Genomic DNA, 113096 nt, shown 5'->3' with positions numbered 1-113096 from the left:
CGATCGCGTCCACCACCTGCGTGTGCTGCTCGGCGAGCACCCCCATCGGCCGGGTGTCGATCAGGCTCAGCCTGCGCGCGCGGTCCAGGTGGGCCTTGGCCGCGTTCACCGTCCCCCAGGCGCTCTCGTGCCCGGCCAGGGCCAGGAGGGCCCGGTGGAACTCCTCGTCCAGCTCGAAGAACCGGTCGTGGTCCCCCGCGGCCTCGGCGTCGCGCTGCGTTTGGAGGTTGGCCCGCAGGTCGGCGATGTGCTCGGGCGAGAAGGGGGGCCGCGCCTGGGCGAGGGAGGTGCACTCGACCGCCTCCCGGATGAACTGCGCCTGGGCGACGCGTTCGGGGTCCACGAGCGAGACGAAGCTCCCGACCTGCGGGTACACCTCCACCAGGCCCTCCTCCCGCAGGAGGATGAGGCTCTCGCGCACGGGCGTGCGGCTCACCGCGAGCTCGGCGGCGAGCTCGTTCTCGGACAGCGGCGCCCCGGGCTTGAGCTCCAGGGTGATGACCGCGCGACGGAGGGTGTCCAAGGTGCGGTCCCGCGCGGACAGCAGTGGTCCCCCGGATCGGGTGTCGTCAGCCATGTCCGGAAGTCTACCGCCATTGACTCCACTGGTATACCAGTGCTTGTATGCCAGTTGCCACGACGTTCACATCCGGTTTCCCGGCGATGTCACCGCAGGTCGAAGCCGCCCGACGAAGGAACCTCCCATGACCGAACAGGCGCCTCCCACCCCCGTGGGGCAGGGCGAACGCAGCACACGGGACCTCACGAAGGCCTCGGTCTCCGGATGGCTCGGCACAGCCATGGAGTTCATGGACTTCCAGCTCTACTCCCTGGCCGCCGCCCTGGTCTTCAACCAGATCTTCTTCCCCGACCTCAACCCGGCGGTCGGCCTGATCGCGGCGATGGGCACCTACGGCGTCGGGTACGTCGCCCGCCTCGCCGGAGCGGTCTACTTCGGCCGGATGGGCGACCGCCTGGGGCCGAAGAAGGTCCTGTTCATCACCGTCGCGCTCATGGGCGTCTCCACCACGCTGATCGGCGCCCTGCCGACCTACCAGCAGGTGGGCCTCCTGGCCCCGATCATGCTCGTGGGCCTGCGGCTGGCGCAGGGCTTCGGCGCGGGCGCCGAGATCGCGGGCGCCACGGTGATGCTCGCGGAGTACGCGCCCGCCCGGCGGCGCGGGTTCATCGCCTCCCTGGTGTGCCTGGGGACCAACTCCGGCACCCTGGCCGCCTCGGCGATCTGGGCCGTCCTGGTGTTCGCCCTCTCCGAGGCCGAACTGCTGGCCTGGGGCTGGCGCATCCCGTTCCTGGCCAGCGCGCTCCTCCTGCTCCTGGCCCTGTGGATCCGCCACTCCGTCAAGGAGAGCCCCGTCTTCGAGCAGCGCGAGGACATCGTCGACGGCGTGGCCATGTCCCGCGAGGAACTCGCGGCCACCGCCGTCGAGAAGGACAAGAGCACCCTGGAGGCCGCGCTCCACCAGCGCAAGGGCCGCGCCTTCCTGATCGCCCTGGGCCTGCGCTTCGGCCAGGCGGGCAACTCCGGCATCGTGCAGACGTTCCTGGTCGGCTACCTCAGCGCCACCCTGCTGATGGACGGCTCGGTCGGCACCTCCGCCATCGTGTACGGCTCCCTGCTCGGCTTCGTCACCGTCCCCCTGGTCGGCGTGCTGGGCGACCGCTTCGGCCGCCGCCCCCTCTACTTCTGCCTGACGATCGCGAGCATGCTGTTCGCCGTGCCCATGATGCTGATGATCAACTCCGGCGACGTCGTCCTCGTGACCGTCGCGATGGTCGTCGGGCTCAACCTCTCGGTCCTCGGCCTGTTCTCCGTGGAGAGCGTCACCATGGCAGAGCTGTTCGGGGCGCGCACCCGCTTCACCCAGCTGGCCCTGGCCAAGGAGATCGGGGGCGTCCTCGCCACGGCCATCGGCCCGGTGCTCGCCGCGACGCTCACCGCCGTGACCGGGTCCTGGTGGCCCCTGGCCGCCATGATCATCGCCTACTCGCTGATCACGCTCGTCTCCACGTACCTCATGCCCGAGGTGCGCGGACGCGACCTGGTCCGACTGGAGGACGCCGTATGAGGGCCGTGACCGTCCACGGGGCCGGAGACCTGCGGGTCGACGAGCGCCCCGACCCCGTCGCCCCGGAGGGGCACGTGGTCGTCGCCGTCGAATGGGGCGGGATCTGCGGGTCCGACCTCGCCTACTGGCGCCACGGGCGCTCCGGCACCGCCGTCCTGCGCGACCCCCTGGTCCTGGGACACGAGATCGCCGGACGCGTCGCCCGGGTCGGCCCCGGCGTGAGCGGCGTCGAGGAGGGCCTGCCCGTCACCGTGCACCCGGCCGAACTCGTCGGCGACGGGCGCATGCCCGAGAGGCTGGCCGGACGCACCAACCTGTACCCGCGGGTGCGGTACTTCGGATCGGCCGCGTTCCACCCGCACACCGACGGCGGCTTCAGCGAGTTCAGGGCGGTGCGCGCCGACCAGCTGCGCCCCCTCCCCGCGGGGGTCGGCACCCGCGAGGGGGCTCTGGCCGAGCCCCTGGCCGTGGCCCTGCACGCCGTGTCCCGCGCCGGGGACGTCGCCGGCAGGGACGTCACCGTGAACGGCGCCGGGCCCATCGGCTGCCTCGTGGCCGCGGCCCTCAAGCACGCCGGGGCCGGACGGGTCACCGTGGCCGACATCAGTCCCGCGTCGCTGGCGGTCGCCCGGGCCATGGGCGCGGACGGGCTCCGCGACGTCTCGCTGGGCGAGCCGCTCCCCGAGGACGCCGAGATCGTCATCGAGGCGTCCGGGGCGCCGGGGGCGCTCGGCCCCGTGCTGCGCTCGACCGCCAGGGGCGGGACGGTCGTCCAGGTGGGCAACCTCCCCGGCACGGAGGCCGCCGCGGTCCTGGGCGACCTCGTCACCAGGGAGATCACGTGGAAGGGCTCCTACCGCTTCTCCCACGAGATCGACGACGCCCTCACCGCGATGGCCGAGGGCCTCGACGTCCGCCCGCTGATGACCCACACTTTCCCCCTGGACCGCGCCGAGGAGGCGATGCGGGTCGCCGCCGACCCCGCCTCGGGAAGCAGCAAGGTCATGCTGCGGTTCGGCCCGGACCCCGACCCCACCGACCCCGCACACCCCCGGAAGGACCTCCTGTGAAGATCACGGACGCGCGCGTCGTCGTCTCCTCGCCCGGCCGCAACTACGTCACCCTGGTCATCGAGACCGAGGACGGCGTCACCGGCGTCGGCGACGCCACCCTGAACGGGCGCGAGCTGTCGGTCGCCTCCTACCTGCGCGACCACCTGTGCCCGCTCCTCATCGGCCGCGACGCGCGCCGCATCGAGGACACCTGGCAGTACCTCTACAAGGGCGCCTACTGGCGGCGCGGCCCGGTCACGATGACCGCGATCGCGGCCGTGGACGTGGCCCTGTGGGACATCAAGGGCAAGGCCGCCGGGATGCCCGTCTACCAGCTGCTCGGCGGCGCCGCACGCGACGGCGTCATGGTCTACGGCCACGCCAGCGGATCCTCGCTCGACGACCTGTCCCAGGACTTCCAGCGCCACCTCGACCTGGGGTACAAGGCGATCCGCGTCCAGGCGGCGGTGCCCGGCCTGGACAAGACCTACGGCATCGCGGGGGCCGGCGGCCGGGTGTACGAGCCCGCCAACGCCAACCGGCCCCAGGAGGACTCCTGGGAGACCTCGCTCTACCTCGACTTCGCGCCGGAGATGCTCCGGCACATCCGCGAGGAGTTCGGCTACGGCACGCACGTGCTCCACGACGTCCACCACAGGCTCAGCCCGATCGAGGCGGGCCGCCTGGGCGCGGCGCTCGAACCCTACCGGCCGTTCTGGATGGAGGACCCGACGCCGGCGGAGGACCAGTCGGCCTTCCGCCTGATCCGGCAGCACACCACCACCCCCGTCGCGGTCGGCGAGGTCTTCAACTCGGTCTGGGACTGCCAGCAGCTGATCACCGAACGGCTCATCGACTACATCCGCACCTCGGTCTCCCACACCGGGGGCATCACCCACCTGCGCCGCGTGTTCTCGCTGGCGGACCTGTACGGGGTGCGGTCGGGGTCCCACGGCGCCGGTGACCTGTCACCGGTCGCCATGGCGGCGGCGCTGCACGTCGACCTGAGCATCCCCAACTTCGGCATCCAGGAGTACATGGGCCACACGGGCCCCTTCGAGGAGGTGTTCCGCACCGGCTACACCTTCTCCGACGGGTACATGCACCCGGGCGAGGCGCCGGGCCTCGGCGTGGAGTTCGACGAGGAGGCGGCCTCCCGCCACCCCTACGACCCCCGGTACCTGCCGGTCAACCGGCGTCTGGACGGAACGGTGCACGACTGGTGAGCGCTCACGAACTCGACGTCGTCGTCCTGGGGGAGATCCTCCTGGAGGTGGCCACCGACGAGCCGGTGGCCCACGGGGTCCCCGCCCGCCTCGGGGTGTCCGGCGACGCCCTCAACGTCGCCGCGGCGGCCGCCCGGGCCGGCGCCCGGACCGGCCTGGCCGCGGTCCTGACCGACGACCCCCTGGGGCGGTCGATCGCCGACCGCGTCGCCGAACTGGGGGTCTCCACGGCGCTGCTGCGCTTCCGTCCCGGACAGCAGGGCGTCTACCTGGTCCACAGCGACCCCGAGGGGGAGCGGGCGTTCTCCTACGCCCGCAGCGGGAGCGTCGGATCGACGCTGTGCCCCGCCGACCTGGACGAACAGGCCCTGGCCGCCGCCGGGGCGGTCGTGGCCTCGGGCATCGCCTGCGCCGTCTCCGGGAGCGCGCACGAGGCCGTCCGGGCCGCGGCGCGCCTGGCCCGCAGGTTCGTGTTCGACCCCAACCACCGGCCGGCGCTGACCACGCGGGAGGCCGCGGCCGCGGTCCTGGCCGAGTTCGCGCCCCTCGCCCACCTCGTCACCCCCTCCCATCCGGGGGAGACCTCGTCCCTGCTGCGGAGCGCCTCCCCGGCGGAGGCCGCCCGGCGCCTCCTGGAGGCGGGGACCCGGCACGTCGCGGTGACGTGCGGCTCGCGCGGCGTGCACCTGGCCACCGCGGAGGGCGAGACCTGGGTCGACGCGGTCCCGGCGCCCGTGGTCCTGGACCAGACCGGCGCCGGGGACGCGTTCCTGGGAACCCTGGCCGCGCGCATGGTCCTGGGCGACGGGTTCGCGGACGCCGCCCGGCTCGCCGCGGCCGCCGCCAGCCTCAACGTGGGCGGCCGCGGCGGGACGGGGCTGCTCCCCACCCTGGAGCAGGCGCGCGCCCACGCCGCGCGGACGGGAGCACGGCGATGAGCAGACTGACCCTGGACTCGCTCGTCCGCTCCGGGCGCTCCCCGTCCCTGGACCGCGGCGCCCTGCGCACCGGGGTGGTCCACCTCGGCGCGGGGGCCTTCTTCCGCGCCCACACGGCCGTCTACACCGAGGACGCCATGCTGGCCACCGGGGACACCTCCTGGGGAATCAGCGCGGTGACCGGGCGCTCGGCGCGCGTGTGGGAGCAGATGGCCCCGCAGGACGGGCTGTTCACCGTCACGGAGCGCGGCCCGGGGAGCGGGGCCTCCCGCGTGGTCTCCGCCGTCACCGAGACGCTCGCCGGGCCGCGCGACCCCCTGGCCGTGGTGGAGCGCGTCGCGGCCCCGGGCACCCGGGTCGTGACCCTCACCGTCACCGAGAAGGGCTACCGGGCCGACCCCCTGACCGGGCGCCTGGACGTACGGGACCCGGCGGTGCGCGCGGACCTGGAGGGCGCTCCCCCGCTCACCGCGGTCGGCCGGATCGCGCGGGGCCTCCAGCTGCGCATGCTCCGCGACGCGGGCCCGGTCTCCGTGGTCTCCTGCGACAACCTGTCCGGGAACGGGGACCGCCTGGGGTCGCTGGTCGCGGACTTCGCCGACGCCCTGCCCGGGGCCGAGGGCGAGCGGCTGCGGGCCTGGACGGCGGAGTCGGTCTCCTTCCCCGACACAATGGTCGACCGGATGGTCCCGGCGACCACCGCGGAGGACCTCGACCTGGTCGAGGGGGCCCTGGGCCTGCGCGACGAGGCCGCCGTGATCGCCGAGCCCTTCCGCCAGTGGGTGGTCGAGGACCGCTTCGCGGCGGCCCGCCCCCCGTGGGAGCGCGCGGGGGCGCTCCTGACCGGCGACGTCCGCCCCTGGGAGGAGGCCAAGCTCCGCGTCCTCAACGCCGGCCACTCGCTGCTGGCCTACCTGGGGCTCGCCCTCGGGCACCGCACCATCGCCGCGTGCGCGGCGGACCCCGTCGCGGCGGAGGCGGCGCACCGGCTCGTCCACGAGGAGGCCCTGCCCTCGCTGCGCCTGCCGGACGGCCTCGACGGCCCCGCCTACGCGGAGTCGGTCCTGGCCCGGTTCGCCAACCCCGCCCTGGGTCACACGACCGCCAAGGTCGCGGCCGACGGCTCCCAGAAGATCGGGCCGCGCCTGCTCCCCACGGTCCGGGCGGTGCTGGACCGGGGAGGCGAGCCCCGCTGGAGCGCCCTGGCGGTGGCGGCCTGGATGCACCACGTCGCCGCGGCCGGCCCCCGGGTGGAGGACCCCCTGGCCGCCACCCTGGCCGGACTGCTGCCCGACCGCAGGCGCGCGGCGGACGTGGTCCCCCGGCTGATGGAGGCGGGGATCTTCCCCGGGGAGCTCGTCTCCGACGGGCTCTTCACCGGGCTCGTGGCCCACTGGTACGGGGTCATCGACTCCGCGGACACCCTCGCGCTGGGCAAGGAGATCGCGCTGTGACGCCGACGGAAACCGTCCTGGACCGCTCTCCGGTCATCCCCGTGGTCACGGTCGAGGACCCCGGCCGGGCCGTCCCCCTGGCGGAGGCGCTCCTGGCGGGCGGTGTGGGGATCGTCGAGCTCACCCTGCGCACCCCCGGGGCCCTCGCCGCCGTCCGCGCGGTCGCCCGCGGGGTGCCCGGCGTGCTCGTCGGGGTCGGGACGGTGCTCACGCCCCGCCAGGCGGACGACGCCGTCGAGGCCGGGGCCGACTTCCTCGTCACCCCGGGCACCACGCCGGGCCTGCTGCGGCACCTCGCCCGGAGCGGGATCGCCGCCCTGCCCGGGGTGGCGACCGTGAGCGAGGTCCTGGCGGCCCGGGAGGAGGGGTTCCTGGCGCAGAAGGCCTTCCCCGCCTCGGTCCTGGGTCCGGGGTTCCTCCGGGCGGTGGCCGGGCCGGTCCCCGACGTCGTCTTCTGCCCGACCGGCGGGATCACGGCCGACAGCGCCCCCGACTACCTGGCGGCTCCCAACGCGGCGTGCGTGGGCGGGAGCTGGCTCACCCCGCCGGACGCGGTCCGGGACGGGGACTGGGAGCGCGTCACCCGGCTCGCCGCCGGAGCGGCCGCGCTCCGCTGACCCGCTGCCCGGCCGGAGGCGGCGGCGGTGCCGGCCGGAGGTCCGGCGGTCCCGCCGCCGTCGCGGGCGCCCCTTCCCGGGGCCTCAGGACGGTGGCGGCGGGACCGGGTGCGGAACCCGCCCCCTCGCGGGCGCGCAGTCGCGAAAGCGGCCTCACACTCCTGCCCCGGGTGCTCGCCGCCCCTCCTCGCGGGCGCGCAGTCGCGCGTAGAGCACGGGGAGCGCGGCCCCCACCGGCGGCACGACCGCCACGGGGAGCAGGACGAGCGCGATCGCGGCCGGGAGGTAGTGGGCCAGGGTCGCGGTGGTGAACCTGTTCCCGTCGCTGAGCCGCATCACGGCCTCCCCGGCCGGGGCGGCGAGGGGCGAGGCCGCGACGAGGAGGAGCAGGAACCCGGTCACGACGACCGCGGCGATCAGCAGCCAGGGTCCGAGGGCCACCGTCCGCGCACCGCCGGTCAGCCGCCACGAGCGGCGCAGCGCCCCCGCCGTCCGTACGTCCTCGAACACCACGGCGGAGGGGGCCAGGGAGAGGCGGACCACGAGGTAGGGGCCCACGCACCCGGCGGCGAGGGGCAGGCCCAGACCCACCGCCCAGTCCGCCGCGCCGAAGCCGGTGAAGGGGGCGCCCGGCCGCTCGACGCCGGGGATCAGGCCGCTCGCCAGGGAGTCGAACAGGAAGGCCCCCGCCGAGGCGGACACGACGACGCCCAGCCCGGTGGCCAGCTGAGCCGCGAGGACGCGGAGCATGTACGGACGGGCGCGCCGCCACAGGCCGCCGGCGGGAGGGGCGGCGCGGTCGGGCAGGGCGTCCCGCACGGCCACGGCGTGCGCGGTGAACAACAGGGTGAGAACCACGGCCGCGAGCAGGAGCAGCAGGAACACCACGAGCATCCCGTTCATCGTGAACGCGACGTCGATGTCGCCCGTGGCGGAGAACGGGGGGACCTCCGCCTCCTGGTTGGACCGCACGCGCTCCCGCAGGAGCTCGAAGGCGTCCCAGGTCAGGGCGAAGCCCAGGACCGCGATCGCGGCCACGCCGCAGGCGGCCAGGGCCGTCACGGCCAGGGCGGAGCCGTACAGGGGGCGCCGGAGGCGGACGGTGGTCGCCAGCGCCTCCCCCAGCAGGCCCGGGGCCCTGCCCTCCCTTGGGGCCCTGCCCTCCTCCGGGGCCGGGGCGGCCCGGCCCTCCGCGCTCCCCGCCATGTCGGCCCGTCCCTCGTCTCTCGCACCGGAACGGCCGGGGCGCGACCCGGTGGGGCCGCCGCCGCACCGGTCCGGTGGTTCGGTGGTCCGCCGCGCCGCGCACGTCCCGATCGCGTGCCCGGTCGGGGGGATCAGCGGGTTCGGCACGATACCAGCCGGTCTGCGGGCCCTGGACCTGCCGGGGGCTGCCCGCGCGCGGCGGTCCGGCCCCTCCGGGGCCGCCGGATCCCACGCGGTGGGAGGGCGGGCGGCAGGAGGCCGGGCGGCGGCACGCGGGCGCGAGGGCCGTCGGCGGGCCCGCTCCGCCGCTCCCGGCGGGCCCGGCGCCCGCCCCGGACGCCCGGCACGGGCCCCGGTCAGCCCTGCAGCTTGCGCCGTTCCCAGCGGTTGGGGTGGCGGACGACCACGCCCGCCATGCCGCCGGACCCGGTGAGGCGGATCAGGGGGGTTCCCGGAAGCCGGTCGGGGGTGGTCTTGTCCTTCAGACCGCCGAGGCCGGGGTTCATTCCGCCGGTCTCCGCGACCCAGCCGTCGGGGATCACGATCGTGACACCGGCCGCGTCCCCGTACGCCTCCACCACGACCTCCCGGAGGCGGCACTCGGCCCGGGAGAAGTCGATCTTCACGCCTCCCAGGCCCCCGCGTGCGATCACGTGCCCGGGGACCTCCCAGCGCTCCGGGCCCCGGGACGCGCCGTGCACGCCGCCGTTGAGCTCCAGCGGCGGCAGGTCCACGGCGGACTCCGGCCTCGGCAGGTCGGCGGTCAGGGCGGCGAGCTCGTCGTGGGTCTTGGAGTTCAGCGCCTGCTCCAGGCGCGAGTCCAGCTCGTCGAGGTCGATGCGGCCCTCGGCCGCCGCGTCGCGCAGCTGTTCCACCACCGCTTCCCGGTCGTCGTGGGAGGCACGGAGCCCTCCTGTGGAGGTGGGGCGCGGAGAGGATTCCGAAGGCTGGGAGGTCATGGCAACAAGGATAGACAGGCGGAGAACCGGGACGGAACTGCCCACCGCTGTCCGGTCCGCCGGGGGTTCCCGCAGGTGCGCGAGGGCCTCCTCGCGTACACGGGCGGAGGCGCTCCGCCCGCCGTCCCCGGTAGGCACGGGGGCGGTGCCGCACGGGGCGGCCCGGCCGGGGCCGCGCTTCGGTCGCGGCCCCTGCTCAGGCGGCCGTGACCGCCGCCGCCAGCAGGACCGCGGCCGAGAACAGCAGCGCCCCGGGCGCACCGGCGGTGCCCGCCATCGCCGCGGCGGCGGCGGGGATGGCCACCTGGCCGAGCCGGTTCCCCCAGATGCGCAGGGCCAGGGCCGCGCCCTTCCCCTGCGCCGGCGCCGCGGTGGCGACCTCCGCCATGGTCAGGGGCTGCCCCAGTCCCAGCAGGAAACCACCGGCGACGAGGACGGCGCCCAGGGCGACCGGCCCGCCGTTGGGCACCGCGACCAGCGCCAGGGAGATCGCCGCCACGGCGGTGCTGGCCACGATCAGCTGCTTGCGCGACCACCGCGCGAGCAGGCGGGAGAGCATCAGCCGCGAGAGCAGGGAGCTTCCCGCCCGCAGGCTCAGCAGGACCCCCACGAGCACGGGCGGGATGCCCCGGCTCTCGGCGATCAGCGGGAGGTACGCGGTGAGGATGTCCACCGCCGAGAGCAGGGCCAGGCTGGCCAGGAGCGCGGACGGCATACCGGGCCTGCGCAGGAGTGACAGGGTCGGGACGGGCCCGGGGGCGACGCCCCCGGAGGGGGCCGGGGAGCGCAGGCGCAGCAGGAAGAGGATCGGCAGGAAGCCCAGGACGGCGGTGGCGCAGGCGATCACGAGCGCCGTCGACGTGGCGGAGAGCAGGGCCGGGCCGGAGGCGTCGGCGAGGACCGCCCCGGAGATGAGCGGTCCGGCGAGCTGGCCCAGCGACGCGGCGGCCGTGAACCAGCCGAAGTCGCGGTCCAGGTTCTCCGGCGGGGAGAACCTGGCGATGAGCCCCTGGCCCGCGACCATGCACAGCAGGTGGCCCACCCCGACCACCGTGCTGGCGACCGCGAGGGAGACCAGGCCCGTCGTGGCCGCCAGGAACACGCAGCCGGCGGCCAGGATGAGCGCTCCCAGCCCGACGATCCAGGCGGTGCGCCGGGCGCGGTCCGTGGACCGGCCCAGGGGGACCGCGATGAGCAGGGGGAGCAGGGCGTACGCGGCCGTGACCAGGCCGACCGCCACCGCGTCCCCGCCGACGGCGATGGTCCGGTAGGAGATGAGCGGCCGGGCGAGGTTGAGGGCGGTGTGGGTCAGCACCACGCTTGCCAGGAGCGGCCACAGCCATGCCTGTCCCGGTGACCGCCCGACCCCCATGAAGCCCCCTCCAGACAACCGCTTTCATCCCATGCGCACCGTGAGTCCCAAGAGACACAGAAATCGCAGGTGCGAGCGGATCATCCCATGACACCCCTTGCGTACCGGCGAGCGGCCCCGGGCACGGGACCGCTCCGCCCCTGCCGCGGGGTTCCGGCGGGCCCCGGCGACGCCCTCGGCCTCGATGGAGACCGAGGTCCTGGCGTCTCCCGGGACACCCCGGCGGAAGAGGGGAGCGCACCGGTGGTCCTGGTGACCGGGGCCATCGGGAACATCGGACGGGCCCTCAGGGAGCCGGCCGAACGCGGCCCGGACCGGCTGCGCGGCCCCACACGTGCCGCCGCGAACGCGGGCCTCCCCGGGGGCGCGGCCCCACACGTGCCGCCGCGAACGCGGGCCTCCCCGGGGCTCGGAGGCGGACGGGCTGCCCGGGATCCACGGCACGGTGCGACCGGCCACCGGCTCCCCGGCGGCCCCGTTCGAGCGGCGCGCCTCCGAGAACGCCGCCGCCTTCCGCCGGGCGGTCGACGGCGCGGCGGTGACGCCGGAGGCGGGAGCCGCCCGGAGGGCTCCGCCGACCGCCGACCCGCAGCGCCGCCCGCCGCCCGGCGGGCCCTACCGGGGCCGCAGCGGCGCAGGACCGGTGGACTCGCGCCAGACGATCCTGTTGAGCGGCCCGTCCGACAGCGCGGGCTCGGTCCCCCGGACCGAGGCGACCAGGCGCTCCATGGCGTCGCGGCCCAGCCGCTCCCGGTCGACGTCGACCGTCGTGAGCGCCGGGGAGAGGTAGGCGCCCACCGGGTTGTTGTCCCACCCCGTCACGCTGAGGTCGTCCGGCACGCCCCAGCCGCGTTCGAGGGCTCCGCGGACCACCCCCGCGGCGACCACGTCGTTGGCCGCGATCACCGCGGTGACCCCGCTGTCCTCGGCGAGGGAGCGCACGGCGTCGCGGCCGGATTCGGCCGACCAGTCGCCGTCGACCACGCCGTGGGACTCCAGGCCGAGGCGCTCGACCGTCCGGAGGAAGGTCTCCTTGCGCCCCCGGGCCGAGGCGAACCGCAACGAGCCCGACACGTGCAGGAACCGCCGGTGCCCCACCGCGGCCAGGCCCGCGACGAGGTCGGCGACGACCGACCCGTCCGCGAGTTCACCGATACCGCGCATCTGGTCGTCGTACCCGGCGCAGACGACCACGGGGACTTCCCCGGCCGGCATCCGGTCGCCCTCGTGGACGACCGGGGCCAGGGACAGGATGCCCTCCACCTGCCCGGAGTCGGCGAGTTCGAGCACCCGTTCGGCGCGCGCGCCGGAACCGCCGTCCACGCTCTGCACCTCGACGGCGAACCCCGCCGCGCGTGCGGCGGCGATGGCCCCGACGAGCATGCGGTCGGGGCTGAAGGAGCCCAGGCCGGGCAGCAGGACCGCGAGGCGCCCGGTCCGCCGGGTGCGCATCGACCGCGCGATGAGGTTGGGCCGGTAGCCGAGCTCCCTGACCGCGGCGCCCACGCGCTCCCGCGTCGACTCCTTGAGCCCGCCCTCGGAGCGCAGGTACCGGGAGACGGTCTGGTGGGAGACCCCCGCGAGGCGGGCGACCTCCATGATGGTGGGCCGACGCGGCGTCCCGGACGTGGACATCTGGCCTTCTTTCGCGGGCGGAGAGGGTCTTGACGCGCGGCGCCAACGCTCATACCTTAGGCCGGGCCACAAAAAGTGAACGTTCACTATTTCTCCGACCCCCCAGGAGCACCCGTGACCGGTTCCAACCCCCCGATCCGTGTGGCCGTCGTCGGCAGCGGCGCGATAGCCACCGGCAGGCACCTCCCCGCCCTCGCCGCCATGGGCGACCGGGTGGACGTGACCGCACTGGCCGACCTCGACGGAGCACGCGTGGAGGCGGCGGCGGACGAGCACGGCGTCGCCGGCAGGTACACGGACGTCGACGCCATGCTCGCGGCGGAGTCCCCCGACCTCGTGATCGTCTGCACACCGCCCTCCGCGCACAAGGGCGCGGCCGTCGCCGCCCTGGACGCCGGGGCCTGGGTGTGGTGCGAGAAGCCGCCCGCCCTCTCCCTCGCGGAGTACGACGAGGTCGTCGCCCACGAGGGGGGCGGGACCGGCCCCTTCGCCAGCTACGTGTTCCAGCACCGCTTCGGATCCGGTGCCGAGCGCCTGCGCCGCCACATCGCCGAGGGCACCCTCGGCCGCCCCCTCGTCGGGGTGTGCCACACGCTCTGGTACCGGGACCCGGCCTACTTCGAGGTCCCCTGGCGCGGCCGGTGGGAGACCGAGGGCGGGGGCCCGAGCATGGGCCACGGCATCCACCAGATGGACCTCGCGCTCTCGCTGCTCGGCGACTGGTCCGAGGTGACGGCCTCGATGTCCACCCTCGCGCGGTCCACCCGGACGGAGGACGTGTCGTCGGCGATCGTGCGGCTGGAGTCCGGCGCCACGCTCTCCGTGGTCAACAGCCTGCTCTCGCCCCGGGAGACCAGCTACCTGCGCTTCGACTTCGAGGACGCCACGGTCGAGCTGGAGCACCTCTACGGCTACGACAACACCCACTGGCGCTGGACCCCCGCGCCGCACGCCGCGCGGGCCGGGTCGGGCGCGTCCTGGCAGCCGCAGGAGGACGTGCCGAGTTCCCACCGGATCCAGCTCGCGGCGCTCCTCGACGCGATGGAGCGCGGCGAACGGCCCCGCGCCGGCGGCCACGACGGGCGCCGGGCCCTCGAACTCGTCGCGGGCATGTACCGGTCGGCCTTCCTCGGCGGGACGGTGCGGCGCCAGGACCTGACCCCGGACGACAGCTTCTACCACTCCATGCACGGGGGCGACGCGGCCAGGGCCGCGGCAGCCCTCACCTGACCCGAGGCGAGGACCAGTGTCCGACACGATCACCCTGTCCAGAGACCCCGACGCGCTCACCGTCACGGCGGCGGGAACCGAGATCGCCCGCTACGTCCTGCGGCCCGACGCCCCGGCGGTCGAGGCCCCCAAACCCTTCCTCCACCCGCTCCGCACCCTCGGCGGCGCCCCCCTGACGGCCGTGCGGCCGTGGGACCACCGCTGGCACAAGGGCCTGCAGATGACCTGGTCCCACGTCTCCGGGCAGAACTTCTGGGGCGGGCCGACCTTCGTGCGCGGCAGCGGCTACCAGCGGCTCGACAACGTCGGGACGATCCGCCACGAGCGCTTCGAGGCCGTGGTCGAGGGCGACGGCGAGGCCGCGTTCACCGAGAGCCTCGCCTGGACGACCTCGACCGGAGAGCGGTGGATCGGGGAGAGGCGCACGCACCGCTTCCACGCCGCGGACCCCGCCCGGGGGATCTGGGCCCTGGACTTCGCGACCTCGCTGACCAACGTGCGCGGCAGCGCCCTCGAACTGGGCAGCCCCACCACGCACGGCCGCGACGCCGCGGGCTACACCGGGCTGTTCTGGCGCGGTCCCCGGTCGTGGACGGGGTGCGACGTGGTGAGCGCGACGGGGATCACCGGGGGCGACGTCATGGGCACCCGGTCCGACTGGATCGCCCTGACCGGACAGCACGACGAGATCGACGGCGGGGCTACCGTCCTCTGCTTCGCGGGGACGTCGAGCGGCGCGGCGCCCATCCGGTGGTTCGTGCGCTCCGAGCCGTTCCCCGTGTTCAGCCCCTCGCCGTCCTTCGACGAGACGGTCGTCCTCGAACCGGGCCGCGTCCTGGACCTGCGCCACCGGCTGGTGTTCGTCGACCGGATGTGCGCCTCCGACGAGGTCGGGGCCCTCGCGGCGGAGTTCGCGCCGTGAGCGCCGTCCCGGGGTTCCCCGGAGGGGCGGCCGTCAGCAACCTCCGGGTCTACGACTGGGAGGCCGCGGACGGGCTCCACGGCGGCACGCCCCACGTGCACACCGCCTCGTCCGAGGCGTACGTCGTGGTCGCCGGCCGCGGGGAGGTCCACACCGTCACCCCGGAGGGGAGCGCCGCCGACGCCCTGGCTCCCGGGACGGTCCTGTGGTTCGGTCCGGGCACGGTGCACCGCCTGGTCAACCACGGCGGGCTGGAGATCACCACGGTCATGCAGAACGCGGGCCTCCCGGAGGCGGGCGACGCCGTCTTCACCTTCCCGCGCGCGGTGCTGGCCGACCGCGCGGCCTACGAGGCCGCCGCCCGCCTCTCCCAGGACGCCCCGGAGGAGGAGCGGGCGGCGCTGGCCCGGGCCCGGCGCGACCTCGCCGTGGAGGGGTACCTGGAACTCGTCGCCGCGGCCGGGGAGGACGGCGGGGAGGCCCTCCGGGAGTTCCACCGGCTCGCGGCGGAGATCGTCCGCCCCCGGGTGGAGGCGTGGCGGGAGATCTGGCGCGAGGGGGTGGAGCGTGAGGCGGAGCTGACCCGGCGGCAGCTGGCCTCGCTGGAGCGGGGAGACCCCGGTGCCATGGCGGAGGCGGCCGTGGTGCGCACCGAACCGCTTCCCGGGCCGCGGCACTTCGGCATGTGCGGCCGGCTCCGCAAGCGGCGGCCGAGACCCTCCGGCGGTGCGGACGGCCCGGCGCGCTGACCAGGCGCGCCGCCGGGGCGGCGGGGGCCTCCGACGACCGCGCGCCCGTGACCGGGACCGGCGCCCGGCCGCGCGCCGGGGACGCGATCGCGGCGGAGAACGGAGGGGGCCGCTCCCCGCCCCGGGGCCGGGCGGGCGCCGCGGGTTACGCGCCCGGCCCTCCGGGTTCCGCGAGCCGGGACGGCGGCCCCGGGCTCACATCGGCCCGGCCACGAGGAACAGCGTCGCCAGCGCACCGAAGACCACCCCTGCGCACAGGAAGAGCACGGGGGCCACCACCTGGCCCACGGCCCCGGCCACCTCGGCCCTCTCCGGGGCGCGCGGGTCGTAGACGACGGTCACCCGCTGTCCGAGGCGCAGCAGGTTGGGCGACGTGGAGAACCTCTGGCGCGCCAGGACTCGACCGCCCTCCCTGGTCGTGAACGTGAACGACACCGCCACCGGGTTGCCGGCCGAGCGCGCGAGCGGACCGCTGACGACCCCGGGGACGCGTACCCCGCGCAGCCTCAGCCGAGCCGACCGCACCAGGTTCACCGTCCCCACGTGGACGAGGAGCACGGACATGGCGTAGCCGGCGGCGATCGGGATGCTCATCCTCTCCGCCACCCAGGCGACGAGGGCGTGGATGTCCATGGCCTCCCCTTCCTGCCCGCGCCGTCCCGGGTCCGGGCGGGCGCCGCGGACGGCGTCCGGACCGAGGGGGTACGGCGGTGGGCCTCGGAGAGGTAGGACGCCGGGCACGGGGCGTTCGGTTCGGCCCGGCCACCGCGCCGGCCGCGGCGCCGCTCCCCCGCCCCGGGGCCGGGCGGGCGCCGCGGGTTACGCGCCCGGCCCTCCGGGTTCCGCGAGCCGGGACGGCGGCCCCGGTGCGGCGCGGGCACCGGCCCGGATGGACGTACGGGCGGAGGCCGTGGGGTCCGGCCGGCCGCCCGGCCCGGGCCCCTCCGGGACGGCCCGGGCCGGAACGACACGGTGGAACACGGGACCATTTTCCTTGTCACATACCCCCTAGGGGTATACCGTGGGCAGCATGGACGAGACACCGCGAGAACACGACCCGCACCACGACCGCACAGGCCCCTCGGAACACCCGGGGCACGCCGCCCCCGACGACCGCACACCCCGCGCGGACCACTCCGACCACCCGGCCGACACCGCCCCCGCGGGGCACGGACAGGGCGGGCACCCCGGGTCCGACCACTCCGACCACAGTGGACACGCAGGACCCTCAGACCACTCGGAACACGGAGGGCACTCCGGGCACGCGGGCCACGGCGACCACGTGGGCCAGTTCCGGCGGCTGTTCTGGATCATGCTGCTCCTGGCCGTTCCCACGGTCGGCCTGAGCACGATGTTCGCCTCCATCGCGGGCTACCCGGTTCCGGAGTTCCCCGGCGCCGGATGGGTCTCACCCGTGCTCGGCACCGTCATGTACCTCTGGGGCGGCCGCCCGTTCCTGACGGGCGCGGTCGACGAGATCAGGGCTCTCCGGCCGGGCATGATGCTGCTGATCGCCCTGGCCATCACCGTGGCCTTCTTCTCCTCCTGGGGGGCGAGCCTGGGCGTCCTCTCCCACGAGCTGGACTTCTGGTGGGAGCTGGCCCTGCTCGTCGTGATCATGCTCCTCGGCCACTGGATCGAGATGCGCTCGCTGGCGCAGACCTCGTCCGCGCTGGAGTCCCTGGCCGCGCTGCTGCCCGACGAGGCGGAGAAGGTCGTCGGCGACGAGGTGGTCACCGTCGCCCCCGCCGACCTGGTCCTCGGTGACACGGTCGTCGTCCGCCCCGGCGGACGGGTCCCCGCGGACGGCCTGGTCACGGAGGGCACCGCGGACGTCGACGAGTCGATGATCACCGGCGAATCCCGCCCCGTGAGCCGGGGACCCGGGGACCACGTCGTCGCCGGGACCGTCGCCACGGACACGGCGCTGCGGGTGCGGATCACCGCCGTGGGCGAGGACACCGCGCTCGCCGGCATCCAGCGCCTGGTCTCCGACGCCCAGAGCTCCTCGTCGCGCGCGCAGCGCCTCGCGGACAGGGCCGCGGCCTGGCTGTTCTGGTTCGCGCTGGGAGCGGCGGTCCTCACCCTCATCGCCTGGTCGGTCCTGGGGTCGCCCGACGACGCCCTGGTCCGCACCATCACCGTGCTGGTCATCGCCTGCCCCCACGCCCTCGGTCTGGCCATCCCGCTGGTGGTCTCCATCGCCACGGAGCGGGCCGCCAGGGGCGGCGTCCTGGTCAAGGACCGCATGGCGCTGGAGAGCATGCGCACCGCCGACACCGTCCTCTTCGACAAGACCGGCACCCTGACCAAGGGCGAGCCCACCGTCACCGACATCGCCCCCGGCGCCGGGCTCGGCGAGGACGATCTCCTGGCCCTGGCCGCCGCCGTGGAGGCCGACAGCGAACACCCCCTCGCCAGGGCCGTCGTGGCCGCCGCGCGCCGCAGGGGCGTCGACGTGCCCCGGGCCACCGACTTCCGCGCCTCCACCGCCGTGGGCGTCTCCGGCACCGTCCGGGGCCGAAGGGTCGACGTGGGCGGTCCCGGCATGCTGGAGGCGCACGGCGCCGAGGAGGTGGCGGTCGCGCACACCTGGAAGGCCCGGGGCGCGATCATCCTGCACGTGCTGTCCGACGGGGAGGTCGTCGGCGCGCTCGCCCTGGCCGACGAGGTCCGGGAGGAGTCCCGGCAGGCGGTGCAGGCCCTGCACTCGCTCGGCGTCAGGGTCGTCATGATCACCGGGGACGCCGAGGCGGTCGCGAACTCCGTCGCCGCCGAACTGGGCATCGACCAGGTCTTCGCCGGTGTCAGGCCCGAGGACAAGGGGGCCAAGGTCGCCGAGCTCCAGCACGGGGGGCGCAAGGTCGTCATGGTCGGGGACGGCGTCAACGACGCCCCGGCGCTCGCCCGGGCCGACGTCGGTCTGGCGATCGGCGCGGGGACCGACGTCGCGATCGCCTCGGCCGGGGTGATCCTGGCCAGCGACGACCCGCGTTCGGTCCTGTCGGTGATCGAGCTGTCGCGGGCGGGGTACCGGAAGATGCGGCAGAACCTGTGGTGGGCCGCCGGGTACAACCTGGTGTCGGTGCCGCTGGCCGCTGGTGTGCTCGCCCCCGTCGGATTCGTGCTGCCGATGGCCGTGGGCGCCGTGCTGATGTCGCTGTCGACGGTCGTGGTCGCCCTGAACGCGCAGCTGCTTCGCCGGCTCGACCTCCGTCCGGAGGCGAGCACGGAGGCCCTGCTCCGGTCGGCCGGCGCGCGTGAGCGGATCGGGGCGTAGGCGTCGGCCCGGCACGCCCGGCCGGGGGCCGACCGCTCCGGCGGGATCAGGTCCGCGCCCGGAACCCCCGGGGCCGCGGGGGCGCGTCCGCCCTCCTGTCGGCACGGCCGTCCGGGAGGGCTCCGGGCGCCGCGGTTTCCGGTCCGGCTCCTCCACCGTCTTCCCACCGCACGGGAACGGGGTGGCGCCCAGGTCGCGCGTGGTCCGCGCGCCCCGGCCGCCGCCCCGTTCCCATTTGGGACGTCCCCGAAGCGGCGGTCCCCGGAAGCGCCGCTCCCCCGGCGGAACCGGGCCGGGAGGCCCCGCGTTCGCAGGACGTGACGAGCCGTTCGACGCCCGCGCCCGCGGGCGACCCCACGCACGCGGCCCTCCCGGAAGGAAATCCATGGTCTTCAAACGTCTGCTCGCGGCCTTCGGCATCGGCGGGCTCAGCATCGACACCGTCGTCGAGAACCCCCACACCCGTCCCGGCTCCGCCCTGGAGGGGCGCGTCGAGCTGAGCGGCGGGGACGGGGACGCCGAGATCGCGGAGATCGTCCTGGCCCTGGTCGTCAGCGCCCAGGACGGCGACGAGCACGAGGGCGTGGAGTTCGCCCGGGTCCCGGTGGCCTCGGGGGTCCGGTTGGCCGCCGGGGAGACCCTGTCCGTCCCCTTCGCCTTCGGCATCCCGTGGCAGACACCGCTCACCGAGGCCGGGGGCGGGCCCCTGCCGGGCGTCCTGGTGGGCCTGCGCACCGAGGTCGTGGTCGACGGCGCCTCCGACAAGGGCGACCTGGACCGGCTGCACGTCCATCCGCTGCCCGTGCAGGAGCGCGTGCTGGAGGGTCTGGCCCAGCTGGGGTTCGGGCTCGGGTCCACCGGTGTGGAGGGCGGCTACCTGGCGGGGACGGCGCAGGAGTACCCGTTCTTCCAGGAGTTCGAGTTCCACCCCTCCGAGCGGTACGCCCACGAGATCGGCGAGGTCGAGATCGCGCTCGTCCCCGACCCGGAGGGCGTGTCGGCGGTGGTGGAGTTCGACCGCCGCGGCGGGATGTTCTCCGAGGGCGGGGAGGTGCACAGCGGGTTCCGTGTCGGGCACGACGACGCCGACCGCCTGGACTGGGCGGGGACGCTGGACTCCTGGATCGAGGAGTCGCTCGGGCGCCACCGCGAGCTGTTCGGCGGACAGCACCACGGCTACGGGGAGCGGTACCACGAGGAGGAAGAGGAGCGCGGCGGCATGCTCGGCGTCGTCGGCGGGGCCGCCGCGGGTGTCGTGGGCGGCCTGGCCGCGGGTTACGTGGTGTCCGAGGTCGTGGACGGGATCGGCGAGGACTCCGACGGGGAGGAGCAGGCCGAGGAGGAGGAAGAGGAGTCCGACGAGGAGTGACCCGGCCCCGGTGAGCACGCGCGGGCGGGGGTCCCTCCCCCGCTCGCGCGGGACCGCGGAGGGCCGGACCGTGCCCTCGGGGGGTACAGCCGCAGCGGGCCGCGGGCGCTCCCGTCCGGGCGGTGCCGCACGGGCGGCCTCGGGCGGGGTCGCCGCCCCGGCACAGGCGGAAAATGTCTGTCGTCCCCGGTAACCAGGACCGTATCCTCACACGGCGTCAACGCCTGTCCCGCCCCCTCCCCCGAAGGAGTCCGTGTGTCGGCGATCCGTCTGCCCGAGCACCTGGAGCTGCTGCTCACCGACGAACCCGTCCTCGACATCTACGAGTACGGGCCGTGGCGGGTGCCGAACCGGCTCGTCGACGAACTCGTGGAGCTGTTCGACCTGGTCATCGAGGACCCGCGCGGCCGGGAGTTCCCGCCCGGGCAGCCCTCCGGGACGGAGCAGCAGCGGCACAAGCGCCTCCGGGGCGACGTCGTCGACCACCTGGTCACCCTCCAGGGACCGCTGCGGGTCGTCGGCGGCAGCAGCTCGCGCATGCCCTCCATCCTCATCGGCCGCCACTCCACCGCGGACAACCTGACGTCGCAGTCCCACCAGTGGCTCCTGGACACCCTGACCATGCCGCCGTGCTACGGCCTGATCGAGGTGGCCAAGGAGCGGGAGCACCGCCGCACCGCCTTCGCCCTCATCGGCGACGTCCTGGACGCGGCCGAGGGCGTCGAGCCCTGGGAGGAGCGCCGCCGGGCCTGGCGGGACCTGCTCGACCGGCGTGCCGCGCACCCCGCCGACCTGGAGTTCGACATGTCGGCGAGCCCCCGCGACCTGCGGACCACCTGGGCGGCGGCGATCGACGCCGAGCACTTCCCGCGCATCCCCGAGTTCGCGCCGCCCGCGCGGTTCCTGGCCTGGGCCCACGAGAGGTTCGCCCCCGCGCACGCGCGGCTGGCCGCGGTCGCACACGACGTCCCGTCGCTGTCCGACACCCTGGTGGACCTGTGCCTGGGCCTGCGCCTGTACGGCCTGCCGCCGATGACCAGCTCCCTCCTCGACCCCGGCGAGTACCGGGAGCTGTCGGCGGACTTCGCCGGGCGCAGGAAGGCGTTCGACCTGTCCGCGTGGCAGGACCGGGTGCGCACCTGGCTGTGGCAGGGCGTCGTGGCCGGGGAGGCCGACACCTGCCGGACCTGGCTGGACATGGGCACGCGCTGCGCGCTGGCCCTGAGCTCCAGCGGCAACGAGGTGCGCAAGTCCAACCGGTTCAGCAGCCCCCTTCCGGTCAGCGGGTTCCAGACCGACCTGCGCCGCTACTGCCGGCCGCCGAGCACGCCCGTGACCGTTCCGGGGCTGCCCGGCCCGGACGGGCCGGAGCAGGCCGCGCGGCCGCGCACCGCGGACCCGGCCCTCGGCCCCACCCCGCTGGAGCGGTTGGACGCGCTGGTCGGCCTGGAGGAGGTCAAGCGGGAGGTCCGGGCCGTGGCCGCCGAGGCCGAGACCGCGCGCCGCCGGGCACACGCCGGGCTGTCGGTCGCCGCCCCCGGCAGGCACATGGTGTTCGCCGGGTCCCCCGGCACGGGCAGGTCCACGGTGGCCGGGATCATCGGGTCGCTCTACGCGGACGCGGGACTGCTGCGCACGGGCCGGGTGACCGAGGTGGGACGGGCCGACCTGGTGGCCGACCACTCCGGCGGCGTGGCCGAGCGGGTCGCACAGGTGGTGCGCGGCGCCCTGGGCGGCGTGCTGCTCGTGGACGAGGCGGCGGCGCTGGCCGGGTCCGAGAGCGGGCGCAACCCGGGTGCCGACGCGCTGGCGGCGCTGGCGCGCAAGATGGACGAGCACGCCGACGAACTGGTGGTGGTGTTCGCCGACACCGAGCAGTCCCTCGGCCGCCTGCTGTCGGCCCACCCGCGGCTGGCCGCCCGGATCGGCCGACGGCTGTCGTTCGGCGATCCGACCGGCGGGGAGCTCACCGCGATCTTCGCCGCCATGGTGGAGGACGGGGGCCTGGAGGCCGACCCGGAAACCGTGGCCGGGGCCGGGAGGCTGCTGGAACGCCTCGCGCGCGGCCGCGGTTCCACCGGCGCCCGCACGGCCCGGATGCTGCTGGACCGCGCCCTGTCGCGGCAGGCGGTCCGGGTGGCGGCCTCGCCCGCCGGTTCTCCGGCGGGTCTGGGGGCGGGCTCCGACGCCTCGGACGGCGAGACCGACCGGCTGCGCCGCCTACTGGCCGAGGACCTGCCCGAGACCCCGGAGTCGGTCGCCGCGGTCCCCGTCGGACGGGGGACGTCGAGGGTTCCGGAGGACCCGCTGGCCGAGCTGGACGCGCTCGTCGGCCTGGAGGCGGTCAAGCGGGAGGTGCGGCTGTACGCGGCCGAGGCCGAGGCCGACCGGCTGCGCGCCGCCTCCGGGGTCCCGGTGTCCGCGCCGGCCCGGCACATGGTGTTCACCGGCAGCCCGGGCACGGCCAAGACGATGGTCGCCCGGATGCTCGGCGCGGTCTACGCGAAACTGGGCCTGCTGTCGTCCGGGCACCTGGTGGACGTCTCGCGCGGCGACCTGGTGGGCGAGTACATCGGGCAGACGGCGCCGAAGGTGGAGCGTGTGGTGCGCGGCGCGCTGGGCGGGGTGCTGTTCGTCGACGAGGCGTACGCGCTCACCTCCTCGACCTCGACCAACGACTACGGGGCCGAGGCGGTCGCGACGCTGCTGCGCCTGGTGGAGGACCACCGCGACGACCTCGTCGTGGTGGTGGCCGGGTACCCGGAGGAGATGGCGCGGTTCCTCTCCTCCAACCCCGGCCTGGCGTCGCGGTTCCCGCGTCACCTCTCCTTCCCCGACTACACCGACGACGAGCTCGCGGAGATCTTCGGGGTCATGGCGCGCGAGGCCGGGTTCGCGCTCGGCTCGGGCACGGCCGACCGGGTGCGCCGCCTGCTGCGGGCCACGGGGCGCGACCACGCGTTCGGCAACGCGCGGCTGGTGCGCAACCTCCTGGAGCGTGCGACGGCCCTGCAGGCCGAGCGCATCACCGACGGCCGGAAGCGGTCGGCCGACGAGTTGCGCGAGCTGCTGCCCTGCGACCTCCCCCTGAGCGCGGGCGCCCGGGTCGGCGCCCCCGCGCAGGAGGACCCCCTGGCCTCAGCCGAGCGGCTCGTGGGCCAGGAGGCGGCCCGGCGGGAGCTGCGCGCGCTGGACGCGCGGGCCGGGGTGGAGGAGGCCCGCCGCTCCGCGGGGATCACCGTGTCGGGCGCGATCGACCACATGGCGCTCCTCGGCCCCGCGGGTACCGGGCGGGCGACGTTCGCCGAGCTCGCCGGAGCGGTGTGCGGCCGCCGCGGGCTGCTGTCGTCGGGACATGTGGTGCGGGTGGGACGGGAGGAACTGCTGGGGGCGATGCCCGGGCAGAGCGCACAGCTGACCGCGTCGGCGGTGCGGTCGGCGCTGGGCGGGGTGCTGTTCCTGGCGGAGGCGCACACGGTGCTGGCCCGACCCGGCGCCGACGCGTCGGTGGACGAGGCGGTGCGGGAACTCGTGCACCTGACGGGTGTGCACCGGCACGACCTGATGGTGGTCGTGTCCGGCTCCGCGGAGGGGCTGCCGGGCCTGCTGGAAGCGCGTCCGGAGCTCGACGCGCTGTTCACGCGGAGGCTGCGCTTCGCCGACCTGTCCGAGGAGGACCTGGCGGAGGTGTTCTCCGGGCTCGCCCGGGAGGCGGGGTTCCGCCTGGCCCCGGGTACCGCCGGAGCCGTGCGCGGACTGCTGCTGCGGGGGCGGCCGGAGTCCCCGTCCAACGCCCGCCTGGCGGAGGACCTCTTCGAGCGGACGGCTCGCGCCCAGGCGGAGCGGGTGGCGGGGCTGGACCTGGGCGACGGGGACGTGTTGCGCACGCTCGCCCCGGAGGACGTGCCCGCCGTCCTGCCCGGGCACGGGACCGCGTGGACGGGCGCGGGCCTGTACCTGTAGGGCGCGGGTCGGGGCCCCGGTCCGCGGCGGTTCCTCCCGTCCGGGGCCCGGGCCTGCCGGGGCCGGGCTGACCCGGAGGGCCCCACCGGCCCCGGGCGGCGGTCCCGGCCGTCCCGGAGGTCGGACCCCGGTCGCGGGGGTCGGACCCCGGTCGCGGGGGGACAGGGTCGCGGGGCAGGGGGCTCGGAGAGGCGAGGGCCGCGGTCGCCGCGCGTGCGACCGCGGCCCCCTGCCCTCACCAGGAACCGAAGACGGAACCGCCGTCGGTGGACCGGACCACCCGGTCACCGGCCACCGCGACGACCTGGTCGGCGTCGGCGTGGAGCGCCTGCGCCCCGCCGTCGATCCGTCCGGTCGGCTCCCACGACGCGCCGGCGTCCTCACTGCGGTGGACGCCGCCGTCCGGCGCGACCCCGAGGACGGTGTCCGTCCCCGGGACCCAGTCGACCAGCGCCAGCGGCGGCGCCCCGTCGACGGCGGAGAATCCGGACCCGCCGTCGGTCGAGCGCACCAGCCCGTCCCGCGTGGTCGCCACGACGGTCCGGCCGTCGTCGTCCACCCCCAGGGAGAACGGTTCGACGCCCTCGTCGAGCGCCTCCCACGTGGTGCCGTCCTCCGTCGCGCGCAGGGCGCCGTCGAACCCGACCACCCTGTCGGGCGTCGCGGCCAGGGCGTGGAAGTCCGACCGCCCCGCCCTCGACAGCGCCTGCCAGGTCGACCCGCCGTCGCGGGACTCGATCAGGCCCACCGGGTCGGGCATGTCCACCCCCGGGTGAGGGTGTCCGCTCGCCACGTAGCGTCCCGGCCCGGCGACCGCAAAGCCCATCAGGTCGATGGCCGGACCGACCCTGCTCGCCTCGGCGGCCCCGTCCCCCGTGCCCGGGGCGGGCAGGACGTAGAGGCCCTCGTGGGTGGCGACCAGGATGTCGCCGCTCGCGGGATCGACGTCCACGGCGTGCACGTGCGACACCTCCCCGGGCAGCGCGACGCCCGCCGCGGCCGTCCCGGACGAACGGTCGGCCCCCTCCTGCCCCTCCGCCGCGCACCCGGCCGCCATGACCGCCAGGACCGCCGTCGCGGCCGACAGGCGCGTCCTCTGTCTCGTACTCACTCTTCCCACCGATTCCTCCGAAGGCCGATCGGGCGCCGGGCCGGTCGCCCGGCGCCCGCGTGGACGCGGTCAGTGACCGCCGTGCTCCCCGCTCCCGGCGGACTCGTCCCGGTCGCCGCCACCGGCGCCGCCGAGCATGGTGTCCATCAGCTCGATCTCGGACCGCTGCGCGTCGACGATCTCCTGCGCCAGCTCCCGGGCCTCGGGGTCTGCGCCCTCCTCCAGCTCGGTCTCGGCCATCGCGACGGCCCCCTCGTGGTGGAGGACCATCAGCTCCAGGAACAGGGTGTCGAAGGCCCCGCCCTCGGCCCGCTCCAGCTCGGCCATCTGCTCCTGCGACAGCATGCCGTCCATGCCCGCGTGGTCCCCGGCGCCGGTGTCGCCGGTGTCCTCGCCCCACGACTCCAGCAGGCCGTTCATCCTGTCGATCTCCGGCCCCTGGGCCGCCTCGATCTCCTCCGCCAGCGCGCGGACGTCCTCACCGGCCCGCGTCCGGGCCAGCTCCGACATCTCCACGGCCTGGCGGTGGTGCGGGATCATCATCCGGGCGAACTCCACGTCCGCCCCGTTGAACGCGGCGGCGCCCCGGTCGGCCGCCTCCGGCGCCGGGCCGTCGCCGGTTCCGCCGCACGAGGCCAGGAGCAGGGTTGCGGCGACCGCGGCCGCCGCCGAGGCGAGGGTGCGCTTGTTCTCGGTCATGGTCGGTCCTTCTCTCTTCCGTGTGGTCCTGTCGCCGCGCGCCCGGACCGGGCCGGCGCGGCGTCGCTGCAGAGGTGTCGGCCGGACGGCGCACCGGGTTCCGCGTGCGCCGTCCGGGGGCTCCTATATGCGGAGCACCTGCAACCGGGCGAGAGAGGGCGGATCGGGGGGCCGGCGCAGGGGACCGGCCGACCGCCGGACCGACGGCGGTGTGTGCGAGGGCGTTCCGGGCCACCGGGAGAACACCACCGTGGCGACCCCCAGGAGGACGGCCGCCAGGCCGAGGACCGCCAGGCACATCAGCGTGGGGTCCGTGGGCGGGGGCTCGGCGGCGCCGGGGCCGGGCGCCGCCCGCTCCGGGACGGCGGCCGCCGGGGACGCGTCGGCGTCGGCGGCACCGCCCTGCCACGCGGCCACGGCCGTCGGCGCGGGTCCGCCGCCGTGGTGGCCCTCGGACACGTGCCCGAGCGTGTGCATCGCGCCCACGCCCAGCACGAGCGCGGCCGTCAGCAGGAGCCGCAGCCGGGCGGGCTTCGGTCGCGGGCGCGCGGCCGACCGCCGCCGGGTCCCGACAGGGGCCCTCGGCGTGTTCGGGCCGGCCGCGTCGGGCGCGGTCACGCCGGCCTCTCCCCTGCGGCGTGCTCCGCGCGGTCCTCGGGGGCGGTGGTCGTCCATGTCGGCCTCGTCATGGGGTGGCGCGCTCCGTGGAGCGCTGCGGGACAGAAGGCGTCGTCGCGGCCTGCGCGGCGCGGGCCGCGGGCCGGGGGCAGCGCCTCCGGAGCGGGCGCCGCGGACACCGCACCGGCGCCGGGGTCGGCGAAGGTCCGGGGGGCGGTGCCCGAGGTGTGGCCGGGCGCGCCGGCCCGGCGCTCCTCAGGTCGCGAGGGGCCGCGGGCGGACGCGCGGGCGCGCGTGCTCGGAGGTGCTGCCGTTCGGCCGGTCTACACCCGGCGGACGCACAGGGACACGAGTGCTCTCGTGCCCGCGAGGGGCAGCCCCCGGCGGCGCCGCGGCGGACGGTGGCCGCCGACCGGGCGCGGCGCGGGGAGGAGCGGGCCGGCGAACGCGAAGACGCCGAGGCCCAGCAGTGCGGACGCGGAGAGGGACCCGCCGCGCTGGTCGGCCACGACGTCCGCGTCCTCGTCACAGGTGCCGTGCCCGTCGGCGTGCGGTGCGTCGGGGACGGGGGCCGCGTGTGCGGCCGTCCCGCCCGCCGTGGTCGGGGAGGCGGCGGAGGCCTCGGACGGAGCCGCGTGCGGATGGCACAGCAGGACGGCCACGAGGCCCAGGGCCGACAGCACGACGAGGACCGCCCTGGTCCAGAGCGGCCTCATCGTCGTCGCGGTTGCCGTGGCCACGTCCACGAGGTTACCCACACCGTCGGCCCGTCCGGCGGCGCCCCCGGGGATCCGTCCCGGGGGGCGCCTCAGCCCCGGGACGGGCCCGTCTTCCGGGGCCCGGTCAGTGCCCGGCGGGGAGCCTGCCCGACAGTTCCCGGTGCAGGTGCGCGCTGGGCCGGTTGAGCCCGGTGATCTCCACCTCCACGCCGTGTCTGCGGAAGCGTTCGGTCACCTGGTCCAGAGCGGCGACCGCCGAGGAGTCCCACACGTGGGCCCCGGTCATGTCCACCACGGCCTTCTCCACCCCCTCCTCGGTGTAGTCGAACCGGTCGACCAGCGCCCCGGTCGAGGCGAAGAACACCTCGCCGTTGACCGAGTACACGCGTGTGCCGCCCTCGGGGTCCAGCACGCTGGTGACGCCCGCCTGCACGGCGGCCCCTCCGGCGAAGGTCACCATCGACACGACCACGCCCACGATCACGCCCAGGGCCAGGTTGTGCGTGGCCACGACCACGGCGACGGTGACGACCATGACCAGGGTCTCGGTCCAGGGCATCCTCCTGACCGTCCCGGGGGCGATGCTGTGCCAGTCGAAGGTCACGACGGACACGAACACCATCACCGCGACCAGGGCGGCGATGGGGATCATCCCCACGAGGTCGCCCAGCCCGACGCACAGCACGAGCAGGAACGCCCCCGCCAGGAACGTCGAGACGCGGGTGCGGGCTCCGGAGCTGACGTTGATCATGGTCTGGCCGATCATCGCGCAGCCGGCCATGCCGCCGAAGAAGCCGACCAGGACGTTGGCGATGCCCTGTCCGCGGGCCTCGCGCGCGTGGTTGGAGGTGGTCCCGGTCTGGTCGTCGACGACCTTGGCGGTCATCAGCGACTCCATCAGCCCCACCAGGGCGAGGGTCAGGGAGTAGGGCGCGATGAGGACGAGCGTGTCCAGGGTGAAGGGCACGTCCGGGATCAGCGGGACCGGGAGGGTGTCGGGCAGCTGCCCCATGTCGCCGACCGTCCGGCCGGGGATGCCCAGGCCGATCGCGGCCACGGTGAGCACGACGATGGCGACCAGCGGGGCCGGGACGGCCTTGGTGAGCAGCGGCAGCCCGAAGATGATGCCCAGTCCCACGGCGACCATCACGTAGACCGGTACGCCGGCCCCGACCAGGTGCGGCATCTGGGCCAGGAAGATGAGGACGGCCAGGGCGTTGATGAACCCCGTCATCACGCTGGGCGGCACGAACCTCATCAGCTTGGCGACGCCGAGCAGGCCCAGGGCGACCTGGACGACCCCGGCCAGGATGGTGGCGGCGATGAGGTGGTCGACGCCGTGCTCCATCGACAGCGGCGCGGCCACCAGGGCCATGGCCCCCGTGGCGGCGGAGATCATCGCCGGCCGCCCGCCCAGGAAGGCGATCGACACGGCCATGACGAAGGAGGCGTACAGGCCCACGCGGGGGTCGACCCCCGCGATGATGGAGAAGGCGATGGCCTCGGGGATCAGCGCGAGCGCGACGACCAGTCCGGCCATCACGTCGGCGCGCAGCTGGGCGCCGCCGGGGAGCTTCGACAACAGAGCCCTCGAGGGGTTCTTCACAGGCAGATTCATGGAACCCGTCCGATTCGGGCGGCCCGCGGCGCGGACCGCTGCGTGCAGGTCTGTGGTGCGGCATCGGCGCGCGGGGGCGGTGCGCCGGACGGCAGGGGCCCGGGTCGGCGCGCGGCGGCAGGCGGTCCGGATCCACCGGGATCGGGGCGAACGCGCGCGGGGGTTCCTCGCGGCGACCCTGCTCGCCTCAACTCTACTCTCACGTAAGGGTTGAATCCTGTGTCGGGACTGAGACGGCCCTCACACCGCCACCCGCTTTCCCTGCCGCCCCACGCCCCACGCCCCACGCCCCACGCCCCACGCCCCACGCCCCACGCCCCACGCCCCACTCGACGGGAGTGTGTCACCGGCACGGCCCGGAGGCATGAGGGAGACGGCGCCCGCGCCGGACGCCCGGTGCCGCAGGCGCCGCGGCCCCCGCCGGGCGCGGACGGCCCGCCCACGGGAGCCGGGGCCAGGGGCTTCACGGCTGCGCGCGGACCCCGCGCCGCCCGCGGACCCCGTGGACGCACGGGCGGCGCGGCCCGCCCGAACTCACGGGGCGACGGGCTGCCCGGCCCCGCGGTGGAGCGGCCTCACGCGCCGCCGTCGAGCCTGGCGCGCTGGTCGCGGAGGCGCCCGGCGAACTCCTCCGCCATGTCCAGGCGCTCGCGCAGGACCCGGCAGCGCTCCGCCGCAGCCTCGCCGAAGGCGTCCAGCCGGGCCAGCAGGCCGGCGCGCTCGTCCGGCGTCACCCCGCCGGCCTCCAGGGCATCGAAGGCGCCGAGCAGGTCGCGCATCTCCTCCAGGCTGAACTCCAGCGGCTTCATCCGCTTGACGAGGAGCAGGCGTTCGACGTCGGCGCCGGTGTAGAGGCGGAACCCGCCCTTGGAGCGCGCCGACGGCTCCACCAGCCCGACCTCCCCGTAGTAGCGGATCGTACGCAGCGACAGCCCCGTGCGCTCGGCGACCTCACCGATCTGCATGCGGTCCTCGCCCATACGGGCCCCTCCTCAGGTACGACGCTCCACGGCCTCGGGGAGGGGCCCGCCGCGCGGGACGCGCCTCCCCGGAGGGACAAGCCTGACACGGCGCGCGGACGGGAACGACCCGCCCCGCACGCCCGGGCCGCCGGGTCCTGTCCCGGCCGTCGTGCCTACTCGCCCCCCTCGGCCGGCTCGGGCGCCAGGTAGTTGCCGATGTATCCGAGGACCCCGAACACCGCGGCGGCGGTGATCGTCGGCACGAACAGCCACGTGGAGCTGGCGGTGATCCAGTCCGGCCGCTGGGCCACCACCCCGGCCAGCTGGCCGAGGACGAGAAGGCTCCCGAGGGCGAAGCAGGCCAGGAGCCCGAGCTTGAAGAGCGCGCGGACGACGGTGAACGCCCGAGACTTGACGGCGGTCATGTTCAGCCCCCCAGGACCGGTAGGAAGCCCCATCCGATGAGGCAGCCGATGAGGAAGATCGGGATCATGTAGTACGCGATCAGCGGCAGGAACGTGCTCTCGGGGCGCGCGCCGGTCAGGCCCGCCGCCACGAAGATCGACCCTGAGGCCGGTGGGGACGCCCCCTCCGTGGAGGCGAACACGAGGATGGCGACGACCGCGAGGAGCGGGTCCACGCCCACGCCCACCAGGGCCAGGAAGGAGATCTGGCCCACCGCCGTGAGGGTCGCCGTGGACGAGAGCGGTCCGGCGACCAGGGTCACCACCAGGCCGACCACGGCGACGAGCAGGAAGCGGTTGACCGGCAGGTCGGCGAGCAGCGCGTTGACGTCCTCGGCGAGCCCCAGCCGGCCGAGGATCTCGCTGGCCGCGATAGCGAAGAACAGCAGGGCGCCGATGGTGGCGAACTTGGGCATGGCGCCGTCGAGCAGCGCCGACCAGCCGCGGAGGTTCCCGGGCAGCCGGTCGCGCCCCGCGACGAGGGAGAACCCGATGATCATGATCGGGATCCAGGTCAGCAGGGAGATCTCGCCCAGCGCGTCGCCGACGGGGGTGGACGTCGCGAGGAAGTCGGCCACGGGGCCGATCGTGACGACGATGGGGATGAGGGCGCCCAGGAAGATCGACAGCGCGCCCGCGCCCTCCCTGAGCGACGTGCGCAGGGGGACGAGGTCCTGCCTGTCGGCCTTGGGGATGCCGTCCCTGCGGACGAAGTACATGACCAGGCCGATCCTGAGCAGGATCTGGTAGGCGCCGGCCACGAGCAGGGCCAGGTAGACCTGGCCCGTGGTGACCATGCCGCCGGTGAACCCGACCATGATGACCATGGACGCACTGGGCGGCAGTGCGGCGCCCATGCCCCCGTTGCCCGCGAGGACCGTCGCCGCGCGGGTGGGGGTCCACCCGGTGCGCACCATCCACGGCCCGGTGAAGGAGCCGCTGGAGGCGGTGTTGGCGGAGTTGGACCCCGAGAGGGAGCCGAAGACCGCCGACCCCGCCGTGTCGATGAACGCGGGGCCGCCGCGGATGCGCCCGAAGACCGAGTTGAGGATGGCCAGGATCTTCTGGATGAGACCCGTGACGTCGATCAGGTGGGCCATGAACACGAACGCCAGGGCGGCGTAGAGCACGTCGTGGGTGAGGGCGTCGGCGAGCCCGCCCAGCAGGTAGGCGGGGGCCTGCGCTCCGGCGAAGAGCGCGGTGGTGATCATCCCGAGGAGCATCGCCTCGCCCATGTTCCTCTTGAACACGACGTTCCAGACGATGATCACGGCGATGAAGGCCGCGAGGGCTAGGAGTGCGGTGGGCATGGTGCGACCTTCGGGGGTGGGGCGGGCTGGTGCTGGTGGCGGCCGGTGCCCGCGGGCTCCGTACCGGCGCGGGCCGTGGGGGCTGCGGAGCCGCTGAGGACAGCGGGGGTCGTGGAGGCGGTGGGGACCTCGGACGCCGCGGGAGCCGGGAGGACTGCGGAGAAGGCTCCGTCGGCAGGGAGGGCCGGACCCGCGGCGGCGGGGAGGGGGACGGCGGACGGGCCGGGGCGGCGTCTCATCCGCGTTCACCGCGGATGGCGTCGCGGCGGCGCGCCTCGTCCTCGACGACGCCCCGGGCGGCGAGGAGGGCCTGCTCGGCCTCCAAGCGCGGGACGACGAACACGCCGTCGCCGTCGGCGACGACGATGTCCCCGGTGGCGCAGACGGCGCCGCCCACCGCGATCGGCACGCCGACGTGACCGGGGCCGTCCTTGTAGGGCCCTGCCGGGGAGACCCCGGCCGCCCAGACGGGGAAGCCGAGGTCGCGGAGCTCGTCGACGTCGCGGACCGCCCCGTCGACCACCATGCCGCGGATGCCGCGGTTGAGGGCGCGCTCGGCGATGAGCTCGCCCAGCAGCGCGCGGGAGCGGTCCCCGCCGCCGTTGACCACCAGGACGTCCCCGGGAAGGGCCCGGCCGAGGGCCCGGTGCAGGGCCCGGTTGTCGCCGGGTCGCGTCAGGACGGTGAGCGCGCGCCCCGCGACACGGGCGCCGGGCCACACCGACCGGATGTGAGGGGAGACGAAGCCGAGGCGGTCGCGGCCGTCGCCGATGGCGGCGGTGGGGATCCCGGCGAACGCGTCGGCCAGGGCCCGCGTGTCGTCCTGGGCGCGGCGGGCCAGGGCCAGGTGGCGGTCGGCGGCACCGGCGCTGACCGGGGCGTCGACGCCCAGACCGGCGAGAAGGTCGATGCTGGCCCGGAGCTCGTTGGACCTGCGCAGGGCGTGCAGGCGGGTGCCCTTGTTCAGACGGTCCAGGGCGGCCGGGCCCTCGGACAGGGCGTCGGCGATCTGCTCGCGCACCCAGGCCTCATCGCCCGCGGCGGCGCCGGCGTCCACGGCCTCGGTGATGAGGGCTCCGAGGCCCTTCATGAAGACGCTGCGCAGCAGTTTGCGGCGCGTGGCGTCGCCGACCTCGCCGCCGATGGGCTCGGTCCCGGCGTCGACCGCGCCCAGCAGACGCACCGCGTCCCCGGAGGCCGCGCCGGACAGGAGCACCTTGGCCCTGGCGCCGAGCACCAGCACCGATCCGATGATTGCCCCGTCCACGACCCGCGCGGACGTGCCGAGGGCCTGCGCGACGCGGATCTTGGTCTCCGGCGAGGAGGCGTTGAGGTCCACGTAGACCGCGTCGTCGCGCAGTGCGGGGCGGGCCGCGTCGGCGGCCGCGACCGCGTGCGCCGCCGTGGTGAGCCCGAGGACCAGGTCGGCTCCCGCGACGGCGTCGGCGGTGGAGTCGGCCCGCCCCACTCCGGCGGGGGTGGGCGTCTCGCCCGGGTCGTAGCCCGAGGTCTCCCAACCCGCGGCCGCGAACGCCGTGGCGTAGGTGGATCCGGCTTCGCCCAACCCGAGGACGGCGACCTTCATCGTCACACCTTCTATCATTCAGTGATAGTTACTATTACCAACTGAGAGGAAGTGTGACCTGCGACGCTTCACGCTGTCAACCCGGCGGAAACCCGTCCGCTACCTTGGGAGCGAGGACCGAGCGGCGGAACCGCCGTGCCCGCCGGGGCCGCGGCCCTCACGAAGGCGTCGGAACGGCCCCCGGGACAAGCCGGAATCGCAACGGAAGGGCTGGGGACAGCGAGTATGGGAGCCCCGACCGGGACCGGGAACCAGGGACGCACGCTCGACCGGGCCCTGGACGTCCTGGAGTGCCTGGAGCGCGCGCGCGGGCCGCTCCGGCTCAGCGAGATCGCCAGGGAGAGCGACCTCCACCTGGCCACGACCCAGCGGACCGTCAACCAGCTCGTGCGGCGCGGCTACATCCAGCAGGACGGCCTCGGGTACTCGCTCGGTCCGGTGATCCTGTCCCTGGCCCACGCGTTCGTCGTCAACGACCGGCTCAGCACGGTCGCGACGCCGATCCTGACCGAGCTGTCGGCCTCGACCGGGCTGACCTCGTCGCTCTTCGTGCGCTCCGGGCTCGAACGCATCCTCGTCGCACGCGTGGACGGGGTGGACCCCCTGCGCTACCAGTTCCCCATCGGGCGACGGGTCCCGCTGGACCTCGGCGGCGGCAAGGTCCTCCTCGCCCACGGGGACGACGCGGAACTCGACGACTACCTCGCGGACCTGCCCGACGCCCGACTCGCGGACGGACGGGTGCAGACCCCGGACGACCTGCGCGCGGAGCTCGAGCGCATCAGGGAGACCGGCTATCACCTGGCCGAGTCCGAACGCGAGCTCGGTGCGCTCAGCCTCACCCGGCCCGTCCCCGGCCACGACGGCGGCGCGGCGGCGGCCATCAACCTGGTGACGACCACGGAGACGACCGCTCCGGAGGAGCTCCTGGCCCTCCTGCCCGAGATCTCACGCGCCGCCGGGGCCATCGGCGCCAGGATCTAGCACGGCGGCCGGCAGCCGGGCATGCGGGGGCCCCGGCCGCGTGATCGCGACCGGGGCCTGCGGACCGAACCCCTCAGCCGACCAGGGCCAGCAGGGCCGGGACGGTCAGGACCGCCACGTAGAAGCCCATGAACTGCACACCCGTGTGCATGTTGAGGAACTTGTTCAGGAGCCCTCCGACCAGGCCCACCGTGAGGGTGACGCCGACCGCGAGCAGCCCGCCCTCGTACAGGCAGATCACCATGATCAGACCGGCGAAGGCGCCGATGATCGCCTCGTGGGAGACCTTGCGCATCACGAACGAGGCGGCGCGGTGCGCGTAGGTCATCGCGAAGGGGTACGCCACGGCCGACGCCAGCGCCACGCCCAGCAGCCCGTACACCAGGAACTCGCCGCCCGACAGCAGGTCGTGCAGGTTGTTCGTGGCACCGGTCTCGGTGTCCACCGTGTACACGGGCGGCGCGTTGAACAGCGGCGCGGCCGGGCCGGCGGCCATCGGCGAGAGCGGCAGGCCCAGCGCGATCAGCGGGATCAGCGTCTCCGCGATGTAGGTGGACTCGGTCGTGCCGTTGCGCACCGACATCACCGAGGTCAGCCGGTGGTAGCCGTTCTTGATGCGCGCGCCGGCGATCTCGCCCATCAGCACGGTCATGGCCACCGGGGAGAACACGAACGTCGCGCTGGAGACGCCGGCCGCCGCGCTCGTGTACCCCAGCTGCTTGCGGTCCAGGACCTTCAGCGGGTTGGGCAGCCGCCCCTTCCAGGTCCGGGTGTCCGGGGCCAGGTCGAAGGTGCGCGGCGCCTCCCGGCGCAGCGAGGCGCGCCCCGACGGCGACAGCGCCATGAGCAGGTCGGCGATCAGCGGGCCGGTCGCGATGCCCAGGAAGAAGCTGATCGACAGGGACGTCCCGGTGGTGTTCGTGACGAAGGCCTGGAGGCCCACGACCAGCAGCACGAACGGCACCAGCGCCAGCACGGAGGCCAGGCGGCCCTTGGAGGTGTAGGCGATGAGCACGGCCGCGGCCACGAAGATCCACGGCGCCGCCCTGCCGATGGTGTCGGCGAAGGGGCTGAGCAGCCAGGCGAACAGGACCGCCAGCGGCACCGAGATGAACGCGGCGACCACACCGCCCGAGATGGCCTTGCGCAGCGCGATGTGCGGCACCCCGAGTTCGCGCAGCATCTGCGCGTCCCTGAGCATCGGCACCGCCATGGTGTCGCCGGGGATGCCCAGCAGCGTGGTGGGGATGGCGTGCGTGATGTGCTTGGCGACGATCCCCGCCATGAAGAAGGTGAACACCCCGGGCGCGGGGACGCCCAGCAGCACCACGAGGAGGGTCAGCGGGGCCACCGTCGCGGTCTCGTCGGTGCCCGAGACCAGTCCGATCAGCGCGAAGACCATCGCGCCGACCAGGCCCATGCCCAGGGCCCAGGCGGCGTCGGTGAGCAGTTCGGGGCTCATTCGGCCACCGTCCCGCCGCGGCGCTCGTGCTGCGCGCGCAGGTCCTCGTACAGGCCCAGCGCGCGGATCTCGTCCTGGACGGGGCCGGGCAGCTCGCCGGGGTCGCCCAGGGGCCCGTACTCGGCCTCGATGGCGTCCATCGCCTCCGCCCGGCCCTCGCGGGAGGTCTGCTGCTCGGTGACCACGCGCTTGGGCGCGAAGAGGCGGGCGCCGACGAACCCGGCGATCAGGCAGCCGGCCAGACCCACGAGCAGGGCGTAGGACCCGGACAGGGAGTCGTCGCCGGAGCCGCGGGAGAAGAAGAGGTCGGCGACCAGGTAGAGGGGGGTGGCGATGCCCACGCCGAGCGCGATCGCGCCGAGCGTGTGCCGGGAGTCGACGGTGTCGCCCCAGATCTCCAGGAGGTTGGACATGGTTGGTTCCGTTCACTGAGGGTGGCGGGCGCGCGGAGGGCCCTGCGGCCCCGGGCGCCGCGCCGGGTGGGGGCGTGCGGGGGCGGCGGCTGCCGCGCCCCGGCACGGGGTCCGGTGCGTCACCGGCTCCGGATCTCGGCCAGGACGGCCTCGGCGCGGTCGTGCCGGAAGGCCTTCTCCGAGATCAGGACCGCCACGACCCGGTCCACCTCGCCGCCGGCGGCGCCGACGGCGATGGCGATGTTCTTCGCGTGCAGGGACATGTGGCCCCGCTGGATGCCCTCGCCCGCCAGGGCGCGCACGGCGGCGATGTTCTGGGCGAGGCCGACGGCGGTGACGAGTTCGCCCAGTTCCCGGGCCGTGGTCACCTCCGTGACGGCGATGGCCGCGCGCGCGGCCGGGTGGGAGCGGGTCGCCCCGCCGACCAGGCCGACCGGCATCGGCAGTTCCAGGGTGGCCACGATGTCGCCGTCCGCGTTCTTCTCGAAGGTGGACAGCGAGGAGTAGACGCCGTCGGCGTTCACGGCGTGGGAGTGGGCGCCCGCCTCGACCGCGCGGGTGTCGTTCCCGGTGGCCAGGACCACGGCGGACACGCCGTTCATGATGCCCTTGTTGTGGGTGGCGGCCCGGTACGGGTCGGCGGCGGCGAGCCGGTAGGCGTGGATCATGTCGTCCACGATCTCGGCCCCGCCGAGGGCTTCGGCGTCCAGGACGGCGCGGGCCCGGCTCAGCCGCAGGTCGGCCTTGTTGGTGAGGATGCGCAGCACGGCCCGGCCGCCCGCGATCTCCGCCAGGCGCGGGGCCACGGCCTCGGCCATGGTGTTGACGGCGTTGGCGCCCATGGCGTCGCGCACGTCCACGACCAGGTGCGCGACGACGTAGGTGGCGCCGAGCGCCTCGACGGTGCGCACGGTAAGGTCCAGGACCCCGCCACCCACCTCGGCGAGCTTGGGGTCCTGCGCGGCGGCGAGGGCGATCAGCTCGTCGCGGGCCTCCAGCACCCGCAGCCGGGCCCCGGCCGGGTCGACGACGTCCACGACCTGTACCTGGGCCTGCATGACGGGTCCGGTGCTGCTGGTGGTGAAGCCGCCCCTCACCCGGGCGATCCGGGCGGCGTTGCTCGCCGCCGCGACCACGGACGGCTCCTCGGTGGCCATCGGCACCAGCACGTCCCGCCCGTTGACGGTCACGTTGGTGGCGATGCCGACGGGGATGCCCATGACGCCGACGACGTTCTCGATCATGTGCTCGGCGGCCTCCACTCCCAGCCCGCCCGGCTCCAGGGCGTCGAACACGGCGGGTTCCACGCCGCTCTCCCTCGCCACGGCCTCCCGGCGCTCCTGGACCGTGAGCGTGCGGAACCCGGTCAACCTGCTGTTCTGAGCCACTGCGTGCTTCCCCCGTGGAACGGGCACCGGTGTGCGGTGCGTCACTGCTGTCCGGTCCATGTAAGCAGCGAACGTCACACGGACGACATGTCCGGTTCAGACAACGGGGGCCGCGTTCACATGTCTGTTTCCTGCAGTGCGCAGCCGGTGGAGGCGCGCGGCGACGCCCACCCGGAACATCGGGTCGGGGGACCTCCAGTCCGGTCCGAGCAGGGCGGTCACCCTCTCCAGGCGCTGCTTGACGGTGTTGGGGTGCACGTACAGGGCCCGTGCGGCACGGGAGACGCTGCCGCCGCCGTCGGCGTAGGCGGCGATGGTCGCGGCCAGCTCGGTGCGGTGCTCGCGGTCCCAGTCGACGACGGGGCCGATCATCCGGTCGACGAAGGCGAGCGCCCGGGCGCCGTCGGTGCCGAACATCGCCAGGTAGGGGGCGTACTCGTCGGCCTCGTGCGCCCCGTCGGACACGCCCAGCGCGGGCAGGAGGCCGGCGCACTCCCACGCCTCGGCGAGGGCCGCGCCGATGCCGGCCGGGCCGCTGACCCGGGAGGCGACCGCGAGCATGGGCCCCTCCTCCCGCGCGCCCCGGCCGCGGCGGACCTGGCGGGCCGCCTCGCCGGGGTCGCCTCCGGGGACCAGCACCGCCACGCCCTCCCCCTGGGCCGCGACCAGCCACCTGCGGCTGGCGGCGGACAGCGCGCGCAGCAGCGGATGGCGCGCCCGGTCGGGGACGGGCACCACCACCCCCGACCAGGGCTGGTCGAGGACGATGCCGCGTGCGGCGGCCCGCCGCTCCAGCGCGTCCATGTCGGCCGATCCCGAGACCAGGTCCAGCGCCAGTTCGCCCCGCACCCGCTCCTCCGCGTCGGTCAGGGCCTCGCGCTGCATGGTCAGCAGGGCCACGATCTGCCCCGAGCGCTCGATGGTGCGGCGCTCCACGTCGGTGAGCGGGGCCGGGCCGACGCCCACGAGCAGCAGGCCCAGCAGCTCCGAGCCCGCGATCGCGGCGGCGACGACGTCCAGTCCCTCGGCGCCGACCGGGGCGCAGTGGCCCGAGGCCCGGCTGCGCTCGGCGGCCCGCACCGCCGGGGCCGACAGCCGCCCCCGCGTCCACCAGCGGCCGCCCCCCTCGGCGGTCGCGGCCACCGGCCGCAGCTCCCGGTCGGCGATGGCGACGGGCCGCCCCAGCGACTCGGCGAGCGTGGCCGCGACCTCGCGGGGGCCGTGGCCGGACAGCACCAGGGCGGTGAGCCGCTCGTGGACGCGGGCGGAGGCGTTCATGGCCTCCAGGTGGCGCTCGGCGCGGGACTGGGCGTCCTCGGCGCGGTCGGCGGCGTCGGTCACCGCCGAGAACAGCCGGGCGGTGTGCAGGATGACCGCGGCGTGGTCGGCGAAGGCCGACAGCAGGGCGATCTCGTCGCTGGCGAAGGAGCGCGTGGACCTGTCCGCGGCGAAGAGGACACCGAGCACCTCGCCGTTGGCGGCCATCGGCACCCCGAGCAGGGACCGCAGGCGCTCCTCCCCCACGGCGGCGTCGATCTCGGGGTCGCGGTCGAGGTCGTGCTCCGCGCCGTAGTCGGCCGTCCACTGGGGCGACCGGGTGCGCACCACCCGGCTGGCGATGCCCATCCCCGCGGGGACGCGCAGCCCCTGGAAGCGCGGGGAGACCGTGCCCCGGCTCGCGCGGACGAACAGCTCGTCGGTGCTCTCGTCGTAGACGGAGAGGTAGGTGACGTCGGTGCTGACCAGGTCGTGGGCGCGGTCCACGAGTTTGCGCAGCAGGGCCTGCACGTCGCGGACCTCGACCAGGTCGCGTGTGCTGGCGATGAGGGCGGACAGCTCGCCGTCGCGGCGCCGCAGCCTGCCGAACCCGGCGGCGGCCCGCTGCGCGCGGACGACCACCCCTTCCTCCACGGGCCCCAGGAGCGAGCGCACGTCCTCGGCGGAGAGCTGGTCGCCCGACTCCACCCGGGCCAGCAGGTCGACGACCGCGCGCTGGGCCCGGGGATCGAGTGGCGCGGGAGTGTCGTGCATCACGGAAGTATCGCATCTCCTCAGGTGGGAGGGCATACCGGCCGGCGCCGGGCCGCGCTCCGCGCTCATCCGGGGCGCGTTCCCGCCCCCGTGCACGGCTGGGTGGGGCCGGGCCGCGGGCCGCCTCAGACCCGCCGCCGGGCCGCCTGCGAGCAGCCGAGGAACACCCGCCACTCGTCGGCGGGAAAGGACAGGAACCCCGCCTCCCGGTTGCGGGCGTCGCGCACGTCGGCCCCGCTCTCGTGCTCACGGGCCTCCACGCAGTGGGACCCGCTCTCGGAGTAGGTGGACTTGTGCCAGGCGTTCACAGCATCCCCCGCAGGAACTCGACCGTGTGGCTCACGGGAAGTGCCATGCTCAGCGCGTCGCGGACCTTCCTCTCCAGGACGGCCGTCTCGGAGGGCTCCTGGTGCACGAAGTTTCCCCCTCCGTGGTCCGAGGACGCAATGATCGTCCCGTCGCGCAACCTGTACACCTGGACCGGCGCAACCGATGCAAGGTACAGGGAGCCGTTCGGGAACACCTGTACGGATGTCCGGCCGCGCGCCACCATGTGCAGGAGCGACTCCGCCTGCTCCTTCCTGACCGTTTCCGGCATCCATTCCAGTGCGAACTGCGGAAAAACCGCGGTGATCAGAGGATTGTTCCTTCCGACCAGCGCCTCGTACCTACTCACCCGCAATTGCGACAAACGCTCTATTTCGTCGTCCGACTCGGTCGGACGCCCCGCACGGAACACCTCGCGCGCATAGGACAGGCACTGCACCAGCCCCGGGACGACCGACACCGTGACCGTGTCGATCGTCAACGCCTCGTTCTCCAGGTCCCCCAGGGACCGCATGAACGACGGGATCTCCGCCCCGGCCACCTCCAGGCGCCACTCCCGCAGCAGCGCCCCGTTGCCGCCGAGCAGGTCGCTCAGCTGCTTCACCCTGTCCTGGCGGGGGCGCGCCTTGCCGCTCTCCCACCGGGACAGGGTCGAGGCGGCGACACCGGAACCGAGCCTCTGGGCCAACTGGCGCTGCGTGTAGCCGTTCAATTCACGCGCCTTACGCAGAGATGTCCCGAAAATATTTGCACCCATGGTGGAAATTGAAGCACCGCGGTGCACATTCGACCACACGGACAGGGAGAAATTCCTATCGCTGGTGCGGCGAGGGGCTTCTCCACGATGCTGGGGACATGGACCGAACGAACCTGAACACGGACGTGTTCGCCAGGGCGGCAGAGGCCTTCATGGACCTGAGGGGGCTCGCCTTCACCGTCGAGTGGCGGCGCTTCCCCTGGACCCCCGGGGCCGAGGTCGACCGGGCCCTGGTGGGGCCCGCCTACCTGGGCAACGTCTCCATCGGCCTCAAGAACGGCTTCAGCTGGGGCTACCAGGACCGCGACGGCACCTGGCGCTACGTCCACCGCGACCGCCTCCACCTGCTGGTGGACTCCGTCGTCGAGCACCGCGCCGGCCACGCCCCGCCCCTCCCCCGCCGCAGCGACCGCCGGGTGGGCGGGGAGCACCGGGGCTGACGGGCGGGGCCCGGGAACGCGCGGCCGTGGGAGCGCGCCCGCGCCCGTGCCCACGACAGCGACCGGGCACGGGCCGCCCGGACGGGCCGGACCCCGGCGGCCGGGGAGCCGGACGGCCAGAGGCGCCCCGGCGGGACCGCAGGACGCCCCCGGCGCCGCGACCGGCGGAGACGGGTCTACCATCGATCCGTCACGCCCGGACCCGCGCCCTGCCGCGGCAGGGCGCAACGGTACTACGGGAACCCACCTGAGGAGCCACACATGGGTATCGGAGCACGTGAGGTCCTGGTACTGCTCGTCATCGCGCTCCTGCTGTTCGGCGCGAAGCGTCTGCCCGCCCTCGCCCGCTCGCTGGGGCGCAGCGCACGCATCCTGAAGACGGAGCTCAAGGCCACCGACACCGGCGGGCAGCCCGGCGCGGACGCGGACGCCGGGTCCGGCGGCGCCCGGGACGCGGACTCCGGCCCGGCGCCCCGGCAGACCGCGCCCCGGCAGGCCGTGGCGCACGCCGCGGCGCCGACAGGCCCTCCCCTGGAGGGCACGGTCGTCAGCCACCGCTCCGCCGACAGGTAGGAGCGGTTCCCGCCGCCCCGGCACGGGGTCGGTGCTCCCGGGGCCGGGGCACAGGAGGCCTCCGGGCGGCGCGCGGACGAAGGGTGCGCGCACGGCCCGGAGGGACCTCGGACGGTCTCCCCTCCAGGTGCGGGCGCCACCGCGGGGAGCGCGGGGTCAGCGGGGCGGGAGCCCCAGGTTCTCGCGGAGCGTCGCGCCGGTGTACTCGGCGCGCAGCGCGCGGCGCTCCTGGAGCAGGGGCACGACGCGGTCCACAAACTCGTCCAGCCCTCCCGGGGTGATGTGCGGGACCAGCACGAACCCGTCACCGGCGCGTTCGCGCACGTGCGTGATGATGTCCGCGGCCACCGACTCCGGGGTGCCCACGAACGTCTGACGCGCGGACACCTCCACGACCAGGTCGCGGATGTTCAGCCGCTTGGCCTCGGCCAGCTCCCTCCACTCGCGCACCGTGGCCGCGGGGTCGCGGACCAGCCTGGTGCGGCCCCGGGTGATGCCGGTGTCCCCGGCCACCGGGTCGGCGTCCGGCAGCGGACCCTCCGGGTCGTGGTCGGACAGGTCCCTGCCCCAGACCGATTCCAGGAACCGGATCGCGGTCTGCCCGCTCACCTGCTGGTAGCGGACGTGCAGCGCCTTCTCGTCGGCCTCGGCCGCGGTGTCGCCGACCGTGTACGTGACGCCGGGCATGATCAGCAGCGACTCCGGATCGCGCCCGTGGGCCCTCACCCTCCGCTTCACGTCGGCGTAGAACGCCTTGCCCTCCTCGAACCCGCCGTGCCGGGAGAAGACGACGTCGGCCGAGGCCGCCGCGAAGTCCCGCCCCTGCGGGGAGTCCCCCGCCTGGATGACGACCGGCTGTCCCTGCGGCGCCCGCGGCAGGGTGGGCCGCGCCTCGATGTCGAAGAACCGGTCGTGGTGGCGGGCCGTGCCGGCCCCCGTGCCGCCTGCGCCCTCCCCCGCCGCGTCCCAGAACGCGCGGACGGCGCGCACGAACGAGGAGGCGCGCTCGTAGCGGTCGGCGTGGTCGAGGTAGCCGCCGCGCCGGAAGTTCTCGCCGGTGAACGCGTCGGAGGAGGTCACCGCGTTCCACGCGGCGCGCCCCCCGCTCAGGTGGTCCAGGGTGGCGAGCTGGCGGGCGAGCTCGTAGGGCTCGTTGTAGGTGGTGCTGAGGGTGCCCGCCAGCCCGAGGTGGTCGGTCACCGACGCCAATGCGGCGAGGACCGTGAGCGTGTCCGGCCGCCCCACCACGTCGAGGTCGTGGATCAGTCCCTGGTGCTCCCGCAGGCGCAGCCCCTCGGCCAGGAAGAGGTAGTCGAACCGTCCCCGTTCGGCGGTGCGCGCCAGGTGCTCGAACGAGGAGAAGTCGATCTGGCTCAGCGACGCCGGGTCGCTCCACACCGTCGTGTTGTTCACGCCCGGGAAGTGCGCGACCAGCCGCACCTGCCGGACCTCGGACTCACTGCCGCCCATCACGTTCTCCTTCGTCCGTCTGCGCCGTTCCCGCCCCAGCGGTCGTCCCCGCGCTCCGGCCGCGCCGGAGGCGCCGGGCCCTCCCGCGGCCCGGGGCCTGCGTCCCGGCCTGGGGCGCGGCCCCCTTCCCCGCGCAGGCCTCCGGCTCCTGCAGCGGCGGGATCGGGCTCACCCCGAGTTCCAGTCCCATCCCGTACCGGTGTGCGGCCGCCTCGCCGCCCCCGGGCCCCGCCCCGCTCACGCGGTCGCGTAGCGGTTGGCGGGACGGGGCAGGCCGAAGCGGGCCCTCAGGGTGTCCTCGGCGTACTCCCCCCGGAACGCGCCCGACGCCCGCAGCAGCGGCAGCACCCGCTCCGCGAACACGGGCAGGTCCGCGGCGGCCGAGGAGGGCCTGACCGTGAACCCGTCCACAACCCGCCCCCACTCCAAGAGGGTCTCGGCCAGCGCCCCCGGGGAGCCGGTGTGGGTCAGCCCCGACAGCGCCCGCGAGGGTCCGGGCCGGTCCGGGTCGAGGAAGACGTTCACGTCGGCCAGCACCGACACCCGTTCCGGGTCGCGCCCCGCCTCCGCCACCGCCTCGCGCACCCGGGCCCGGGACGCGCGGGCCCCGCCCAGGGTGGCGGGGGCCACGAGCACCACGTCGGCGGTGGTCGCGGCCGCGCGCAGCGACGGTTCGCCGTCGGCGCGCACCACGACCAGCGGGTGCCCCTGGGGCGGGCGCGGGGTGATCGAGGGGCCGCGCACGCTCCAGCCCGGGCCCTCGAAGTCCACGTAGTGCAGCCTCTCCCTGTCGACGAACCTCCCGGTGGCGGTGTCGCGGATCTCCGCGTCGTCCTGCCAGCTGTCCCACAGCCGCGAGGCGACGTCGGCGACCGCCTCCGCCTCCGCCCAGAGTGCGGCGTCCGGGGCGGTCCCCCGGCGCCCGACGGCCCGCGCGTCGGCCTCCGTGCGCGACACCTCCACCCGCCAGCCCGCCCGCCCCAGGCTCGCGTGGTCCAGGGAGGCCACCGCCTTGGCCACGTGGAACGGCTCGGTGTGGGTGGTGGTGACCGTCGGCACCAGGCCGATCCTGCCGGTCAGCGGGGCGACGGCGGCCAGGGTGAGGAGGGCGTCGGGCCGGTCGGCCCCGGTGAGGGAGTCGTCCAGCGCCACGAAGTCGAGGGCGGCCTCCTCGGCGAGGCGCGCCGCCCCGGCATACGAGGCGAGGTCGAACGGGTCCTCCACGCCGTCGAGCGCGGCGCCGATGTGCAGTGGGTAGGGCATGGTTCAGCTCCTGGGAAGGCCGGGCGGGTTGGTCTCGGACTCGGTGACGGCCTCGCCGCCGACGGCCCAGCGCTCCAGCGCCTCCTGGTACTCGCCGCCCTCGATGACGTGGTCGAGGGCGGCTTCCAGCGCCGCGACGAGGCCGTTGTCCTTGAGGGTCATCGCGGCGATCTCGGCCCTGATCTCACCGCCGCCGGAGACGGTGCCGACGATCTCGGTCTCCTCGGCGACCTCGACGTGGTAAGCGGCGCTGGGCGTGGACCCATGGGCGGCCTCGCTCTCGCTGTCGTGCGGCCCGTGGGGGCGGGGCTCGGGCCGCCCTCGAATTCTCTTTCCCATAAAACCCATATGTCAAGTAGGAAAAGTAGACATAAAGGGCCGGGGCCCGCGCCGGGGCGACCCCGGGAGGCCGCCCCGACTCACTCCGCCCACGGGCTGCCCAGGACGGCCTCCACGAAGTCGTCCCGCACGAAACCCGGGACGTAGTGGGCGAGCACGTCGGCGTTGACGGTGCCGAAGACGGTGCGCGGCCGGTGGGCGTTGCCGTGTGTGAACTCCGCCAGGATGCGCCGCTTGAAGTCCGGGCGCGGGTGCGCCCCGGTGACGGCGCCGATGTCGTCCGCTGCCAGGTCGTTGAGGCCCAGCCCCAGGACATCGGTCTCCACCCCGGCGGTCACCAGGGCGATCTCGGGTTCGAGGAACTCCGGCACGCCGGGCGTGGTGTGCAGGGCGATCCCCAGCCACACCTTGCGCGCGTCGCCCTCCGAGCACCCGTGGTCCAGCAGGAACGCCCGCGCGGCGTCGGCCCCGTCGACCTCGAAGCGCCGGTCCGCGCTGCCGTACCCGGCGGTCAGCCCCAGGTCGTGGAACATCGCGCCGACGTAGAGGAGTTCGGGGTCGGCCTCGATCCCGCGGCTGCGCCCCTGGAGCGCGCCGAAGAGGAAGACCCTGCGCGAGTGGTGGAACAGGAGGTCGTCCACGGCGCCGCGGACCAGCGCGGTCGCGTCGCGGACGAGTTCGGTGTCGGGTACGGCCACTCCGGCGACGGTCTCGGCCATGTCGGTCCTCTCGGGTCGGGGCGCTCCTGCCCATCGTTATCCCGTCGGGAACCCCGCGCCATGTCCGCGCGGACGTGTCGCCCGCCGATCGCCGGGGCGGCCCCGCGCTCCGGCCGGGTACCTCCGCTCCCGCGCGACCGCCGCCCGGGGGACTGCGCGCGGGGAGCGCCCTCCGTGCCGCGTCGGAGGAGGAGCGAAACTCCGGCCAGGGGACTACGCGCGGGGGGCGCCCGCGGCGATGCGGTCGAGCCATTCGCGCAGGAGGGCCGACTCCGCGCCGGTCAGCGCGTCCGAGCCGTCGGACAGCAGGGCGGCCAGCCGCAGAGCGGCGGCGCCCGCCCCCGGCTCCGCGGGGTCGGCGTCCCCGGGGACGGGGTCCTCGGTGAGCAGGCCGGCGAAGACGGCGTCGCGGACGCGATGGGACAGGCCGGGGTCGGTGTAGACGTCGGGCTGGCTGACCATGCTCAGGGCGACGCCGACGTTGGCGGACATGATCGCCTGGGCGGCGCGGTGGGGCCCGACCCGAAGGCGACCGGCCGCCGCGCAGCGGACGAGGGTCCGCTCCAGCAGGGAGAACGCCTCCTTCGACGCACCCGGCACCTGCGCGAGGTGCGGGGAGAACATCAGCCGGTAGACGGCCGGGTGCGCGAGGGCGAAGCCGTTGTGCGCGTCCCATCCCCGGCGCAGGTCCGCCACGGGGTCCTCCGTGTGCCCGGCCGAGCGCTTGGCGCCCAGGTAGCGCTCGAAGCCGTAGTCCACGAGCGCGCTGAGCAGACCGTTCTTGTCACCGAAGAGCCGGTAGAGGACGGGGGCGCCCACGCCGACGGCCTCGCACACCGCCCGGGTGGCGATGTCCCGGTCGGGTGATTCGTCGAGCAGGCGTTCGGCCGCTTCGAGCATCTGCGTGCGCGTGTCCACGTGCCGAGGATAGCCACTCCGCGCGCCCGCGCGACCTCGGCGATATCAGGGTTACGTAAAGCACGTATCTCGAGTACGCTTCTGGTGTTATCGTCGATAACAGAAAACCGGAACACCGATACAGGCCAGGGGAAGCGCCATGGACAACCAGAACACCCACCGGGTCGCCCTCGTCACCGGGGCCTCCGGCGGCATCGGGCGCGCCGTCGCCGAACGCCTCGCCCGCGACGGGATGTCCGTCGTGGTGCACTACGCGGGAAACGCCGGACGCGCCGAGGAGACCGTCGCCTCCATCACCGGCCGGGGCGGCCGGGCCCTCGCGGCCCGTGCCGACGTCGCCGACGCCGACCAGGTCGAGGCGCTCTTCGACACCGCGGAGAAGGCCTTCGGCGGGGTGGACGTCGTGGCCCACACGGCCGGGGTGCTCAGGCTGGCCCGGGTCGCGGAGCAGGACCTGGACGACCTCGACGACCTCCTGCGCACCAACGTGCGCGGCACGTTCGCGGTCGCCCGCGAGGCGGCCCGCCGCGTCCGCCGGGGAGGAGCGGTCATCACCTTCTCGTCCTCGGTCGTCAAGCTCGCCTTCCCCGGCTACGCGGGGTACGCGGCGAGCAAGGCCGCCGTGGACGCCCTCACCCCGGTCCTCGCCGGCGAACTGCGGGGACGCGACGTCACGGTCAACGCCGTCGCCCCCGGGCCCACCGCCACCCCGCTGTTCCTGGAGGGCAAGGACCGGGAGACCGTCGACCGGCTCGCCGCCCAGCCCCCGCTGGAGCGCCTGGGCCTGCCCGAGGACATCGCCGAGTCGGTCGCCTTCCTGGCCGGCCCGGGGCGCTGGATCAACGGCCAGACCGTCTACGCCAACGGCGGCATCGCCTGACCCCGGCGGTCCCCGGCCCGGGCGTGCGCGGACCCCGCGGTGAGCTTCCCCCACCCCTCCGCCGGAAGCTCCCCCGACCCGGGCGTGCGCGGACCCCGCGCCGCCCCGGGGCGGGCATCCCGGCTGCGCGCGAGGCTGAGCCGTCGGCGTACCGGAGGCGGACCGGTCGGGGCGGACCCGCCATGGCCGAAGCGGTCGGGAGAGCGGCGGGCGGGCCCGGCCCGGGAGGCGGTCGCGGTCGGCCCCACGGGCCCGTTTCGCCCAGGAAGCTCCGGGATTGGTGAAATCGTCGTAAACGTGCGCCAAGTCGCCCGTGGGCCGCACCGCACCGCACCCCCGGGTGTTTCGCTGGCGGTGAGGGTTCACCGTGAGCGACGGAAGGGGCGCCATGACGGAGGCGACAGGGGACGGCCCGCGCGCGCAGGAGCGCGGATCCCTGAGCAACTGGGTCCCCCTGGGGCTGGCCGCCGCCGCGGTCGCCGCCCTCGTCGTGGGCTGGCCGCTGGTCAACGCGCTCCTGCCCGGCTCGGAGACCGTCCCCTCCGGCGAACCCGTGACCGTCGGCGCCGCGGGGGAATACCGGGCGTCCCTGACCTTCCCCCAGGACGGCTGGCTCCTGGACACCGGCGCCAGCCAGGCCGGTCAGGTCTACCGTTTCGACCGCGGCCCCGTGCAGCTGACGCTCAACTCCGTCACCCCCACGACCTCGCCGCCGCCCACCGCCGAGGAGCTGTGGGACGGCATGCGCCGGGTCGCCCGCGCGGGCGAGGCGTCGGCACGGCTGAGCGAACCGGAGGCGATCTCGACCGAGGACGGGGCCGAGGGGCTGACAGGCACCCTCAAGAGCGACTCCCAGCAGGGCGCGGCGGTCGTCTACCCCTCCCCCGACGGCCGCTTCGCCGTGGAGATGACGCTCGCCGGACAGGACGCGACGACGGCCGACCTCGCCGCGGTCGCCGACGTCGTCCGGTCCGTCTCGTTCACCAGGGAGGGAGCAGCATGAACCACGCACCCGACGACCGGCCCGCCCCGGGCGCCACCGACCGGGGGACGGTGCCGTCCCCGCGCCGTTCGCCCCACACCCCTCCGAGCCCCCGGCGCGTCCCCGCGCCGCGGCCCGGCGACGGGCGGTCCGCGCGCGGCCGGCGGCTGCCGGCCCTGGCCTCGCTCGTCCTGATCACCGTTCTGTGCCTGGCCGGACTGCTCTACCTGGCGCTGCAGTTGGCGCTCCCCGTGCGGGCCTTCCTCCCCGAGGCGCTGCTGGCCGCGGCCCTGGGCATCGTGACCCTGGCCTTCGGGTTCTGGGTGCTGCGCCGCATCCGCCCCGTGCGGGAGCCCGACGCGGACGCGTCCGTGGTCGCGGTGGCCTGGGGCCTGTTCGCGGCGACCGGCGCCGGGGTCGTCGCCAACGGCGGCCTGGGGGCGGTCTGGGCCAAGGGCCTGGGACTGGACCTGGCGGGGGTCTGGGGCGCCGCGCTGACCGCGCCGCTCAACGAGGAGGTGCTGAAACTGGCGGGGATCGTGCTCGTCGCGGTCGCCTTCCCGACCTCCGTGCGCGGGCCCGTGGACGGTTTCGCGATCGGCTCCCTGGTGGGCCTGGGGTTCGAGGTGACGGAGAACTTCATCTACTCGATGAACGCGGTGCTCATGGCGGGCGGGACCGGCGGCCTCGCCCCCGTGGTGCAGACCGCCGTCATCCGCGTGGGACTGACCGGCCCGGGATCCCACTGGGCGATGTCGGCCGTCGCGGGCACCGCCGTCGGCCTGCTCGCCGCGGTGGGCTGGCGGCCGAGGACCCGCCGGGCGGTGTGCGCCGCCCTCCTGGTGGTGCTCGCGATGGCGCTGCACTGGCTCCTGGACGCGCCCCTGTTCGGCGGTGTCCTCGGTGTCCTGGCCAAGGTCGCCGTCATCTTCGCGACGACGACGGCCGTGTACCTCACCGTGCGGCGCGCCCACCGGCGCCGGGTGCGCGGCGCGCTGGGCGCCGAGGCGGAAGAGCTCGGGATGCGCAGGTCGGCGGCCGTGGCCCTGGCCACGCGGCACGGGCGGCGGCGCGAACTCCAGCGGGTCGCGCAGCCGGAGCAGCCGGCCGTCCGGGACAGGCAGGACCGGATGGTGCAGGCCGCCGAGGACCGGGCCGCGCTGTACGCCGGACACGCCGTCTGACCCGCCGCCCCGTGTCCGTGCGGACGCGGGGCGGCGGGGGCCCAGGTCAGGCCCCGGGGCGGGTCCAGCGCTGGAGCAGCGTGCCCTCGGACTCGATCAGCACCCGGGGCGCGAACGGGCGGTCGGCGACGGCGCCCACGGCGATGCGCTGCTCGGCGCCGCCCGCCAGGGCAGGGACCACGGTCAGGCACAGCTCGTCCAGCAGGCCGGCGGCGGCCACGTCGGCGAGCAGGCGCGGACCGCCCTCGCACAGGATCCGGGGCAGCCCGCGCGCGGCCAGCGCCCCGACTGCGGCGGGCAGGTCGACGGAGTCGCCGCCCGACACCAGGACCCGGTCCGCGCCCAGGGTCCTCCGGGCCAGCCCGATCGCCTCGGCGCCCGCGGCCCCGCAGGTCACCATCAGCACGCCGCCCCGGTCCCCGCCGGATCCGCCCCCGGGGTCCGCCGCGAGCAGCGGCGGCACCGCGGCCGTCCGGCTGACCACGGCCAGCTCGGGGCAGGCCGCACGGCCCTCGGCGACGGCGCGCGCCGCCCGGTCCCCGGTACGGGGGCGCGTGCGCCGGTACCCCTCGACGCGGGCGGTTCCGGCCCCGACCAGCACGACGTCGGCCAGGTCGCGGAGCAGCGTGTACACCAGCCGGTCGGCGGGGGTGTTGATGGTCCCCGTCCGTCCGTCGCCGCCGGCCGCCGCACCGTCCAGGGTCGCGACCATGTTCGCCCGCACCCAGGGACGGCCCGCCCCGCCCGGGTAGGCGTAGAGCCCCTCCAGCGCCGCCGCGTCCAGGCGTTCGCCCGGGGCGGCGGCCTCGGGCAGGGCGTCGTTCAACAGCAGGCGCACGACCGTGCCTCCGGGGTCTCGGGTCCCGGGCGGGTCGTCGCCGCGCTCGGGGAGGGGCCGTGGACGGCGGGCGCCGCGCGGCTCATCCCGCCCCGCGCAGCCACGTCGCCACGAAGTACATGACGCCGAACGGGTCGTCGGCGTAGAGGAGCTCGGGCCGCACCAGGGTCCCGCTGAAGGCCACCGCGTGCCCCATGACCTGGAACGCCGCCCGGCCCGCCACCATCAGCTCCTCCGCCAGCCCCGGGTCCAGCCGGAGGAGGCCGGTCCAGTCCCCCGCCGCCAGCGACCGGCGGATCCCCTCGTCGAAACCGAAGGCGCGCCCGTCCAGGTGCCCGGGGGCCCTGAGCCCGCGCCGGGCCCCGCCGTCGCCCATGACGAGCAGGCCCACCCGGCCGCTCCGCCCGGCGATCCGCGCCCCCGCGGCCTCCGTCTCGGCAGCGGACGCGTCCCAGGCCACCGTCAGCATCTCCACCGGTCCGGAGTACCCGGCCCCGTCGAGCAGCCGGCGTGCCACGCCCAGGCTCAGCGGCAGCGCCCGCTCCCGGGGCGCCCGCTCCCCCGTCCCGCCGAACCCCCGGACCGGCACCGCGCCCCCGGCGTGCTCGCCCGGGGCGTCGTGCCCGCCGACCACCACGACCGCGTCCGGCGCGAGCGCGGTCAGCGCCCCCAGGGCCTCCGTGCACGCCTTGCGCAGCTCGGCGGCCACGTCCTGGCCCCCGGTGAGCTCGCGCAGCAGCAGGGGTGGATGCGGGCAGACCACGGTTCCCACGATCAAGGACGGCTCCTCACGCCAGCCCCCGCACGGTGCGCGCAGGGGGTCGGACCCCGCGGATGGCGGCGACCATGTCGAGCACCTGCCGGGTCTCCACCACCTCGTGGACCCGGTAGACCTGCGCGCCCAGCCAGGCGCACACCGCGGTCGCCGCGAGCGTCCCGGTCAGGCGCTCGCCCACCGGCAGGTCGAGGGTCTCGCCGACGAAGTCCTTGTTGGACAGCGACACCAGCACCGGCCACCCGGTCGAGGTCATCTCGCCCAGGCGCCGGGTCAGTTCCAGGGAGTGCCAGGTGTTCTTGCCGAAGTCGTGCGCCGGGTCGATGAGGGCCGACGCCGGGTCCACCCCCAGGGACACCGCGCGCTCGGCCAGGGCGACGGTGCGGTCGACGGCGTCGCGCACCACGTCCTCGTAGTGCACCCGGTGCGGCCGGGTGCGCGGGGTGACGCCCCCGGTGTGGGTGCACACCAGGCCGACGCCGAACTCGGCCGCGACCTCCGCCAGCCCCGGGTCGTACCCGCCCCAGGCGTCGTTGAGCAGGTCGGCCCCCGCCTCGCACACCGCCCGGCCCACGGACGCCCGCCAGGTGTCCACACTGATGACCAGGTCGGGGAACTCGGCCCGGACCCCGGCCACGAAGTCCACGATCCGGCGCTTCTCCTCGTCCGAGCCGATCTCCTCCCCCGGGGCCGCCTTGATCCCGCCGATGTCCACGATGTCGGCGCCCTCGTCGACGACCCTGCGCACGCGCTCGAACGCGGGACCGTCGTCCCAGGTGGCGCCCTTGTCGTAGAAGGAGTCGGGTGTGCGGTTGACGATCGCCATGACCAGCGCCGTGTCCGCGCCGTACTCCCGGCCCCGCAGTCTCAGCACCGGCCGATCACCCCCTCCAGCCCGTCCGGGAGCACCGCGCGCCCGGTTCCGCCGCCCGCCCGCGGCTCCTGCGCCCCCACATCGGCCGCCGGCGGGCGCTCCACGACGCTGACCTCGGTCGCGAGAGGCGCCCCCCGCCCCTCCCCGGAGCCGAACTGCCGGAGCTCGACCCGGTCGGAGCCCCGGTCGAGGCCGGAGCGGCGGTCGGCGACAGCGAGGAGCTCGGTGGCCATGGCCCCCAGGTCGCGCAGCGACTGGTGCCGGTGGGCCCGGCGCCCCAGGTCCACCTGGGCGACGGCGTCCACGCCGCGCCGCAGGTGGGTGTCGACCAGGACGGCGAGTTCGACGCCGTAGCCGGTCGGCACGGACAGCTGGGAGAACAGGTCCCGGCGCACGGCCCACTCCCCCGACAGCGGCTGCACGACGCCCGAGAGCGCGGGCCAGCGCAGGGCGATGGTGGGACGGGCGACGAGTTCGGTGACCCGGCCGCCCTCGTAGGAGACCTCGCCCCCGGCGGCCCCGCCGTCCCCGGACAGGTCCAGGACGCGGTCGTAGAAGCCCTTGACCAGGGACACGTCCGGCTGGGTGAGCAGGGGGCCGAGCAGCCCGGACACGAAGTGGGTGTCCCACTCGACGAGGTCGGCGTCCAGGAAGGCGACGATGTCGCCGGAGGTCACGAACTGGGACTTCCACATCGCCTCGCCCTTGCCCCGGTGGTGGCCGAGGTCGGGCCGGACGTCGCCGACGCGGTGGACGGTCGCTCCGGCCTCGCGGGCCACGGCGGCCGTGTCGTCGGCGGAGTCGGAGTCCATGACGACGATCTCGTCCAGGAGGGGCGCGTCCTCCACCAGCTCCCGGCGGACCCGGGCGACGATCCCCCCGACGGTCGCGGCCTCGTCGCGCGCCGGCAGCACCAGGCTGACCGTGCCGCGCCCCCGGTGTTTGAGTTCGACCAACCGCTCGACCGACCAGTCCGAGGACCGGTACGTGCGACGTCCGAACCACGCGTTCTCCACAGAAGCCTCCCCAGCGGCCAACCCTAGGGCACGTTCCGTGCGGGGCACCGGCCAGGACGTGAATTCGGGAGTGAAATCCCCGCGCTCTGTGACGGGTGGCTCACGGGGGGCCGGTGCGGTGGGCGCGACCCGTCGGCGGAGGCCGTGCCCCCCCGGGCCGGACGCCCGCGCGCCCGGTCCGCCGGGGGGCGTCCCCGTGCGGAGCGGTCGGTCGGGCCCGCTCCGCACGGTTCAGGGGCGCGCGGCGGCGACCAGCCGCTCCATGCCGTCGCGGTCGACGAAGTCGCTGTGGGTCCCCGCGCTCCCGCACGTGAAGGCCCCGGCCACGGAGCCGGCCAGCACGCACTCCTCCACCGGGGCGCCGCCGAGATGGGCGTACAGGAACCCCGACACGAAGGCGTCCCCCGCCCCGTTGGTGTCCACGACGGGGCGCTCGGGCCGCACCGCCGGGAAGTGCCGGGGCCCTTCCTCTCCGCGCACGAGCACGTGGCAGCCCTCGGCCCCGTCGGTGGCCACGGCCAGGCGGGCGCGGCCACGGTCCAGGATGCCGCGCAGCACCTCGCCGACCCGGTCGCGAACCGTCGCCGCGCTCATGAACACCAGGTCCGAGCGCAGGGCGTAGTGCAGGTGGTGGGGGTTCTCCCCGTCCCAGTCGTGCAGGTCGGTGGAGCTGGTGGCCTCCAGCCCCTCCAGGTCCTCGTACACGTCCCGGTTGTGGTTGACGATGGACAGGTGCACGTGGGCGGCGCGCTCCAGGTGGGGCAGGTAGAACTCGCGGGGCAGGCGCAGGTCGGCGGGGTGGCGGCCGTCGTAGAAGGAGAAGCGCCGCCCCCCGGGGTCCACCAGGTTGATCCCGCGGGGAGTGCCGTGCGGGGAGACGACGTGCTCGAAGTCCAGGCCGAGTCCGGCGTAGCGCTCCAGGACCATGCGGCCCTGGACGTCGTCCCCGAGGAAGTCCACGAACTTCACCGCCAGGCCCAGCGCGTGGCAGCCGAGCGCCACACCGTTCCCGGTGTGGCCCACGTAGTCGTGCGCCGGCGGGACGGACACGGAGTCGCCCGGGGGCACCTCCAGGGCGTCGACGCGGACGACGGTGTCCACCCCGGCGCCGCCCACCACCAGGACGTCGTGGACGGGTGCGGTGGGCGCGGTCGCCATGCTGCCTCCAGGCTGTTCCGTGTCGGGGGTCCGGGTCCGCCGGGGCCCGGGGCGGGTCTCCGGGGAGGGGTTCCCGGTATGCCGGGAACACTCTTCCACAGCCTCAGGGGACGAGCCCCTCCACCCGGTCGGCGCCTTCCGCGTGGACGGCCACCGCCCCGGGGACGGCGACCAGGTCGAGGCCCTTGTAGTCGTACTCGCGGCCGCGGGAGTCGCGCACGCCCACGGGGACGCCCTCCGCCCCCTCCTCGGTGACGCTGTCCCCGAAGGGCACCACCATGAGGTCGGGGACCGTCCCGCTGGAGAGGCCCGTCCATGCCATGCGCGGGAACAGGACCGCGTCGGCCAGGGGGAGGACCACTCCTTCGGCCCCCGAGCCGAGGACGTAGTCCGTCACCTCTGCAATGCCGGCGCCGAGCACCCGGACCCTGAGCACCTCCTCCTCGGTCCAGTCGTCCGCACGGACCACGGCCCCGCCGGTGTCGGCGAGCAGCACGTCGTCCTCGAAGACGGACACGTGCTCCGACTCCCGTGCCTCCTCGGGCAGTGCGGCGACCTCCTCCCCCGAGTCCAGGTCGAGGAACGCGGGAGGATGGTGCCTGGCTCCGCCCCAGCGGGTCAGCAGGACCACGGGGGCTCCCCCGCCCGCCGGAGGCACGCTCAGGAAGGGGACCTTCTCCCCCTCCCCCGTCTCCCACTCGTGCCGCCAGACCTCGGAGCCGTCCCCGGCGTCCAGGCCGACGACCGCGTACGCGCCCGCGCCTTCCCCCTCCGGCACGAGGCACGCGTGGACGAAGACGACACGGTCCCCCGCCATCCGCGCCTCGTCCCCGAGGCAGTTCCGGCCGGGAACGCCGGCCGGGGTGTGGGACCACAGCTCCTCGCGTCCGTCGACCGACCGGCCGGACAGGGCGGGGCCGTCCCAGCGCAGGCGCAGACCGGCGTTCCAGCCCGCGTACTCCTCCCGCTCCTCCTCGGAGAGCGCGAACCGGCCGGCGACCTCCCCGGTCCCCGGGTCCAGCAGCACGGTGACCGGGTCCGCGGGCCCGGCGGCGTCCCCCGCCGGGGCCTCCGTGTACGTGACGTACGCCGCGCCGTCGACGACGCCGCCCGCCACGCCGTCCGCGTAGGGGAGCCGGTAGCTCCACAGCTCCCCGCCCGTCGCCCCGTCCAGGGCGACCACCCCGTCGTCCAGGACGACCAGCGCTCCGCGGCTGCCGCGTACCACGTCCTGGATCCGCGCGGCCGGGGGCGGGTTCCAGGTCCACCCCACCCGTGTGACCGTCGGCGGCTCCGGAGCGGGGTCCCCCGGCCCGGCCACGGTGTGCAGCACGGACGGGAGCACGGCGACGGGGACGAGGGCCCCGGCGACCGCCGCGGCCAGGACCCCGGCGGGGAAGCCCAGCAGCAGGCGGCCCCACCGCCGGGGCGAGGGCCACGTGGGGGCGGCCGCCAGCAGGAGGCCGCCCAGGGAGGTGAGGCAGAGGGCGAGCCACAGGACCGTCGCGCGCTGGGAGGGGGCGAAGGACTCCGGTGCGCCCGCGGTGGCGAGGAAGGAGTCGCGGGGGAAGGCCGTGAAGGCCAGGAACGCCAGGCCCGCCGAGACCGCCGCCAGCACGGCCACGGTCCACCCCCGCACGGGCAGGTCGCCCTCGTCGAGCACACGCACCGCCATGCGGGCCGCCCATGCCAGGAGCACCGCGGCCAGCAGCGGCACCAGGAGCCAGACACCGGCGGCCTCCTCGCGGGACGCGGACCGGAGCCCGCCGAAGAAGCCCCACACCGCCAGGACGGCCGCGCCCGCCAGCAGCCCGAGCCCGGCCCACGCGACGACGCTCCTGACCCGCCGCCCGGGGGTCTCCGGCACGGGCGGCGCCTCCGGTTCCCCCGGACCGACGAACCGGGCGCCCTCCCCGAGCCGCCGGGGTTGCGTGGACGCCCCGGGGATCACTCCCCTCCAAGGCTCCGCGGGTCCCTGTGCGGTCCCGGGGCCCTCCGGCCGCTCGTCGCCGTTCACTCGTGCTCCTCGCCCGGTTCCCTCGCGCGCTCGCGTCCGCGCCGTCCGCCATGCCGGACGACAACCTAACGGAACGCCCCGCGCGAGGGGGTTCCGGCCCCGGGCGCCCACGGACCGGGGGCGCGGGCCTCCAGGGGTTCGGGACCGGCGGTCACACGGGCGCGCGCCCTCACCCCGCGGCGGCGCGGTCCCCCTCGTCCAGCCCCAGCGCGGCGTAGGCGGCGTCGAGGGCGGCGGACCTCAGTTCGGCGACCGGGCGGTCCCCGAACATGACGACGCAGTCCCCGAGCCCGCCCAGGGCGACGGTGGCGCGGGCCAGCTCGGCGAGGCCCGCCTCGGCCCCGACCAGCAGCACGGTGATCCGGCGGCGCCAGTCGATGACACGGGCGCCGAGGCCGAGTTCGGTGAGCACGGCCGCGTCGCGGAACACGACGCCGTTGACCTCCCGGTGCCGCATGCTCACGTCGAAGTAGCGGGCGAGGAGGGCCCGCGGGTCCACGGAGTCCGCCGCCTCGTCGTGCGCGACGGCCGCCTCGTAGTCGTCGACCATGGGCTCCACCAGGCCGCGCAGCAGGTCCTCGCGCGAGGCGAAGTGGTAGTACAGCGCGGGTTTGGTGATGCCGACCCTCTCGGCGATCTCCCGCATGCTGGTCTGCTGGACGCCCCGGGAGCGGAACAGTTCCATGGCCGCGGCCCTGATCCGGTCCTTCGTCTCGTTCGATCGTGCTCGGGGCACCGGTTCCACCTCACCTCTCCGCCACACTGTGCTGACCATTCTGACCTATCGGTAGGTCAACCTTGCGTCCGGCCGCAAGGATCGTTTACCTTCCGGTAAGTCTAAAAATATGGGAGGCAGTGATGAGAACACCCCCCGCCGTGCTCGTCTCCGGGGCGGGCGTGGCCGGACCGGTCCTCGCCCACCAGCTGGTGCGGCTCGGTTTCGCTCCCGTGGTGGTCGAGCGCGCCCCCGCCCCGCACGCGGGTCCGGGGGGCTTCGGCGTCGACCTGTTCGGGCCGGGCGTGGAGGTCATGGAGCGCCTGGGCGTCCTCGACCGGGTCAGGGAGGCCGCGACGGGGAACACCCGGATGCGGCTGGTCCGGCCGGGCGGGCGCCCGCTCGACCTGGACCTCGGAGCACTGGCGCAGGAGGCGTCCACGGACAGGCACGTCGAGGTGATGCGCGGCGACCTCGCCTCGATCCTGTACGCGGCCACGCGCGACGACGTCGAGTACGTCTTCGGCGACTCGGTCGAGGGTGTGGCACAGACCCCGCACGGGCTGGAGGTCTCCTTCGAGAGGGGCGCGCCCCGCGTGTTCGACCTGATGGCGGGGGCGGACGGCCTGCACTCCGCCACCCGCCGCCTGGTGTTCGGCCCGGAGGAGCGGTACCGGCGGTTCCTCGGCGGCCACGTCGCCGTGTTCGGCCTCCCCGAGCCGCGCGGGTTCGACGGCCGGGTGGTCCTGTACCGGTCCGCCGGCAGGACGGCGGCGGTCTTCCCGGTCCGCGGCACCGGCCGGGCCAGGGGTGCGCTGCTGTTCCGGGGAGAACAGGAGTTCGCGGGCGACCACCGCGACACGGAGGCACAGCGGAGGTTCCTGCGCGCAGCCTTCGCGGGCGAGGGGTGGGAGGTCCCCCGGCTCCTGGACGCCGCCGACTCGGCGGAGGACCTCTACTTCGACTCGATCAGCCAGATCCGGATGGAGTCCTGGACGCGTGGACGGGTCGCCCTCGTCGGCGACGCCGGGTACGCCCCCGGCCCCGCGGTGGGCGGCGGCACGACCGTGGCGGCCGTGGGCGCCTACACGCTGGCGCACCGGCTCGGGCGGGCCTCGGGCGACCACCTGGCGGCGTTCCCCGGCTACGAGGAGGACATCGGCGGCTACGTCCGCCGCAGCCGGGAGGTGGGCCCCCGCTCCCTGCGGACCCTCGTCCCCGGTTCCCGGTGGGAGGCGGCCCTGGGGTTCGGCGCCATGTGGCTGCTCCCCCGGCTTCCGCGCACCCTCCTGCGCGCCGCGGCGAACGCGGACTCGCGGGCGGCGCGGGTCCTGTCGTCTGTCGACTTGCCGGAGCCCGCTCCACGGCCGAGGCCCTCCCGGTGAGCCCCGCCCGGCAGGGCACGCGTGCTCCCCCGAGTCCTCCGCCCCTCCGGAACCACGCGCCGACACCGGTGTGCGCCCCTTCCGCACCGGGCGGCGGCAGGACGGCGCCGCGGCGGCCCGGCGCGAGGGGATGCGCGCCGGGCCGCGCCGCGGGTCATCCCGCCGGGGCGGGCGGGGAGGCGTGCCAGCTCCGCAGCGTCTCCCGGCACACCTTGTAGGCGGGAGTCTGCGGGATGCGCGACACGAACATGACCGACGAGGGCACGTGGTTCGGTCCGAGCCGCCCCCTGACCAGCTCCCCCAGCTCGGACTCCGCGGGCTCGGCGCCCGGCGCGACGACCACCGCGGCGTGCAGGGTCACGCCGTCCTCGCCGCGGACGTCGAAGGCGGCCGCGTCGAGCACGTGCGGATGCTCCTGGAGGAGGGCGTCCACCTCGGCGGTGAAGACGGTCTCGCCGCCGACCACCACGGCACCGCTCGCCCGTCCCAGCAGGGTGAGCAGGCCCTGCTCACCGAGGCGTCCGACGTCCCCCGTGTCCAGCCACCCGTCCCGGAGCACGCGCGCGGTCTCCTCCGGCCGCCCCAGGTACTCGTCCATCAGGAGGGGCGTGCGCACCCACACCCGGCCCCGCTCGTTCACGCCGAGCGCCCGCCCGGCGGGGTCGCGGACCTCGACCCGCACCCCGGGGATCGGACGGCCGCAGCTGCGCACGGCCTCCCCGCTCCCGTCGGCGTAGTCCTCCGGGGCCAGCCAGGCGATGTGCCCCGCCTCGGTCTGCCCGTAGGAGCAGTGCACGACCGGCCCCAGCCGGGCCGTCGCCCGCCTGAGCAGCGCGGGGCTGACGGGCCCTCCGCCGGTGACGACGCAGCGCAGGGAGGACAGGTCCGCGTCGGCCGTGTCCGGGTGGTCCAGCAGGGGGCGCAGGTAGGTGGCCGGTATCGCCGTGTGGGTGATCCCGTGCTCCCGTACCGCGGCGCGAAGGGAGTCCGGTTCGCAGTCCGCGAGGGAGGCGACCCGGCCCCCGGTGATCACGGTGGCGTCGCCGAGGGCCCGGATCGGGCCGACGAGCCGGTCCGTGAGGAGCGTGCGCACCGGGCCGTCCGCACCGGCGAGGAGGCGCGCGAGCCACGAGGCGTTGGAGCCGGGGGCGGAGCGGAAGCGCCGCACCACCGCCTTGGACGGCCCGGTGGAACCGCTCGTCAGGCCGATCGAGCGCGGATCGCCCGGGCGCGCCAGCGACCCGAAGGGCAGGGCCGAGTGTCGTCGGCAGGCCTCGAACAGGTCCTCCCCCGCCTCCGAGGGCGCCAGGGTCCAGAGCCGGACGCCGGGGAGGCCGGCGGCGGCCCTGAGCGCGTCGGCGCCGACGGCGCCGGGGTCGGCGACCACGGCCGTCGCCCCGCACTCCGCCACGAGCCGCGCCCGCTCCCCGGGGGGCAGGGCCGCGGGGACGTCCATCTGCGCCGCGCCCACGAGTTCGACCGCGTGGGAGACCACGTACAGCCGCGTGCTCGCCGGCCCCAGGAGGACGGCGGTGCGCCCCGGTCCCAGGCCGCCGTCGAGGAGTGCGCGGGCGACCCTGTACACGAGGTCCAGCGCCTCCCCGGCGGTCATCTCCCCCTGCCCGTCCAGGAAGGCGACGCGGTCACGGTCGGCGGCAAGGGCTTCCAGCACTGTCATGGTCATGGGGGGTTCCCTCTCCTCTGGTACGGCAGGACACCGGCCTCAGGGGCGGGCCGTGTGCGGCTCCGGTTCGGAGCCCCGGGCGACGGCCTCCGGCGCGGGCCCCTGGTACATCGCTCCCGTCCCCGCCGACGCGCCCGCCGGGGACAGGTACCGGGGCTTGGCGGTGAACGACCGCCGGGTCAGCTCCTCCAGCGGCACGAGCGTCCCGGCGGGCACCACCTCGACCTCGGGTCCGACGCCCAGGACCCTCTCGACCTCGCCGGCCAGCGCCGCGGAGACCTCCCCGGCGGCGCCGTCCCCCGCCTCGACGCGCACGCGGAGGACCCCCTCGTCCTCGACGGCCCGCCAGAAGAGCACCCCCAGTTCGGACGGCAGGGAGAACACGGCCTCCTCCACGTCCGAGGCGAACACCCGCTCCCGGCGCCCCCGCAGGGAGACGCCGTGGTCCCAGCGCCCGGCCACCCGCACCCGGGGCAGGGCCCAGCCGCAGGGGCAGCCGCCGTAGGAGAGCTCCACGAAATCACCGGTGTCGTAGCGCACCAGCGGCATCGCCTCGCGGAACAGGGTCGTCAGGACCAGCCGCCCCCGCCCCTCGAAGGAGGCGGTCCCGGTCGCGGGGTCGAGGACCTCCGGCAGGTAGCGGTCGGCCCACAGGTGGAGGTTCCCCTCGGGGCACTCACCGCCCAGGTTGGACCCGCACTCGGAGTTGCCGTAGCTGAGGTGGACCGCGCAGCCCCACAGCTCCTCGATCCGGCGGCGCCGGGCCGGGCTGAGCGGCTCCCCCGCGCTCAGCAGGGCGCGCAGGCCGGGGGCGTGGGCGCGGGGGGACTCCCCGGCCAGGCGGGCGCAGGCGGCCCACAGCAGCGGCTCGGTGGGCAGGGCCGCGGCCACGGTGACGCGCAGGTCGCGCAGCAGCCGCAGGACGCGGGGCAGGGGCATGGCCGTGGAGCGCGCGTCGGCCGGCACCACCAGGGCCCCGGCCGCCCGGGCCGCGGCGTGCACCTGGTGCGCGATGGTGACCATCGCGTACGGGACGCGGACCAGCACGGTGTCCGTGTCGGCCATGCCCAGCCTGTTCCGGCCGAAGCGGTCGAGCATCTCCGCCCAGTCGGCCCCGGTGTGGAAGGAGGCGGTGGGCGCCCCCTCGGACGTCCCGCTCGACTCGTGGTACGAGACGAGTGCGCGGCGCGGGACCGCGACCATCCCGAAGGGGTAGCTCGCGCGCAGGTCGTCCTTGGTGGTGAGCGGCAGGCCCTCCAGGCCGGCCAACCCCCCGGGGAGGCCGTCGCCGAGGCGCCCGCGGTAGAAGTCGCTCCGGCCGGCCCGGCGGAGCGCCTCGGGAATCCGCTCCTCCCACATTCCTTTCAAACCGTCGAAATCGGACCATTCTCCGACACCCGGAAAAACACCGTTGATCATGTGCGTTCTTTCCCTTATCGGGGGAGCTCGACCAGGGCAAGCCGTCGTCCGTCAGAAAATCTCCGGAGGAATGATTCCCGTCGGCGATTACAGGGAAACAATTATTTTGTACCCCTTCGGCCTCCTCCACCAGGGTATATAACCGACTAATTCGACACACTCCACACCGAATCCCCCGCTGCCGGGAACGACGGTCCCCTTTTCTCACACCGTTCACCCGAGTTCCCCACGGCGTTTTCGGACAGTCTTCAGGCACCACCATCGGAAGGTTCCCATGGGGTTCAACCTGCACTACGAAGCACTCATGAGAGATTCCTCGTCCATCCGCCGGGGAAGCGGCTTCTCACTGGCGTGCGTGGTCTGCGGCCGGTGGAAGGACGACGGCCCGGCGAACCGCTGCGGCGAATGCGGCGGAGCCGTCGACGCCATTCATGACCTCGGTTCCGTATCCCTCGAAAAGGGACACAACCCCCTCCAGACCTACTTCGACCTGCTCCCCCTGCGCTCCCGGGACAGCGCCGCCTGGCTCGGCGAGGGGGACACGCCGTGCTTCCCCGCCGAGGAGTTCGGCCGACGCGTCGGGCTCTCCCGGCTCGTCCTCAAGGACGAGAGCGCCAACCCGACGCTCAGCACCAAGGACCGCATCGCCTCCGTGGGACTGTCCCGCCTCGCCGAACTCGGCGTGAAGCGGTTCGTGATGGCCTCCACCGGCAACAGCTCCACCTCCTACGCGCGCGGGGTCCAGCTCCTCGACGGGGTCGAGATGGCGCTCTTCTGCGGTCGGCGCTTCCGCCACCGGCTCAACTACCCGGACCACGACGCGGTCTCGACGTACCTGGTGGAGGGGGACTTCGTCTCGGCGGGTGCGGCCGCACGCCGCTTCGCCGACCGCACCGGGGCCTTCTTCGAGGGCGGGTTCTTCAACCTCGCCCGCAGGGAGGGGCTGAAACTGGCCTACCTGGAGGCGTTCGACCAGATGGACGCGCCGCCCGAGTACGTGTTCCAGGCGGTCAGCAGCGGCATGGGCCTCCTCGGCGCCTACAAGGGCGCCCTGGAGTACCGCTTCCTGGGCCGGCTGTCCGCGCTCCCCCGGTTCGTGGCCGTGCAGCAGGAGAGCTGCGCCCCCATGGCGCACGCCTACCACGAGGGCGCGTCCGCCATCTCCGAGCGGCACGTCGTCAGGGAGCCGCACGGCATCGCCGAGGCCATCCTGCGGGGCGACCCCACCCGGACCTACCCCTACATCCGGTACGTCTGCGACACCACCGGGGGCAGGATCCTCGCGGTGGACGAGTCCGAGATCCGCGAGGCCCGCGACCTGCTGGAGGAGACCGAGGGGGTGAGCGTCTGCTACGCCAGCGCGACCGCCCTGGCCGGAACGGTGCGCATGCGGCGCGAGGGGACGCTCCCCCCGGACGCCCCGGTCCTGGTGAACCTCACCGGCGGCGTCCGCACCGGGTGGCCGACGCCCTCGCGCCACCGCGTCGTGGACGCGGTCTGGCCCGAGGGGCCCGTGGGCTGGGACGGGGAGCCGCCGGCCGCCGAGGACGCGCGGACGACACCGGCGGAGGACGACGCATGCGCAAGGTGACCGTCGTCGGCGGGGGAATCATCGGCGCCTCCGTCGCGTGGAACCTCACCCTCGCCGGGGCGCGCGTGACCGTCCTGGAGCGGGAGCCGGTCCCGGCCTCGGTCACGAGCGCGGCCTCCTTCTCCCGTGCCACGGCGTTCGGCAAGGCGCCCCGGGCCTACTTCGAGCTGAACCGCGCCGGGCTGGACGAGCTCCACCGGCTGCGGGCCGAGGGCGTCCCCGGGTTCCACCCGTGCCCGAGCCTGGTCTGGGGCGACGACCCGCCGCGCCTGGAGGACGCCGCCGCCACCGCGGCGGGGTGGGGGTACGCGGCCCACTGCGCGGACCCGGCCCGCACCGGGCTCCCGGCCGGGGTCGGCCCCGCGGCACTGCCGACGCTGGTCGCCCGCCTGCCAGAGGAGGGGTGGGTCGACCTGCCCCCCATGGCGGCCTGGCTGCTCGGCGAGGCCCGGGGCCGCGGGGCGGACGTCCGGTTCGGGGCGAAGGCCGCCGCGGTGCGCACCGACGCGGACGGAACCGTGCGCGCCGTCGGCCTCGCCGACGGCGGCACGGTGGAGACCGACGTGGTGGTCAACGCCGCCGGGGCGCAGGGGCAGGAGGTCGCCGGACTCGTCGGCGGACCGCTCACCCTCGGGCCCACCCTGGGCCTTCTGGCCGACCTCCCCCTGGCCGGTGCGACGGACGCCATGCTGCTGGGCCCGGACGTCAGCGTCCGCCCGTCGGGCCCGGACTCCGTCCTGGTGCGGTCGGACACCGTCGACGCCCGCATCGGCACGGCCCGCCCCTGCGCCCGGCGGCTCGACGAACTCCTCGCCGAGCTGGTCGGCCGCGCCGCCGCGGTCCTGCCCGGCCTCCGCGGCGCCCGCCCGGAGCGGGTGCGCCTCGGGACGCGCGCCTACCCGGCCGACGGGCACGCCAGCGTCGGGTTCCTGGACGCCGTGCCCGGCTACTACGAGGCCGTCAGCCACAGCGGGGCGACGCTCGGTCCGCTCCTGGGCAGGCTCGCCGCCGAGGAGATCGTGTACGACCGCCGCGACCCCCTGCTCGCCCCCTTCCCACCCGACCGGTTCGGCACGGGGACCCCGGCCGGCGCCGGAGCCCGCCACGCGACCGCGAACGCGACACAGTAGGAGAGACACCGATGACGGACACCAGCACGAACGCGACGGCCCCGACCTCCAACAAGGCGGCCTACGACGGCATCCACACGGTCGTCGCGGGCGGGGTCAGCAGCAACATGCGGGCCAGGGGCGTCGTGACGCCCCTCGTCGTGGAGTCGGCGTCCGGCTGCCGCATCCGCGACGTGGAGGGCAACGAGCTGATCGACGCCAACATGGGCTACGGACCGCACGTCTTCGGCTACGCCGACCGGGAGGTCACCGACCAGATCGCCGACCAGTTCGGGCGGGGGCACCTCACGGGGCTGCCGCACCGCTTGGACCGCGAGGCGGCGGGCCTGGTGGCCGAACTGGTCCCCGGCGTCGAGCAGCTGCGGTTCGCCAACTCCGGCACCGAGGCGCTGATGTCGGCGGTGCGGCTGGCGCGCGCGACCTCGGGCCGCCCCCTGCTCCTCACCTTCGAGGGGCACTACCACGGCTGGAGCGAGACCCTGCTGCGCGCCCCGGGGGCCGAGGGCTACCGCCCCCGGCCCGGCGCGGCGGGGATGATCCCCGAGGCGATGAACCACACGATCCAGGTCCCCTGGAACGACGCGGCCGCCGTGGAGCGGGTGTTCGCCGAGTACGGCGGCGAGCTGGGCGCGGTCCTCTGCGAGCCGGTCCTGGCCAACGCCGGGGTGGTGCCCCCGGCCCCCGGCTTCCTGGAGCTGCTGAGGCTGCGCACCCGGGAGAAGGGCGCGGTGCTGGTCTTCGACGAGGTGATCACCGGGTTCCGGGTGGCACGCGGAGGCGCCCAGGAGCGGTACGGCGTCGTCCCCGACCTGACCGTGCTGTCCAAGGTGATGGGCGGGGGCTTCCCCGTGGCGGCCTTCGGCGGGTCCCGCGAGGCCATGGAACCGCTCACCACCTACGAGGCGTTCCACGCGGGCGTCTACGCGGGCAACCACGCCGCGCTGCGCGCCGTCGCCGCCACGCTGACCAAGATCCGCTCCGCCCCGGACCTCTACGACGACCTGGAGGCCCTGGGCGCGTACGCCGAGGACCGCGTCCGCGAGGCGGCCACCGCCGCCGGGAGGCCGGTGCTGTTCGAGCGGGTCGGCTCCGTGCTGTCGATGGCCCTCCTGGACGAGGCGTCGGCGGTGGACCGCGCCGCACACCGCGCCCTGCAGTCCGCCTGCCAGCGGCGCGGGGTGTACTTCCACCCCAACCCCGACGAGCCCTGGTTCCTGAGCACGGCCCACACCGAGGAGGACATCGACACGATCGCCGCGGTCCTGAAGGAGTCCCTGGCACAGGCCCCGGCCACGAGGATCGTCCGGTGAGCGGGCCTCCCCGGGTGAACGTCTCCGTGTACGACAGGTGCGCCCCCGGGTACGACCCGCACGTCTCCTACTTCCGGACGTTCGGACGGCGTCTGGTGGACCTGGCGGCGCCCGCTCCCGGCGAGCGCGTGCTCGACGTCGCCGCCGGCCGGGGCGCGTGCCTGTTCCCGGCCGCGGAGCGCGTCGGCCCCGGGGGCAGGGTCGACGGCGTCGACCTCTCCCCCGCGATGGTGGCGCACCTCGCGGCGGACATCGAGGCGGGCGGCACGGCCAACGCGTGGGCCGCGCGGATGGACGCCCAGGCCCTCACGGTCCCGGAGTCCTCCTACGACGTGGTGCTGTGCGCCTTCGCCCTGTTCGTCATGCCCGACCCCGGGGCCGCGGTGGACGGCTTCCGCCGCGCGCTCAGGCCGGGAGGGCGCTGCGCGGTCTCGGTCCCGTCCATGACCCTGGTGCCGGGCGACGTCGAGGAGGTCCGGGAGGTCTTCCGGTCCTACGCCGAACGCTCCGGGAGCCCCGTCTTCCGCCGGAGGATCTACGGCGTGGACCCCGGAGCCCTGTTGGAGGCGGCGGGGTTCACCGACGTCCGGGCCCGCGAGGAGACCGCGCGGTTCGTCTTCCGCGACACCGCCGCGTGGTGGGAGTGGACCTGGTCCACCGGCATCCGGTCCTTCTACGAACACCTCCCCGCCGACCTGCTGGAGGAACTGCGCCGGGAGCTCTTCGCGCTGCTCGCACCGCTGGAGACCCCCGACGGGCTCCCGCCGGGGACGGAGCGCCCGCGCTTCGCGACGGCGAGGAGGCCGGAGGCGGACGGTTGACCCCCGGCACCGCGTGAGGAGCGCGAGGCGCAGGAGGTACGGGGCACGGGGCGGGAGCGCGACGGGTTCGCGCTCCCGCCCCCTTGCCTGGAACTCGGTTACGGGTTACCTTGAAGGTGATGTCAGAACCAACACGCAGCACCGTCCCGGACGACCTCGTGGGCGCGGCGGTCCGCGCCGCCGAGAACCTGGGGAAGGATGTGGCCGACGTGCCCCTGGTCGCGATCGCGGAGGAGGCGGGCGTCTCCCGCAGCACTCTGCTGCGCCGCGTCGGAGGCTCCCGCGGGGCCCTGGACGAGGCGGTGCGCGCCGCCGGAGTCGACCCCGGCGGAAGGCGTCCGGTCAGGGCGCGCGCCGTCGAGGCCGCGGCGGGGCTGATCAGCGGACAGGGCCTGGCCTCCGCCACGCTGGAGGCGGTCGCCGCGTCCGCGGAGTGCTCGGTGCACAGCCTCTACGCGGCCTTCGGCGGCCGGGACGGGCTCCTCCGTGCGGTGTTCGAGCGGTACAGCCCCATCCTCGACCTGGAGGAGGCGGTCGCCCGGCCCGGGGAGGACCTCCGGACGCGGGTCCACGGGATCTACCGCCTGGTGGCGGCCGGGCTCGGCCGGGAACCGCGTGTGCTGCCCGCCCTCCTGGCCGACGTGTTCGCCCGGCCCGAGGGCCCCGCCGCGGACCTCGTCTCCCGGCTCGTCTTCCCGCGGATGCTCGCGGGACTGGGCGCGTGGCTCGCGGGGGAGGTCGCCGCGGGCCGCATCCGCGACCTGCCCGTCCCCCTGCTCATGCAGCAGATGATCGGCCCGATCGCCGTCCACTCGATACTGCGCCCCGCCCTCCGGGGCGTGCCGGGCGCGGATCTCCCCGACCCGGAGGAGACCTGCGCGGTGTTCGCCGACGCGTTCCTCAGGGCCGCCGCGATCCCGCCGGAGCCGCGCACCGACTGATCCCGAGGAGCCGTCCATGCACAGCCCGCCCACCGCAGTCACCGCCGACACGTCCGCCGCCCCGCCCGAGCCGGCCCGCAGCGCGCCGGCGGGCCCACGCCGCCCGACCGCCCCGACGACCTCCCGGGAGTCCCGATGAACGACAGAACGACCTGCGCGATCATCGGCGGCGGCCCCGCAGGGATGGTCCTGGGGCTGCTCCTGGCACGCGCCGGCGTCGAGGTGACGGTGCTGGAGAAGCACGCCGACTTCCTGAGGGACTTCCGCGGGGACACCGTCCACCCCTCCACCATGGACCTGCTGGACGAACTGGGGCTGGGCGAGCGGTTCGCCCGGCTCCCGCAGAGCAGGCTGAGCGGGGCCGCGTTCCCCGTCGGCGGCGGACGCACGGTGACCGTCGCGGACTTCCGCCTCCTGCGGGTGCGCCACCCCTACATCGCGATGGTCCCGCAGTGGGACCTGCTGAACCTGCTGGCCGAGGCCGGCCGGGACGAACCGGGGTTCACGCTCCGCATGAGCACCGAGGCCACCGGTCTGGTGCGCGAGGCCGGCCGGGTCGTCGGCGTACGCCACCGGCCCCGCGCCGAAGGGCCGGGGAACACCGGGGAGGACGGGCCCCCGGGCCGGGACGGGGTCCTGCGCGCCGACCTGACGGTGGCCTGCGACGGCCGCTGGTCGCTCGCACGCCGCGAGGCGCGCCTGCCGACCCGGCGGTTCCCCGTGGGGATCGACGCCTGGTGGTTCCGGCTGCCCGGGGATCCGGCGGACGGCAGGGCCCTGACGCCGCGGGCGGGTCGGGGCCGGTTCGCCCTGGTCATCCCGCGCGAGGGCTACCTCCAACTCGCCTACATCGCGCGCAAGGGCACCGACGCCGCGCTGCGCGGGAGGGGGATCTCGGCCTTCCGGGAGGACATCGCCGAACTGATGCCGGAACTGGCCGACCGCGTCGGGGCACTGGGGTCCATGGACGAGGTCAAGCACCTGGACGTGCGGCTCGACCGGCTGCGGCGCTGGCACGCCGACGGGCTGCTGTGCATCGGCGACGCGGCGCACGCGATGTCCCCGGTCGGGGGCGTGGGCATCAACCTCGCCGTGCAGGACGCCGTGGCCGCGGCCGACCTGCTGGCCCGGCCGCTCCTGCACCGGTCGGTCACCGGCCGCGACCTGGCGGCGGTCCGCAGGCGCCGCCTCCTGCCGACCGTCGGCGTCCAGCTCCTGCAGCGGATGATGCACCGCGGGATGGTCGAGCCGATCATCCGCGGCAGGCGGCCGGGCCCGCCCGCTCCGCTGCTGGCCCTCCTGACACGCGTGCCCCGGCTCGCGTACGTGCCCGCCCGCCTCATCGGGGTGGGCCTGCGCCCCGAGCACGCACCGGACTTCGCCCGGCGCCCGCCGGAACGGCCCGAACCGGGCGCGGCTCCCGGCTAGGCCCCCGGGACGGGGACCGGGCGGGGCCCGTCCGGGTCGCCCTCCGCCCCGGGAGCGGGGGGCGCCGCCGCACCGGGGACCGCCGGGGCGCCGCGCCCGGCGCCCCGGCGGCCGAGCGAGGCGAGCGCGACCCCGCCGACCAGGAGCACGGCCGCCACCAGGCTCAGCGGGGTGACCCTCTCACCGAGCAGAAGCGCGGCCGAGGACATGCCGAACACCGGGACCAGCAGCGAGAAGGGGGCCACGGTGGAGGCGTCGTAGTGGCGGAGCAGGAACCCCCACGCCCCGAACGCGAAGAGCGTGGAGATCCAGGCGACGTAGACGATCACGCCCACCCCTGCGGGGTCCAGTCCCCTCAGCGCGGCCAGGCCCGCCTCGGGCCCCTCCACCAGCAGCGACAGGGCGAACATCGGCAGCGGCGGCACCAGGCTGACCCAGACCATCCAGCTCAGGGCGTCGGGGGGCGCGGCCTTGCGGGTCAGCACGTTGGACAGCCCCCAGAACGCGGCGGCGGCCACGACGAGCACGAAGCCCGCCACCGGCCCCGTGGCGCCCTGGTCGTAGGCGGCGACGCCGATCCCTCCCAGGGCGACGGCCATCCCCGCGCAGCGGACGGGACCGGGCCTCTCCCCGAGGAGGACCGCGGCGATGACCGCCGTGAACACCGCCTGGACCTGGAGGACCAGGGACGCCAGTCCGGCCGGCATGCCCAGGTCCATGCCGAGGAAGACCAGTCCGAACTTGGCCACGCCCAGCACCAGGCCCACGAGGACGACCCAGCCCAGGGCCACGCGGGGGCGGCGCACGAAGAAGACGGCGGGAAGGGCCGCCGCCAGGAAGCGCAGGGCGGAGAACAGGAGCGGCGGGAAGTGGTCGAGGCCGACCTCGATGACGACGAAGTTGACTCCCCACACCAGGGCGACGAGGACGGCGAGGAACGTGTGAAGGGGACGCATGGAACCGATGATGGGGGGACCCCTGGTTTAAGCACCAGCGAAATGTCCTACATACTTCTCTTCAGCAATGCTGAACGATCAACGGTGCCCGACCGACGGAGGACGCTCCCGTGCTCGACCTCTCCAGGCTCCGCTCCCTGCATGCGGTGCACGTCCACGGTTCCGTCAGCTCCGCCGCCAAGGCGCTCGGCTACACCCCGTCGGCGGTCTCCCAGCAGATCGCCAAGCTCGAACGTGAGACCGGGACCACACTCCTGGAGCGCCGGGGGCGGGGGGTCGTGCTCACCGACGCCGCCGGGACGCTCGTGGGCACGGCCGCCCGGGTGCTCTCCCTCGTGGAGGAGGCCGAGGTGGCGCTGGAGGAGCGGCGCGGGAGGCCCACCGGGCGGCTGACCGTGGCCGCCTTCTCGACGGCGGCGCGGGGCCTGCTCCCCGGGGTGCTGGCCGAACTGGCGGCGACCCACCCCGCTCTCGACCTGCGCCTGTTCGAGGAGGACCCCCACGCCACCCCGCACATGGTCGCCCAGGGCACGGTGGACCTGGCCGTGGTCCACGACTGGGACATCGCGCCGATGACCGTTCCCGACGGGGTGTCCCGGGAGGTCGTCGGCGAGGACAGGTGCGATGTCCTGCTGCCCCGCGACCACCCGCTCGCCGACAGGGCGGTCCTGCACCGCGAGGACGTGGCGGACGCCCGCTGGATCTGCCAGCCGCCGGGGACCGTCTGCCACGACTGGCTGACGCGCACGCTGCGCTCCGTGGGGACCGAGCCCGACTTCGCCCATTTCGTGGCCGAGTACCAGACCCAGATCGCCCTGGTCGGGGCCGGCCTGGGCGTGGCCCTGGTCCCCCGCCTGGGACGCGGCGACCTCCCCGGCACGGTCGTGGTCAAGCCGCTGGACCCCTGCCCGGTGCGCGGCGTGTCCGTGCTCTGGCGCGCGGGGACCTCGCGCCGCCCCGCCGTCGCCGAGGCCGTCCGGATCCTGCGCGAGCACGCCCGCTCCCTCTGAGGGCCCGATCGCGCCTCCCCCGGGGCGCGGCTCCCGCGGCGCGGGGCACACGGCCCCCCGCCGCCCCGCGGGCACGGTTCCCGCACGGCGGCCCCGCCGCGGCCGCGCGTGCGCTCCGGGTCCGCACGTCCCTACGACCAGTGGGCCCGGACCCGGAACCCCAGGTCCGGGAGCCGCGCCGTCAGCGCGTCCCCCATGGCGGTGGCCGTGGTGACCTGCCCCGCCACGGGCGGGAGGTCGTCGAAGGCCAGGCACAGCGCGGACTCCGCGAGCATCCTCGCGGTCTCCCCGTAGCCCGGGTCTCCCCCCGACACCTCCGTGACCACGCGCTCACCGCCGCCCTCGCCCAGGAACACCACCGTGAACCACGACCGCTCGCGCCGTTCCGGCGACGGTCCCTCACCCGCCCCCATCCGCTTCAGCAGCCACTCCCGCGCTGGCGGTACCTGCGCGAGCGCCGCCAGGCCCAGAGCGCCCCCGGCGATCCCGACCGCGCTCGGCAGCCTCCCGACGGCCGCGTAGTGGCCGTAGGAGAAGTCGGGCCCGTAGCGTTCGAGCGCCCGGGCGGAGCGCAGGACGACCTGCGGGTCGACGGTGGGCAGCGGCAGGGCCCAGACGCCGAGCCTGCCCTCCCGGCGCGGCACGGGGGGCAGCCCCCGCACCCTGCGGCCGCCGTCCCCTTCCGACCGCTCCCGCTCCCGGCGCCGCCGGGCGGCCGCGGCTCCCGCCCCCAGGCGCGAGAACGCCGTCACCGCCGAGTGGAACGTACCCCCGGACACGGCGGCCGAGGCGCTGACGAACCCCTCCACCCGGAGGGGGACCCCCTCGGGGAGGAGGCCGACGGTGAAGTACGCGCCCAGGTCGTGGGGCACGGAGTCGAAACCGCAGCTGTGCACGATCCGGGCCCCGCTGTCGACCGCCTCGGCGTGCCGGCGCAGGTAGGTGCGGTCGACGAACTCGGGTTCGCCGCACAGGTCGACGTAGTCCGTCCCCGCCCGCGCGCACGCCGCGACGAGCCCGTCGCCGTGGCGGATGTAGGGCCCGACCGTCGTCGCGACCACCCGCGACGCCTCGGCCACCGCCCTCAGCGACACCGGGTCTCCCGAGTCCGCGACGAGCAGGTCCAGGCCCGCCAGCGCGGGGTCGGTCCGCGCCAGCCGCTCCCTCACGGCGGCGAGCCGGCCCTCGTCGCGCCCCGCGAGCGCCCACCGGGTCCCGGCCGGCGCGTGCCGGGCCAGGTACTCGGCGGTGAGCCCGCCGGTGAACCCGGTGGCCCCGAACAGGACCAGGTCGTACCTGCGCGGGCGGGGGCCGCCGGGGCCCGCGGCTCCTCCGCCGGCGGCGGTCATACGCGCTCGCCCTCGGGCACCGGGCCCGGCGCGGTCCCCGCACCGAAGGGGCTCCCGCCGAGTTCCTCGCGGTGGTGGGCGGTGAGCCAGCCCCGCGGATCGGGACCCGCGGCGATGATCCTGGTCGGGTTGATGCCCGTGTGCACGTAGTAGTAGTGGATGCGGATGTGGTCGTGGTCGGTGGTGTCCCCGAAGCCCGGCGTCTGGAACAGGTCGCGGGCGTAGGCCCACAGCGCCGGGTACTCGGCCAGCTTCCTGATGTTGCACTTGAAGTGGCCGTGGTACACGGAGTCGAACCGGACCAGGGTCGTGAACAGCCTGATGTCGGCCATCGTGACGGTGTCGCCGACGAGGTAGCGCCGGGCGGCGAGGCGCTCCTCCAGGGCGTCGAGGCGGGCGAAGACCCCGGCGACCGCGGCGTCGTAGTGCGCCTGGTCCGGTGCGAAGCCCGCGCGGTAGACGCCGTTGTTGAGGTCCCGGTAGACGTCCGCGCCCAGGGCCTCGATCTCGTCGCGCAGCGGCGCGGGGTACAGGTCCGGCGCCCCGTCCCGGACGAGGCCGCCCCACTCGGTGGCCATGTCCAGGGAGAGCCGGTCGTAGTCGTTGGAGACCAGGTGCCCGTTGTCCACGTCGACCAGGCCGGGAACGCTGACACCGCCGTCGTAGTGCGGGTCGCGTGCGAGGTAGGCCTCGCGCAGGGCGTGGATGCCGAGGACGGGGTCCCTGTCCCCGGGGCTGCCGGTCTCCTCGGTGAACACCCAGTGCGGGTCCCCGTCGATGTCCTCCTGCCGGGGGTCGGTGACGGCGAGGGAGACCGCTCCCTCCAGGCCCATGAGCCGCCGCGTGACGACGACCCGGTGCGCCCAGGGACAGGCCCGGCTGACCACCAGCCGGAAGCGTCCGGGCTCGGCGGCCCGGCCGAACCGGCCGTCCGCGGTGACCCTGTCGTCGAACGCCGCCGGCTCCCGCCTGATCTCCTCGGTCGGAATCCTGTTGGCCCTCATCCCGGCTCCTCTCGGACGCGCTGTCACGGTCGGAGCCGCATCGTATCCGCCCGCGGCCCGCCGTTCCCGGCACGGCGGGCGCGGCCGGGGACCGGCACGCCCCCGGCCGCGCCCGCCCGGCGCTCCCCGCTCGCGGAGCCGGTCGGCACGCGGGCCGGGAACCGCTGCTCCGCGCCCGCGGCGGCTCCGTTCCCCTCCCCTGACCGGAAGCCGGCAACACATTCATGCCTTGGCGGACATATAATCGAAGAGGCATACTGATCGCATGCCCGACCTCTTCTCCGTTCTCGCCGAACCCAGCCGCCGCCGCATCCTGGACGCGCTGCGCGAGAGCGAGGGACTGCTGGTCAAGGACCTGGTCGCCGCCCTGGGCCTGTCGCAGCCCAACGTCTCCAAGCACCTGCGCGTCCTGCGCACCGCGGGGCTCGTCTCCGAGAGCGCCGAGCGCCAGGGGCGGCGCTACCGCCTGCGGGCGGAGGGACTGCGCGGCGTGGACGCCTGGCTGGACCCGTACCGCGCCTTCTGGACCGACAGGCTCCAGGACCTGGGCGACCACCTCGACTCCACCCGTACGCACGAAGGGCCACCGCGATGACCACGCACGTCCGCGTCGACACGAGCACGCCGGGCTCTCCCGTCCTGCACTTCACGCGCCGCTACCCGCACCCCAGGTCGGCCGTCTGGGCCGCCCTGACGACCGGCGAGGCCCTGAGCCGCTGGTTCCCGTGCCGGGTGGAGATCGACGCGCGCGAGGGCGGGGCCCTCACGCTGACCTTCCCCGGGGAGGAGCCGGAGACCGCGCCCGTCACGGAGTTCGACCCGCCGCACGCCCTGGCGTTCCACTGGGCCGGGGAGGACCTGCGCTGGACCCTGGAGGAGGACGGGGACGGTTGCGTGCTGCGGCTGTCCAACACCGTCGTCGACCCGGAGTGGACGGCGAACACGGCCGCGGGGTGGGACACGTGCCTGGAGGGCCTCGCCGCGGCCCTCGGCGGGCGGCCCGCCCCGCAGGGGACCGGCCCGGACGAGGAGCTCGTCGCGCACTACAGGCAGCTGTTCGCCGCCGGGTGAGCCGGGAAGGGCCGCGCCGCCCGCCCCGGTCGATCCGGGACGGGCGGGCCCTCAGAGCAGGTCCAGGACCGCCTTGCCGTGCAGCTGCCTGCCCAGCAGGAGCTCGACCGCCTCCGCGGCCCGGCCCCAGCCGCCGCGCCAGGACGTCTGCGGGTCGAGTTCGCCCGCGGCCACCCGGGCCGCGAGCCACGTCAGGTCGGCGGCGAGCCCGGGGGCGGCGGGGAGGAAGAAGGTGACGAGCGAGCGGTCGTGGCGCCCGCCGTCGCCGATCAGCGCACCGTAGGGGAACTCCTCCCCCTCCTCGGCCGCGTGGCCCACGGCGACGAGGGTTCCGTGCGGCGCCAGGAGGCCGTAGGCGTCCACCAGCTGTCGGCCGCCGACCAGCTCCACCACCCCGTCCACCGGCTCGGCGACCCGGTCGGGGGAGGCGACGACCTCGTGCGCGCCCAGGGCGCGCAGGCCGTCGCCGTGGCGTGCGGGCGCTCCCGTGGACGCGATCACGTGGGCCCCGCCCCGCCTCGCCAGCTGGACGGCGTAGCGGCCGACTCCGCCCGAGGCCCCGGTGACCAGCACCCGCTTGGCCAGGATCGGACCGATGCGGTGCAGGGCGCGCAGCGCGCTGGCGCCCGCGACGGGAACGGTGCTGATCGCCCCGGGGTCGGCCCCCGCCGGGACGGTTCCGACCATCGCGGTGTCCACGGCGCGCAGTTCGGCCCACGCCCCGTCCGCGCCGAGGGTCACCACGGGGGTGCCGGCTGGAGGCCCCGAGCCGTCGGCAGCCGCCCGCTCCACCGCCCCGGCGGCGTCCCAGCCGAGCACGGCCCCCTCCGGCGCCTTCCGGATACCGGAGACCTCGCCGTGGTTGAGGGAGGTCGCCGTCACGCGGACCAGCGCCTGGTGCGGCTCCGGACGGGGGTCGGGGACCCGGCCGAGCCGCAGCCCTCCGTGAACCGAGTGGTCGACGAGCAGTGCGCGCATGGGAGGTCCGCCTTCCGAGCGATGAACAGGGCAACGGCCACAATAGTGCCGGTGATAGGCATAAGCCGTCAACCAGCATTTACCTGTGAAGCGCATGCTAGGCTGACCGCCATGTCGACCGCTACGTCCCCTTCGTCCCCCTCTTCACCGCGGCCGTCCCTGTCCCTGCGCGAACGCAAGAAGCTCCTCACCCGGCAGCGGCTGGTCACCACGGCCCTGGAGCTGTTCACCGAACACGGCTTCGACGGCGCGACGCTCCACGACCTGTGCGAGGCCGTCGAGGTCTCCGAGCGCACGTTCTTCCGGAACTTCACCAGCAAGGAGGACGTGGCCCTGGCCCCCGGCCGGGACCTGTGGACGGCCTGCCTCGGCGAGCTGGAGACCCGTTCCCCCGGGGACTCGACGCTCCTGGGGTTCCTCCAGGACGGGCTCCTGGCCGCCCTCGACCGGACGGGCGACGAAGGATGGACGCGGCAGCTCCTGCTCAGCCAGAGGCTGGCCGAGCGGACGCCGTCGATGGACGCGCAGGCCCGCCACTTCTGCGACCGCACGACCCGCTCGGCCATGGCGATCCTGTACCGGCGGCTCGAGCTCCCCGCCCCGGACGACCTGGGGGCGCGGCTGGCGCTCGACATGCTCGTCGCGTCCTTCAACCAGGCGCTGGGCGACTGGGGGACCCAGGCCGGAACGCCCGGCGCCGACGACCTCGCGCGCCGCCTGCGCGCGGCGTTCGCCGTCCTGCCCGGCCTCCCCGGGATCGCCTACGGCCCGCGGCCCGCGTAGCCGCGGACGGGGCCCCGCCTACGCCTCCCGCGCTCCTTCGAGCTGCTGGACCAGGCAGAACTCGTTGCCCTCGGGGTCGGCCAGGACCGCGATGAGGTCCCCCGCCTCCTCGAAGGTCGGACGCACCCTCCGGGCGCCCAGCCGGACCACCCTCTCCGCCTCGGCCTCCAGGTCGGGCACGACCATGTCCAGGTGCATGCGGTTCTTGCCCCGGGAGGGTTCGGGCACCTTCTGGAGCAGCAGGTCCGGCCACCGCCCACCGGGGTCCAGGAGGGCGAGGTAGGAGGGGTGCCGCCGGGTCTCCTCCCGCACGAAGCCGAGGGCCCCGCACCAGAACCGGGCCGTCTCCTCGAGGTCGTTGGCGTCGAGCACGCAGACCAGGCGCATACCTGCCTCCAGGGGTGGTGGCGGCGGCCGGACCGTGCCCGGCCGTTCGGTGCCGCACACCCTACGCCGGAGCCGGCTCCGCGTCACGCAGGCCCCGCGCGGCGGACCCCGCCGCCCTTCCCCCGTCCGCCCCGCGACCGCACGTCCTACGGCGACGGCCGCCCGTACCCGGTTAGGCTCCCGGCATGACAGCCACAACGTTCGATCCCCGCACCCTGCTCGCGGAGAGCCGGCTCGGCGTCCTCGCGACCATCAAGGCGGACGGCCGCCCCCAGCTCTCGCCCGTCATGCCCTTCTACGACCGGGAGGCGGGCGTCATCCACGTCTCGGTCACGGAGGGGCGCGCCAAGACGGCCAACCTCCGCCGGGACCCCCGCGCCACGCTGGAGGTGACCAGCGGGGACGGCCGCGCGTGGGCCACCGCCGAGGGCGTGGCCTCCCTGACCGGCCCGGGCACGGACCCCGAGGGCCCCGAGGTCGAGGCGCTGGTCGGCTACTACCGCCTCGCCGCCGGCGAGCACCCGGACTGGGACGAGTACCGGGCGGTGATGGTCTCCGAGCGCAGGGTGCTGATGACCATGACGGTCGACCACGTGTACGGCGCCAGCCTGCGCTGAGGCCGCCGGGGACGACCGCTCCGCGACGGTCGGGAGCCGCAGGAGGAGGGGCCCGCCGGGCGGCGGGCCCCTCCGTCCGGGCCGACCGCCCGCCCCTGCCCCGCGCCGCGACCCCCTCGCCCCGGAGGAGATACGGGGCGAGGGGGTCTTGTCACACCAGGGCGGGGTTCCTACGATGGGGCTGCTGTCGAAGCGCTTCGACACACCCCTGCACCCCGCTGTCGAATCGATTCGACTCCGGCTGACGAGTTCCTACGACGGCGACCCCCCGGGTGGCGGGGTCCTCCGCAGACCGAGCCTCCCCGCCCTCCGACGACCCCGCCCGACCCGGCCCGGTGATCCGATCACCGGGCCGACGGCGACACCCCCCGCGGCCCGCGCCACGACGCGACCGCACCGCCCACCCCCCGCCGAAGAGGGCCCCGATGCACCCACACCACCCCCCGCCACCGCCTCCGCACCGCCGCGTCCGCGCGGCCGCCTGCTCGGCGGCGATGGCCCTGACCCTCGTCGGCTGCGCGGCCGAGCGCGACCCGAACGTGTACACGATCATGAACTCGGGCACCGACGAGCCCTACCACTCCTGGGACCAGGAGGTCATGGACGCCTGCGGCGACCGGGCGGGCGTGGAGGTGCACCAGCTCAGCGTCCCCGCCGACCAGCTCGTCCCCAAGGCCCTGAGGATGGCCTCCTCCGACTCCCTCCCCGACGTCATCTCCCTCGACGGCTCGGACCTGCCCCAGTTCGCGGAGGCCGGCGGCCTGGTCCCCCTGGAACGGCTCGGCCTGCCCACGGACGGGCTGACCGAGAGCGCGCTCGCCTTCGGCAGCTACGAGGGCGTGTACTACGGCGCGGCCCGGTCGGTGAACTCGATCGGCCTCTTCTACGACGCCGACCTCCTGGCGCGGGAGGGGATCGAACCGCCGGCGACCTGGGAGGAGCTGCGGACGGCCGCCGCGGCCCTGACCGAGGGCGACCGCTACGGCCTCGCCATCAGCGCCCTCGCCACCGAGGACGGCGTCTACCAGTTCCTGCCGTGGCTGTGGTCCAACGGCGGCGACGAGCGGGAGCTCGGCTCCCCCGCGTCGGTGGAGGCGCTGGAGTACGTCGTCTCGCTGGTCGAGGAGGGGTCGGTGTCTCCGTCTGTCGTCAACTGGACCCAGGCCGACGCCAACGACCAGTTCATCGCGGGCAACGCCGCCATGATGGTGAACGGCCCCTGGCAGATGCCGGTCCTGCGCGAGCACCCCGAGCGCGCGTGGGCGGTGGCGGAGATCCCCGTCCCCGCGGAGGGGGACACCTCCGTCGCCCCCATCGGCGGCGAGGCGTACACCGTGCCGGTCAACGCCGCCGACCCCGGCCGCGAACAGGTCGCCGCCGAACTCGTGGCCTGCCTGACCACGCCGGAGGCGCAGCTGGACTGGTCCACCAAGGGCAGCAACGTGCCCCTGGACCCCTGGGCGGCGGAGCGGTACCGCGACGAGGTCCCGGAGCTCTCCCCCTTCGTCGACCAGGTGTCCACCGCGCGCAGCAGGACCGAGCACGTCGGCACCGAGTGGAACACCTACTCCCAGGCCATCGGCACCGCACTGCAAGCGGCCCTCACCGGCCGGGCGAGTCCGCAGGACGCCATGGAGAGGGCCCAGGAGCAGGTCGAGTCGCAGACGGGCGGACGGTCATGAGGACACGGACCCCCGCGCCGCGGCGGCGCGCCCTCACACCGTGGCTGTTCGTGGCCCCCGCACTGGCGTACATGCTGCTGTTCTTCGGGTACCCGCTGGTCCGCAACGTGGTGATGAGCTTCCAGGACTACACGTTCTCCACCTACTTCACGGGCGAGGCGCCCTTCAACGGCCTCGAGAACTGGCGGACCGTCTTCTCCGACGAGCTGTTCGGCGCCTCGCTGTGGCGGACCCTCCTGTTCACGGTCGGCTCCCTGGCCGGGCAGTTCGGCATCGGCATGGCGCTCGCCCTCTTCTTCAGCCGCCGGTTCCCGCTCTCGGGGGTCATGCGCTCCCTGCTCCTCCTGCCGTGGCTGATCCCCATGGTGGTGGCGGGCACCGTGTGGCGCCGCGTCCTGGACCAGGAGACCGGCGTGCTGAACGAGGCGCTCCAGGCGCTCCACCTCACCTCGTCGGCCGTCCCCTGGCTGAGCAGTCCCGACCAGGCGCTCCTGTCGGTCGTCCTCGTCAACATCTGGATCGGGGTCCCCTTCAACATGGTGATCCTCTACGGCGGCCTCCAGGAGATCCCCGCCGAACTGCGCGAGGCCGCCGTCCTGGACGGCGCGGGCCCGTTCCGGTCCTTCTTCTCCGTGACGCTGCCCCTGCTGCGGCCCGTCGTGACCGTGGTGCTGGTGCTGGGCTTCATGTCCACCGTGAAAATCCTGGACCTGGTCCTGGCCCTCACCAACGGGGGGCCGGCGCACTCCACCGAGACGCTGGGCACCCTCACCTACCAGCTGTCGTTCCTCCGGCTCGACTTCGGCCAGGGCGCCGTCGTCGGCAACGTCCTGATCGTCCTCAGCATGGTCTTCGCGGCGGTCTATCTGCGCGCCAACCGCGGAGGTGTCAACCGATGAGTGCACTGCGCAGCGGTACCGGGGACGCGGCCCGCCCCCCGGGCGCCACGACCCGGCGGCAGCGGACGCCGGGGGGCTCCCCCCGGCGCCGGCCGCGGACCACCCGCAAGGCGCGCGGCGACGCCGTGAGCCTCGTGGTCGGGGTCCTCGTCCTGGCGGTCCTGCTCTTCCCCCTGTACTGGATGGTCAACACCGCGCTCCAGCCGGGCGCCTCGGCGGCCGGCCTCCCGTGGTTCCCGCGCTCGCTCGACCTCGGCAACTTCCAGCGGGCGTGGGAGTCGCAGGCGGGCAACCTGCTCACCTCCGTCCTGGTGGCGCTCGGCTCGGTGGCGGTCTGCCTCACCGTGGCCGCCCCGGCGGCCTACGCCCTGGCCCGCTTCCGGCTGCGCGGCGCCGACACGATCGTGTTCGCGACCCTCATCACCCAGATGGTCCCGGGCATCGTCGTCGCCAACGCGCTCTACAACGCCTACGTCGGCCTGGGGCTGGTCAACTCCTACCTGGGGCTAATCCTGGCGGACGCGTCCCTGGGCCTGCCCTTCTCCATCGTCCTGCTGCGCGCCTTCATGGTGTCCATCCCCGAGGAGGTGATCGAGGCCGGGATGATCGACGGCGGCGGACGGCTGCGCGTCCTCGTCTCGATCGTGCTGCCCATGAGCCGCAACGCGCTGATCACCGCCGGGCTGTTCACCTTCCTGTTCGCGTGGTCGGACTTCCTCTTCGCGCTGACCCTGAACACGACCGACGCCGTGAAGCCCGTGACGCTCGGCATCTACGAGTACATCGGCGCGCACGTCGGCGACTGGGGCGCCGTGATGGCCGCGGCCGTCCTCTCCTCCGTCCCCGCCGCGGTGCTGCTCGTCGTCGCGCAGAGGTACGTGGCGGCCGGGATCTCCAGCGGAGCGCTCAAGTGACCCGTCGTCGGAACCGACGGCGAACCGACACCAAGACGAGAGGGGCAGTCCGCCCATGAAGTTCACCGACGGCTTCTGGCAGATGAGGGAGGGCGTGCGCGCCCACTACGCGCGCGAGGTCCGCGACGTCCGCGTGGACGGGGACCGCTTCACCCTCTACGCGCCGGTGCGCCCCATCGGCCACCGCGGGGACACGCTCAACACGGCGCTGGTGACGGTCGACTGCTGGTCCCCGGCCCCCGGCGTGATCGGCGTCCGAACCACCCACCTGGCGGGCTCGGTGCGGCCCACGCCCGAGTTCGACGTCCGGGGCGCCCCCGGCGCCGCCTCGGTCCGGCGCGACGGCTCCACCGTCGAGCTGACCAGCGGGGGGCTCTCGCTGACGGTGGGCACCGACGGCCCGTGGCGGATGGAGTTCAGCGCCGACGGCGCCACGCTGACCGGCGTCGACGCGAAGGGGACCGGCTTCGTCGAGGACGCGGACGGCTCCCACCACATGCTCGGACAGCTCTCCCTGGGGATCCGCGAGCTCGTGTACGGCATGGGCGAGCGGTTCACCCCGTTCGTGCGCAACGGCCAGACCGTGGACATCTGGCAGGCCGACGGCGGCACGAACAGCGAGCAGGCCTACAAGAACGTCCCCTTCTACATGACCAACCGCAACTACGGCGTGTTCGTCGCGCACTCCGGACCGGTGTCGTTCGAGGTCGGCTCGGAGTCGGTGGGCCGCGTGCAGTTCAGCGTCGAGGACCACGCCCTGACGTACTACGTCGTCCACGGGGCGGACCCCAAGGAGGTGCTGGACCGGTACACCGCGCTCACCGGCCGCCCCGCCCTGCCCCCGCAGTGGTCCTTCGGGCTGTGGCTGTCCACGTCGTTCACCACCTCCTACGACGAGGACACGGTGAACCGGTTCGTCGACGGCATGGCGGACCGGGGCGTGCCCCTGAGCGTGTTCCACTTCGACTGCTTCTGGATGCGCGAGTTCCACTGGTGCGACTTCGTCTGGGACCCGGAGGTCTTCCCGGACCCCGTGGGGATGCTCTCCCGGCTCAAGGCCAAGGGGCTGCGGACCTCGGTCTGGATCAACCCCTACATCGCCCAGCGGTCGGCGCTGTTCGAGGAGGGCTCCCGACTGGGACACCTGGTCCGGCGGCCGGACGGGACGGTGTGGCAGTGGGACATGTGGCAGGCCGGGATGGCGCTGGTCGACTTCACGTCCCCGGCCGCCCGGGAGTGGTACGCCGGCAAGCTCAAGCCCCTGCTGGACATGGGTGTGGACTGCTTCAAGACCGACTTCGGCGAACGGGTGCCGACCGACGTCGTGTGGTCGGACGGCTCCGACCCGCACGGCATGCACAACTACTACACGCAGCTGTACAACGCGACGGTGTTCGACCTGCTGCTGCGTGAACGGGGCGAGGGCGAGGCGGTCCTCTTCGCGCGCTCCGCGACGGCGGGCGGCCAGAGCTTCCCCGTGCACTGGGGCGGGGACTGCGCCTCGACGTTCGAGGCCGTCGCGGAGAGCCTGCGCGGAGGACTGTCGCTGGGGCTGTCGGGATTCGGCTTCTGGAGCCACGACATCGGCGGCTTCGAGGGCACCCCGGACCCGGGGCTGTTCAAGCGCTGGCTCGCGTTCGGCCTGCTCTCCTCGCACAGCAGGCTGCACGGCAGCCGCTCCTACCGGGTCCCGTGGGAGTTCGACGAGGAGTCGACCGACGTGGCCCGCGCGTTCACCCGGCTGAAGTGCGAGCTCATGCCCTACCTGTTCGGGGCCGCCGTCCAGGCCCACCGGCGGGGCACGCCCGTGATGCGCGCGATGGTGCTGGAGTTCCCCGAGGACCCGACCTGCCACCACCTGGACACGCAGTACATGCTGGGCGGCGACCTGCTCGTCGCCCCCGTGCTGAGCCCCGACGGCTCCGTCGAGTACTACGTGCCCGAGGGGGTGTGGACCCACCTGCTCACGGGGGAGACCGTACGGGGCCCGGGGTGGCGCCGCGAGATCCACGGCTTCGACTCCCTGCCGCTGCTGGTGCGGCCGGGCGCGGTCCTGCCCGTCGGCGCGGTGGGCGACCGCCCCGACTACGACTACACGGACGGCCTGACCCTGCGCGTGTACGGGGCCGGAGCCCCGGCCGCGCCGGCCGCCGGTCCGACCGTCGTGACCGTGCCGGCCGCCGACGGCTCCGACGCCGCCGTCTTCCGGGTCTCGCGCTCGGAGGACGGGGTCACCGTGGAGGCCGACCCGGCCCCGGCCCGGGGGTGGAGGGTCCTCCTGGTGGGCGCGCCCGGAGCCGTCCCCGCCGACCCCTCCACCGAGGCCGCCGACGGGGACGGCGGCACCCTGGCGTCGGCCCCCGCGGGCGCCACGAGCCTGAGCCTGCGCCTGCCCTGACCGGGGACGGCCCGGGGAGGACCGGCACCGGTCTCCCCCGGGCCGCGTCGCGCGGTCCCTCCGTGCGGGGCCTCCTGCGGCGGGGGTCCGCGCACGGCCCCCGCGGACCGTGGCGTGACGGGGCGGCACGCAACGGGACGGGCGTCCGCCGGCCACGCCCTAGAATCGCACGGTGCCCCGACGCGACCCCGAGATCCCCACACGCGACGCCATCGCCGCCGCCGCGGCCCACCTGTTCGTCGAACAGGGCTACTCCCGAACCTCGGTCCGCGAGATCGCCGCGGCGGCAGAGGTGGACCCCGCCCTGGTCATCCGCCACTTCGGCACCAAGGAGCGGCTGTTCCTGGAGACCGTCCGGATCGGCTCCGACCGGGCGCCCTTCCTGGGCGGGCCGATCGAGACGCTCGGGACGCGGTTCGTCGACTACGTCCTCACGGTGGACGACCACACGCGCGGCATCTACCTCGCGCTGATCCGGGCCAGCGACGCCAGCACCGTGGGGTCGCGCCTGCACGAGGCCCACGAGACGGCGTTCGTGCGTCCGCTGGCCGAACGCCTCTCCGGCCCCGACGCCCTGCTCCGTGCCCGCCTGGCCGCCGCACTCGTCGGCGGCCTGCTCTACAGCCTCTGGGTCGTCGGCGACAAGGAGCTGGCCGACGCCGACCACGGGGAGGTCGTGGCGCGTTACGGCGCCCTCCTCCAGGAGCTCATCACCCCCGGGGACTGAACGCGTCCCGGCGCCCGGCCCCCTCCTCGCGGGGACCGGGCGCCGGCGTCCGTCACTGGACGGACCAGCCCCCGTCGGAGGCGAGCACGACGCCGTTGACGTTGTCGCTGTCGTCGCTGAGCAGCCAGGTGATCGACGCGGCGAGCTTGTCCGCGTCGGCCACCTGCGGGATGAGCCGCATGAACTCACCGATGCGGGCCTTGCCGAACTCCGAGCCGAAGGTCGCCTCGATCCCCGTGGCCACGGGCCCCGGGGCCACCGCGTTGACCCTGACCCCGTGCGGTCCGTACATGAACGCCGAGCTGCGCGTGATGCCGACGACGGCGTGCTTGGAGGCCGTGTAGGCGATCCCCGCCGCGTTGCCGCGCAGCGCCGCCTCGGAGGCGACGTTGACGATCGCGCCCCGCCCCGCGGCGAGCATGGCCGGGACCACCGCGCGCGAGAGCTTGAAGGTGCCGTCGACGTTGACCGCGAAGACGCGTTCCCAGGTCCGGTCGCTCACCTCGTGCAGGGGCGACATGTCGTCCATGATCCCGGCGACGTTGGCCAGGCCGTCGACGCGCCCGCCCGCCGCCTCGACGATCCGCGCCACGTCCTCGTCACCGGTGATGTCGGCGGCGACGGGCACGACCGTGTCCTCGGGCGAGGCGTCGACCAGGGACCGGAGGCGGTCCTGCGCGATGTCCACGGCGATCACCCGGCCGCCCTCGCGCACGATCCGCGCGGCGGTGGCGCGGCCGATCCCCGAGCCCGCTCCGGTGACCACGACCGTGCGTCCGGCGAACCGCGCACCGGTCGCGGACGCCTGCGGCTCCTCCTCGACGACGGGGGCGACCCCGCCGTTGGCGCGGAGCACGAGCTCGTCGACGAGCTCCTGCGGGAACCGGTCGCCGGCGATCTCGACGAGTTTGGCCAGCGAGAGCTTGCCGACGGGGCGCAGCGCGTCCGCGTCCTGTCCCGACCCCTCCAGCAGTTCGCGCAGGACCGGCCCTCCGGCGGGGTGCGCGAGCCACTCCTCCACCGTGTTCCCGGCGGTGATGGGCGTACCGTTCGCGGTCATGTCTCCTCCTCGCCGGCGGGGTGCCGATCCCGCCGCTCGTGTGGGCCGTGCCTTCCACGACCCTGCTGTCAACTAAGTTGACACCCACGCCACCCTAAGCGACGGGAGGAGCACACGGCCCGGGCGGGGGCTGCGACCCTGCTCTCACCAGGGCGGGAGGGGCCGGCCCCGGGCGCGCACCGGTCAGGCGCCCCGGGTGGCCGCGGCGCCGACGGGCTCCGCGGTTCCGGACGCGGGCGGGTCTTCCGCCGAGGGCTTCCGGCGCCCGGGCAGGAACGCGGCGATGGCGAAGGCGGTGAGGGCGGCGAGCCCGCCGATGCCCAGGACCAGGGTGAAGGCGCCCTGTGACGGGAGGTCCTGGCCGCCCACCGGCAGGGTCATGCTGGTCAGGACCATGCCGGTGACGGCGCTGGCCACGGAGGTGCCGATGGAGCGCATGAGGGTGTTGAGGCTGTTGGCCGCGGCCGTCTCGGACCGCGGCACAGCCGCCATGACCAGCGCGGGCATGGCGCCGTAGGCCAGGCCCACACCGGCGCCGATGACGGTGGAGGCGATCATGAGCTGCCAGATGCCGGACATGAGCAGCAGGCTCAGGCCGTAGCCGACCGCGACCAGGAGCGCGCCGCACATCAGGGTCGTCTTCGGGCCCATGGCGCGGGACAGGCGCGCGGAGAGCGGCGCCATCACCATCATGACCAGCCCGTTCGGGGCCATCACCAGCCCCGCGACCAGGATCGTCTGCCCGAACCCGTACCCGGTGGCCTCGGGCAGCTGGAGCAGCTGCGGAACGACCAGGGACATGGCGAACATGGAGAACCCGAACACCAGGGAGGCGGTGTTGGTGAGCAGGACCTGGCGGCGCACGCTGGTGCGCAGGTCGACCAGGGGGTGCGGGCGCGCAGCTCCCACCAGCCCCACACCAGGAGCACCACGGCCGCGGCGGCGAGCATCGCCCCGGGAACGCCGCTGCCCCAGCCCCAGTCCGAGCCCTTGGACACGGCCAGCAGGAGCAGGAGCAGTGCCACGGACAGGCCGACCGATCCGGGCAGGTCGAACCTGCCCCCCGCGCGGACCCCCGAGTCCGGGACGAGCGTGCGCACCAGGACGGCGGCGGCGCCGGCCAGCGCCGCGGCGACCCAGAACAGCGTGTGCCAGTCCGCGGTCTGGGCGAGGAACGCCGCGGCGGGCAGACCGAGCGCACCGCCCACCCCCAGGGACGCGCTCATCACCGCGGTCGCCCCGCCCAGGCGTTCGGGGGGCAGCTCGTCGCGCATGATGCTGATGCCCAGCGGGATGACCCCGGCCGCCAGCCCCTGGAGGGCGCGGCCCACGACCATCGGCACCAGGCTGTCGGCGAGGGCGCAGAACACCGAGCCGACCACGAGGACCGCCAGGCTGAGGACCAGCATGGGGCGTTTGCCGTACATGTCGCCCAGGCGGCCCACCGTGGGGGTGGCGACCGCGGCGGCGAGCAGTGTGGCGGTGATCGCCCACGTCGTGTCCCCGGGGGTCGCCCCGAGGAAGCCCGGCAGCACGGGAACGAGGGGGATGACCAGGGTCTGCATGAGCGAGACGACGATGCCGCTGAAGGCGAGGACGCAGATGATCACGTTCGGCCGGGCGGGAGGGCGCGCGGGTGTCCGCGCTTCGGATGGGCTGGTGCGGGCATCGGTCATCGAGCAGGAACCCCCGTATTCGGACACGCGAAAGCGCCGACTTTTAAGTCAGGCGCATGACTTAGACTAACAGGACGTACCGGGCCGACTCCACGCCCGGCGGGAGTGAGGGAGGCCATATCAGCGAGGAAAACGCCGACGGCTCCGGCGCCCGCCCCCACCGGAGACGGGCACGGCCCGCGCGCCCATACGCGTCCGAGGGGCGCGGCCCCGACGGCCGCGCGCAGCCACAGACCGGGCGACGGGCACCGCTGCCGGCGACACGGGGCAACCATCCCGCGCGGAGATCGGTACGGTGGTCGGCATGAGCGGCAGGGTGGCGAGGTCGGAGCGGGTGGCGGCGACGCGGGAGACGATCCTGTCGGCGGCGGAGCGGCTGTTCGCGGAACACGGCATGGCGGGGGTGTCCAACCGCCAGATCGGCCAGGAGGCCGGACAGGGCAACAACACCGCCGTCACCTACCACTTCGGCTCCAAGGAGGGGCTGGTGCGCGCGATCGTGCGCCGCCGCACCGGGCCCGTCGAGGACGTGCGGCGCCGCATGGTGGCACGGGTCGACGGCTCCTCCGAGGTCAGGGACTGGGTGGCGTGCATGGTCGAGCCCCTGGCCCAGCACCTGGACGACCTGGGCACACCCTCCTGGTACGGGCGCTTCAGCGCCCAGGCGCTGGCCGACCCCGCCTTCCGGGGGATCGTCTCCCGGGAGGCCATGGAATCACCCTCGCTGGTGCGCACCGGGGAGGAGCTGCGCAGGTGCCTGCCCGACCTGCCCGCGCCCGTGCGCCGCGAACGCCAGGACATGGCCCGCCACCTCATCGTGCACACCTTCGCCGAGCACGAGCGGGCCCTCGCCGAGGGCGAGCCCACCCCCAGGGGCTCCTGGCACGAGGCCGCCACCGGCCTGACCGACGCGCTCACCGGCCTGTGGCTGGCCCCCGTCACCGCCCCCTCCGCCGGCCCGGAGCCGAGCGCCGCGGGCGACCGCGCCCGCTGACCGCCCGGGGTCCCTGGCGGCTGCCGCCCGAGGGGACGCTGTTACCCGGGCTCTACGCGGCGTCACGCACGTCCGCACACACCCTCCCCCGGGGACGCAGAAAGGGTCCACCCTCAGGCCGGACCCTTCACCGATCTGCTAGTTCTCTGTCGGCACGACGGGATGTCAACCCACGACCCCCTTGCCCCTGGCAAGCTGCACCAAGCCGCAGGAGGCCGGGGACAGCCGCTCGACAACAGGAAGAACCTGGTCAGGACGCAAAGTCCGGGCCGCCAGACGGCAGGAACAGTCCTGGAGGGGCGCCGTCAGCCCCACCGCTACCCCACCAGGACCGCTCGGATTCCGGGTGGCCCGCCCACCCTCCGGGCTGTGCGGTCACGCGTGCGTGCGGCGAATGCCCCCAGGGCGACCACTCCGAACACCGCCCGGTCGACGTCGTGGGCCAGGTGGGAGATGACCACGATGGCGCGCCCTTGGGCCTGCAGTTCCGCAGAAATCTCCCAGAACCGCAGGTAGGTCTCCCAGTCGAAGCCCTGGTAGGGCTCATCCAGCAGGAGGACGGCCGGGTCGTGCATGAGGGACAGGACCAGGTTCAGCTTCTGCCGTGTTCCGCCACTCAGGTGCCGGGCCGGGGTGGCACCGTACTGCTCGAACCCGAGGCGGGCGATGAGGGCGCGTGCCCGGTCCAGACTGCGCAACCGGTAGGCGACGGCGAAGTAGCGCAAATGCTGATCCACAGTCAGCTCCGGGTTGGTCACCGGGCGCTGGGGGCAGTAGCCGATTCGGCCCTCAACCCGCACCCGGCCGGGATCGGGCGCGAGTTCACCGGACAGGATCCGCAGCAGGGTGGTCTTGCCCGCTCCGTTCTCGCCGACGACCCCCACCAGCTCTCCGGGCGCGGCCCGCAGGCTCACTCCGCGCAGGACACGCCTCGTCCCGAAGGCCTTGTGCACGTCCGCCACGTGCAGCATCAGACGCTCTTCCCGATCAGGGTACCGCCGAAGCTCCTGCGCCGTCCCGCGTAGGCGTCGACGGCGCGCACCAGGTGGGAGCGGTCGAAGTCGGGCCAGAGAGCGTCCTCGAAGACGATCTCGGCGTAGGCGGTGTGCCAGGGCAGGAAGTTGCTGATGCGCTGCTCGCCGGCGGTCCTGATCAGGAGGTCCACATCGGGCAGGCCGGGATCGTAGAGGTACGCGGCGAGGTCGGACTCCGTCAGGCGTGTCGGGTCCAGCCGCCCCGAGAGCGCCTCGGCCACCGTGCGTTTGAGCGCGTCCACCATCTCCTGGCGGCCTCCGTAGTCCAGGCAGAACGTGAAGGTCGTCCCGCTGTTGCCCGACGTCAGCTCCTCAGCCCACTCCAGCCGTTCGCGGAGTACTGCCCCGACCCTGCTGCGGCGGCCGTACCAGCGCATCCGAACGCCCCGGGCGTGCAGGCGCCCGGCCACCCCCGAAACGCGCCGGGTGAACGCCCTGAGCAGAGAGGACACTTCTTCGGGAGAGCGCGACCAGTTCTCCGTGGAGAAGGCGAAGGTGGTCACGTACTTGATGCCCAGATCCCCGGCGGCGTCCACCAGGCGGTACATCGCCTCCTCCCCTGCCGTGTGCCCTTCCACGGGAGCCAGCCCGAGCGCCCGGGCCCACCGCCGGTTACCGTCCATGATCACGGCCACGTGCTCGGGGACCGCGGCGGGAGGACCCCCGGGGTCCGGGGACGGGACGGGGGGCTGCCGTTGCCGCAGCTCGGGGACGACCGGCAGGACTCCGACAGGTGTCTCTCGGGTTTGTGACAAACGGGCGGGAACGGCTGTTCGCGGTGAGGCGCCCGGCGGGTCCGCCGGAAGGTACTCGCACTCGTCCAGGCCCGTTCGCAGCCCGGCCACCGTGGTCGCGAGGAAGGGACGGCTGGAAGGGTGCATGGCATCGACCACCCCCTGCCCCTGGTCCAGCAGTCCGCGTGCCCGTTGCACCTGTCGTGCGATCAGTTTCCGATAGGCGTCCGTGCCGCGCACACCGATCAGGTCGTCCGCGTCCAGGCCGAGTCGCTCCAGGTCCTGACGGGGCAGGTAGCAGCGGCCCTGTTCGAGGTCTTCGGGCAGGTCGTGGAGGATGTCGACGTACTGGAGGACTTCCCCCAGCAGCGACATGAGTTCCGGGGCGTCCTCCCTGACCGGCTCCAACACGGTGCCGAACAACTCAGCGACGGTGCCGGCCGTACCACGCATGTAGCCGCGCAGGTCGGCGAAGCCGGGAAAGTCGGGCGGCCTGCGACTGTCCTGCTCAAGTGTGGCGAGAAGCTCCTCCAGCACCGGCACGGACATGCCCCACGCCCGCACCGTGTGGACCATGGCGCGCTGGACCGGCGACAGGCGAACGGGTGCGCCGGGTCCGCCGGCCAGCGCGGCCAGGGTGTCGGCGCGGAAACGGGCCAGGGCCGACCCACGCTCGGAGACCTCCCCTTCGTCGGCCAGCCGATCAGCCCACAGCCCGAAGGCGGCCAGCGCGTGCGCGTAGGGGCGCTTGTGGACGGGCAGCAGATCGACGACCTGCGGAGAGAGATGGTCCGCACCCGTGTGGATCCTGCGACAGACCTCGAAGGCGCGCGCCAGACCGGTGTCGGCGCCCCGCTCCGCGATCAGCAGGGGGCCCGTCCTCATGTACCCGCTCATCGCTGTTCCTCCGCGGTGAGCGCGGGAGTATGCCCTCGCACCCGTGAACCGTTTCCCGCGAGAGGGACCGCCTGTGTCCACGCCCTGGCCAACACCGAGGGGATTTGAATATGCACGCTGAGTAGCATAATGGTTTCCGTGCCCGTTTCGAACTGCTGGACCGGCGCAGAGGACGGACCCGGCTGGATCCGGCAAACGCGGTCTTCGAGTGCCTGGAGACCTTCCACAACCGGCAGTGCCGCCACTCGGCGATCGGCTGGCTGATACCCGTGGAGCTCGAGGGGAAGAGATCGAGCACCGTGGTCTGAGAATCCAGGAAAACGGCTCCAGCACACTCAGTACACGCCAACGTGGTCCAACGGCCCACCTGGCCCGGTTCAACCCCACCGAGCGCGCAAAAAAGGGCCCACCTGATGGTGGACCCTCTCATGACCCGCTACTTCTCTGTCGGGACGGCGGGATTTGAACCCACGACCCCTTGACCCCCAGTCAAGTGCGCTACCAAACTGCGCTACGTCCCGGCCGCTGGGCGGGCACCGTCTCCGGTCCCGCCAACAGGTAAAACTGTAGCGCATCCGGCAGTGCTCTCGAACCGCCCACACCTTTCGGACGGCCCTCGTCCGTGGGCGGTCGCGACCCGGTGGACCGGTCGCGCGCCCCGCCGAGAGTGGGGTGCGGCAGCTTTCCGTGTCCCTGCCGGACCCCGGCGGCGGAGCCTCTGCGGTGGCTCCTCGCAGAGCTCGCGGGGACGTCGGCTCCGCGCGGTACCGTGGGGCGTTTCGCGCTCCCGGGCCTTCCGCAGGACGCCGGCGCGCCGCGCCCACGGCAACCGCCGCGGGCGTTCCTCCGTCCCCGACACCTGGAGCCACGCATTGACCGAGCAGAGGGCACACGCCTGGGGGCGGGAGCTCCGAGTCGTCCACCAGAGGCTGCGCGACGCCCTGGAGGTGGCCCGCGAGGCCATCACCGACGGCGCGGGGGCCGAGTCCGTCTCCCGCGACCTCCGGCTCTTCTGCCTCGGGTTCTGCACCGCCCTGAACGGCCACCACACGAGCGAGGACGCCGCCCTCTTCCCCCTCCTCCTGGAGCGCCGCCCCGACCTCGCGCCCGTCGTCGCCAAACTCAAGCAGGACCACAGCATGATCGAGTACCTCATCGCCGGCCTGCAGAAGGCCGTGGACTCCGGGCACGGCTCCGAGGAGCAGCTGCGCCACCTCGACGGGATCGAGGCGGTCATGGAGACCCACTTCCGGTACGAGGAGAAGCAGATCACCGGCGTCCTCGACGAGCTCACCGGCGAGGGGCTGGACAGGAGGACCCTGCTGGGTCCCCTCGCCTGAGCTCCCGGGAAGGCCCGACGGCACGGGCCCGTCCCGCCGCCGGGATGCTCCTATGGATGTCAGCCGAGGTCCTCCTCCCCGAGCAGCCCCTCCCCCACCAGGTCCGCCCACAGCGCGTCCGGCACCGGCCGGGCGAACAGGTCGGCGTTGCGCCGGGCCTGCTCCGCCGACCGCGCGCCCACGAGGACGGTGGCCACCGCCGGGTGCCGGGCCGCGAACGCCATCGCCGCGCCCGGCAGGGACACCCCGTGGCGGCGGGCGACCCCGGCGATCGCGGCGGCCCGGGAGCGCACCTCCGGCGACGCCGCCGCGTAGTCGTAGGTCGCGCCCTCGACGGGTTCGTCCGTGGCGAGCACTCCGCTGTTGAACACACCGGCCGCGATCACCGACACCCCGGCGCGCCGGCAGGCCGGGAGCATCGTGGCCGCCGCCGACCGGTCCAGGAGCGTGTACCTCCCGGCGAGCAGCACCGCGTCCACGTCGGTCTCCACCGCGAAGCGCTCCAGCATCCCGGCCTGGTTCATGCCCGCGCCGATCGCGCCGACCACCCCCTGGTCGCGCAGCTCGTGCAGCGCGGGGTAGGCCTCGCCCACGGCCTGTTCCCAGTGGTCGTCGGGGTCGTGGAGCAGGACCAGGTCGACCCGGTCCAGGCCGAGCCGCTCCAGGCTCCCCTCCAGTGACCGCAGCACTCCGTCCGCGCTGAAGTCCCACCGGCGGGTGTGCGTGGCGGGGACGTCGAAACCGTGGTCGTCGCGTTCCCCGCTCCGGTTCGGGGACGGCTCCAGCAGCCTGCCGACCTTGGTCGACACGGTGTACCGGTCCCGGGGCAGGCCGGCCAGCGCGCGTCCCAGCCTCCGCTCGGAGAGGCCCAGCCCGTAGTGCGGGGCGGTGTCGAAGTACCGCACCCCCGCGTCCCACGCCGCCCGCACGGCATCGTGGGCGGCCTCCTCCGTCACCGCCCGGTCCATGCCGTTGCCGATCCCCACGGCGCCGAACCCGAGCGCGCCGACCTCCACCCGCGAGCGTCCCAGCCTGGTCGTCCCCATGCGCTCCCCTTCTCCGTGTGCCCACGGACAACTCTCGAACGCTGCGGCCCTCGCCATCCCTCGCCGGAGCCGGCGTGCGTGCTGCGCGGGGAACCTGTCTAACCCACGGGAGCCGGATCCGCCACGGGGGCACGGAGCTCGGCGACGACCTGCCGTGCGACGGCGCGGCCGGCGCGGTTGGCCCCGATCGTGCTCGCCTGGGGACCGAAACCCGCGAGGAACAGGCGGGGGTTGCGCACCGAGCGGCCCTGTTCGACGCGGACGCCGCCGCCGGGCTCGCGCAGGCGCAGCGGTGCCAGGTGGGTGAGCTCGGCCCGGAACCCGGTGGCCCAGATGATGGCGTCCACGGGGGCGAACGTCCCGTCGGCCCAGCGGACCCCGCCCGGTTCGACCGAGGAGAACATCGGACGGGCCACGAGGAGCCCCCGCTCGGCCGCGGCAAGGTTCTCCGGGGTGGCGGGGAGGCCGGTTCCGCTGACGATGCTCGGGAGCGGCCGCCCGGCCCTGGCAGCCTCGTCGGCCATCCGCACGGCCGTGACGCCCGCGTCCGGGTCGTCGGTGAACTCGACGGGTCGGCGGGTGGCCCACACCGTGGCCGCCGCCACGCCCTCCAGCTCGCGCAGGAACCCGACCGCGGAGGTGCCCCCGCCCACGACGAGGACGCGCTTCCCCCGGAAGTCCTCGGCGGAGCGGTAGCCGGGTGTGGTGATCTGCGTGCCCCGGAACTCCGCGGCGCCCGCGAAGTAGGGCCGGAAGGGGCGTGCCCACGTCCCGCCGGCGTTCACGAGGACCCGGGCGCCGATGTCGCCCCGGTCGGTCGTGAGGAGGAACCCTCCGCGGCCGTCCTCGTGGACCCCGGTGACCTCGACGGGTCTGCGCACGTCCAGCGCGAATGCCTGCTCGTAGCGCTCGTAGTAGTCGGCCACGACCTCCCTGGCGGCCCTCGTCCGGTCCGCGGTGGCGAAGCTCAGACCGAGTTCCCCCATGCCGGGCAGGTCGTCGACCTTGTGCGCCGTGTCCAGCCGCAGCGACTCCCACCGGAACTGCCAGGCCCCGCCCGCACCAGGCCCGCGGTCGAGGACCACCAGGTCCGAGCCTGGGGTGAGCCCGAGGCGCCTCAGGTGCCAGGCAACCGACAGGCCGGCCTGTCCCGCGCCCACGACGACCACGTCGGCCGAGCCCGGCAGCTCCGGCCCGGGTCCTCCCGTGCGGCCGTGCTTCGCTCCGGGGGCGCCCGGCCCGCCACGACCCTTCCCGTCCGCCATGTCCGTCCCTTCCGTCGTCCGCTGTCAGGGGGCAACAACGGCGGCGGGGGGTTCATGCCGGATCCCCGGCGCCCGCTCCGGGACGGGCACCCGGCGGTACGTGGAACGGCTCGGCTCCGATCCGACGGAACGTGAACGGGGGCGGCGGCGCGAGTGGTCCCGCGCCGCCGCCCCCGTGCGGGAGGGGGCTTCAGTCCTTCCATTCCTGGATCATCGTGTCCGAGGCGTGTACGCACATGAGGCGCAGCCGCCCGGTGCCGGTGTTGGTGAACCCGTGCCACACGTGGGGCTGGACGACGGCGGTGTCACCCGTCCTGGCGACGATCCGCTCCTCCCCCACCGTGATGGTCGCCTCCCCCTCCAGGACCGTCCACGTCTCGGTGTACGGGTGGCGGTGCAGGCCGGGGCCCTGGCCGGGGTCGTTGTCCACGAGGAAGAAGGAGATTCCGGAGCCGTGGAGGTGGCCCTCGAACCGCAGGGTACGGGAGTCGCCGACCAGCAGTTCCTCAGCGGGCACGACGGCCGGCGCGGTCACATCGCTCATGGTCCTCACACCTCGAACTCGACGACGGGCCGCGCCTCGACGGGGCCGACGGTGGCGGGGTCGTAGTGGTACAGCAGCGCGAACTGCACGTTTCCTCCCGGGGGGCTTGTCCTGATGCCTCCACTCTGGCGCGTCGGCCCCGTGTGCCTCTACGCTTTCGATATGGGTCGAAACCTGGTCCGGTTCCGGATCGGCGCCACGGACATCTCCTCCATCCGTTTCGGCATCTCCCCCGGCCACGAGCTGTGCCACGCGGTCCGCGTGCTCCAGAACCCGCCGGACCACCCCCTCCAGTGGGGCTGGCTCCGCTCGGTGCGCTCGTCCATGCCCCGGGGGCCTTCGGGGTGCTGCGGACGGTGATCGGCCCGGAGGGCTACTTCCCCGACTTCCTCACCTCGACGCCGACGTGGGACATGGCCCCGGCCGACGAGGTCGAACGCCTGCGCCGGGTGCCGGCCGAGTCCGTCCGGGCGGACCTCACCAAGGTGCTCGCCCGCTCGGAGGGACTGCGCCACCGGATCGTCGCCGACATGTTCGCCCACCCGGAGCGAACCCGGGTCCAGGTGGCGGACGCCTGGGAGGAGGTCTGGGAGGCCGCGCTGGCCCCGCACTGGCCCCAGATCCGACGGCTCATCAGCGCCGACATCGACCTGCGCGTGCGCCGCGTGGGCGTGGACGGTGTGGCCGCGATGGTCGGCTCGCTCCACGGCTCCGTCGCGTGGCACCGCGACGCCATCGAGATCGAGATGCGCAAGCACAGCGAGGAGGTCGACTGCGAGGGCAGCGGGGTGGTGCTCGTGCCCTCCGTCATGAGCACGCCCCGGTGCTCCGTGCTCACCGAGCGGCCCGCGCAGCCGACGCTGTTCTACCCCGTGCTCGGGCTCTCCGCGGCCTGGACGCAGGAGCGCTCGGCGGTCGAGGAGGCCCTGGTGGAACTGCTCGGTTCGGGCCGAGCCCGTGCCCTGCTGTCCCTGGACGGCCCCCGGTCGACGTCGGAGGTCGCCGACGCGTGTGCGACGGCCGTGTCCACGGCGTCGCACCACCTGACGATCCTGAGAAAGGCCCAGCTGGTCCACAGCCGGCGCGACGGGACGCGGATGCTGCACGCCCGCACTCCGCTGGGTGAGGCCCTCCTGGGGGCGGGAGCCTGACCCGCCCTGCTCCGCCGGAGCGGGTAGCCTTCCCACCGTGCAACTCTCCGACATCTCCGCACAGGGCGCCCCCGGTACGCCCTTCACGAGCGGTTTCGCTGAGCCGGGGCCGGTACAGCCGCGGGCAGGCACGAGTGGTTGAGCCGCCAGTTCAGCACGGGGCCGAGGGCTGGAAGCCTCCGAAGGGGTCGTGGGCGTCTTCAGCCGCCAACCGGCGCAGTATGCGCGGCAACCGCAGCCGCGACACCAAGCCCGAACTCGCACTCCGCAGCCTGGTCCACGCCGTCGGCCTGCGCTACCGCGTGGCGGCCAAGCCGCTGCCCAAGATGCGGCGGACCGCAGACCTGCTGTTCCGCCCCACCCGTGTGGCGGTGTTCGTGGACGGCTGCTTCTGGCACGGCTGCCCGGACCACTTCGTTGCGCCCAAGACCAACCCCGGGTACTGGGAGGACAAGATCAGCGGCAACGTCAGACGCGACCGCGACACCGACTCCCAGCTGGCGGAGGCAGGATGGCTGGTGCTGCGCTTCTGGGAGCACCAGGATCCCGCCGAGTGCGCCGAAGTCGTCATAGATGCCGTCTCAGCCCGTAAGGGTGAGCTGCCGCGGTCCCGTCTGCTCGGTTAGCCCCGGAGGCTGGCACTCGGGCAGCGCGGCATCGGCGTCCGCGGCCTTCAGTGCGTCGAGGATGGACTTGCCCACCGCCTCGGCCACCGGCGACGGGAACGCGTTGCCCACCTGCCGGTAGGCGGCGGTCTTGCGCCCGATGAACTCCCACTCCTCGGGGAAGCCCTGGATGATCGCAGCCTGGGCGACCGTGAGCTTGGGCCCGCGCTCGCCGAACAGGTCCCGGTCCTCGTCCTTGGTCTTGCCGAGGTCGTCAGCGACGCCGTGCCCGTCCACACCCAGTTCGGCCCAGGCCCGCTTGGCGCGTGTGGGACCCAGGTCCGCTCCGCCGTGCTTCTTCGAGCCGCCCACGAGGGTGGGGGCGACAGTACCCCGCTCCTCGGCCTTCTTCTTCCACCTGCGGTAGTAGTCCATCGCGTCGGGGCGCTCCGAGGCGGCGTAGCGCGCCCTCATGCTCGCGTCCAGCGCTTCGGCGACCTTGACGGGGGCCGCTCTGCCTCGGGACGGCTGGAAGTGGGCAGCCTCGTCCGCGTGCATGGCGACCAGGATCGCGCGGGGGCGGAGCTGGGGTACTCCGTAGTCCCGGGCCTCCAGCACCTCCCATCCGAGGATCCGGTAGTCCATCTCCTCCAGGCGTGCGCGGATGCGGTCCCGGTAGGAGGCGAACTTGTGGAAGGGCTCGAGCAGACCCCGCACGTTCTCGATCATCACCGCGCGGGGACGCAGCTCACTCACCATCTCGAGCATGACGGGGAACAGGTCCCGCTCGTCGTCCTCGCCCAGCTGCTTGCCGGCCAGGGAGAAGGGAGGACAGGGGACGCCTCCGGCCAAAAGGCTCAGGGAGTCAGGGGGCACTACCTGCTTGAGGGCGTCCATGTCGAAGTCCGTCAGGTCCCAGTCAAGGACCTCGCAGCCCTCCCACCCCTGCTTGCGGGTGTTGTGCCGCAGCGTCTGCACGGCGTGGGGGTCGACCTCGATGAGCGCCCGGTGGCGGAAGCCGGCATTGTGCAGCCCCACCGCCTGCCCGCCCGCGCCCGCGCAGATCTCCAGGGACGTGTACTCGCCCTCCCAACCCGACATCCTCTGCCTTTCTGTCCTCGCCCCGCCGGCCGCTGCGGTCCAGCCGCACTGCACTCATCGAACACCCGGCGGAAAGACCGCTTCCGACCACGATGGTGTCATGGGGTGCGAGCAAAACCGCCAGCGCATCGGCAGGAGTTCCCCCACAGGATCCGAGGTGCTTCTGAGGGGCGATTCTACGCATGTGCCGGAGCGCAGGAGCAGAACCGGGAGAGCCCCCGCCGCAGCGCCTCGAAAGGGCGCTGCGCAGCGGAGGCCTCCCTCCCCTGCGCCGGCACCCCTCGCTAGCCGGGGGCTGGTCGAACCGCGGGCGGGGAAGAGGCCGCAGACGTGCTAGGAGAGCCCTGAGCCCCCGGCAGGAGAGTGCCGGGAAACACAACTCCGGTGTGGCCTTCGGCACGCCGACACCCTGACTCCCGCCGGCGCAGGAGAGGAGAGACGCGCTCCCGCTTGCCTGCCGCCAACAGCAGAGGCCGCCAGCGGCGCGCCCGGGACCCTCCCCCTGAGGCCTTCCCACACAGCGGTGTCGGCCCCCGCAGGCAGGTTCGCACTACCTAGGCACGCCAGAAAACTACACCAAAAGAGATATATGGGGACAATATGCCCAAAGGTGGGATCATAGGACTTCCCTTCTCCGCATCCCGCCGCCGACAACACCGGGGCGGCAGACTTGCCTGCCGGTCCGAAAGGCAGCCAAGAAACTGCAAGTAACTGCAAGAGCAAAACCCGGCACATCTCCTTCCAAATCCGAAAAAACTAGGTAAAGTCGGTCCTCGTCACCTGCAGAGCGTGCGGCGGTGGAACGCGATCCGTTCCCCTCCCACCCGCACGCCTTGCGCCTCCTGCGCGTTCACCGGCGGTCCGCCTCCACGGACAGGAGGCGCACATACCCCTACCCCTTTCAGGCGGACGAGAAAGCGAGACCCCCGACAGAACGCGGCGCACAAGAGCCCCCTACCCCGAACGCCTACAGGCACCGGACCAGCCTTCCCGAAGGACTTCCGGACTCTGCAGCGCTCCACGGAAACCAGACACGAGGTAAGCCATGCCCTCTTCCTCCCCGCCCCCCGGGGACAACGACGCCTCCCTCTTCGCAGACTTCCTGGCGGAACTCTTCGCAGAACACGGGCTCCAGCAGAGCCAGGTAGTGCAGGCTGCCGAGAAGGTCCTCCAGCGCGACAAGGGGGAACGCGGCCGTCTGCACCCCGTCTCCTGGTCGACCCTGAGCAGGACCCTCAACAAGAAGTTCAGCCGCCCGCCGTCACGGGCGAAGTTCAACACCATCGCCCTGGCCTGCCTGTATGCGGCACGGGATACAGCAGGCGAGGCCGACCCCCTGCCGAACTTCCGCGAGGCGGACCGGCTCTGGAACCGGTGGCAGGAGTTCAGGCGGCAGGCGCTGCCCGTAGAGCTCCGGGGCTACCGGCAGGGGCATCAGCAGCCAGCCGCAGCAGCCCAGCCCGCTCCGGCCAAGGCCCCCCGGAAGGACGCCGAACAGCTCAGGTATGAGGCGGCCTACGGGAGGGCTGGTGCCACCCTGCTCGCCTCTGCCCGCCCACCCGGGGCGGACCCGGAGGCGGCCCTGGTCCTCGCACTGCTGCGCCTCCTCGACAGCCACCCCGGGGAGGGCGAGGCCTGGCTCCTGACGGCGCAATCCCTGGGGAGCGCGGAGGCGGGCAGCCTCCTGGAGGTCCAGACACCGCAGGAGCGGAAGCTCGGCGCGGCCAGGCAGGCCGTCGAGACAGCCGCTTCCGCCAGCAACCTCCTCCAGGAGGGGGAGATCCGGCCCCTGCTCCTCGAACGAGCTGCACGGTCAGGCCTGCGCGAAGCGGCGCACCAGCTGGCCTCCTACTACGCCGGTGCTGGAGAAGCGGGCCACGCGGCCCGCTGGAGCACAGCCGCGGTCCGGGCGAACTAGAGACAACACGACAGACACGGAGGGAGAGCGCTCATGCGCCCTGTATGGAACGATCCGGAGCTGCGGGCCGGCACGAAGATCAAGGTCGCTCTGTGGCTCCTGGACGAGGTCGAGGAGGGGAACTTCTTCACCAAGGCCGATCTGCGGGACGCGTTTCCCGGAGTCGAGCAGGTCGACCGACGTATGCGCGACCTCAGGTCCAACGGGTGGGTCATCAACACCAACCGCGAGGACCCTGGCCTACCGCTGAACACGCTGTGCTTCGTCCGTGCCGGCGACGCCGTGTGGGACCCCCGTGCCCGTCGGAGCGCGCCCCAGGAGATCAGCAGCAAGGAGCGGGCCGCCGTCATGGCCGCCGACGACTTCATGTGCACCGTGTGCGGTATCGCCGGCGGCGAGGAGTACCCCGACTCCCGCCGGGGGGAGACCGCGCAGCTGTCCGTGAGCGCCAAGAAGGAGACCCTGGAGGACGGGTCGGTGGAGCAGCGTTACGTCACCCAGTGCAAGCGGTGCAAAGCCGGCGGCGCCCAGGATGCGGCACCGCAGCTGCACGACGTCCTGACAGCCCTCGACCTGGTCAGCGCGGAAGAGCGCGAGGAGCTCGCGCAGTGGGTCCGGCGCGGCAGGAGGACCCCCCGGAGGGTGGAGCAGCTCTGGACGGAGTTCCGCCGCCTCCCTGCCGATTCGCGCGAGTCCGTGGCCGACCGGCTGCGGAACGAGCCGTAGTAGGACCCGGGGCCGGTAAAGCCCTGCCGGCCGGGGCCAGCGTGCGCCCCGGCCGGACCGACACGAGAAGAAAAGGCGTAGACATGAACCCCGCAGAGATCGCGGAGACCCCGGGCAGCAGCGCTGTCCGCACCATGGTGGAAGCGCGGCTGGAAGAGGCACGCCGGGCCGGCGGAGCCCCTGAGACCGTACGGGTGGAGTGGCGAGGACAGCCGACCAACTTCAAGGTCGTCACCGTGCCGCTCGACGACCTCCTCTACAACCCGGAGACCCACCGGATCCGCGCGCAGCGCTCCCACGACCCGGTGTTCGACGCCAAGCTCGCGGAGGACCCCTGGTCGAAGGAAAGCCAGGAATACCTGCACAAGCTCCTCCAGTGCAAGCCGGACAACCCCGATGCCACGGACCCCGACTTCGAGAAGCTCAAGGACGATCTGAAGGACTACGGACAGAAGGACGCGGGGATCATCACCCCCAGCGGGATCCTGGTCAACGGCAACACCCGGTGCGCAGCCCTCAGGGAACTGAACAAGCGCGACTTCCGCGCGGCCGTCCTGCCTGCCACAGCGACCTGGGCCGACATCGCGGCGGTCGAGCTGGAACTGCAGCTCCGCAAGGACCGCCGCCGCGACTACTCCTACATCAACCGGTTGATCGCGGTCCATGAGCAGACCTCTGCCGGACGCACCCCCGCAGAACTGGCAAAGGCCTTCCGGACCACGCCGAAGGCGATCGAACGGGACCTCTGGGTCTACGAGTTCATCTCCGAGGCGATCGAGCGGAGCCGGGAGGAACTCGGCGGAGGGGGCACGACCAGCCTGCGCCTGATGGACTTCGAGGGCCACCAGGAGACCCTGTCGGAACTGCACCGCAGCTACCACAAGGCGGCCGATACGGGCAAGGCCGAAGCGCTGCGGGAGAACCGGCTGCTCGCCATCGTCCTGGGCACCGCCAAGACCAAGGTCCGCTACGTCGGCCACGACTTCCACAACGCCTACCTCGTCCCCAAGCTGGGCGAGGAGTTCGCCCAGCCGGGCAAGCCCGCGGACGAGGCCTTCTCCCTGCCCGGGCTCGACCTCGGCGAGGACCTGCCCCTGGCCGGGGAGGAACCGGAGACTCTTCGCGCACGCGCCTTCACCGACCGGGTCCTCAAGGCCAGGGCCAGGCAGGCCGCCGCTTCCCAGCTCACCGCTGAGGAAGCCGCTGAAGCCCGCACCGTGCTCGACCAGGTGAAGGACGCGGTCGAGCAGGGGGTGCACGAAGCCGAGTGGGTGGACCGCCGCGCCAAGCGCAAGAGCGCTGCGGCCAAGACCCTCCAGGAAGCCGCCAAGCTCGTCAGCGAGTCGACGCAGCAGGCCTCCCAGGCGCGCAGCCAGGACCTCATGGAACACCGTGCCCTGGACGAGTCGCTCCTGGAACTCGCCACTGCCCTGAAGAAGCTCTCCCGCGTCGCCTCCCGCGGTGTGGAGGAGCCCGGCCCCGGACTGTCCTGGCTGCAGGACGCGGTCGCGGACCTGTGAAGGAAGACTCTCCTGTGCCCACTCTCACCATCAGGCTCTCCCCGTCCGGCACCACCGTGGTCCTGGAAGCGGATGCCTCCCACACGGCCGACCTCAGCCGGCTGGCCCACCGTTTCCGCGGTTCCGCCTACCAGTCTCCCCAGGTCGTCCATGTCCCCCTCGACAACTTCCTCTCCAGCGTCCAGTCGCTGACGATCTGGCCGTCAAAGGATGTCCGCTGGGAGACCGCGGTCGTCAACCTCGTACGGGACTCCGCACGTGAGGCGAAGGAAGCAAAGGCGAGGCTCAGCGGCGACGGCCCCTCCCCCTCCGAGGTCTGCGCCGACGACGTCGGCGGCCTGCTCGACCCCGGCTGGCTGGCCCCCTTGACCGCTTTCCAGCGAAGGGACATCGGCAGACTCCTCTCTATGGGGCACGGCGCCAACTTCAGCGTGCCCGGCGCTGGGAAGACACGTGTCGCCCTGGCCGACTTCCACGCCTCGCGGAACCGGGGCGAGGTCCTCCGCATGCTCGTCGTGGCACCGAAGTCGGCTCACGGCAGCTGGACGGAGGAGGTGGAGCTGTGCTTTGAGAAGCCCCCTGCCGTCCACATCGCCGACGGCGGGATGCTGGACCCGCTGGCCGAGATCGTGGTCATCAACTACGAGCGCCTCGCCGGCAGCCAGGACGCTCTCGCGAAGTGGCTCAGCGCGGAACCGTCCATGCTGGTCCTGGACGAGGCGCACCGGATGAAACGCGGCGCGCAGGGCGTCTACGGGGCGGTGTGCCTGGCCCTGGGGCCGCTCGCGCGGCGCCGGCTCGCCCTCAGCGGCACGCCGGCGCCCAACGGCGCCAAGGACCTGCAGAGCCTCTTCTCCTTCGTCTGGCCCGGCCAGGGGGGGCGGACGGTCGAACGCGCCATCGCCGACCGCAGCCTGCGCGACGCCAGCGCGATCCTCAAGCCGTTCTTCTGCCGGACGACCAAGCAGGAGCTCGGCCTTCCCCCCCTCGACCCCCGTGTCGTCCGCGTCGGCCTCGACGACTGGCACCGGGAGCTCTACTCGGCAATCGCCGGAGAGGAGGGCCTCCGGGCGGCGGGCAGCGGTCAGGGCAGCGAAGGCCTGGAGAAGTACGGCCGTGTCTCCATGTACCTGATCATGGCTGCGGCCTCACCCGCCCTGCTGTCGGAAGGCGGGAGCAAGTACGAGCCACTGCCCTACGACCTCCCCCGCCTGGAGGTGCCGCAGAACCCGACCCTCAGGCAGATGATGGACAACCTCCCCCGCTACGAGGACTCCCCGAAGTACAAGGAGGCCTGCAAGATCGTGCGCGCGAACGCCGCACGGGGACGGAAGACGATCGTGTGGTCGACGTTCGTCCGCAGCCTGACCACGCTCGAGAAGATGCTGGCCGACTGTGCTCCCGCCGTCGTCCACGGCGGCACCGCTGACCGCGAAGAGCAGATCGACAGGTTCCGCAAGGACCCCGGATGCCTCGTCCTGCTGTCCAACCCCGCGACCCTCGGTGAGGGCATCAGCCTCCACCAGGTCTGCCACGAGGCCGTGTACGTGGACCGGGACTTCACCGCCGGCCGGTTCCTGCAGAGCCTGGACCGGATCCACCGCCTCGGCTTGGCACCCGGCACGGAGACGAACGTGCGGATCCTGATCGCGGAGAAGACGATCGACGAAGTCATCGAGGAGCGTCTGGCCGCCAAGCTGCGCTTCATGGGGGCGGTCCTCGACGACCCCGGGGTCGAGCAGCTCGCGGACCTGGCCGACGAACCCGCCGCCCCGGCCGGGCTGGAGCGCTCGGACTTGGAAACCCTGATGCGGCACCTGCACGGGGATCCCCGGCAGTGACACTGCCCTGGCTGCGCCGGGTTCGCACCGCCCCGGGGTGGAGACCCAGCTGGCTGCCTGCGCAGAGCTCCGCTGCGTGAAGTGACCGGCCCGGGAGGGTGCCAGGGTGCCTCCCGGGCCCGTGTCACGTCGCGGATACAGAGGTGCGACGCCGCTGGAACGCGCAGGGGTTGACCGGTCTCGGTGCGGGGGGCGGTCCTGCTCGTGGTCGCCCTGCTGACGGCCCGCTGCCCCGGGCGCACACGTCTGCCTCCAGGGCGGTACCGGCCATGGCGGAGGGGTCCCTAAGGAGACAGGGGGCTCGGAGGGAGCCCACGTGATCGGAGAAGAGCTCCGCGTCACCGGCTCGGGAGAGGGTCGCCCGTCCGTGTCGGACCGGCGGGGGAAGGAAAAATCCGTCCTTCCACTCTCAACGTATAGCGCACCCGGGGGCTTGCGGCAAGACCCGGGTCGTGCCCCAGAATCATCCCTCGTGGCCGGAACACACGGTTCCGGGAACCACGACACGCGTGTGCCGTCGCAGGTCGGGCGGGGCGCGCGGACGCCGTACCGGCGGGGAAGGCGGTCGGTCGCGGGCACCCCCGGGAGGTGCGGGCGGCCGGGACGCCACGACGAGGGACAGGGGCATTCATGATCGACGTGATCGTGGTCGGCGGCGGGCCGACCGGCCTGATGCTGGCCGGCGAGCTGCGGCTGCACGGCGTTGACACGCTCGTGCTGGAGAAGCTGACCGAGCCGACGGGGCACTCCCGCGGGCAGGGCCTGCACGCGCGCAGCGTCGAGGTGATGGACCAGCGCGGTCTGCTGGACCGGTTCCTCGCGGTCAGCGAGAAGTTCCGGGTCGGCGGTCTCTTCGGAGGCGTCACCAAGCCGTGGCCGGAGCTGTTGGACACGGCCCACCCGTACGGTCTCGCCACCCCGCAGCCGGTCACCGAGCGGTTGCTGGAGGAGCGCGCCCTCGAACTGGGCACGCGGATCTGGCGCGGCTGCGAGGTGGTCGGCCTGGACCAGGACGAGGACGGGGTGGACGTCGGGCTGGCGGACGGCACCCGCCTGCGCTCGCGCTACCTCGTGGGGTGCGACGGCGGGCGCAGCGCGGTACGCAAGCTGGTCGGGATCGGCTTCCCCGGCGAGCCCGCCAAGGTCGAGACGCTGCTGGGCGCCATGGAGGTGACCGCGGATCCGGAGGTGATCGCCGCCGCCGTCGCGAAGGTCCACAGGACCCAGCTGCGGTTCGGCCTCGCCCCCGCCGCCGAGGAGGGCGAGGGGGTGCACCGCGTCATCGTGCCCGCCGAGGGGGTGGCCGAGGACCGCGCGGCCGAACCGACCCTCGACGAGTTCAGGCAGCGGCTGCGGGCCTTCGCGGGCACCGACTTCGGCGTGCACTCGCCTCGCTGGCTGTCCCGCTTCGGCGACGCCACCCGGCAGGCCGAGCGCTACCGGGCGGGCCGGGTGCTGCTGGCCGGGGACGCGGCGCACATCCACCCGCCCACCGGCGGGCAGGGGCTCAACCTGGGTGTGCAGGACGCGTTCAACCTCGGCTGGAAACTGGCCGCCTCGGTCGGGGGCCGGGCGCCGGAGGGGCTGCTGGACAGCTACCACGAGGAGAGGCACCCGGTCGGCGCCCGCGTGCTGGACAACACCCGCGCGCAGATCACGATGCTGGGCGCGGACCCGGGTGCGGCGGCGCTGCGGGGGCTGTTCTCGCGGCTGATGGACTTCGAGGAGGTCAACCGGTACGTGACCGGCATGATCACCGCGGTCGACGTCCGCTACGACTTCGGTGAGGGGCACGAGCTGCTCGGCAGTCGGATGCGCGACGTGGAGCTGGGCCGGGGCGGCCGCCTCTACGAGCTGATGCACGGGGGCCGGGGGCTGCTGCTGGACCGGACCGGGCGGCTCTCCGTCGGGGGCTGGGCCGACCGCGTCGATCACGTCGCGGACACCGGCGGGGAACCGGACGTACCCGCCGTGCTGCTGAGGCCGGACGGGCACGTGGCGTGGGTCGGCGAGGACCAGCAGGAGCTGGCCGGCCCGCTGTCGAGGTGGTTCGGCGCCGCCGCGGACTGAGCCGGCGGCCGCCGCCCGGCAACGGCCGCAGGGGCCCGTCCGAGGACGGGCCCCTGCGGCGTGCCCACGCCCGGTTCACCGGGTGGGGTCGGCCGTCCGGTGGCACCGCGCGTGGTCTGTGCGGGTCGTTCAGGGCCCCGTTCCGCCGTCGGCGAGTCGGTACCGCAGCGCACCCGAAGGGCAGCGCCGCACCACTTCGACCAGCCGTTCGGCGGTGGCGCCGTCCGGCCGGATCCACGGGCGCCGAGCCGTGTCGAACACCTCGGGCAGGCCCCGGACGCATTCGGCCGCGTGCCGGCAGCGCCCGGCCTCGAAGGTGACCGTGACCGACTGCCCCTCGTACGTCTTCTTCCCGGATCCGCCGTTCATCCCGGCCTCCGTGGCCTCCGTGTCCGACCGTTCAGTCACTGACCCTGCTCCGGGACTGGTACAGCAGGTCCTGGTACTCGGGATGACGGGCGATCCAGCCCGCGAAGAAGGGGCAGGTCGCGAGCACCCGCAGGTTCGCGGACCGCGCCTCGTCGAGGGCGGTGCGGGCCAGCGCGGACCCGACCCCCCTTCCCTCGTACTCCGGCGCGACCTCGGTGTGCACGAACGCGACGAGTTCCGGTGTGCGGATGTATCCCGCGATGCCCGCGACACCGGGTTCTCCGTCGACGCGGGCCTCATAGCGCTTGGCCTCGGGCGCATCGCTCACTTCGACTGCCATACGGCCTCCTCCTCGATCGGTCGGCCGGGCGTCACGCCGACCCCATAAAGATGATGCAACAACTTATTCACACGGCACACCGGCAGTACCGCCGCCCCCGCGGCTCCGAACACCCGCCCTGCCCGATGCGGACCGGGGTCCGTTCCACGGTCGTGTCAGACGCCGCTTCCGGAGCGGTTGGCCAGCAGCTGCGTCTCCCACGCGAAGGCGACGCCGGTGGCGCCGGCGTGCTGCGTCTGGACCTCGATCATGCCCTGCACGGTCTCCTCGCGGGCCCAGTCGCGCTGCCACTCCCCCGCCACGGCCAGCCAGGTGATCGGCACCACGCCGGCCTGGACCATGCGCCGTACGGCCATGTCGTGGGCCTCCGCCGAGATTCCGCCCGACGCGTCGGTGACGACGAAGACCTCGAAGCCCTCGCCCGCCGCCTGGATCGCCGGCATGGCGACACAGATCTCCGTCCAGAGACCGGCGATGATCAGCTTCTTCCTGCCGGTCGCCTTGACGGCGTCGACGACCCGCTCGTCCTGCCAGGTGTTGATGAACGTACGGTCGATCGGCTTCTGCTCCGGGAAGACGTCCTGCAGTGCCTGGAGGAGGAAGCCGCCGCGCTCCTCCAGCACCGTCGTCAGGATGGTCGGAACGTCGAACACCTTGGCGGCCTTGGCGAGGCCGACGACGTTGTTGACGACCATCGACGGCTCGTGGCTGTTCAGGTTGGTGAACTGGAAAGGCTGGTGGTCGATCAGGACGACGACGCTCTCCTCGGGCGTCAGCAGTGCCTGAAGTCCGTTCTTGGCTTCGGTGCTCACAGGGGGTTCCTCTCGAGGTTCTCGTGTACCGGGGGCTCGGCCGGGACGCCGTCGGTCTCCACGCGGGTGATACGGGCACGCGCTTCCGCACCGGAGCCCCGACGACCGGGCCGGCCGACGACACGCGTCCTCGGTCGACACGGCTCCGCGGACCGGCCCGACCTCCGCATGGGGACAGCCCTTCGCGTCGGCGACCGCACATCCCCGCCAACTAGGTGATGCGTCACCTAAATTAGCAGCATTGGATGACGTGTCAACCAAATAGGACCAGGACGCCGCCATCACCCCGGAGGGACACAGACCCCCGCCCGGCAAGTTGATCAATCACCTACCGTTCCGATGATGTATCAACTACCATCGGGTGCCTTGCACCCCCGGGGACGCGAGGCACCGCTCATGCGGACGCCGTCGGCCGTCGTGGGGGTGTGGCGGGGACCGACAGAACCACGGCCCGCTCCGCTCCGGAGGAGACCGGGGGTCGGGGCGCCCGTCCGCAGAACACGATCACGACCGCCTCCGCCCTCCGGCGGCACGGCGAAGGAAGCGAGAACCGATGACCAGCCCGTCGAAGACGAACTGGCCGAGCCTGCGGGTCTCGGACTGGACCCCCACACGCGACACCCTGCACATGTGGACCCAGATCGTGGGCAAGATCCGCATGGCCCATGCTCCGCTGATCAACCACTGGTGGCAGGTGACCCTCTACGTCAGCCCGCGCGGGTTGACGACCTCGGCCATCCCGTACCGCACGGGAGCCTTCGAGATCGAGTTCGACTTCGTCGGCCACCGGCTCGAGGTCCGCAGCAGCGACGGCGGCGCGCAGAGCCTCCCGCTGCGGCCGATGCCGGTCGCCGAGTTCTACGCCCGGGTCCTGGACATGCTCGACCGGCTCGGGATCGAGGCGCCGATCCGGCCGCGCCCCAACGAGGTCGAGCCGGCGATCCCCTTCGCCGAGGACCACGAGCACGCCTCCTACGACGGCGAGGCGGCCACCCTGTTCTGGCGTCAGCTGCTGCAGGCGAACCGGGTGATCGGCGAGTTCCGGTCACACTTCGTCGGCAAGGTCAGCCCGGTGCACTTCTTCTGGGGGGCGATGGACCTCGCCTGCACCCGCTTCTCGGGGCGGTCCGCCCCGCCCCACCCGGGCGGAGCGCCCAACTGCGGGGACTGGGTCATGGTCGAGGGCTACTCCCGGGAGCTGTCCAGCTGCGGGTTCTGGCCCGGCGGCGGCGAGGAAGGCGCCTTCTACTCCTACGCCTACCCCGGACCCGAGGGGTTCGCCGATCAGCCGGTCGGCCCCGAAGGCGCGTACTTCAGCACCGAGTTCCAGCAGTTCCTGCTGCCGTACGAGGTCGCCCGCGCCGCACCCGACCCCGACCGCGCGGTCGCCGAGTTCCTCCGCACCACCTACGAGGCCGCAGCGGACCTCGGACACTGGGACCGCCCCGCGCTGGAGGACGACCCCCTCCGGTGGCAGGGAACCCCTGCGTCCCGGGGCTGACGGCGGTCTTCGGCCGGGCCGGACCACCGCCCCCCGCTGACAGGCCTCGCTCACGTTCCCGGAGGTCCGGTGCGCGGTCGGACCGGAGAACGGCCACACGCATCGCTGCGCGGTGCCGCCCCCGGAGGAGGGGCGGCACCTGCCGTCCACCAGGAGACGGCGAACATGGTGCGCCGCCGACCGGCGGCAGGACCGCCACGGACCCCCGACCCCTGAGCCGGAGCGGTCCCCGAACCACAGCGGCCGGGGTACGACGCGCACCGGTCGGCGGAGGGCCCATACCTCCGTCGTTCCAGCTCAAGTGGATGAGATGTCAACTTCTTCGTTACACTGCGCCCATGAACGAGACGCCACGCTGGCTGGAGGCGGAGGAGAAGGCCGCTTGGGACAGCTTCATCCGCATGCAGGAGACGCTCATCGGGCGGCTGTCCCGCCTCCTCCAGGCCGATTCCGGGATGTCCGCCTCCGACTACATCGTGCTCGTCAGCCTCACCGGGACGAGTGAGGGGAAGATGCGCCTCCTGGAGCTGGCCAACCGCGTGAACTGGGAGAAGAGCCGGATGTCCCACCAGGTCAGGCGGATGGCCAAGCGTGGGCTCGTGGCCAGGGAGGAATGCCCCGACGACGCCCGCGGAGCATTCGTCGTCGCCACGCCGGCCGGCTACAAGGCGATCGAAGACGCTGCGCCCCTGCACGTCGAGCACGTGCGCCGCCTGTTCGTCGACGCCCTGACCCCGAACCAGCTCAGCACGTTCGCCCGGCTCTCCCAGCGCGTCTCGGACCACATGGAGAAACAGCCGGACTGAGCGGACGGTACGGAGCCCCCGAGAGCCCGGCCCCGCGCCCGCGGAGAGCCGTTCCTCGCTCCCGAAGCGCCCGGCGGCGGTCCACGGCGGGGAGTGACTGCCCCTACCCGGCCGCGCCGCCCCGCACCGCCTCCGCGGTCGTCAATGCCGCCAGGGCCGTACCGGGCTCGCACCGAGCCGGGATCGTCCGGCAGCGAACGCGTATTTTGTTGATTGATCAACTTAATTTCGAGTAGCATAGTTGATCCATCAACCAAATGACGACGATGTCGCGGCGGAGCGTCCACACCCGGCACCGCGTTCGCCACGGCAGTCGACACAGCGACCACACGGAGATGGATGCGATGCAGTTCGGGATCTTCACCGTCGGTGACGTGACACAGGACCCCGCCACCAGCCGGACACCGACCGAGCACGAGCGGATCAAGGCGATGGTCACCATCGCGCAGAAGGCCGAGGAGGTCGGGATGGACGTGTTCGCGACCGGCGAGCACCACAATCCGCCGTTCGTGCCCTCGTCCCCGACCACCATGCTCGGCTGGATCGCGGCGCGCACCGAGCGGATCGTCCTGTCCACGGCCACCACCCTGATCACCACCAACGACCCGGTGAAGATCGCGGAGGACTACGCCATGCTCCAGCACCTGGCCGACGGACGCGTGGACCTGATGCTGGGCCGAGGCAACACCGGCCCCGTCTACCCCTGGTTCGGCAAGGACATCCGCCAGGGCATCGACCTCGCCATCGAGAACTACGCCCTCCTGCACAAGCTCTGGCGCGAGGACGTCGTCGACTGGGAAGGCCGCTTCCGCACCCCGCTGCAGTCCTTCACCTCCACGCCCCGCCCGCTCGACGGCGTTCCCCCCTTCGTCTGGCACGGCTCCATCCGCTCGCCGGAGATAGCCGAACAGGCCGCCTACTACGGGGACGGCTTCTTCGCCAACAACATCTTCTGGCCCAGGAAGCACTTCCAGAAGCTGATCGGCCTGTACCGCAGGCGCTACGCCCACTACGGCCACGGCACCCCCGAACAGGCCGTCGTCGGCGTCGGCGGCCACGTCTTCATGCGGCCCAGATCCCAGGACGCCGTACGGGAGTTCCGCCCCTACTTCGACCGCTCCCCCCAGATGGGCGGCGGACCGTCACTGGAGCAGTACATGGACGAGACCCCGCTGACCGTCGGCAGCCCTCAGCAGGTCATCGACAAGACCCTCACCTTCCGCGAGAGCTTCGGCGACTACCAGCGCCAGCTGTTCAACGTCGACGGCGTAGGGGTCCCCCTGAAGACCGTGCTGGAGCAGCTCGACATCCTCGGCGAGGAGGTCGTACCGGTCCTGAGGGAGGAGTTTGCCAAGAACCGGCCGGAACACGTGCCCGGGGCGCCCACGCACGCCTCGCTGCTCGCCGCTCGCGAGGCCGAGGAGGCCTCCGCGACGGCGGCGGGCTGAGGCGCGACGACGGACTCGCGCGGCAGGTTCCCGTTCCGGGCGGCAGGAGCCCGCCGCCCCACGCCCGGCCCGCGGACGGGCCGCCCGACCGGTGCCCGCCCCGCCCGGACCGGGGCCCCGCCGTGTCCGCCACCGACCGACCCGAACACCATCCCCACAGAGAGGTCCGCCATGAGCGAGCCACAGACCGACAGGACCGGCGCCGTCGTACACGTCGCGCTGGACGAGACACGCGCCGTCAGCGCCTACACCGTGCGTCTGGACGACGGCACCCTCGCCGGACGCGCGGACTTCGTCGACCCGCCCGGGGCACCCGGCGAGCGCGTCTTCTTCCACACCGAGGTCGCACCGGAGTTCGGCGGCCGGGGCCTGGCCGGGCTGCTGGTCGGTGAGGCACTGGCCGACAGCATCCGCAGGAACCTCACCGTCGTCCCCGTGTGCCCGCTCTTCGCCAAGCACCTGCGCAAGCACGGTGACGAGTACACGGCCCGGGGCGGGCGGGTCCGCCGACCGAGGCCGGCCGACCTCGTCCTGGTCGAGGAGACGGTCAAGGGCAGGGGTGACGCATGAGCGCGGAGCGCCCCTACATCGACAAGGAGCACCCCGAGGTCTACGGGGCGATGGTCAAGGCGGCCGCGGCCTCCCGATCCGCGGCACGAGAGGCCGGTCTGGGCGACGACACCCTCGAACTGATCAACATCCGGGTGTCCCAGATCAACGGATGTCCGACCTGCCTGGGCATCCACTCCGCCAAGGCACGCAAGGCAGGAGTGGCGCAGGGCACTCTGGACGTGCTGCCGGCCTGGCGCGAGGTCGCGGCGTTCACCGATGAGCAGAGGGCCGCGCTGGAGCTGGCGGAGTCCTTGACGGTGATCGATCCGACGATCGACCGACAGGCCGTCAACACTCGTGCGGCGGCCCATCTGACCACCGCCCAGATCTCCGCGGTGGAGTGGACGGCCACCCTCATCAACGCGTTCAACCGCATCTCGATCGCCAGCGGGCACCCGGTGCTCGGACAGTAGGAGGAGGCGGTTCCCACCGCCGTGGCGGCCCCTGGTCCGACCAGGACGCCACGGCGGTGGGAGACGACCGTCTCCCACCGTCCACCGGGAGGAACTCGGGAGCCACGAGCGTCCGCCGCCCCCCACGACGCGGACCGACGATCCGCACCATCCGGTCCACCCCCGCCCCGACCCCACCGGGAACGCAGAGAAGGGCCCACCTGATGGTGGACCCCTCGCTGACCTGCTACTTCTCTGTCGGGACGGCGGGATTTGAACCCACGACCCCTTGACCCCCAGTCAAGTGCGCTACCAAACTGCGCTACGTCCCGGCCGCTGGGCGGGCGCCGTCTCCGGCCCCGCCGACGGAGAAGACTCTACCGCATCCGCCGGGACGTCCGCACCACGATTCGCCCCGCGCGGCCGGACCCGCCGCCGCGCGCGAGGGAGGGCAAGTTCGGTCAGGCGAACCCGGCGACGCCCGGAACATACTGGTCACATGACCGAGTCCACCTCCGGACGGGACCGTCTCCGGGAACTGCTCGACGCCGTCCTGGACGAGGAGAACCCCCGCCTCACCGACATGGCGGAGCACGCGTTCGCCTCCCCGTTCCACTTCACACGCCGCATGACCCGCGACACCGGGGAGGCCCCGGTCGCCCTCCGCCGCAGGGTCCTCCTGGAGCGCGCGGCCTGGCAGATCGGCCAGGGGAGCACCGTGACCGACGCCGCGTTCGCCGCGGGCTACCGGTCCGTCGAGGGCTTCATCCGCGCCTTCGGGCGCGCGTACGGGCATCCTCCCGGGGCCACCACACCGGGGAGCGCCACGTGGCTGCCCTCGCCGAACGGCATCCACTTCCACCCGCCGATCCACCTGTGGATCGAGGAGAACCCGAAGAAGGACACCGGCATGGACGTCCTCGCCCTCCAGATCCACCACGACGTCGACGACACCGCCCACCTGCTCCGCCTCGCCGCGTCGCTCCCCGAGGAGGTCTACCGGGAGGTGCGCGCCCCCGGGAGCACCGTCCTGGCGTGGGACGGCCCCGAGGAGTCGATCGCGGCCGTCCTCGAACACCTGGTGCGGGCGAAGGAGGTGTGGCTCGCCTCGATCGAGGCCGCCGACCAGCCCGAACGGGGGGCGGACGATCCCGCGGCGCTCCTCGAACGGCACGAGGACGCGGCGGCGCGGTGGATCGCGGCCGTCAACGACATCGGCCGCCGCGGCGCCTGGGGCGACCGCCTGGTGGACGCCCTGTGCGACCCGCCGGAGAGCTTCGTCATCGGCAGCGTCGTCGCCCACGTCCTCACCTTCTCCGCGCACCGCAGGCAGTTCGTACGGCAGATGCTGCGCTCCGCGGGCGTGGAGGTGGACCACGGCGACCCCATCGAGTGGCTCCAGGGCCGCCACCACGACCGGTAGGCCCGGAGCACAGGCGACCGCGCACCGCCGGGACCCAGGGACCGGCACGACGGCCGCCGCCCCGGGCGGCGGCTCCACGGAGGAAGAACATGACCAGGACGATCTACAACACCGCGACCAGCCTCGACGGGTTCATCGCCACCGACGACCACTCCCTGGAGTGGCTGTTCGCCGCGGACCCGGGGGAGGCGAACAACGAGCACGCCGACTTCATGAAGAACGTGGGGGCGCTGGTCTCGGGCGCCCACACCTACGAGTGGATCCTGCGCCACGAGGGGGACGAGGCCTGGCCCTACGCCATCCCCTCCTGGGTGCTCACCCACCGCGACCTGCCCCGTATCGAGGGCGACCTGCGCTTCGCGAGCGCCGACAGCGACCAGGAGCTGCGGGACCTGCACGCGGAGATGGTCGGGGCCGCCGGCGGACGCGACGTGTGGGTGGTCGGCGGGGGCGGGATCGCCGGGCGGTTCGCGGAGCTCGGGCTGCTCGACGAGGTGGTCGTGTCCATCGCGCCCGTCACCCTGGGGTCGGGGGCTCCGCTCCTGGCCGGCCGGGTCGACCTCAGGGTCGTGGAGGTCCACCGCGCCGGGGACTTCGCCTGCGCCCGGTACGAGGTCGTCCGGCCCTAGCTTGACGTTTAACCTCGAGCCCGTGACCGGATACCGTCCCGGTCACGGGTTTGGTCGTTGCCCAGACACAACAACGGTCTTCGCGTGATC

Annotated in this window: 102 protein-coding genes, 2 tRNA genes and 1 pseudogene (1 of these 105 running past the window's edge); 52 read left to right on the top strand and 53 right to left on the bottom strand. The window is 74.1% G+C overall.

The features are described from left to right. Positions 1-577, bottom strand: the 5' portion of a protein-coding gene (locus tag ACFQBR_RS23530; RefSeq protein ID WP_344182600.1) for a GntR family transcriptional regulator. Its footprint begins 155 nt before the window's first position; only the first 577 of its 732 coding nucleotides appear in the window; the start codon lies at positions 575-577; the stop codon falls past the left edge of the window. A 127-nt stretch (positions 578-704) separates the two neighbouring features. Between ACFQBR_RS23530 and ACFQBR_RS23525 the strand changes: the two genes are divergently transcribed. Genes ACFQBR_RS23525 through ACFQBR_RS23500 form a run of 6 tightly spaced genes read left to right on the top strand, consistent with a single transcriptional unit; the run spans position 705 to position 7374 of the window. Beyond that, entirely contained in the window at positions 705-2087 is a 1383-nt protein-coding gene (locus ACFQBR_RS23525) for an MFS transporter (protein ID WP_267945610.1), read from the top strand. Further along, positions 2084-3157 carry an L-idonate 5-dehydrogenase gene (locus ACFQBR_RS23520; protein WP_267945611.1) on the top strand — a complete coding sequence of 358 codons (1074 nt, stop codon included), beginning with the start codon at positions 2084-2086 and terminating at the stop codon, positions 3155-3157. The genes ACFQBR_RS23525 and ACFQBR_RS23520 overlap by 4 nt, the downstream gene beginning before the upstream one ends. Beyond that, complete coding sequence (gene manD / locus ACFQBR_RS23515; protein WP_267945612.1) at positions 3154-4365, top strand: D-mannonate dehydratase ManD; 1212 nt, start codon at positions 3154-3156, stop codon at positions 4363-4365. The genes ACFQBR_RS23520 and manD overlap by 4 nt, the downstream gene beginning before the upstream one ends. Further along, a complete protein-coding gene (locus ACFQBR_RS23510) occupies positions 4362-5303 on the top strand; it encodes a PfkB family carbohydrate kinase (RefSeq protein WP_344182603.1) in 942 nt (313 codons plus the stop codon). The genes manD and ACFQBR_RS23510 overlap by 4 nt, the downstream gene beginning before the upstream one ends. Beyond that, positions 5300-6757, top strand: a complete 1458-nt coding sequence (locus ACFQBR_RS23505; protein WP_344182605.1) for a mannitol dehydrogenase family protein — start codon at positions 5300-5302, stop codon at positions 6755-6757. Before ACFQBR_RS23510 ends, ACFQBR_RS23505 begins: the two co-directional genes overlap by 4 nt. Continuing rightward, positions 6754-7374 (top strand): bifunctional 4-hydroxy-2-oxoglutarate aldolase/2-dehydro-3-deoxy-phosphogluconate aldolase, encoded by a 621-nt coding sequence (locus ACFQBR_RS23500; RefSeq protein WP_344182607.1) that lies wholly within the window; start codon positions 6754-6756, stop codon positions 7372-7374. The genes ACFQBR_RS23505 and ACFQBR_RS23500 overlap by 4 nt, the downstream gene beginning before the upstream one ends. Before the next feature lie 153 nt (positions 7375-7527). Here the strand turns inward: ACFQBR_RS23500 and ACFQBR_RS23495 are convergent, their stop codons facing one another. The 4 genes from ACFQBR_RS23495 to ACFQBR_RS23480 all read right to left on the bottom strand — a co-directional run bounded on the left by ACFQBR_RS23495 (position 7528) and on the right by ACFQBR_RS23480 (position 12546). After that, positions 7528-8580: a hypothetical protein gene (locus ACFQBR_RS23495; RefSeq protein ID WP_344182609.1), complete on the bottom strand. Its 1053-nt coding sequence runs from the start codon at positions 8578-8580 to the stop codon at positions 7528-7530. Positions 8581-8936: 356 nt separating this feature from the next. After that, positions 8937-9539 carry a DUF1707 SHOCT-like domain-containing protein gene (locus ACFQBR_RS23490; RefSeq protein ID WP_344182611.1) on the bottom strand — a complete coding sequence of 201 codons (603 nt, stop codon included), beginning with the start codon at positions 9537-9539 and terminating at the stop codon, positions 8937-8939. A gap of 196 nt (positions 9540-9735) precedes the next feature. Beyond that, positions 9736-10911, bottom strand: a complete 1176-nt coding sequence (locus ACFQBR_RS23485; protein WP_352985897.1) for an MFS transporter — start codon at positions 10909-10911, stop codon at positions 9736-9738. A gap of 615 nt (positions 10912-11526) precedes the next feature. After that, on the bottom strand, positions 11527-12546 hold the full coding sequence (locus tag ACFQBR_RS23480; protein WP_344182615.1) for a LacI family DNA-binding transcriptional regulator: 1020 nt from the start codon (positions 12544-12546) through the stop codon (positions 11527-11529). A 114-nt stretch (positions 12547-12660) separates the two neighbouring features. Here ACFQBR_RS23480 and ACFQBR_RS23475 point away from each other — a divergent pair, with 114 nt between their 5' ends. From ACFQBR_RS23475 to ACFQBR_RS23465, 3 genes are read left to right on the top strand one after another with little or no spacing between them, the layout of a single operon-like run. Next, positions 12661-13776, top strand: coding sequence for a Gfo/Idh/MocA family protein (locus tag ACFQBR_RS23475; protein WP_344182617.1), 1116 nt, complete (start codon positions 12661-12663; stop codon positions 13774-13776). Positions 13777-13792: 16 nt separating this feature from the next. After that, positions 13793-14698: a DUF6807 domain-containing protein gene (locus ACFQBR_RS23470; protein WP_344182619.1), complete on the top strand. Its 906-nt coding sequence runs from the start codon at positions 13793-13795 to the stop codon at positions 14696-14698. After that, entirely contained in the window at positions 14695-15447 is a 753-nt protein-coding gene (locus ACFQBR_RS23465; RefSeq protein ID WP_352985901.1) for a cupin domain-containing protein, read from the top strand. The genes ACFQBR_RS23470 and ACFQBR_RS23465 overlap by 4 nt, the downstream gene beginning before the upstream one ends. Positions 15448-15642: 195 nt before the next feature. Here the strand turns inward: ACFQBR_RS23465 and ACFQBR_RS23460 are convergent, their stop codons facing one another. Further along, positions 15643-16080 (bottom strand): DUF3592 domain-containing protein, encoded by a 438-nt coding sequence (locus ACFQBR_RS23460; protein WP_344182623.1) that lies wholly within the window; start codon positions 16078-16080, stop codon positions 15643-15645. 397 nt (positions 16081-16477) lie between these two features. Here ACFQBR_RS23460 and ACFQBR_RS23455 point away from each other — a divergent pair, with 397 nt between their 5' ends. The 3 genes from ACFQBR_RS23455 to ACFQBR_RS23445 all read left to right on the top strand — a co-directional run bounded on the left by ACFQBR_RS23455 (position 16478) and on the right by ACFQBR_RS23445 (position 24059). Continuing rightward, a complete protein-coding gene (locus ACFQBR_RS23455; protein WP_344178676.1) occupies positions 16478-18727 on the top strand; it encodes a heavy metal translocating P-type ATPase in 2250 nt (749 codons plus the stop codon). A gap of 385 nt (positions 18728-19112) precedes the next feature. Continuing rightward, the gene (locus tag ACFQBR_RS23450) at positions 19113-20096 is read left to right on the top strand and encodes a sporulation protein (protein ID WP_344178678.1); all 984 of its coding nucleotides are present in this window, start codon (positions 19113-19115) and stop codon (positions 20094-20096) included. Positions 20097-20351: 255 nt separating this feature from the next. Continuing rightward, a complete protein-coding gene (locus ACFQBR_RS23445; protein ID WP_344178680.1) occupies positions 20352-24059 on the top strand; it encodes an AAA family ATPase in 3708 nt (1235 codons plus the stop codon). 235 nt (positions 24060-24294) lie between these two features. Here the strand turns inward: ACFQBR_RS23445 and ACFQBR_RS23440 are convergent, their stop codons facing one another. From ACFQBR_RS23440 to ACFQBR_RS23400, 9 genes are all read right to left on the bottom strand, one after another. After that, positions 24295-25170, bottom strand: a complete 876-nt coding sequence (locus ACFQBR_RS23440; protein ID WP_344178682.1) for a F510_1955 family glycosylhydrolase — start codon at positions 25168-25170, stop codon at positions 24295-24297. A 69-nt stretch (positions 25171-25239) separates the two neighbouring features. After that, positions 25240-25869 (bottom strand): DUF305 domain-containing protein, encoded by a 630-nt coding sequence (locus tag ACFQBR_RS23435; protein WP_344178686.1) that lies wholly within the window; start codon positions 25867-25869, stop codon positions 25240-25242. 123 nt (positions 25870-25992) lie between these two features. Beyond that, entirely contained in the window at positions 25993-26487 is a 495-nt protein-coding gene (locus ACFQBR_RS23430; RefSeq protein WP_344178688.1) for a DUF6153 family protein, read from the bottom strand. A 323-nt stretch (positions 26488-26810) separates the two neighbouring features. Continuing rightward, positions 26811-27227: a hypothetical protein gene (locus ACFQBR_RS23425; RefSeq protein WP_344178690.1), complete on the bottom strand. Its 417-nt coding sequence runs from the start codon at positions 27225-27227 to the stop codon at positions 26811-26813. A gap of 103 nt (positions 27228-27330) precedes the next feature. Then, positions 27331-28824, bottom strand: a complete 1494-nt coding sequence (locus ACFQBR_RS23420; RefSeq protein ID WP_344178693.1) for a SulP family inorganic anion transporter — start codon at positions 28822-28824, stop codon at positions 27331-27333. A 575-nt stretch (positions 28825-29399) separates the two neighbouring features. Then, the gene (locus ACFQBR_RS23415; RefSeq protein ID WP_352985917.1) at positions 29400-29804 is read right to left on the bottom strand and encodes a MerR family transcriptional regulator; all 405 of its coding nucleotides are present in this window, start codon (positions 29802-29804) and stop codon (positions 29400-29402) included. Positions 29805-29959: 155 nt separating this feature from the next. Beyond that, a complete protein-coding gene (locus tag ACFQBR_RS23410; protein WP_344178698.1) occupies positions 29960-30211 on the bottom strand; it encodes a hypothetical protein in 252 nt (83 codons plus the stop codon). A gap of 2 nt (positions 30212-30213) precedes the next feature. After that, positions 30214-31560, bottom strand: coding sequence for a TRAP transporter large permease subunit (locus ACFQBR_RS23405; protein ID WP_344178700.1), 1347 nt, complete (start codon positions 31558-31560; stop codon positions 30214-30216). Positions 31561-31795: 235 nt separating this feature from the next. Next, positions 31796-33163: an RraA family protein gene (locus ACFQBR_RS23400; RefSeq protein WP_378554410.1), complete on the bottom strand. Its 1368-nt coding sequence runs from the start codon at positions 33161-33163 to the stop codon at positions 31796-31798. A 207-nt stretch (positions 33164-33370) separates the two neighbouring features. Between ACFQBR_RS23400 and ACFQBR_RS23395 the strand changes: the two genes are divergently transcribed. Then, positions 33371-34129, top strand: a complete 759-nt coding sequence (locus ACFQBR_RS23395; RefSeq protein WP_344178705.1) for an IclR family transcriptional regulator — start codon at positions 33371-33373, stop codon at positions 34127-34129. 73 nt (positions 34130-34202) lie between these two features. Here the strand turns inward: ACFQBR_RS23395 and ACFQBR_RS23390 are convergent, their stop codons facing one another. The 6 genes from ACFQBR_RS23390 to ACFQBR_RS23365 all read right to left on the bottom strand — a co-directional run bounded on the left by ACFQBR_RS23390 (position 34203) and on the right by ACFQBR_RS23365 (position 40507). Then, positions 34203-35591 carry a tripartite tricarboxylate transporter permease gene (locus ACFQBR_RS23390; protein WP_344178708.1) on the bottom strand — a complete coding sequence of 463 codons (1389 nt, stop codon included), beginning with the start codon at positions 35589-35591 and terminating at the stop codon, positions 34203-34205. Further along, complete coding sequence (locus ACFQBR_RS23385; protein ID WP_344178710.1) at positions 35588-36004, bottom strand: hypothetical protein; 417 nt, start codon at positions 36002-36004, stop codon at positions 35588-35590. The genes ACFQBR_RS23390 and ACFQBR_RS23385 overlap by 4 nt, the downstream gene beginning before the upstream one ends. 119 nt (positions 36005-36123) lie before the next feature. After that, on the bottom strand, positions 36124-37392 hold the full coding sequence (locus ACFQBR_RS23380) for a hydroxymethylglutaryl-CoA reductase, degradative (RefSeq protein ID WP_344178713.1): 1269 nt from the start codon (positions 37390-37392) through the stop codon (positions 36124-36126). A gap of 96 nt (positions 37393-37488) precedes the next feature. Beyond that, positions 37489-39423, bottom strand: a complete 1935-nt coding sequence (locus ACFQBR_RS23375) for a helix-turn-helix domain-containing protein (protein WP_352985923.1) — start codon at positions 39421-39423, stop codon at positions 37489-37491. A 125-nt stretch (positions 39424-39548) separates the two neighbouring features. Then, positions 39549-39731, bottom strand: a complete 183-nt coding sequence (locus ACFQBR_RS23370; RefSeq protein ID WP_267945649.1) for a DUF397 domain-containing protein — start codon at positions 39729-39731, stop codon at positions 39549-39551. Then, complete coding sequence (locus ACFQBR_RS23365; protein ID WP_344178718.1) at positions 39728-40507, bottom strand: helix-turn-helix domain-containing protein; 780 nt, start codon at positions 40505-40507, stop codon at positions 39728-39730. The genes ACFQBR_RS23370 and ACFQBR_RS23365 overlap by 4 nt, the downstream gene beginning before the upstream one ends. A gap of 98 nt (positions 40508-40605) precedes the next feature. Between ACFQBR_RS23365 and ACFQBR_RS23360 the strand changes: the two genes are divergently transcribed. Then, on the top strand, positions 40606-40947 hold the full coding sequence (locus tag ACFQBR_RS23360) for a hypothetical protein (protein ID WP_267945650.1): 342 nt from the start codon (positions 40606-40608) through the stop codon (positions 40945-40947). Positions 40948-41208: 261 nt separating this feature from the next. Next, positions 41209-41520 (top strand): twin-arginine translocase TatA/TatE family subunit, encoded by a 312-nt coding sequence (locus tag ACFQBR_RS23355; protein ID WP_378554405.1) that lies wholly within the window; start codon positions 41209-41211, stop codon positions 41518-41520. Positions 41521-41676: 156 nt separating this feature from the next. Here ACFQBR_RS23355 and ACFQBR_RS23350 read toward each other — a convergent pair whose 3' ends face one another. The 5 genes from ACFQBR_RS23350 to ACFQBR_RS23330 all read right to left on the bottom strand — a co-directional run bounded on the left by ACFQBR_RS23350 (position 41677) and on the right by ACFQBR_RS23330 (position 46229). Beyond that, positions 41677-42990, bottom strand: coding sequence for an NtaA/DmoA family FMN-dependent monooxygenase (locus ACFQBR_RS23350; protein ID WP_344178723.1), 1314 nt, complete (start codon positions 42988-42990; stop codon positions 41677-41679). Between the two features lie 237 nt (positions 42991-43227). Beyond that, positions 43228-44253: an LLM class flavin-dependent oxidoreductase gene (locus ACFQBR_RS23345; RefSeq protein WP_344178725.1), complete on the bottom strand. Its 1026-nt coding sequence runs from the start codon at positions 44251-44253 to the stop codon at positions 43228-43230. A 3-nt stretch (positions 44254-44256) separates the two neighbouring features. After that, on the bottom strand, positions 44257-44592 hold the full coding sequence (locus tag ACFQBR_RS23340; protein WP_344178727.1) for a type 2 periplasmic-binding domain-containing protein: 336 nt from the start codon (positions 44590-44592) through the stop codon (positions 44257-44259). Between the two features lie 80 nt (positions 44593-44672). After that, entirely contained in the window at positions 44673-45311 is a 639-nt protein-coding gene (locus ACFQBR_RS23335; RefSeq protein WP_267945657.1) for an HD domain-containing protein, read from the bottom strand. 213 nt (positions 45312-45524) lie between these two features. After that, positions 45525-46229 carry a TetR/AcrR family transcriptional regulator gene (locus ACFQBR_RS23330; RefSeq protein ID WP_344178729.1) on the bottom strand — a complete coding sequence of 235 codons (705 nt, stop codon included), beginning with the start codon at positions 46227-46229 and terminating at the stop codon, positions 45525-45527. A gap of 139 nt (positions 46230-46368) precedes the next feature. Between ACFQBR_RS23330 and ACFQBR_RS23325 the strand changes: the two genes are divergently transcribed. The 3 genes from ACFQBR_RS23325 (at position 46369) to ACFQBR_RS23315 (ending at position 49275) form a co-directional block, all read left to right on the top strand. Further along, positions 46369-47109, top strand: a complete 741-nt coding sequence (locus tag ACFQBR_RS23325; protein ID WP_344178731.1) for an SDR family oxidoreductase — start codon at positions 46369-46371, stop codon at positions 47107-47109. Between the two features lie 388 nt (positions 47110-47497). Next, positions 47498-48112, top strand: coding sequence for a hypothetical protein (locus tag ACFQBR_RS23320; RefSeq protein ID WP_267945660.1), 615 nt, complete (start codon positions 47498-47500; stop codon positions 48110-48112). Continuing rightward, positions 48109-49275 (top strand): PrsW family intramembrane metalloprotease, encoded by a 1167-nt coding sequence (locus ACFQBR_RS23315; protein ID WP_344178735.1) that lies wholly within the window; start codon positions 48109-48111, stop codon positions 49273-49275. Before ACFQBR_RS23320 ends, ACFQBR_RS23315 begins: the two co-directional genes overlap by 4 nt. Positions 49276-49321: 46 nt before the next feature. On the opposite strand, the gene ACFQBR_RS23310 is transcribed toward ACFQBR_RS23315, so the two are convergent. The 7 genes from ACFQBR_RS23310 to ACFQBR_RS23280 form a co-directional block, all read right to left on the bottom strand. Next, positions 49322-50113 carry a pyrimidine reductase family protein gene (locus ACFQBR_RS23310; protein ID WP_352985938.1) on the bottom strand — a complete coding sequence of 264 codons (792 nt, stop codon included), beginning with the start codon at positions 50111-50113 and terminating at the stop codon, positions 49322-49324. An 82-nt stretch (positions 50114-50195) separates the two neighbouring features. Next, positions 50196-50891 carry a class III extradiol ring-cleavage dioxygenase family protein gene (locus tag ACFQBR_RS23305; RefSeq protein WP_344178739.1) on the bottom strand — a complete coding sequence of 232 codons (696 nt, stop codon included), beginning with the start codon at positions 50889-50891 and terminating at the stop codon, positions 50196-50198. Positions 50892-50901: 10 nt separating this feature from the next. Beyond that, the gene (gene folP, locus ACFQBR_RS23300; RefSeq protein WP_344178741.1) at positions 50902-51762 is read right to left on the bottom strand and encodes a dihydropteroate synthase; all 861 of its coding nucleotides are present in this window, start codon (positions 51760-51762) and stop codon (positions 50902-50904) included. After that, positions 51756-52778 (bottom strand): glucosyl-3-phosphoglycerate synthase, encoded by a 1023-nt coding sequence (locus ACFQBR_RS23295; protein ID WP_344178743.1) that lies wholly within the window; start codon positions 52776-52778, stop codon positions 51756-51758. Before ACFQBR_RS23295 ends, folP begins: the two co-directional genes overlap by 7 nt. A 231-nt stretch (positions 52779-53009) precedes the next feature. Continuing rightward, positions 53010-53936: a carbohydrate kinase family protein gene (locus ACFQBR_RS23290; protein WP_344178745.1), complete on the bottom strand. Its 927-nt coding sequence runs from the start codon at positions 53934-53936 to the stop codon at positions 53010-53012. A 103-nt stretch (positions 53937-54039) separates the two neighbouring features. Then, positions 54040-55803 (bottom strand): hypothetical protein, encoded by a 1764-nt coding sequence (locus tag ACFQBR_RS23285; RefSeq protein WP_344178747.1) that lies wholly within the window; start codon positions 55801-55803, stop codon positions 54040-54042. Between the two features lie 319 nt (positions 55804-56122). Then, a complete protein-coding gene (locus tag ACFQBR_RS23280; RefSeq protein ID WP_344178749.1) occupies positions 56123-56689 on the bottom strand; it encodes a TetR/AcrR family transcriptional regulator in 567 nt (188 codons plus the stop codon). A 122-nt stretch (positions 56690-56811) separates the two neighbouring features. On the opposite strand from ACFQBR_RS23280, the gene ACFQBR_RS23275 reads away from it, so the two are divergent. Beyond that, the gene (locus tag ACFQBR_RS23275) at positions 56812-58053 is read left to right on the top strand and encodes an FAD-dependent monooxygenase (protein WP_344178751.1); all 1242 of its coding nucleotides are present in this window, start codon (positions 56812-56814) and stop codon (positions 58051-58053) included. A 154-nt stretch (positions 58054-58207) separates the two neighbouring features. Here ACFQBR_RS23275 and ACFQBR_RS23270 read toward each other — a convergent pair whose 3' ends face one another. Beyond that, positions 58208-59737 (bottom strand): class I adenylate-forming enzyme family protein, encoded by a 1530-nt coding sequence (locus ACFQBR_RS23270; protein ID WP_344178753.1) that lies wholly within the window; start codon positions 59735-59737, stop codon positions 58208-58210. Between the two features lie 39 nt (positions 59738-59776). Then, a complete protein-coding gene (locus ACFQBR_RS23265) occupies positions 59777-61096 on the bottom strand; it encodes a phenylacetate--CoA ligase family protein (protein WP_352986028.1) in 1320 nt (439 codons plus the stop codon). 364 nt (positions 61097-61460) lie between these two features. Between ACFQBR_RS23265 and ACFQBR_RS23260 the strand changes: the two genes are divergently transcribed. The 6 genes from ACFQBR_RS23260 (at position 61461) to ACFQBR_RS23235 (ending at position 68377) form a co-directional block, all read left to right on the top strand. Then, complete coding sequence (locus tag ACFQBR_RS23260; RefSeq protein ID WP_344178757.1) at positions 61461-62747, top strand: threonine synthase; 1287 nt, start codon at positions 61461-61463, stop codon at positions 62745-62747. Further along, positions 62735-63877, top strand: a complete 1143-nt coding sequence (locus tag ACFQBR_RS23255) for an NAD(P)/FAD-dependent oxidoreductase (RefSeq protein ID WP_344178759.1) — start codon at positions 62735-62737, stop codon at positions 63875-63877. The genes ACFQBR_RS23260 and ACFQBR_RS23255 overlap by 13 nt, the downstream gene beginning before the upstream one ends. Positions 63878-63888: 11 nt before the next feature. Further along, positions 63889-65187 carry an aspartate aminotransferase family protein gene (locus ACFQBR_RS23250; RefSeq protein ID WP_344178761.1) on the top strand — a complete coding sequence of 433 codons (1299 nt, stop codon included), beginning with the start codon at positions 63889-63891 and terminating at the stop codon, positions 65185-65187. Then, positions 65184-66008 (top strand): class I SAM-dependent methyltransferase, encoded by an 825-nt coding sequence (locus ACFQBR_RS23245; protein WP_344178763.1) that lies wholly within the window; start codon positions 65184-65186, stop codon positions 66006-66008. The genes ACFQBR_RS23250 and ACFQBR_RS23245 overlap by 4 nt, the downstream gene beginning before the upstream one ends. A gap of 119 nt (positions 66009-66127) precedes the next feature. Next, positions 66128-66949 (top strand): TetR/AcrR family transcriptional regulator, encoded by an 822-nt coding sequence (locus ACFQBR_RS23240; RefSeq protein ID WP_344178764.1) that lies wholly within the window; start codon positions 66128-66130, stop codon positions 66947-66949. A 135-nt stretch (positions 66950-67084) separates the two neighbouring features. Then, complete coding sequence (locus tag ACFQBR_RS23235) at positions 67085-68377, top strand: FAD-dependent oxidoreductase (RefSeq protein ID WP_344178766.1); 1293 nt, start codon at positions 67085-67087, stop codon at positions 68375-68377. On the opposite strand, the gene ACFQBR_RS23230 is transcribed toward ACFQBR_RS23235, so the two are convergent. Then, the gene (locus ACFQBR_RS23230) at positions 68374-69333 is read right to left on the bottom strand and encodes an EamA family transporter (RefSeq protein WP_344178767.1); all 960 of its coding nucleotides are present in this window, start codon (positions 69331-69333) and stop codon (positions 68374-68376) included. The genes ACFQBR_RS23235 and ACFQBR_RS23230 overlap by 4 nt on opposite strands. A gap of 110 nt (positions 69334-69443) precedes the next feature. On the opposite strand from ACFQBR_RS23230, the gene ACFQBR_RS23225 reads away from it, so the two are divergent. Continuing rightward, positions 69444-70343, top strand: a complete 900-nt coding sequence (locus ACFQBR_RS23225) for a LysR family transcriptional regulator (RefSeq protein WP_378554396.1) — start codon at positions 69444-69446, stop codon at positions 70341-70343. Between the two features lie 131 nt (positions 70344-70474). Here ACFQBR_RS23225 and ACFQBR_RS23220 read toward each other — a convergent pair whose 3' ends face one another. Beyond that, positions 70475-71692, bottom strand: a complete 1218-nt coding sequence (locus ACFQBR_RS23220) for a saccharopine dehydrogenase family protein (RefSeq protein WP_344178770.1) — start codon at positions 71690-71692, stop codon at positions 70475-70477. Then, positions 71689-72696 (bottom strand): glutathione S-transferase family protein, encoded by a 1008-nt coding sequence (locus ACFQBR_RS23215; protein ID WP_267945678.1) that lies wholly within the window; start codon positions 72694-72696, stop codon positions 71689-71691. Before ACFQBR_RS23215 ends, ACFQBR_RS23220 begins: the two co-directional genes overlap by 4 nt. Before the next feature lie 265 nt (positions 72697-72961). Here ACFQBR_RS23215 and ACFQBR_RS23210 point away from each other — a divergent pair, with 265 nt between their 5' ends. After that, positions 72962-73291 carry an ArsR/SmtB family transcription factor gene (locus ACFQBR_RS23210; protein ID WP_344178771.1) on the top strand — a complete coding sequence of 110 codons (330 nt, stop codon included), beginning with the start codon at positions 72962-72964 and terminating at the stop codon, positions 73289-73291. Further along, positions 73288-73767 carry an SRPBCC family protein gene (locus ACFQBR_RS23205; protein WP_344178772.1) on the top strand — a complete coding sequence of 160 codons (480 nt, stop codon included), beginning with the start codon at positions 73288-73290 and terminating at the stop codon, positions 73765-73767. The genes ACFQBR_RS23210 and ACFQBR_RS23205 overlap by 4 nt, the downstream gene beginning before the upstream one ends. Positions 73768-73818: 51 nt before the next feature. Here ACFQBR_RS23205 and ACFQBR_RS23200 read toward each other — a convergent pair whose 3' ends face one another. After that, positions 73819-74745 carry a zinc-binding dehydrogenase gene (locus ACFQBR_RS23200; RefSeq protein ID WP_344178773.1) on the bottom strand — a complete coding sequence of 309 codons (927 nt, stop codon included), beginning with the start codon at positions 74743-74745 and terminating at the stop codon, positions 73819-73821. A gap of 111 nt (positions 74746-74856) precedes the next feature. On the opposite strand from ACFQBR_RS23200, the gene ACFQBR_RS23195 reads away from it, so the two are divergent. Further along, entirely contained in the window at positions 74857-75528 is a 672-nt protein-coding gene (locus tag ACFQBR_RS23195) for a TetR/AcrR family transcriptional regulator (protein ID WP_344178774.1), read from the top strand. Between the two features lie 18 nt (positions 75529-75546). Here the strand turns inward: ACFQBR_RS23195 and ACFQBR_RS23190 are convergent, their stop codons facing one another. Then, positions 75547-75915: a VOC family protein gene (locus ACFQBR_RS23190; RefSeq protein ID WP_267945683.1), complete on the bottom strand. Its 369-nt coding sequence runs from the start codon at positions 75913-75915 to the stop codon at positions 75547-75549. 185 nt (positions 75916-76100) lie between these two features. Between ACFQBR_RS23190 and ACFQBR_RS23185 the strand changes: the two genes are divergently transcribed. The 6 genes from ACFQBR_RS23185 (at position 76101) to ACFQBR_RS23160 (ending at position 83152) form a co-directional block, all read left to right on the top strand. Continuing rightward, positions 76101-76532, top strand: coding sequence for a PPOX class F420-dependent oxidoreductase (locus ACFQBR_RS23185; RefSeq protein WP_267945684.1), 432 nt, complete (start codon positions 76101-76103; stop codon positions 76530-76532). A 425-nt stretch (positions 76533-76957) separates the two neighbouring features. After that, positions 76958-78214, top strand: coding sequence for a sugar ABC transporter substrate-binding protein (locus tag ACFQBR_RS23180; protein ID WP_344178776.1), 1257 nt, complete (start codon positions 76958-76960; stop codon positions 78212-78214). Continuing rightward, complete coding sequence (locus ACFQBR_RS23175) at positions 78211-79113, top strand: carbohydrate ABC transporter permease (RefSeq protein ID WP_267945686.1); 903 nt, start codon at positions 78211-78213, stop codon at positions 79111-79113. The genes ACFQBR_RS23180 and ACFQBR_RS23175 overlap by 4 nt, the downstream gene beginning before the upstream one ends. Continuing rightward, positions 79110-80027 (top strand): carbohydrate ABC transporter permease, encoded by a 918-nt coding sequence (locus ACFQBR_RS23170; RefSeq protein WP_344178777.1) that lies wholly within the window; start codon positions 79110-79112, stop codon positions 80025-80027. Before ACFQBR_RS23175 ends, ACFQBR_RS23170 begins: the two co-directional genes overlap by 4 nt. A 55-nt stretch (positions 80028-80082) precedes the next feature. After that, a complete protein-coding gene (yicI, locus tag ACFQBR_RS23165) occupies positions 80083-82425 on the top strand; it encodes an alpha-xylosidase (RefSeq protein WP_344178778.1) in 2343 nt (780 codons plus the stop codon). A 172-nt stretch (positions 82426-82597) separates the two neighbouring features. Continuing rightward, a complete protein-coding gene (locus ACFQBR_RS23160) occupies positions 82598-83152 on the top strand; it encodes a TetR/AcrR family transcriptional regulator (RefSeq protein ID WP_344178779.1) in 555 nt (184 codons plus the stop codon). 52 nt (positions 83153-83204) lie between these two features. On the opposite strand, the gene ACFQBR_RS23155 is transcribed toward ACFQBR_RS23160, so the two are convergent. Continuing rightward, positions 83205-84212, bottom strand: coding sequence for an SDR family NAD(P)-dependent oxidoreductase (locus tag ACFQBR_RS23155; protein WP_267945690.1), 1008 nt, complete (start codon positions 84210-84212; stop codon positions 83205-83207). A 183-nt stretch (positions 84213-84395) separates the two neighbouring features. Continuing rightward, positions 84396-85822: pseudogene (locus ACFQBR_RS23150) on the bottom strand (MFS transporter). Between the two features lie 370 nt (positions 85823-86192). Between ACFQBR_RS23150 and ACFQBR_RS23145 the strand changes: the two are divergent. Then, a complete protein-coding gene (locus ACFQBR_RS23145) occupies positions 86193-86882 on the top strand; it encodes a TetR/AcrR family transcriptional regulator (RefSeq protein WP_344178781.1) in 690 nt (229 codons plus the stop codon). A gap of 317 nt (positions 86883-87199) precedes the next feature. On the opposite strand, the gene ACFQBR_RS23140 is transcribed toward ACFQBR_RS23145, so the two are convergent. From ACFQBR_RS23140 to ACFQBR_RS23130, 3 genes are all read right to left on the bottom strand, one after another. Continuing rightward, on the bottom strand, positions 87200-87853 hold the full coding sequence (locus ACFQBR_RS23140; protein WP_344178783.1) for an ABC transporter ATP-binding protein: 654 nt from the start codon (positions 87851-87853) through the stop codon (positions 87200-87202). Next, a complete protein-coding gene (gene uppS / locus ACFQBR_RS23135) occupies positions 87853-89547 on the bottom strand; it encodes a polyprenyl diphosphate synthase (protein ID WP_344178785.1) in 1695 nt (564 codons plus the stop codon). The genes ACFQBR_RS23140 and uppS overlap by 1 nt, the downstream gene beginning before the upstream one ends. A 447-nt stretch (positions 89548-89994) precedes the next feature. Continuing rightward, positions 89995-90068, bottom strand: a tRNA-Pro gene (locus ACFQBR_RS23130). 351 nt (positions 90069-90419) lie between these two features. Between ACFQBR_RS23130 and ACFQBR_RS23125 the strand changes: the two genes are divergently transcribed. After that, positions 90420-90887 carry a hemerythrin domain-containing protein gene (locus ACFQBR_RS23125; RefSeq protein WP_267945695.1) on the top strand — a complete coding sequence of 156 codons (468 nt, stop codon included), beginning with the start codon at positions 90420-90422 and terminating at the stop codon, positions 90885-90887. Positions 90888-90946: 59 nt separating this feature from the next. On the opposite strand, the gene ACFQBR_RS23120 is transcribed toward ACFQBR_RS23125, so the two are convergent. From ACFQBR_RS23120 to ACFQBR_RS23110, 3 genes are all read right to left on the bottom strand, one after another. Beyond that, positions 90947-91933, bottom strand: coding sequence for an aldo/keto reductase (locus ACFQBR_RS23120; protein ID WP_267945696.1), 987 nt, complete (start codon positions 91931-91933; stop codon positions 90947-90949). Between the two features lie 98 nt (positions 91934-92031). After that, entirely contained in the window at positions 92032-93198 is a 1167-nt protein-coding gene (locus ACFQBR_RS23115; protein WP_344178788.1) for an NAD(P)-binding domain-containing protein, read from the bottom strand. 190 nt (positions 93199-93388) lie between these two features. Further along, positions 93389-93742: a cupin domain-containing protein gene (locus ACFQBR_RS23110; protein ID WP_344178790.1), complete on the bottom strand. Its 354-nt coding sequence runs from the start codon at positions 93740-93742 to the stop codon at positions 93389-93391. A 162-nt stretch (positions 93743-93904) separates the two neighbouring features. On the opposite strand from ACFQBR_RS23110, the gene ACFQBR_RS23105 reads away from it, so the two are divergent. The 3 genes from ACFQBR_RS23105 to ACFQBR_RS23095 all read left to right on the top strand — a co-directional run bounded on the left by ACFQBR_RS23105 (position 93905) and on the right by ACFQBR_RS23095 (position 95519). After that, a complete protein-coding gene (locus ACFQBR_RS23105) occupies positions 93905-94102 on the top strand; it encodes a hypothetical protein (protein ID WP_344178792.1) in 198 nt (65 codons plus the stop codon). Continuing rightward, on the top strand, positions 94099-94893 hold the full coding sequence (locus tag ACFQBR_RS23100; protein ID WP_344178794.1) for an ArsR/SmtB family transcription factor: 795 nt from the start codon (positions 94099-94101) through the stop codon (positions 94891-94893). The genes ACFQBR_RS23105 and ACFQBR_RS23100 overlap by 4 nt, the downstream gene beginning before the upstream one ends. 134 nt (positions 94894-95027) lie before the next feature. Beyond that, entirely contained in the window at positions 95028-95519 is a 492-nt protein-coding gene (locus tag ACFQBR_RS23095; protein WP_344178796.1) for a very short patch repair endonuclease, read from the top strand. Here ACFQBR_RS23095 and ACFQBR_RS23090 read toward each other — a convergent pair. Then, on the bottom strand, positions 95475-96599 hold the full coding sequence (locus tag ACFQBR_RS23090) for a DNA cytosine methyltransferase (protein ID WP_344178798.1): 1125 nt from the start codon (positions 96597-96599) through the stop codon (positions 95475-95477). The two genes, ACFQBR_RS23095 and ACFQBR_RS23090, sit on opposite strands and share 45 nt — an antisense overlap. 1045 nt (positions 96600-97644) lie before the next feature. Between ACFQBR_RS23090 and ACFQBR_RS23085 the strand changes: the two genes are divergently transcribed. The 5 genes from ACFQBR_RS23085 to rox all read left to right on the top strand — a co-directional run bounded on the left by ACFQBR_RS23085 (position 97645) and on the right by rox (position 104674). Then, entirely contained in the window at positions 97645-98517 is an 873-nt protein-coding gene (locus tag ACFQBR_RS23085) for a hypothetical protein (protein WP_344178800.1), read from the top strand. A 33-nt stretch (positions 98518-98550) separates the two neighbouring features. Beyond that, positions 98551-99243 (top strand): hypothetical protein, encoded by a 693-nt coding sequence (locus ACFQBR_RS23080; protein ID WP_344178802.1) that lies wholly within the window; start codon positions 98551-98553, stop codon positions 99241-99243. 83 nt (positions 99244-99326) lie between these two features. Then, positions 99327-100763, top strand: coding sequence for a ParB N-terminal domain-containing protein (locus ACFQBR_RS23075; RefSeq protein WP_344178805.1), 1437 nt, complete (start codon positions 99327-99329; stop codon positions 100761-100763). Between the two features lie 14 nt (positions 100764-100777). Then, the gene (locus ACFQBR_RS23070; RefSeq protein WP_344178807.1) at positions 100778-102604 is read left to right on the top strand and encodes a DEAD/DEAH box helicase; all 1827 of its coding nucleotides are present in this window, start codon (positions 100778-100780) and stop codon (positions 102602-102604) included. Positions 102605-103234: 630 nt separating this feature from the next. After that, positions 103235-104674, top strand: coding sequence for a rifampin monooxygenase (rox, locus tag ACFQBR_RS23065; RefSeq protein ID WP_344178809.1), 1440 nt, complete (start codon positions 103235-103237; stop codon positions 104672-104674). Between the two features lie 129 nt (positions 104675-104803). Here the strand turns inward: rox and ACFQBR_RS23060 are convergent, their stop codons facing one another. The 3 genes from ACFQBR_RS23060 to ACFQBR_RS23050 all read right to left on the bottom strand — a co-directional run bounded on the left by ACFQBR_RS23060 (position 104804) and on the right by ACFQBR_RS23050 (position 106195). Beyond that, complete coding sequence (locus tag ACFQBR_RS23060; protein ID WP_344178811.1) at positions 104804-105082, bottom strand: (4Fe-4S)-binding protein; 279 nt, start codon at positions 105080-105082, stop codon at positions 104804-104806. Next, positions 105075-105383, bottom strand: coding sequence for a GNAT family N-acetyltransferase (locus ACFQBR_RS23055; RefSeq protein ID WP_344178813.1), 309 nt, complete (start codon positions 105381-105383; stop codon positions 105075-105077). Before ACFQBR_RS23055 ends, ACFQBR_RS23060 begins: the two co-directional genes overlap by 8 nt. A 155-nt stretch (positions 105384-105538) precedes the next feature. Further along, positions 105539-106195, bottom strand: a complete 657-nt coding sequence (locus tag ACFQBR_RS23050) for a hydrolase (RefSeq protein WP_344178817.1) — start codon at positions 106193-106195, stop codon at positions 105539-105541. A 553-nt stretch (positions 106196-106748) separates the two neighbouring features. On the opposite strand from ACFQBR_RS23050, the gene ACFQBR_RS23045 reads away from it, so the two are divergent. The 5 genes from ACFQBR_RS23045 (at position 106749) to ACFQBR_RS23025 (ending at position 110975) form a co-directional block, all read left to right on the top strand. Continuing rightward, the gene (locus ACFQBR_RS23045) at positions 106749-107696 is read left to right on the top strand and encodes a DUF5996 family protein (RefSeq protein WP_344178819.1); all 948 of its coding nucleotides are present in this window, start codon (positions 106749-106751) and stop codon (positions 107694-107696) included. A 338-nt stretch (positions 107697-108034) separates the two neighbouring features. Then, complete coding sequence (locus ACFQBR_RS23040; RefSeq protein ID WP_344178821.1) at positions 108035-108502, top strand: MarR family winged helix-turn-helix transcriptional regulator; 468 nt, start codon at positions 108035-108037, stop codon at positions 108500-108502. Between the two features lie 344 nt (positions 108503-108846). Then, entirely contained in the window at positions 108847-109950 is a 1104-nt protein-coding gene (locus tag ACFQBR_RS23035) for an LLM class flavin-dependent oxidoreductase (protein WP_344178824.1), read from the top strand. 171 nt (positions 109951-110121) lie between these two features. Next, positions 110122-110520: a GNAT family N-acetyltransferase gene (locus ACFQBR_RS23030; protein WP_344178826.1), complete on the top strand. Its 399-nt coding sequence runs from the start codon at positions 110122-110124 to the stop codon at positions 110518-110520. Beyond that, entirely contained in the window at positions 110517-110975 is a 459-nt protein-coding gene (locus ACFQBR_RS23025) for a carboxymuconolactone decarboxylase family protein (protein WP_344178828.1), read from the top strand. The genes ACFQBR_RS23030 and ACFQBR_RS23025 overlap by 4 nt, the downstream gene beginning before the upstream one ends. 237 nt (positions 110976-111212) lie before the next feature. On the opposite strand, the gene ACFQBR_RS23020 is transcribed toward ACFQBR_RS23025, so the two are convergent. After that, a tRNA-Pro gene (locus ACFQBR_RS23020) sits at positions 111213-111286 on the bottom strand. Positions 111287-111453: 167 nt separating this feature from the next. On the opposite strand from ACFQBR_RS23020, the gene ACFQBR_RS23015 reads away from it, so the two are divergent. Together ACFQBR_RS23015 and ACFQBR_RS23010 are read left to right on the top strand one after the other, a co-directional pair. After that, positions 111454-112377 carry a helix-turn-helix domain-containing protein gene (locus ACFQBR_RS23015; protein WP_344178831.1) on the top strand — a complete coding sequence of 308 codons (924 nt, stop codon included), beginning with the start codon at positions 111454-111456 and terminating at the stop codon, positions 112375-112377. A gap of 89 nt (positions 112378-112466) precedes the next feature. Continuing rightward, on the top strand, positions 112467-113006 hold the full coding sequence (locus ACFQBR_RS23010; RefSeq protein ID WP_344178833.1) for a dihydrofolate reductase family protein: 540 nt from the start codon (positions 112467-112469) through the stop codon (positions 113004-113006). Positions 113007-113096: the final 90 nt, after the last annotated feature.

This window comes from Nocardiopsis tropica, assembly GCF_042660575.1.
In the GTDB taxonomy this organism is placed as follows: Bacteria; Actinomycetota; Actinomycetes; order Streptosporangiales; family Streptosporangiaceae; genus Nocardiopsis; species Nocardiopsis tropica.
This window is presented reverse-complemented; position numbering and strand designations above follow the sequence as displayed.

Coding starts and splice junctions, on each gene's coding strand:
- ACFQBR_RS23525 (WP_267945610.1), top strand. CDS start 705: ATGACCGAACAGGCGCCTCCCACCCCCGTGGGGCAGGGCGAACGCAGC.
- ACFQBR_RS23520 (WP_267945611.1), top strand. CDS start 2,084: ATGAGGGCCGTGACCGTCCACGGGGCCGGAGACCTGCGGGTCGACGAG.
- ACFQBR_RS23505 (WP_344182605.1), top strand. CDS start 5,300: ATGAGCAGACTGACCCTGGACTCGCTCGTCCGCTCCGGGCGCTCCCCG.
- ACFQBR_RS23495 (WP_344182609.1), bottom strand. CDS start 8,580: ATGGCGGGGAGCGCGGAGGGCCGGGCCGCCCCGGCCCCGGAGGAGGGC.
- ACFQBR_RS23490 (WP_344182611.1), bottom strand. CDS start 9,539: ATGACCTCCCAGCCTTCGGAATCCTCTCCGCGCCCCACCTCCACAGGA.
- ACFQBR_RS23485 (WP_352985897.1), bottom strand. CDS start 10,911: ATGGGGGTCGGGCGGTCACCGGGACAGGCATGGCTGTGGCCGCTCCTG.
- ACFQBR_RS23480 (WP_344182615.1), bottom strand. CDS start 12,546: ATGTCCACGTCCGGGACGCCGCGTCGGCCCACCATCATGGAGGTCGCC.
- ACFQBR_RS23460 (WP_344182623.1), bottom strand. CDS start 16,080: ATGGACATCCACGCCCTCGTCGCCTGGGTGGCGGAGAGGATGAGCATC.
- ACFQBR_RS23455 (WP_344178676.1), top strand. CDS start 16,478: ATGGACGAGACACCGCGAGAACACGACCCGCACCACGACCGCACAGGC.
- ACFQBR_RS23450 (WP_344178678.1), top strand. CDS start 19,113: ATGGTCTTCAAACGTCTGCTCGCGGCCTTCGGCATCGGCGGGCTCAGC.
- ACFQBR_RS23435 (WP_344178686.1), bottom strand. CDS start 25,869: ATGACCGAGAACAAGCGCACCCTCGCCTCGGCGGCGGCCGCGGTCGCC.
- ACFQBR_RS23420 (WP_344178693.1), bottom strand. CDS start 28,824: ATGAATCTGCCTGTGAAGAACCCCTCGAGGGCTCTGTTGTCGAAGCTC.
- ACFQBR_RS23415 (WP_352985917.1), bottom strand. CDS start 29,804: ATGGGCGAGGACCGCATGCAGATCGGTGAGGTCGCCGAGCGCACGGGG.
- ACFQBR_RS23410 (WP_344178698.1), bottom strand. CDS start 30,211: ATGACCGCCGTCAAGTCTCGGGCGTTCACCGTCGTCCGCGCGCTCTTC.
- ACFQBR_RS23405 (WP_344178700.1), bottom strand. CDS start 31,560: ATGCCCACCGCACTCCTAGCCCTCGCGGCCTTCATCGCCGTGATCATC.
- ACFQBR_RS23400 (WP_378554410.1), bottom strand. CDS start 33,163: ATGATAGAAGGTGTGACGATGAAGGTCGCCGTCCTCGGGTTGGGCGAA.
- ACFQBR_RS23395 (WP_344178705.1), top strand. CDS start 33,371: ATGGGAGCCCCGACCGGGACCGGGAACCAGGGACGCACGCTCGACCGG.
- ACFQBR_RS23390 (WP_344178708.1), bottom strand. CDS start 35,591: ATGAGCCCCGAACTGCTCACCGACGCCGCCTGGGCCCTGGGCATGGGC.
- ACFQBR_RS23385 (WP_344178710.1), bottom strand. CDS start 36,004: ATGTCCAACCTCCTGGAGATCTGGGGCGACACCGTCGACTCCCGGCAC.
- ACFQBR_RS23375 (WP_352985923.1), bottom strand. CDS start 39,423: ATGCACGACACTCCCGCGCCACTCGATCCCCGGGCCCAGCGCGCGGTC.
- ACFQBR_RS23365 (WP_344178718.1), bottom strand. CDS start 40,507: ATGGGTGCAAATATTTTCGGGACATCTCTGCGTAAGGCGCGTGAATTG.
- ACFQBR_RS23360 (WP_267945650.1), top strand. CDS start 40,606: ATGGACCGAACGAACCTGAACACGGACGTGTTCGCCAGGGCGGCAGAG.
- ACFQBR_RS23355 (WP_378554405.1), top strand. CDS start 41,209: ATGGGTATCGGAGCACGTGAGGTCCTGGTACTGCTCGTCATCGCGCTC.
- ACFQBR_RS23350 (WP_344178723.1), bottom strand. CDS start 42,990: ATGGGCGGCAGTGAGTCCGAGGTCCGGCAGGTGCGGCTGGTCGCGCAC.
- ACFQBR_RS23345 (WP_344178725.1), bottom strand. CDS start 44,253: ATGCCCTACCCACTGCACATCGGCGCCGCGCTCGACGGCGTGGAGGAC.
- ACFQBR_RS23340 (WP_344178727.1), bottom strand. CDS start 44,592: ATGGGAAAGAGAATTCGAGGGCGGCCCGAGCCCCGCCCCCACGGGCCG.
- ACFQBR_RS23335 (WP_267945657.1), bottom strand. CDS start 45,311: ATGGCCGAGACCGTCGCCGGAGTGGCCGTACCCGACACCGAACTCGTC.
- ACFQBR_RS23325 (WP_344178731.1), top strand. CDS start 46,369: ATGGACAACCAGAACACCCACCGGGTCGCCCTCGTCACCGGGGCCTCC.
- ACFQBR_RS23320 (WP_267945660.1), top strand. CDS start 47,498: ATGACGGAGGCGACAGGGGACGGCCCGCGCGCGCAGGAGCGCGGATCC.
- ACFQBR_RS23315 (WP_344178735.1), top strand. CDS start 48,109: ATGAACCACGCACCCGACGACCGGCCCGCCCCGGGCGCCACCGACCGG.
- ACFQBR_RS23290 (WP_344178745.1), bottom strand. CDS start 53,936: ATGGCGACCGCGCCCACCGCACCCGTCCACGACGTCCTGGTGGTGGGC.
- ACFQBR_RS23275 (WP_344178751.1), top strand. CDS start 56,812: ATGAGAACACCCCCCGCCGTGCTCGTCTCCGGGGCGGGCGTGGCCGGA.
- ACFQBR_RS23270 (WP_344178753.1), bottom strand. CDS start 59,737: ATGACCATGACAGTGCTGGAAGCCCTTGCCGCCGACCGTGACCGCGTC.
- ACFQBR_RS23265 (WP_352986028.1), bottom strand. CDS start 61,096: ATGTGGGAGGAGCGGATTCCCGAGGCGCTCCGCCGGGCCGGCCGGAGC.
- ACFQBR_RS23260 (WP_344178757.1), top strand. CDS start 61,461: ATGAGAGATTCCTCGTCCATCCGCCGGGGAAGCGGCTTCTCACTGGCG.
- ACFQBR_RS23255 (WP_344178759.1), top strand. CDS start 62,735: ATGCGCAAGGTGACCGTCGTCGGCGGGGGAATCATCGGCGCCTCCGTC.
- ACFQBR_RS23250 (WP_344178761.1), top strand. CDS start 63,889: ATGACGGACACCAGCACGAACGCGACGGCCCCGACCTCCAACAAGGCG.
- ACFQBR_RS23240 (WP_344178764.1), top strand. CDS start 66,128: ATGTCAGAACCAACACGCAGCACCGTCCCGGACGACCTCGTGGGCGCG.
- ACFQBR_RS23235 (WP_344178766.1), top strand. CDS start 67,085: ATGAACGACAGAACGACCTGCGCGATCATCGGCGGCGGCCCCGCAGGG.
- ACFQBR_RS23230 (WP_344178767.1), bottom strand. CDS start 69,333: ATGCGTCCCCTTCACACGTTCCTCGCCGTCCTCGTCGCCCTGGTGTGG.
- ACFQBR_RS23220 (WP_344178770.1), bottom strand. CDS start 71,692: ATGACCGCCGCCGGCGGAGGAGCCGCGGGCCCCGGCGGCCCCCGCCCG.
- ACFQBR_RS23215 (WP_267945678.1), bottom strand. CDS start 72,696: ATGAGGGCCAACAGGATTCCGACCGAGGAGATCAGGCGGGAGCCGGCG.
- ACFQBR_RS23210 (WP_344178771.1), top strand. CDS start 72,962: ATGCCCGACCTCTTCTCCGTTCTCGCCGAACCCAGCCGCCGCCGCATC.
- ACFQBR_RS23205 (WP_344178772.1), top strand. CDS start 73,288: ATGACCACGCACGTCCGCGTCGACACGAGCACGCCGGGCTCTCCCGTC.
- ACFQBR_RS23200 (WP_344178773.1), bottom strand. CDS start 74,745: ATGCGCGCACTGCTCGTCGACCACTCGGTTCACGGAGGGCTGCGGCTC.
- ACFQBR_RS23195 (WP_344178774.1), top strand. CDS start 74,857: ATGTCGACCGCTACGTCCCCTTCGTCCCCCTCTTCACCGCGGCCGTCC.
- ACFQBR_RS23190 (WP_267945683.1), bottom strand. CDS start 75,915: ATGCGCCTGGTCTGCGTGCTCGACGCCAACGACCTCGAGGAGACGGCC.
- ACFQBR_RS23185 (WP_267945684.1), top strand. CDS start 76,101: ATGACAGCCACAACGTTCGATCCCCGCACCCTGCTCGCGGAGAGCCGG.
- ACFQBR_RS23180 (WP_344178776.1), top strand. CDS start 76,958: ATGCACCCACACCACCCCCCGCCACCGCCTCCGCACCGCCGCGTCCGC.
- ACFQBR_RS23175 (WP_267945686.1), top strand. CDS start 78,211: ATGAGGACACGGACCCCCGCGCCGCGGCGGCGCGCCCTCACACCGTGG.
- ACFQBR_RS23170 (WP_344178777.1), top strand. CDS start 79,110: ATGAGTGCACTGCGCAGCGGTACCGGGGACGCGGCCCGCCCCCCGGGC.
- yicI (WP_344178778.1), top strand. CDS start 80,083: ATGAAGTTCACCGACGGCTTCTGGCAGATGAGGGAGGGCGTGCGCGCC.
- ACFQBR_RS23155 (WP_267945690.1), bottom strand. CDS start 84,212: ATGACCGCGAACGGTACGCCCATCACCGCCGGGAACACGGTGGAGGAG.
- ACFQBR_RS23145 (WP_344178781.1), top strand. CDS start 86,193: ATGAGCGGCAGGGTGGCGAGGTCGGAGCGGGTGGCGGCGACGCGGGAG.
- ACFQBR_RS23140 (WP_344178783.1), bottom strand. CDS start 87,853: ATGCTGCACGTGGCGGACGTGCACAAGGCCTTCGGGACGAGGCGTGTC.
- uppS (WP_344178785.1), bottom strand. CDS start 89,547: ATGAGCGGGTACATGAGGACGGGCCCCCTGCTGATCGCGGAGCGGGGC.
- ACFQBR_RS23120 (WP_267945696.1), bottom strand. CDS start 91,933: ATGGGGACGACCAGGCTGGGACGCTCGCGGGTGGAGGTCGGCGCGCTC.
- ACFQBR_RS23115 (WP_344178788.1), bottom strand. CDS start 93,198: ATGGCGGACGGGAAGGGTCGTGGCGGGCCGGGCGCCCCCGGAGCGAAG.
- ACFQBR_RS23110 (WP_344178790.1), bottom strand. CDS start 93,742: ATGAGCGATGTGACCGCGCCGGCCGTCGTGCCCGCTGAGGAACTGCTG.
- ACFQBR_RS23105 (WP_344178792.1), top strand. CDS start 93,905: ATGGGTCGAAACCTGGTCCGGTTCCGGATCGGCGCCACGGACATCTCC.
- ACFQBR_RS23090 (WP_344178798.1), bottom strand. CDS start 96,599: ATGTCGGGTTGGGAGGGCGAGTACACGTCCCTGGAGATCTGCGCGGGC.
- ACFQBR_RS23085 (WP_344178800.1), top strand. CDS start 97,645: ATGCCCTCTTCCTCCCCGCCCCCCGGGGACAACGACGCCTCCCTCTTC.
- ACFQBR_RS23080 (WP_344178802.1), top strand. CDS start 98,551: ATGCGCCCTGTATGGAACGATCCGGAGCTGCGGGCCGGCACGAAGATC.
- ACFQBR_RS23075 (WP_344178805.1), top strand. CDS start 99,327: ATGAACCCCGCAGAGATCGCGGAGACCCCGGGCAGCAGCGCTGTCCGC.
- rox (WP_344178809.1), top strand. CDS start 103,235: ATGATCGACGTGATCGTGGTCGGCGGCGGGCCGACCGGCCTGATGCTG.
- ACFQBR_RS23055 (WP_344178813.1), bottom strand. CDS start 105,383: ATGGCAGTCGAAGTGAGCGATGCGCCCGAGGCCAAGCGCTATGAGGCC.
- ACFQBR_RS23045 (WP_344178819.1), top strand. CDS start 106,749: ATGACCAGCCCGTCGAAGACGAACTGGCCGAGCCTGCGGGTCTCGGAC.
- ACFQBR_RS23040 (WP_344178821.1), top strand. CDS start 108,035: ATGAACGAGACGCCACGCTGGCTGGAGGCGGAGGAGAAGGCCGCTTGG.
- ACFQBR_RS23035 (WP_344178824.1), top strand. CDS start 108,847: ATGCAGTTCGGGATCTTCACCGTCGGTGACGTGACACAGGACCCCGCC.
- ACFQBR_RS23030 (WP_344178826.1), top strand. CDS start 110,122: ATGAGCGAGCCACAGACCGACAGGACCGGCGCCGTCGTACACGTCGCG.
- ACFQBR_RS23025 (WP_344178828.1), top strand. CDS start 110,517: ATGAGCGCGGAGCGCCCCTACATCGACAAGGAGCACCCCGAGGTCTAC.
- ACFQBR_RS23015 (WP_344178831.1), top strand. CDS start 111,454: ATGACCGAGTCCACCTCCGGACGGGACCGTCTCCGGGAACTGCTCGAC.
- ACFQBR_RS23010 (WP_344178833.1), top strand. CDS start 112,467: ATGACCAGGACGATCTACAACACCGCGACCAGCCTCGACGGGTTCATC.